The sequence below is a fragment of the Nocardia speluncae NBRC 108251 genome, from assembly GCF_001613245.1.
Lineage (GTDB): Bacteria > Actinomycetota > Actinomycetes > Mycobacteriales > Mycobacteriaceae > Nocardia > Nocardia speluncae.
On the sequence record NZ_BDBZ01000035.1, the window covers coordinates 1 to 115,343 of the forward strand.

Annotated in this window: 101 protein-coding genes and 1 pseudogene (1 of these 102 running past the window's edge); 67 read left to right on the plus strand and 35 right to left on the minus strand. The window is 67.4% G+C overall.

Annotated features, from left to right (window positions below; genetic code table 11):
• Positions 1-1,705 (plus strand): NAD-glutamate dehydrogenase domain-containing protein (locus tag NS6_RS24930; protein ID WP_174552631.1); only part of this gene is annotated, 1,705 nt, incomplete at its 5' end.
• A 110-nt stretch (positions 1,706-1,815) separates the two neighbouring features.
• Here the strand turns inward: NS6_RS24930 and NS6_RS24935 are convergent.
• Positions 1,816-2,970, minus strand: a complete 1,155-nt coding sequence (locus NS6_RS24935; protein WP_068046226.1) for an SPFH domain-containing protein — start codon at positions 2,968-2,970, stop codon at positions 1,816-1,818.
• 205 nt (positions 2,971-3,175) lie between these two features.
• Here NS6_RS24935 and NS6_RS24940 point away from each other — a divergent pair, with 205 nt between their 5' ends.
• Complete coding sequence (locus NS6_RS24940) at positions 3,176-4,696, plus strand: amino acid permease (protein WP_068046228.1); 1,521 nt, start codon at positions 3,176-3,178, stop codon at positions 4,694-4,696.
• A gap of 147 nt (positions 4,697-4,843) precedes the next feature.
• Positions 4,844-7,636 (plus strand): serine/threonine-protein kinase, encoded by a 2,793-nt coding sequence (locus NS6_RS24945; RefSeq protein WP_245669498.1) that lies wholly within the window; start codon positions 4,844-4,846, stop codon positions 7,634-7,636.
• Positions 7,637-7,641: 5 nt separating this feature from the next.
• On the opposite strand, the gene NS6_RS35255 is transcribed toward NS6_RS24945, so the two are convergent.
• Entirely contained in the window at positions 7,642-8,025 is a 384-nt protein-coding gene (locus NS6_RS35255) for a DUF1707 SHOCT-like domain-containing protein (protein WP_068046231.1), read from the minus strand.
• Between the two features lie 144 nt (positions 8,026-8,169).
• On the opposite strand from NS6_RS35255, the gene NS6_RS34225 reads away from it, so the two are divergent.
• The 4 genes from NS6_RS34225 to NS6_RS24965 all read left to right on the plus strand — a co-directional run bounded on the left by NS6_RS34225 (position 8,170) and on the right by NS6_RS24965 (position 12,686).
• The gene (locus NS6_RS34225; RefSeq protein ID WP_084471390.1) at positions 8,170-8,466 is read left to right on the plus strand and encodes a WhiB family transcriptional regulator; all 297 of its coding nucleotides are present in this window, start codon (positions 8,170-8,172) and stop codon (positions 8,464-8,466) included.
• A gap of 87 nt (positions 8,467-8,553) precedes the next feature.
• Positions 8,554-9,309, plus strand: a complete 756-nt coding sequence (locus tag NS6_RS24955) for a MerR family transcriptional regulator (protein WP_068046234.1) — start codon at positions 8,554-8,556, stop codon at positions 9,307-9,309.
• Positions 9,310-9,509: 200 nt separating this feature from the next.
• Positions 9,510-10,082, plus strand: coding sequence for a dihydrofolate reductase family protein (locus tag NS6_RS24960; protein ID WP_068046237.1), 573 nt, complete (start codon positions 9,510-9,512; stop codon positions 10,080-10,082).
• A gap of 93 nt (positions 10,083-10,175) precedes the next feature.
• A complete protein-coding gene (locus NS6_RS24965; RefSeq protein ID WP_168443466.1) occupies positions 10,176-12,686 on the plus strand; it encodes an ATP-binding protein in 2,511 nt (836 codons plus the stop codon).
• A gap of 16 nt (positions 12,687-12,702) precedes the next feature.
• On the opposite strand, the gene NS6_RS24970 is transcribed toward NS6_RS24965, so the two are convergent.
• Positions 12,703-13,011: a hypothetical protein gene (locus NS6_RS24970; protein WP_068046243.1), complete on the minus strand. Its 309-nt coding sequence runs from the start codon at positions 13,009-13,011 to the stop codon at positions 12,703-12,705.
• A 111-nt stretch (positions 13,012-13,122) separates the two neighbouring features.
• On the opposite strand from NS6_RS24970, the gene NS6_RS36270 reads away from it, so the two are divergent.
• Positions 13,123-13,245 (plus strand): hypothetical protein, encoded by a 123-nt coding sequence (locus NS6_RS36270; RefSeq protein WP_281211435.1) that lies wholly within the window; start codon positions 13,123-13,125, stop codon positions 13,243-13,245.
• Positions 13,246-13,523: 278 nt separating this feature from the next.
• Here NS6_RS36270 and NS6_RS24975 read toward each other — a convergent pair whose 3' ends face one another.
• Positions 13,524-15,986 (minus strand): phosphoketolase family protein, encoded by a 2,463-nt coding sequence (locus NS6_RS24975; protein WP_084471427.1) that lies wholly within the window; start codon positions 15,984-15,986, stop codon positions 13,524-13,526.
• 286 nt (positions 15,987-16,272) lie between these two features.
• Between NS6_RS24975 and NS6_RS24980 the strand changes: the two genes are divergently transcribed.
• The 6 genes from NS6_RS24980 to NS6_RS25005 all read left to right on the plus strand — a co-directional run bounded on the left by NS6_RS24980 (position 16,273) and on the right by NS6_RS25005 (position 22,498).
• Positions 16,273-16,842 carry an FKBP-type peptidyl-prolyl cis-trans isomerase gene (locus NS6_RS24980; RefSeq protein WP_068046249.1) on the plus strand — a complete coding sequence of 190 codons (570 nt, stop codon included), beginning with the start codon at positions 16,273-16,275 and terminating at the stop codon, positions 16,840-16,842.
• 273 nt (positions 16,843-17,115) lie between these two features.
• Positions 17,116-18,498, plus strand: a complete 1,383-nt coding sequence (gene tig / locus NS6_RS24985) for a trigger factor (RefSeq protein ID WP_068046916.1) — start codon at positions 17,116-17,118, stop codon at positions 18,496-18,498.
• 456 nt (positions 18,499-18,954) lie between these two features.
• Positions 18,955-19,545 (plus strand): ATP-dependent Clp protease proteolytic subunit, encoded by a 591-nt coding sequence (locus tag NS6_RS24990; RefSeq protein WP_068046919.1) that lies wholly within the window; start codon positions 18,955-18,957, stop codon positions 19,543-19,545.
• Between the two features lie 88 nt (positions 19,546-19,633).
• The gene (locus NS6_RS24995; protein WP_068046252.1) at positions 19,634-20,302 is read left to right on the plus strand and encodes an ATP-dependent Clp protease proteolytic subunit; all 669 of its coding nucleotides are present in this window, start codon (positions 19,634-19,636) and stop codon (positions 20,300-20,302) included.
• Between the two features lie 359 nt (positions 20,303-20,661).
• Positions 20,662-21,942: an ATP-dependent Clp protease ATP-binding subunit ClpX gene (gene clpX, locus NS6_RS25000; protein ID WP_068046922.1), complete on the plus strand. Its 1,281-nt coding sequence runs from the start codon at positions 20,662-20,664 to the stop codon at positions 21,940-21,942.
• A 100-nt stretch (positions 21,943-22,042) separates the two neighbouring features.
• Positions 22,043-22,498, plus strand: coding sequence for a hypothetical protein (locus NS6_RS25005; RefSeq protein ID WP_068046255.1), 456 nt, complete (start codon positions 22,043-22,045; stop codon positions 22,496-22,498).
• A 154-nt stretch (positions 22,499-22,652) separates the two neighbouring features.
• On the opposite strand, the gene NS6_RS25010 is transcribed toward NS6_RS25005, so the two are convergent.
• Together NS6_RS25010 and NS6_RS25015 are read right to left on the minus strand one after the other, a co-directional pair.
• On the minus strand, positions 22,653-23,222 hold the full coding sequence (locus NS6_RS25010; RefSeq protein WP_068046258.1) for a carboxymuconolactone decarboxylase family protein: 570 nt from the start codon (positions 23,220-23,222) through the stop codon (positions 22,653-22,655).
• A 205-nt stretch (positions 23,223-23,427) separates the two neighbouring features.
• Entirely contained in the window at positions 23,428-23,805 is a 378-nt protein-coding gene (locus NS6_RS25015; RefSeq protein WP_068046925.1) for a nuclear transport factor 2 family protein, read from the minus strand.
• Between the two features lie 453 nt (positions 23,806-24,258).
• Between NS6_RS25015 and mihF the strand changes: the two genes are divergently transcribed.
• Both mihF and NS6_RS25025 read left to right on the plus strand, forming a co-directional pair.
• Positions 24,259-24,573 carry an integration host factor, actinobacterial type gene (mihF, locus tag NS6_RS25020; protein ID WP_033244686.1) on the plus strand — a complete coding sequence of 105 codons (315 nt, stop codon included), beginning with the start codon at positions 24,259-24,261 and terminating at the stop codon, positions 24,571-24,573.
• 101 nt (positions 24,574-24,674) lie between these two features.
• On the plus strand, positions 24,675-25,112 hold the full coding sequence (locus NS6_RS25025; RefSeq protein WP_068046261.1) for a DUF6841 family protein: 438 nt from the start codon (positions 24,675-24,677) through the stop codon (positions 25,110-25,112).
• A gap of 40 nt (positions 25,113-25,152) precedes the next feature.
• On the opposite strand, the gene NS6_RS25030 is transcribed toward NS6_RS25025, so the two are convergent.
• Positions 25,153-25,881 carry a TetR/AcrR family transcriptional regulator gene (locus NS6_RS25030; protein WP_068046264.1) on the minus strand — a complete coding sequence of 243 codons (729 nt, stop codon included), beginning with the start codon at positions 25,879-25,881 and terminating at the stop codon, positions 25,153-25,155.
• A 107-nt stretch (positions 25,882-25,988) separates the two neighbouring features.
• On the opposite strand from NS6_RS25030, the gene NS6_RS25035 reads away from it, so the two are divergent.
• Positions 25,989-27,161, plus strand: coding sequence for an FAD-dependent monooxygenase (locus NS6_RS25035; RefSeq protein WP_068046928.1), 1,173 nt, complete (start codon positions 25,989-25,991; stop codon positions 27,159-27,161).
• Positions 27,162-27,606: 445 nt separating this feature from the next.
• On the opposite strand, the gene fdhD is transcribed toward NS6_RS25035, so the two are convergent.
• Genes fdhD through NS6_RS25050 form a run of 3 tightly spaced genes read right to left on the minus strand, consistent with a single transcriptional unit; the run spans position 27,607 to position 31,890 of the window.
• A complete protein-coding gene (gene fdhD / locus NS6_RS25040) occupies positions 27,607-28,434 on the minus strand; it encodes a formate dehydrogenase accessory sulfurtransferase FdhD (RefSeq protein ID WP_068046266.1) in 828 nt (275 codons plus the stop codon).
• On the minus strand, positions 28,431-30,740 hold the full coding sequence (locus tag NS6_RS25045; protein ID WP_068046270.1) for an FdhF/YdeP family oxidoreductase: 2,310 nt from the start codon (positions 30,738-30,740) through the stop codon (positions 28,431-28,433). Before NS6_RS25045 ends, fdhD begins: the two co-directional genes overlap by 4 nt.
• A 49-nt stretch (positions 30,741-30,789) precedes the next feature.
• The gene (locus NS6_RS25050; protein ID WP_068046273.1) at positions 30,790-31,890 is read right to left on the minus strand and encodes an FHA domain-containing protein; all 1,101 of its coding nucleotides are present in this window, start codon (positions 31,888-31,890) and stop codon (positions 30,790-30,792) included.
• Between the two features lie 127 nt (positions 31,891-32,017).
• Here NS6_RS25050 and NS6_RS25055 point away from each other — a divergent pair, with 127 nt between their 5' ends.
• Positions 32,018-32,551, plus strand: a complete 534-nt coding sequence (locus NS6_RS25055) for a GNAT family N-acetyltransferase (RefSeq protein WP_068046275.1) — start codon at positions 32,018-32,020, stop codon at positions 32,549-32,551.
• Here the strand turns inward: NS6_RS25055 and NS6_RS25060 are convergent.
• Positions 32,539-34,092 carry a glycerol-3-phosphate dehydrogenase/oxidase gene (locus tag NS6_RS25060; protein WP_068046278.1) on the minus strand — a complete coding sequence of 518 codons (1,554 nt, stop codon included), beginning with the start codon at positions 34,090-34,092 and terminating at the stop codon, positions 32,539-32,541. The genes NS6_RS25055 and NS6_RS25060 overlap by 13 nt on opposite strands.
• A 48-nt stretch (positions 34,093-34,140) precedes the next feature.
• The gene (locus NS6_RS25065) at positions 34,141-34,752 is read right to left on the minus strand and encodes a TetR/AcrR family transcriptional regulator (RefSeq protein ID WP_068046281.1); all 612 of its coding nucleotides are present in this window, start codon (positions 34,750-34,752) and stop codon (positions 34,141-34,143) included.
• Positions 34,753-34,871: 119 nt separating this feature from the next.
• On the opposite strand from NS6_RS25065, the gene NS6_RS25070 reads away from it, so the two are divergent.
• Positions 34,872-36,449 carry an FAD-binding oxidoreductase gene (locus tag NS6_RS25070; RefSeq protein WP_068046931.1) on the plus strand — a complete coding sequence of 526 codons (1,578 nt, stop codon included), beginning with the start codon at positions 34,872-34,874 and terminating at the stop codon, positions 36,447-36,449.
• Positions 36,446-37,381: a diacylglycerol/lipid kinase family protein gene (locus NS6_RS25075; RefSeq protein WP_068046284.1), complete on the plus strand. Its 936-nt coding sequence runs from the start codon at positions 36,446-36,448 to the stop codon at positions 37,379-37,381. The genes NS6_RS25070 and NS6_RS25075 overlap by 4 nt, the downstream gene beginning before the upstream one ends.
• A 90-nt stretch (positions 37,382-37,471) precedes the next feature.
• Here NS6_RS25075 and NS6_RS25080 read toward each other — a convergent pair whose 3' ends face one another.
• Positions 37,472-38,161, minus strand: a complete 690-nt coding sequence (locus tag NS6_RS25080; RefSeq protein ID WP_245669499.1) for a P-loop nucleotide/nucleoside kinase family protein — start codon at positions 38,159-38,161, stop codon at positions 37,472-37,474.
• A 285-nt stretch (positions 38,162-38,446) separates the two neighbouring features.
• Between NS6_RS25080 and NS6_RS34935 the strand changes: the two genes are divergently transcribed.
• From NS6_RS34935 to proB, 12 genes are all read left to right on the plus strand, one after another.
• Positions 38,447-38,674 carry a hypothetical protein gene (locus NS6_RS34935; protein WP_157112933.1) on the plus strand — a complete coding sequence of 76 codons (228 nt, stop codon included), beginning with the start codon at positions 38,447-38,449 and terminating at the stop codon, positions 38,672-38,674.
• 47 nt (positions 38,675-38,721) lie between these two features.
• Positions 38,722-39,624: an SGNH/GDSL hydrolase family protein gene (locus NS6_RS25090; protein WP_068046289.1), complete on the plus strand. Its 903-nt coding sequence runs from the start codon at positions 38,722-38,724 to the stop codon at positions 39,622-39,624.
• Positions 39,621-40,883: an acyltransferase family protein gene (locus NS6_RS25095; protein ID WP_245669500.1), complete on the plus strand. Its 1,263-nt coding sequence runs from the start codon at positions 39,621-39,623 to the stop codon at positions 40,881-40,883. The genes NS6_RS25090 and NS6_RS25095 overlap by 4 nt, the downstream gene beginning before the upstream one ends.
• A gap of 296 nt (positions 40,884-41,179) precedes the next feature.
• Complete coding sequence (locus NS6_RS25100; RefSeq protein ID WP_068046292.1) at positions 41,180-43,858, plus strand: valine--tRNA ligase; 2,679 nt, start codon at positions 41,180-41,182, stop codon at positions 43,856-43,858.
• A 71-nt stretch (positions 43,859-43,929) separates the two neighbouring features.
• A complete protein-coding gene (gene folC, locus NS6_RS25105; protein WP_443093657.1) occupies positions 43,930-45,315 on the plus strand; it encodes a bifunctional tetrahydrofolate synthase/dihydrofolate synthase in 1,386 nt (461 codons plus the stop codon).
• A 353-nt stretch (positions 45,316-45,668) separates the two neighbouring features.
• Positions 45,669-46,085 (plus strand): DUF4233 domain-containing protein, encoded by a 417-nt coding sequence (locus NS6_RS25110; RefSeq protein WP_068046943.1) that lies wholly within the window; start codon positions 45,669-45,671, stop codon positions 46,083-46,085.
• A gap of 94 nt (positions 46,086-46,179) precedes the next feature.
• Positions 46,180-46,596, plus strand: a complete 417-nt coding sequence (gene ndk, locus NS6_RS25115) for a nucleoside-diphosphate kinase (RefSeq protein WP_068046294.1) — start codon at positions 46,180-46,182, stop codon at positions 46,594-46,596.
• A 406-nt stretch (positions 46,597-47,002) separates the two neighbouring features.
• Positions 47,003-51,043 (plus strand): translation initiation factor IF-2 N-terminal domain-containing protein, encoded by a 4,041-nt coding sequence (locus tag NS6_RS25120; protein WP_245669501.1) that lies wholly within the window; start codon positions 47,003-47,005, stop codon positions 51,041-51,043.
• Between the two features lie 330 nt (positions 51,044-51,373).
• Entirely contained in the window at positions 51,374-51,685 is a 312-nt protein-coding gene (gene rplU / locus NS6_RS25125; RefSeq protein ID WP_068046299.1) for a 50S ribosomal protein L21, read from the plus strand.
• 42 nt (positions 51,686-51,727) lie between these two features.
• On the plus strand, positions 51,728-51,994 hold the full coding sequence (rpmA, locus tag NS6_RS25130; RefSeq protein WP_068046302.1) for a 50S ribosomal protein L27: 267 nt from the start codon (positions 51,728-51,730) through the stop codon (positions 51,992-51,994).
• Positions 51,995-52,150: 156 nt separating this feature from the next.
• Entirely contained in the window at positions 52,151-53,608 is a 1,458-nt protein-coding gene (gene obgE / locus NS6_RS25135; RefSeq protein ID WP_068046305.1) for a GTPase ObgE, read from the plus strand.
• Between the two features lie 39 nt (positions 53,609-53,647).
• Positions 53,648-54,769 carry a glutamate 5-kinase gene (gene proB, locus NS6_RS25140; protein WP_068046308.1) on the plus strand — a complete coding sequence of 374 codons (1,122 nt, stop codon included), beginning with the start codon at positions 53,648-53,650 and terminating at the stop codon, positions 54,767-54,769.
• Positions 54,770-54,809: 40 nt separating this feature from the next.
• Here proB and NS6_RS25145 read toward each other — a convergent pair whose 3' ends face one another.
• The 3 genes from NS6_RS25145 to NS6_RS25155 form a co-directional block, all read right to left on the minus strand.
• Positions 54,810-55,469, minus strand: a complete 660-nt coding sequence (locus NS6_RS25145; protein ID WP_068046311.1) for an endonuclease V — start codon at positions 55,467-55,469, stop codon at positions 54,810-54,812.
• 121 nt (positions 55,470-55,590) lie between these two features.
• Positions 55,591-56,472 carry a hypothetical protein gene (locus NS6_RS25150; protein WP_068046314.1) on the minus strand — a complete coding sequence of 294 codons (882 nt, stop codon included), beginning with the start codon at positions 56,470-56,472 and terminating at the stop codon, positions 55,591-55,593.
• 185 nt (positions 56,473-56,657) lie between these two features.
• On the minus strand, positions 56,658-58,754 hold the full coding sequence (locus tag NS6_RS25155; protein ID WP_068046316.1) for an ABC transporter permease: 2,097 nt from the start codon (positions 58,752-58,754) through the stop codon (positions 56,658-56,660).
• Between the two features lie 240 nt (positions 58,755-58,994).
• On the opposite strand from NS6_RS25155, the gene NS6_RS25160 reads away from it, so the two are divergent.
• Positions 58,995-59,633: a TetR/AcrR family transcriptional regulator gene (locus NS6_RS25160; RefSeq protein WP_157112934.1), complete on the plus strand. Its 639-nt coding sequence runs from the start codon at positions 58,995-58,997 to the stop codon at positions 59,631-59,633.
• 96 nt (positions 59,634-59,729) lie between these two features.
• On the opposite strand, the gene NS6_RS25165 is transcribed toward NS6_RS25160, so the two are convergent.
• The 6 genes and pseudogenes from NS6_RS25165 to NS6_RS25180 form a co-directional block, all read right to left on the minus strand.
• A complete protein-coding gene (locus tag NS6_RS25165) occupies positions 59,730-60,605 on the minus strand; it encodes a TROVE domain-containing protein (protein ID WP_281211452.1) in 876 nt (291 codons plus the stop codon).
• Between the two features lie 147 nt (positions 60,606-60,752).
• Positions 60,753-60,890: pseudogene (locus NS6_RS36275) on the minus strand (TROVE domain-containing protein); the annotation flags it as partial.
• A gap of 18 nt (positions 60,891-60,908) precedes the next feature.
• Positions 60,909-61,076 (minus strand): hypothetical protein, encoded by a 168-nt coding sequence (locus NS6_RS36030; RefSeq protein ID WP_245669502.1) that lies wholly within the window; start codon positions 61,074-61,076, stop codon positions 60,909-60,911.
• A gap of 122 nt (positions 61,077-61,198) precedes the next feature.
• Positions 61,199-61,981, minus strand: a complete 783-nt coding sequence (locus NS6_RS25170) for an ABC transporter ATP-binding protein (RefSeq protein ID WP_068046323.1) — start codon at positions 61,979-61,981, stop codon at positions 61,199-61,201.
• A 51-nt stretch (positions 61,982-62,032) separates the two neighbouring features.
• Entirely contained in the window at positions 62,033-62,989 is a 957-nt protein-coding gene (locus NS6_RS25175; protein WP_084471428.1) for a FecCD family ABC transporter permease, read from the minus strand.
• Between the two features lie 89 nt (positions 62,990-63,078).
• A complete protein-coding gene (locus tag NS6_RS25180; RefSeq protein ID WP_068046327.1) occupies positions 63,079-64,113 on the minus strand; it encodes an ABC transporter substrate-binding protein in 1,035 nt (344 codons plus the stop codon).
• 280 nt (positions 64,114-64,393) lie between these two features.
• On the opposite strand from NS6_RS25180, the gene NS6_RS25185 reads away from it, so the two are divergent.
• The 3 genes from NS6_RS25185 (at position 64,394) to NS6_RS25195 (ending at position 65,748) form a co-directional block, all read left to right on the plus strand.
• Complete coding sequence (locus NS6_RS25185; RefSeq protein WP_068046330.1) at positions 64,394-64,660, plus strand: type II toxin-antitoxin system Phd/YefM family antitoxin; 267 nt, start codon at positions 64,394-64,396, stop codon at positions 64,658-64,660.
• Positions 64,657-64,911, plus strand: a complete 255-nt coding sequence (locus tag NS6_RS25190) for a Txe/YoeB family addiction module toxin (protein ID WP_068046334.1) — start codon at positions 64,657-64,659, stop codon at positions 64,909-64,911. The genes NS6_RS25185 and NS6_RS25190 overlap by 4 nt, the downstream gene beginning before the upstream one ends.
• Positions 64,912-65,010: 99 nt before the next feature.
• Positions 65,011-65,748: an SDR family NAD(P)-dependent oxidoreductase gene (locus NS6_RS25195; protein ID WP_068046337.1), complete on the plus strand. Its 738-nt coding sequence runs from the start codon at positions 65,011-65,013 to the stop codon at positions 65,746-65,748.
• 138 nt (positions 65,749-65,886) lie between these two features.
• Here the strand turns inward: NS6_RS25195 and NS6_RS25200 are convergent, their stop codons facing one another.
• Entirely contained in the window at positions 65,887-66,672 is a 786-nt protein-coding gene (locus tag NS6_RS25200; protein ID WP_068046339.1) for an aminoglycoside adenylyltransferase family protein, read from the minus strand.
• A 178-nt stretch (positions 66,673-66,850) separates the two neighbouring features.
• On the opposite strand from NS6_RS25200, the gene NS6_RS25205 reads away from it, so the two are divergent.
• The gene (locus NS6_RS25205) at positions 66,851-68,215 is read left to right on the plus strand and encodes a DoxX family protein (RefSeq protein ID WP_068046342.1); all 1,365 of its coding nucleotides are present in this window, start codon (positions 66,851-66,853) and stop codon (positions 68,213-68,215) included.
• 142 nt (positions 68,216-68,357) lie between these two features.
• Complete coding sequence (locus NS6_RS25210; RefSeq protein ID WP_068046346.1) at positions 68,358-69,176, plus strand: SAM-dependent methyltransferase; 819 nt, start codon at positions 68,358-68,360, stop codon at positions 69,174-69,176.
• 50 nt (positions 69,177-69,226) lie between these two features.
• Here the strand turns inward: NS6_RS25210 and NS6_RS25215 are convergent, their stop codons facing one another.
• The 3 genes from NS6_RS25215 to NS6_RS25225 form a co-directional block, all read right to left on the minus strand.
• Positions 69,227-70,216 carry a hypothetical protein gene (locus tag NS6_RS25215; protein ID WP_068046350.1) on the minus strand — a complete coding sequence of 330 codons (990 nt, stop codon included), beginning with the start codon at positions 70,214-70,216 and terminating at the stop codon, positions 69,227-69,229.
• A complete protein-coding gene (locus NS6_RS25220) occupies positions 70,213-70,584 on the minus strand; it encodes a hypothetical protein (protein WP_068046353.1) in 372 nt (123 codons plus the stop codon). Before NS6_RS25220 ends, NS6_RS25215 begins: the two co-directional genes overlap by 4 nt.
• 80 nt (positions 70,585-70,664) lie before the next feature.
• A complete protein-coding gene (locus NS6_RS25225; protein ID WP_068046356.1) occupies positions 70,665-71,363 on the minus strand; it encodes an ESX secretion-associated protein EspG in 699 nt (232 codons plus the stop codon).
• A gap of 269 nt (positions 71,364-71,632) precedes the next feature.
• On the opposite strand from NS6_RS25225, the gene NS6_RS25230 reads away from it, so the two are divergent.
• Together NS6_RS25230 and NS6_RS25240 are read left to right on the plus strand one after the other, a co-directional pair.
• Positions 71,633-74,122, plus strand: a complete 2,490-nt coding sequence (locus tag NS6_RS25230) for a PEP/pyruvate-binding domain-containing protein (protein ID WP_068046359.1) — start codon at positions 71,633-71,635, stop codon at positions 74,120-74,122.
• Between the two features lie 279 nt (positions 74,123-74,401).
• Positions 74,402-76,531: a RecQ family ATP-dependent DNA helicase gene (locus tag NS6_RS25240; RefSeq protein ID WP_068046364.1), complete on the plus strand. Its 2,130-nt coding sequence runs from the start codon at positions 74,402-74,404 to the stop codon at positions 76,529-76,531.
• Positions 76,532-76,561: 30 nt separating this feature from the next.
• Here the strand turns inward: NS6_RS25240 and ligD are convergent, their stop codons facing one another.
• The gene (gene ligD, locus NS6_RS25245; RefSeq protein WP_068046367.1) at positions 76,562-77,521 is read right to left on the minus strand and encodes a non-homologous end-joining DNA ligase; all 960 of its coding nucleotides are present in this window, start codon (positions 77,519-77,521) and stop codon (positions 76,562-76,564) included.
• Between the two features lie 69 nt (positions 77,522-77,590).
• Here ligD and NS6_RS25250 point away from each other — a divergent pair, with 69 nt between their 5' ends.
• The gene (locus NS6_RS25250; protein ID WP_068046370.1) at positions 77,591-78,031 is read left to right on the plus strand and encodes a YdeI/OmpD-associated family protein; all 441 of its coding nucleotides are present in this window, start codon (positions 77,591-77,593) and stop codon (positions 78,029-78,031) included.
• An 8-nt stretch (positions 78,032-78,039) separates the two neighbouring features.
• On the opposite strand, the gene NS6_RS25255 is transcribed toward NS6_RS25250, so the two are convergent.
• Positions 78,040-78,909 (minus strand): helix-turn-helix transcriptional regulator, encoded by an 870-nt coding sequence (locus NS6_RS25255; protein ID WP_068046374.1) that lies wholly within the window; start codon positions 78,907-78,909, stop codon positions 78,040-78,042.
• Positions 78,910-79,010: 101 nt separating this feature from the next.
• Here NS6_RS25255 and NS6_RS25260 point away from each other — a divergent pair, with 101 nt between their 5' ends.
• The gene (locus NS6_RS25260; RefSeq protein ID WP_068046376.1) at positions 79,011-79,766 is read left to right on the plus strand and encodes an SDR family oxidoreductase; all 756 of its coding nucleotides are present in this window, start codon (positions 79,011-79,013) and stop codon (positions 79,764-79,766) included.
• Positions 79,767-80,007: 241 nt separating this feature from the next.
• Here NS6_RS25260 and NS6_RS25265 read toward each other — a convergent pair whose 3' ends face one another.
• Positions 80,008-80,565 (minus strand): DoxX family protein, encoded by a 558-nt coding sequence (locus NS6_RS25265; protein WP_068046379.1) that lies wholly within the window; start codon positions 80,563-80,565, stop codon positions 80,008-80,010.
• A gap of 398 nt (positions 80,566-80,963) precedes the next feature.
• On the opposite strand from NS6_RS25265, the gene NS6_RS25270 reads away from it, so the two are divergent.
• On the plus strand, positions 80,964-81,452 hold the full coding sequence (locus tag NS6_RS25270) for a hypothetical protein (protein WP_068046382.1): 489 nt from the start codon (positions 80,964-80,966) through the stop codon (positions 81,450-81,452).
• Between the two features lie 50 nt (positions 81,453-81,502).
• Here the strand turns inward: NS6_RS25270 and NS6_RS25275 are convergent, their stop codons facing one another.
• Positions 81,503-82,720, minus strand: a complete 1,218-nt coding sequence (locus NS6_RS25275; RefSeq protein ID WP_068046387.1) for an RtcB family protein — start codon at positions 82,718-82,720, stop codon at positions 81,503-81,505.
• Positions 82,721-82,916: 196 nt separating this feature from the next.
• Entirely contained in the window at positions 82,917-83,780 is an 864-nt protein-coding gene (locus NS6_RS25280; protein WP_068046390.1) for a ribokinase, read from the minus strand.
• Positions 83,781-83,845: 65 nt separating this feature from the next.
• On the opposite strand from NS6_RS25280, the gene NS6_RS25285 reads away from it, so the two are divergent.
• From NS6_RS25285 to NS6_RS25375, 20 genes are all read left to right on the plus strand, one after another.
• A complete protein-coding gene (locus tag NS6_RS25285; RefSeq protein WP_068046394.1) occupies positions 83,846-85,111 on the plus strand; it encodes a glutamate-5-semialdehyde dehydrogenase in 1,266 nt (421 codons plus the stop codon).
• Between the two features lie 552 nt (positions 85,112-85,663).
• On the plus strand, positions 85,664-86,557 hold the full coding sequence (locus NS6_RS25290; RefSeq protein ID WP_068046397.1) for an AAA family ATPase: 894 nt from the start codon (positions 85,664-85,666) through the stop codon (positions 86,555-86,557).
• 2 nt (positions 86,558-86,559) lie between these two features.
• A complete protein-coding gene (locus NS6_RS25295) occupies positions 86,560-87,966 on the plus strand; it encodes a vWA domain-containing protein (protein WP_068046400.1) in 1,407 nt (468 codons plus the stop codon).
• A 39-nt stretch (positions 87,967-88,005) separates the two neighbouring features.
• Positions 88,006-88,683: a nicotinate-nucleotide adenylyltransferase gene (nadD, locus tag NS6_RS25300; protein ID WP_245669503.1), complete on the plus strand. Its 678-nt coding sequence runs from the start codon at positions 88,006-88,008 to the stop codon at positions 88,681-88,683.
• Positions 88,680-89,159 carry a ribosome silencing factor gene (gene rsfS, locus NS6_RS25305; RefSeq protein WP_068046406.1) on the plus strand — a complete coding sequence of 160 codons (480 nt, stop codon included), beginning with the start codon at positions 88,680-88,682 and terminating at the stop codon, positions 89,157-89,159. Before nadD ends, rsfS begins: the two co-directional genes overlap by 4 nt.
• On the plus strand, positions 89,156-89,815 hold the full coding sequence (locus NS6_RS25310) for a histidine phosphatase family protein (protein ID WP_068046409.1): 660 nt from the start codon (positions 89,156-89,158) through the stop codon (positions 89,813-89,815). Before rsfS ends, NS6_RS25310 begins: the two co-directional genes overlap by 4 nt.
• A complete protein-coding gene (locus NS6_RS34940) occupies positions 89,805-89,972 on the plus strand; it encodes a hypothetical protein (RefSeq protein ID WP_157112935.1) in 168 nt (55 codons plus the stop codon). The genes NS6_RS25310 and NS6_RS34940 overlap by 11 nt, the downstream gene beginning before the upstream one ends.
• Positions 89,973-90,168: 196 nt before the next feature.
• The gene (octT, locus tag NS6_RS25315; RefSeq protein ID WP_068046952.1) at positions 90,169-90,861 is read left to right on the plus strand and encodes a diglucosylglycerate octanoyltransferase; all 693 of its coding nucleotides are present in this window, start codon (positions 90,169-90,171) and stop codon (positions 90,859-90,861) included.
• A 3-nt stretch (positions 90,862-90,864) separates the two neighbouring features.
• Positions 90,865-91,707 (plus strand): DegV family protein, encoded by an 843-nt coding sequence (locus NS6_RS25320; RefSeq protein ID WP_068046412.1) that lies wholly within the window; start codon positions 90,865-90,867, stop codon positions 91,705-91,707.
• A gap of 177 nt (positions 91,708-91,884) precedes the next feature.
• Positions 91,885-92,790 carry a ComEA family DNA-binding protein gene (locus NS6_RS25325; RefSeq protein WP_084471396.1) on the plus strand — a complete coding sequence of 302 codons (906 nt, stop codon included), beginning with the start codon at positions 91,885-91,887 and terminating at the stop codon, positions 92,788-92,790.
• 96 nt (positions 92,791-92,886) lie between these two features.
• Positions 92,887-94,530: a ComEC/Rec2 family competence protein gene (locus tag NS6_RS25330; protein ID WP_084471397.1), complete on the plus strand. Its 1,644-nt coding sequence runs from the start codon at positions 92,887-92,889 to the stop codon at positions 94,528-94,530.
• Positions 94,531-94,819: 289 nt separating this feature from the next.
• Positions 94,820-95,791 (plus strand): DNA polymerase III subunit delta, encoded by a 972-nt coding sequence (holA, locus tag NS6_RS25335; RefSeq protein ID WP_084471429.1) that lies wholly within the window; start codon positions 94,820-94,822, stop codon positions 95,789-95,791.
• 914 nt (positions 95,792-96,705) lie between these two features.
• Positions 96,706-98,442, plus strand: coding sequence for an acyclic terpene utilization AtuA family protein (locus NS6_RS25340; RefSeq protein WP_245669504.1), 1,737 nt, complete (start codon positions 96,706-96,708; stop codon positions 98,440-98,442).
• A 29-nt stretch (positions 98,443-98,471) separates the two neighbouring features.
• A complete protein-coding gene (locus tag NS6_RS25345) occupies positions 98,472-99,515 on the plus strand; it encodes an ABC transporter substrate-binding protein (RefSeq protein ID WP_068046419.1) in 1,044 nt (347 codons plus the stop codon).
• The gene (locus NS6_RS25350; protein ID WP_157112936.1) at positions 99,515-100,297 is read left to right on the plus strand and encodes an ABC transporter ATP-binding protein; all 783 of its coding nucleotides are present in this window, start codon (positions 99,515-99,517) and stop codon (positions 100,295-100,297) included. Before NS6_RS25345 ends, NS6_RS25350 begins: the two co-directional genes overlap by 1 nt.
• Positions 100,294-101,184, plus strand: coding sequence for an ABC transporter permease (locus NS6_RS25355; RefSeq protein ID WP_068046422.1), 891 nt, complete (start codon positions 100,294-100,296; stop codon positions 101,182-101,184). The genes NS6_RS25350 and NS6_RS25355 overlap by 4 nt, the downstream gene beginning before the upstream one ends.
• On the plus strand, positions 101,181-103,271 hold the full coding sequence (locus tag NS6_RS25360; protein ID WP_068046425.1) for an acetate--CoA ligase family protein: 2,091 nt from the start codon (positions 101,181-101,183) through the stop codon (positions 103,269-103,271). Before NS6_RS25355 ends, NS6_RS25360 begins: the two co-directional genes overlap by 4 nt.
• Positions 103,268-104,053, plus strand: coding sequence for an enoyl-CoA hydratase/isomerase family protein (locus tag NS6_RS25365; protein ID WP_068046428.1), 786 nt, complete (start codon positions 103,268-103,270; stop codon positions 104,051-104,053). Before NS6_RS25360 ends, NS6_RS25365 begins: the two co-directional genes overlap by 4 nt.
• Positions 104,054-104,085: 32 nt before the next feature.
• Positions 104,086-104,850 (plus strand): enoyl-CoA hydratase-related protein, encoded by a 765-nt coding sequence (locus NS6_RS25370; protein ID WP_084471398.1) that lies wholly within the window; start codon positions 104,086-104,088, stop codon positions 104,848-104,850.
• 13 nt (positions 104,851-104,863) lie between these two features.
• Positions 104,864-105,670, plus strand: a complete 807-nt coding sequence (locus NS6_RS25375; RefSeq protein WP_068046430.1) for an IclR family transcriptional regulator — start codon at positions 104,864-104,866, stop codon at positions 105,668-105,670.
• A 217-nt stretch (positions 105,671-105,887) separates the two neighbouring features.
• Here the strand turns inward: NS6_RS25375 and NS6_RS25385 are convergent, their stop codons facing one another.
• Both NS6_RS25385 and rpsT read right to left on the minus strand, forming a co-directional pair.
• Complete coding sequence (locus NS6_RS25385) at positions 105,888-106,133, minus strand: hypothetical protein (RefSeq protein ID WP_068046969.1); 246 nt, start codon at positions 106,131-106,133, stop codon at positions 105,888-105,890.
• Positions 106,134-106,280: 147 nt separating this feature from the next.
• Positions 106,281-106,541 (minus strand): 30S ribosomal protein S20, encoded by a 261-nt coding sequence (gene rpsT, locus NS6_RS25390; protein WP_068046432.1) that lies wholly within the window; start codon positions 106,539-106,541, stop codon positions 106,281-106,283.
• Positions 106,542-106,858: 317 nt separating this feature from the next.
• Between rpsT and NS6_RS25395 the strand changes: the two genes are divergently transcribed.
• A complete protein-coding gene (locus NS6_RS25395) occupies positions 106,859-107,653 on the plus strand; it encodes an aquaporin (protein WP_068046435.1) in 795 nt (264 codons plus the stop codon).
• Between the two features lie 22 nt (positions 107,654-107,675).
• On the opposite strand, the gene NS6_RS25400 is transcribed toward NS6_RS25395, so the two are convergent.
• Positions 107,676-108,257 carry a type II toxin-antitoxin system PemK/MazF family toxin gene (locus NS6_RS25400; protein WP_068046438.1) on the minus strand — a complete coding sequence of 194 codons (582 nt, stop codon included), beginning with the start codon at positions 108,255-108,257 and terminating at the stop codon, positions 107,676-107,678.
• 177 nt (positions 108,258-108,434) lie between these two features.
• Here NS6_RS25400 and lepA point away from each other — a divergent pair, with 177 nt between their 5' ends.
• The 3 genes from lepA (at position 108,435) to NS6_RS25415 (ending at position 114,868) form a co-directional block, all read left to right on the plus strand.
• On the plus strand, positions 108,435-110,306 hold the full coding sequence (gene lepA, locus NS6_RS25405) for a translation elongation factor 4 (RefSeq protein ID WP_068046440.1): 1,872 nt from the start codon (positions 108,435-108,437) through the stop codon (positions 110,304-110,306).
• 151 nt (positions 110,307-110,457) lie between these two features.
• Positions 110,458-112,959, plus strand: a complete 2,502-nt coding sequence (locus NS6_RS25410) for a hypothetical protein (protein WP_068046443.1) — start codon at positions 110,458-110,460, stop codon at positions 112,957-112,959.
• A 103-nt stretch (positions 112,960-113,062) separates the two neighbouring features.
• Positions 113,063-114,868 carry a dynamin family protein gene (locus NS6_RS25415; protein ID WP_068046446.1) on the plus strand — a complete coding sequence of 602 codons (1,806 nt, stop codon included), beginning with the start codon at positions 113,063-113,065 and terminating at the stop codon, positions 114,866-114,868.
• A 9-nt stretch (positions 114,869-114,877) separates the two neighbouring features.
• On the opposite strand, the gene NS6_RS25420 is transcribed toward NS6_RS25415, so the two are convergent.
• On the minus strand, positions 114,878-115,343 hold the 3' portion of the coding sequence (locus NS6_RS25420) for a glycoside hydrolase family 15 protein (protein ID WP_084471431.1). 1,553 nt of this gene lie beyond the right edge of the window; the window shows 466 of its 2,019 coding nt (coding positions 1,554-2,019); its start codon lies off the right edge, out of view; the stop codon is at positions 114,878-114,880.

The following is a 115,343-nucleotide window of genomic DNA, read 5'->3' on the forward strand; positions in this document are numbered from 1 at the left end:
TGGCGGCGTCTACGACCGCACCGCCAAGGCAATTCCGGTGACAGCACAGGTTCGTGCGGCCCTGGGGCTTCCACAATCCACCACCCGGCTGTCGCCGCCGGAAATGATCCGCGCGATTCTCGAGGCGCCGGTGGATCTGCTGTGGAACGGCGGTATCGGCACCTATATCAAGGCGAGCACCGAAACCAACGCCGATGTCGGTGATAAATCCAACGACTCTGTCCGCGTGAATGCCGACAGGTTGCGCGTCAAAGTGATCGGGGAGGGTGGAAACCTGGGCGCCACTGCATTGGGGCGGATCGAATTCTGCCGTGGCGGCGGCAAGATGAACACCGATGCACTGGACAATTCCGCCGGAGTCGATTGTTCCGACCACGAGGTGAACATCAAGGTACTGCTCGATGCCGTGGTTTCGGCGGGGGAACTGGATATCGCCGACCGCAATCCATTGCTCGTGGATATGACCGACGAGGTCGCCGAACTCGTCCTGCGGGACAATATCTCGCAGAACTTCCGGATCGGTCTCTCCCGATCGGTCGCCGACCGGCGCGGTGCCGTTCACCGGCGGTTGCTCACCGAACTGGAAACCCGTCGCGGTGTGGACCGCCGGCTGGAGGCGCTGCCGTCGGACGCCGAGATGGAACGGCGCATCGCAGCCGGGGCCGGGCTCACTTCACCGGAACTGGCCACCGCCATCGCCCATGTCAAGCTCGCGTTGAAAGCCGATCTGCTGGCCGGGGATCTGCCCGACAGCCCGACCTTCACCGCTGTCCTGCCGCAGTACTTCCCGACCCCGCTACGCGACCGCTTCGCCGCTGCCATCGCCAACCACCCTCTGCGCCGCGAGATCGTCGCAACCGTCGTGGTCAACGAGATGGTCGATTTCGGCAGCGCGACCTTCGCGTTCCGGCTGGCCGAGGAGATCGGTGCCACGACCGATGATGCCGTGCGGGCGTTCACCGCCGCGGTGGACATCTTCCGGCTGCGGGATCTGTGGCAGCGGATCCGGACGACCCCCATGCCGACAGCGGTGCGGGACCGCCTGGAGCAGGAAACCAACCGGGTCCTGGAACGAGGCGCGCGCTGGTTGTTGCTGAATCGGCCGCAACCGATCGCTATCAGTGCCGATATCGCGCGCTACCGTGACGGTGTCAGGGCACTGGCGAAGCAGGTCCCGGCCTGGCTGCCCACGCCTCTGTCCGAACGAGTCGCGGCGCAGGCAGCAACCGCGGCGGACGACGGTGCGCCGATCGGCCTGGCCACCGAGGTCTATCACCTCATTCAGCTGTTCCCGCTGCTGGATGTGCTGGATATCGCCGATATCGCCGAACGCGACGCGCACGAGGTGGCCGAGTTGTATTTCGCGCTCAACGCCCACCTGGAGATCACCCGGCTGATCGGCGCGGTGGGCGACCTCGACTACGACCGGCGCTGGGCCGGTCTGGCCCGGCTGGCGTTACGTGACGATCTCTACGAATCGCTGCGCCTGCTGACGCTCGATATCGCCTCTGCTACCGCCCCCGAAGACCCGGTCTCGGAGAAGCTGGACTATTGGGAGCAGACGAACCGGTCGCGCCTGGCGCGGGCCCGCGGGACGCTGACCGAGATCTTCGGGGTCACCCGCCACGACTTGGCCACTCTTTCGGTGGCGGCCCGTCAGGTCCGCAGTCTGGCGGGAACCTCGGAGTCGGCAACCGTCGTCTGAGAACACAACCCCTGCTTTCCGGACTCGCAGCGCTGCGGCACGGCCGCGCGCTCCGCGGACGGAAAGCAGGGGACAGGCGTGCGGGTCGCGTCTCAGCGGGTCGGCACGGATCAGCCGGGCAGTGCAGGGCTTCCACACGAGCCGCAGAATTTCGCGGTCGCGAGGAGCCGGGCCCCGCACCCCCGGCAATCCGGTATCCGGTTGGGGGCGAGCCGCATTCCACAGTTCACACAGAAGTTGGCGCCCTCCGGGTTCACCGTGTTGCATCCGGTGCACACAGGTGCGGCGGCACTCGATGGGGGTGACCCGGCCGGCAGCTCCGTGGACCCGGCACCCGGTGGCAAGCTCGACTGCGGGGCCCGCTCCGGGGACGTTCGGTGTTGCCAGGGTGACGCCGGTGCGGCCGGACCGGCCCCGGGTGCCGGCGGACTCGATTGTTGCAGAGCGTTGATCCCCAGGGCCGCGCCGAGGATTCCCCCCTCGTGGCCGTGTCCGGTGGCCAAGCCGTGGCCGGCGCCCAACGCCATCTCGCCGGCCGCGTACTGCCGGAAATCGCCGGCCAGGCGGATATAGGTGACATCCTTCGCCAGTCTTTTGAGCCGGTCTGCGTCCTCGGGGGCCAGCGTGATGTCGAAGTTTCCGAGCCGGGGGACCCGCAGACCGTACTCGTAGAGCGCGGTGTTGGTCTGCTCCAGAACGGCGCGCTCGATTGCGGGTAGTTCGCCCGACAGGCCGAGTACGGGCCATTCGCCGCGGGAGACTTCTCGTGTCACCGCGACCTTCATGGACTTGAGTAGCAGATCGGCGCTCCACGACTCGATTCCGGCCGGATCGTGCAGATCGGTGCTGCCTGCCAGCGAGGTGATCAGTTGCTGGGCGTCGCGGACCGTCAGCGCGAATTCCCCGAATACCCGCAGGGTGACGATCTGCTCGCTGACCGGATCGGCGATATCGGCCAGCCGGCCACCGAACTTGATTCCGGCGAACTCGCGGGTCGAGACGAAATAGAGCTCGGCCCGGTAGTAGTTGCCGCCGGACAGGGTGTCCACCAGGGCGCCGAGAACGGGGAGCTCGTCGGCGTCCACCCGGTGCCTGCCCGGCCCCAGCGCGCCCAGGACGTGGCCGGACTTCACGAACAGTGCCGTCTGGTCGGCGTTGACTATGGCGCGGGAGTAGCGCCGGATGTTCATATCCGGCCACTTGTAGACGAGTTGTTTCTTGCCGGTCTCCGGGACGGCGATGAACTCGCGTTCGAACCAGGCCATCGGGCGCTCCTCTGTATCTGACTTACCCAGCGTAACGCCGTTCAGCGGCTCGATCAATCATGTGGCCGACCTGCGCCTAAACCTGTTTATGCACGAAAGTGCCGGATTCCCTGGGAAATATAACTGTCGGCTACCTATTGATCGTGCCGCTAACTAGCGGTACATTGCTCGCAGACATGATCTGCGCCACTCGAAAGGCAAGACGATGACAACAGTGCAAGAGCCTCGCGGACAGGAGGCGCCGGCGGAGGGCCTGCACGCCGAAGACGCGGGCTACCACAAGGCGCTGCGCCCGCGGCAGCTCCAGATGATCGCCATCGGTGGCGCCATCGGCACCGGGCTGTTCCTCGGTGCCGCAGGCCGTCTCCGCGAGGCCGGGCCAGGGCTGTTCCTGGTATTCGCCGTCTGCGGGATCTTCGTATTCTTCATTCTGCGCGCCCTGGGCGAACTGGTCCTGCACCGCCCGACCTCGGGCTCGTTCGTTTCCTACGCTCGCGAGTTCCACGGGGAGAAGCTGGCTTTCTCGGTCGGCTGGATGTACTTCTTCCACTGGTGCATGACCGGCATCGTGGATATCACCGCGATCGCCACCTACGTCCACTTCTGGGGCGCATTCGAGGCGATACCGCAGTGGAGCATTGCGCTGATCGCCCTGGCCATCGTCGTCGCGATCAATATGATCTCGGTGAAATGGTTCGGTGAACTGGAGTTCTGGGCGGCACTGATCAAGGTCGTCGCACTGGTGGGCTTCCTGATTCTGGGCACGATCTTCCTGGCCGGACGCTTCGAGATCGATGGGCAGGCCACCGGGCTCAGCATCATCAACGACAACGGCGGTTGGTTCCCGACCGGCTTCCTGCCCCTGATCGTCGTCACCACCGGTGTGGTCTTCGCCTACGCCGCGGTAGAGCTCGTGGGCACCGCGGCCGGTGAAACGGAGAACCCCGAGAAGATCATGCCGCGCGCCATCAACTCGGTGATCGCCCGGATCGCGCTGTTCTACGTCGGCTCGCTGATTCTGCTCGCACTGCTGCTGCCCTACACGGTATTCACCGCCGGTGAGAGCCCGTTCGTCACGTTCTTCTCCAAGATCGGCATCGACGGCGCCGGTTCGATGATGAACCTGGTGGTGCTGACAGCCGCCTTCTCCAGCCTCAATGCCGGGTTGTACTCGACAGGTCGCATCCTGCGCTCGATGTCGATGAACGGTAGTGCGCCGAAGGTGGCGGGCCGGATGTCCAAGAGTGGTGTGCCCTACGTCGGGATCCTCGCGACCGGTGCCATCGCGCTGGTCGGTGTGGGACTGAACGCGTTGGTCCCCGAGCAGGCATTCGAGATCGTGCTGAACGTCTCCGCGCTGGGCACCATCTTCTCGTGGGCAGCGATCCTGCTCTGCCAGCAGAAGCTGTACCGCTGGTCCCAGGAAGGCAAGGTGACCCGGCCGAAGTTCCGGTTGCCCGGTGCGCCGTACACCAACTACGCGACCATGATCTTCCTTGCCGCCGTAGTTCTGCTGATGCTGTTCAGCGATGAAATCGAACAGCGGGCCGCCGTGATCGCGATGGTGGTGATCGGTGTTCCGGCCCTGGTCGGTGGCTGGTTCGTGGCCCGCAAAGGGGTGAACGAACTCATCGCACAGCGCCCGGAGCCGGCTCCTTCGCTCGCCAAGTCCACGGAATCGGCCCCCACGGTCCGTGTCCTGGACGAGCCGGACGACCAGAAGTAGATCGCAACCGCACAATGCGCACTTCCCCGGACACAGCGTGTCCGGGGAAGTGCGCATTCCCAGGAAAGGGAACGCCGGTGCGTCGGCGCTCTGGGGGCGGGATCACAATGGACTCTCGGTTCACCCTGTGGGTTTGAGAGGTCGTGCATGCCAGAGCATTCCAGCCCGTCCGAACCGCCGCTGTCGCCACCCTGGTCGCCCCGGCGGGTTCGCGGCGCGGCGATGCCGCGGCGGGCGGCGCACACCTGGTCGACCCGGCGTACCACCAGCAGCGGAAATGTGCACCGGGGGCCGGCCACGGAATCGGATCTCACGCGCGCCGCCGAGGAACTGCTCGCCGAATCCGGTGCGAGTGCTCCGCGCAGCCCCACCGATGCCGCGGTGCCGCCGAGTGGGGCCGGGGTATTCGTTCCGGTGACCGTGGGCTCGGCCCCGGTGATCGGGGCGCCTCCGCAGGCAGGTTCCGGGGCGGGCGCCGGTGAAGAAATCGAATCGTCCTCCGGTGGTGCCGCCGCGCCGGACCGCGGGATCGAAACCGACAGCGGCGATTCCGCCGGACAGCAGGCGAGTGAGTCCGGTGCTCTGTCCGGGCTTTCCGATTTCGACCGTGCCATTGCCGCGCTCACCGGTGACGATATCGCTCGACTCAACAGTCTCGGCGACCCGGATGACGACGATCTCGAGTCCCTGTTGCTGGAGGACGACGACGATCTCGACGCCCTGCTGCGGGAGGAGGGCGAGGATCCCGACGTCGATTTCGACCCGTTCGCCGGGTTCGAGGACGAATCTCCCTCCGGCCGCAATGCCCGCTCCCGGCCGAGTGTGCGCAGGCTGGGCGCCGGACTGGTCGCTTTGCCACGGGTGGATCCGGTGGACCCCGCCACCGCGGTCCTGGCGGACCCGGTGGTTCCCGAGAGCAAACGCTTCTGCTGGAAATGCCAGGCACCCAACGGGCGATCCGGGCCGGACGGTCCCGCCCCGGTCGCGGGGGAGTGCTCGAAATGCGGTTCCGACTATAATTTTCTGCCCGCTCTGTCGGCCGGTGAGGTGGTCGCCGAGCAGTACGTGGTCAAGGGGTGCCTGGCCCACGGTGGCCTCGGCTGGATCTACCTGGCGGTCGATACGAACGTCAGTGATCGCTGGGTCGTGCTCAAGGGGCTGCAGAATCCGCAAGACTTCGAAGCTCACGTGGTGGCGCTGGCCGAACGTCAGTTCCTCTCCGAGATCACCCATCCCGGCGTGGTCAAGATCTACAACTTCGTCAAGCATCGCTCCCACCGGGAGCAGGCCGATGGCTATATCGTCATGGAGTACGTCGGCGGGCGGTCGTTGAAGAAGATGCTGGATCTGGCCGGTCCGGACCGTCTTCCGGTGGCCGAGACCCTGGCGTACACGATGGAGGTGCTGCCCGCACTCGACTACCTGCACTCGTTCGGCCTGGCCTACAACGACCTGAAGCCGGACAACATCATGGTCACCGACGACGAGGTCAAACTCATCGATCTCGGCGCCGTGGCGGCCATGGAGTCCTACGGCAGTATCTACGGCACGCCCGGTTATCAGGCGCCGGAGATCATCGAAACCGGCCCGACGGTTGCCTCGGATATCTACGCCGCCGGGCGCACGCTGGCGGCGCTCATCCTCGACCTGCGCAAGGATGCCCAGGGAAATTACTGCGCGGATATCCCTACGCCGGAGGGGTACCCGCTGCTGCGGAAGTATCCGTGCCTGCATCGACTGCTGGTCCGGGCGACCCATGCCGATCCGAGCCGGCGCTTTCCGTCCACCTACGCCATGTACTGCCAGCTGGCCGGGGTGTTGCGGATGGTGCTGGCCGCAGACACCGGCCGCGAGCATCCGCAGGCCTCCGCCGAGTTCGGTTCGCTGCGGGGTGACTTCGGGATCGATACGCTGATCGGTCAGACCGACGGGATGGTCGACGGCGCGTATCGCAGCTCTGTACTCGATACCGCGTCGGTCGTGGCGGCATTGCCGATTCCGCTGATCGATGCCGACGATCCCAGTGTGGAACTGCTCGCACCGCTGCTCCACGGAGACGCGCGCCGCACGCTGGACTCGTTGCGCCAGACCGCCGAACGTATTGCGGCCGGCACCATCGATGCCCCGGAGACCTTCGAGGTAGAGGGAGCGCTGACCGCGATCCGCGCCCATATCGACCTGGGAGATCTGACCTCGGCGATGGCTCTGCTGGAGGTGCTGCGCCCGCGGGCGGTCACCGACTGGCGGGTGGAATGGTTCAGTGGGGTCGCGGCCCTGCTGGAGGGTCAGTATCAGCGTGCCTACCTGCACTTCGACGAGGTGTACACCATGCTCCCCGGTGAGATCGCGCCCGCGCTGGCGCTGGCCGCGACCGCGGAGTTGGTGCTGCAATCCGAAACACCCGCTACGGCCGGCGACCTCGGCGACACGGATCGCTGGCACCGCGCCGCCGCCGAGTTCTACCGCCTGGTCTGGCAGACCAACCACGGCGTGGTCAGCGCGGCATTCGGTCTGGCTCGGCGGCTGGCAGCCGACGGTGAACCGCTGCGGGCGGTGCAGGTGCTCGACGAGGTGCCCGACACCTCACGTCACTACCGCACCGCTCGGATGACCGGCAGTCTGTTGCTGGTCTCCCGGCCGCATATCGAGATCAGCGAAATCGACCTGCTCGAGGCCGCCTCCCGGTTGGAGGTCGCCGGCGAACCGCGCGCGTTGCAGTTGCAGGTCGTGGTGGTGGGGGCGGCATTGGAATGGCTGCGTTCACGGATGCGGCCCGCCACTGCCGACACCGCCTTGCTCGGGTATCCACTCACTGTGGCCGGTTTGCGCGGTGGCCTGGAGTCGCGGCTGCGGGCACTGGCTCGCAGTGCCCCTGAACGGCTGCACCGGTACCGCCTGGTGGACCTGGCCAACAGTGTCCGGCCGCATACCCGGTGGTGAGCTGCTCAGGGGCGTCCCGGCGCGCGGCGCCGGCGCAGCGCGGTGGGCAGCAGCGGCGCCGAGACCAGGAGAACGACCAGCAGCAACAGCCACAGCCACCCGCCGAAGGCGAGGGCGAGTACGAAGGCGAACGCGGCTGCGCAGCCGGCCATGATCGCGAAACCCATAGCGGGATCGGCGGGCGGCGGGGGGGCCGACGGTGCCGGGGCGGCCGGGAGATCGGTGAACAGGCTCGCCAGCTCCGCCGTGGTGGTCGCGGCCGTTGCCGTGTCGGCCCGGTCCTCGTAGTCGCCGAGTGTCAACCGGCCCGCGCCCAGATGTTCGGCGAGCTCTCGCAAGGCGCGCTCGCGCTCCCCGACGGATATCCGTGCCCCCGGTAGCTCACTCATATCCGCAGAATAAGACTGTTTCGCCGGGGCGGGTGGAAACCGGATTCGCCACTGCCGGGAAGTCGGTCCACCCCCTCGGAAAGCCGATTCCCAGAGTTGGGGAGTAATTAGGCTGCCTACAAAATGGCGGGTAAGGAGTTGTATATGGCCACCGTGATCCCGTATCGGCGCCCGGCCGCCGAGGTATGGGACTGGCAGCTGCTCGGGTCCTGCCGCGGTCTGGAATCGACGGTGTTCTTCCATCCGGAGGGCGAACGTGGCCGGGCTCGCGCCGCTCGGGTGCGCCGGGCGAAGCAGATCTGCGACGCCTGTCCGGTGCTGGACAGTTGTCGTAGTTACGCGCTGGCAGTGGGGGAACCGTACGGAGTTTGGGGCGGCATGTCGGAAGATGAACGACGTACCCATACCCAACGTGCCGCTGGTCGGAGGGCGACGAATTGACGAATCCTTGACCAACGCGGGTTGAAGCGGACGTTTCCGTCGTGTCCAGCGCGGCTCGTTACCGTTTCGATGTGGTTTCCTTGTTGTATGGCTGCTGGTGTGGAGTACACGATCGATGAACTGGCGCGCGCTGCCGGTACGACCGTGCGCAGCCTGCGGGTTTATCACGAACGGGGGGTTCTTCCCCCGCCGCAGGTCAAGGGGCGGACAGGCTTCTACAGTCCCGAACACCTCAATCGGGTGCGCACGATCAGCAGGTTGCTGGACAGAGGCATCAAACTCAACGGCATCAAGGAACTGCTCAAGGCGTGGGACCGCGGTGACGATCTCGGCGATATCCTGGGCGTCGGCGCACTGCTCGGCGGTGCGGAAGCCGGCGAGGCATCGGCCGGGGAACCTGCCTCGGCCGTGGATACCATTGCCGCGACCGAGCTGCAGGAACGGTACGCTTCGGTACCCAACGGGCTGGCACGGATCGTGGCTATGGGCTTGTACGAGCCCGTGGATGCCGCCACCTATCGGCCCGCCGACCGGCAGCTCATCCGGATGGCCGAGCAATTGGCGGCGGCAGGGGTGCCCGACGCGGAGGTTCTGGGTGAACTGGAACGGATGCGGGCCGATTGTGACCGGATGGCACGCCGCTTCGTCGACCTCTTCCAGCGCACCGCCTGGCAGAAGTACCGGGAATCGGAGCGTGACGATGCTGATCTGGTCGAGCTGACGGGGCAGCTGCAACTGGCCCGGACGCTACCGGGAAAGGCGGCCGCGGAACTGGTCAACCGGTTCGTCGCGCACTACATCGAAAGCGACAGCGAGCTGTCCGAACTGCCGACCGAGAACTGACCCTGGGGCCATCGGTGGTCTTCTCCGCGCTGGGAAACATCCGGCCGCGGTGTTTCGTCGGGTGACGATACATTCGGCGGGGGCTCTTCGGGTGCCTCGGCCGTATACCTAAGTATGTTTTCATCCCATACCGATGCGCGGTTCCCGCGGTACGGGCACAATCTGCTGCCTGGTACCGACGCGGTAGATGAGGCATGGGCATGGGAAGCGTGACGCTGTGGATGCAGATATCTGTCGACGGGTTTGCCGAGGGGCCCGACGAAGCAGTCCACTGGCCGGTTGTCGACGAGGAACTCTGTACCGAGTACCTGAGTGAACTCCGGCAGGCCGACGTCCTGTTGTACGGGCGCAAGACCTACGACATCATGGCGGCATTCTGGCCGACCGCCGACCTCACTCCGGTCTCACCGTTCTATGTGGAATTCGCGCGGTTCTGGCGGGCAGCTCCCAAACTCGTGATCAGTCGGACGCTACGGGATCCGGCCTGGAATACCGAGGTCCTCGGAGCCGGCGTTGTCGCCGAGGTGCGACGCCGTAAGGACGCGGGCCAGAACATGGTCCTGCTCGGCGGTGCCGAAACCGCCGCCGCGTTCATCGAACACGATCTGGTAGACGAATACCGCCTGTTCGTCCATCCGATTCTGCTCGGTGACGGGGTGCCGCTGTTCCGTTCAGCGGTCGACGCCACCGGACTGCGCCTGGTGGACGTGCTGACCTTCGACAGTGCGGTGGTGCAGATGCACTACCGGCATCCGGAACGGGTGCTGTGCTGAGCGTTATACCTGTGCGCAACCTCGGGTAACCATAAACGAACGGGTTCTCCACACGGCCGACCTCCGCGTGCACTAATTTACGTGTCTATGGTGGTGATCTACCCAGATGGTGCGGTACCCGCCGCATCGGCGACCGAATTCTTCGGTCGGGAACGGGAACTCGCACGCCTGCACGACCTGCTGGTATCGCCCACCGCGCGGCTGATCACGCTCGTCGGCCCGGGGGGCATCGGTAAGACCCGGCTGGCCGCCGAGGCGCTGCGGCGGACCGATCCGGGTCGGCCCGTCTACTGGGCCCGGCTGGCCGAACTCGACCGCGACTGCGGTGATTCGGCCGAGAACGTGCTGCGGTCTGTGGTGCGCACCGATATCAGCGATCCGTGCTCATTCGATCTCGGAGCGCCCGGCCACCCCGGGGCGCGGTCCGAAGACGCCATCCTGGTCCTGGACAACTGTGAACACGTGCTGGCGGCGGTGGGCCGTGTGGTACTCGACCTGCTCTCGGGGACGTCGGACCTGACGATTCTGGCCACCAGTCGCGAACCCATCGGCTGGGCCGACGAATACCTCGTCGCAGTGGGGCCGCTGTCTCCGGCGCAATCTCTGGAACTGTTCCGGCAGCGTGCCGAACTCACCGGCCGTCCGGTTGCCGACGAACCCGGCCAACTCGCGATCGTGCGCCGCATCTGCCGCCGGGTCGAGCATTCTCCGCTGCTCATCCGGCTGGCCGCGGCGCGGCTGTGGCACCAGCCGCCGGCCATGGTGCTGGCCGAACTCACCGGCGGCGCCGACGATCAGCGGATGCGCTGGTCGCAGAGCATCCGCTCCGGCAGCGAGCGCCGCCACCGCGGTATATCCGATGTGATCGCCTGGTCGTTCGATTTGTGCTGCGCCGACGAACAACTTCTGCTGTGCCGGATGTCGGTGTTCGCGGCCGGATACGAAACCGATGGGGTGGAACCGCAGCGCAACGGTGTCGATCTGGATGCGGTCGTCGCGGTCGGCGCCGACGACCTGCTACCGCCCGAACGGGTGGCCGCTCTGCTGGAGCGGCTGGCCGAACGCTCACTTGTCTGCACCTTCCGCACCGAGAACAGCGTGCGCTGGTATCTGGTGGAAAGTGTGCGCCTGTTCGCCGGCGACCGGCTGCGGCGCGATCCGGCGGAATCCGCCCGGCTGGCCGGCAGGCACCGGCGGTACTACCGGGATCGGGTGGCCGAGGCTCGTTCACGCTGGCACGGACCCGCGGAAGAAACGTGGCTGACCTGGGCGCGCACCTCGTGGGACGATATTCTCATCGGAATCGAAACCGGGCTGGCCGAGCCGGGCGAGGCATTGATCGGACTGGAAACGGCCTCGGTGCTGTTATCGGTCTGGGTGCCGTTCGTGAACGGCGGTAGTTGTTCGCTGGCCCGGCTGACCGCCGCGGCGCTCGAGGTCACGCGGGACCGGGCCGACAGTCCGCACCGGGTCCGTGCCACCGCTCTGCTGGGTTGGTTCAGCCTGTGGGAGGGCGACACTGAGCGTGCAAGACGGCTGCTGAACGACTGCGTGGCCGGGTGCCTGCCCAAGCGGGCCGGGAACGATTCATGGCGGCGGAATCCGGAAACCGATATCGGGTTGCCGCCTTCGGTGGAATGGGTCCGTGGCCTGGAACTCATGCTGTTCCAGCTGGATCCTCTCGCTGTGATGGTGCTGGACCGGGCGAACCGTAAGTTCACCGAGCGGGGGGATCGGATAGGAATCGAACGTGCCGCAGTTTTCACCGCGCTGGCTGCGGCAATGCTGGGTGAGCCGGCGCAGGCCGACGCGATCACCCGCGTGCACCTGGACCGTTCGGTGGCCGCAGAATCGTCGCTCTCGGTGCACTGGGCCCAGGTGGCGCGCGCGCTGGCGCTGGCACGGTCCGCCGAGCCGGCGGCGGCGCTGGGACCGGCGTATTCGGTGGTGTCCGGGCGGTTCGCCGTCGGGGATACATGGAAGGCCTCATGGTCCGTCGCGGTCTGCATGATTGTGCTCACCCACGTGTTGTCCGGCGATCCCGCGGCGGTGGGGGCATCGGCCGCGGTCCACGCACGGGCCGGCGAGTTGGCCTGGCTGACCGGGGTTTTCCGGGCCTGTCACCGGTCGATGGGGGTCGATGTCGAACGAGTTCCGATGATGGTGCGGGGTGTGCGCCGGGCGACGGCGGTCGCGACGGCGATCATCGGGTCCGCCGAGGTGGCGGCGGCCGAACACCGCGGTAGGCAGTACCGGCCGGGTAGCGTAATGGTCCAGCAGTATCTGCAGCGCAGCTGGCCGATCATCCGGGACCCGGTTGTTGTACCCGCTGTTCCGGGTGCCGAGCGCTGGGATGTGTTGTCACCGGCCGAACGTGCGGTTGCGGTGCTGGCCGCCGCGGGCTGGACGAACAGCGCGATCGCCGAGCGGCGGGGAAGTTCGGTGCGCACCGTGGACGCGCAGGTCGCGAGTATCCGGCAGAAGTTGGTGATCGGTTCGCGCCGTGCGATCGCCGGTCATGTTCCGGACGAACTGGCCCGCACTGTCGATGCCGAACGGGTTGCCTCGGGGCGCCGGGGCCGGCGGCGGCCGGGGTCACGGTAGGGCAGTCGCGTCCGGGTCACCGGCAGGCGTAGAAGTAGGGCTTGTACGCGCAGATGTCGTGAAAGACGCCGCCGCCGTCGTTGGTTTCGCTGCGGTACGCCGGGATGGCGTGCATGGGCTCGTTGCGGTTACTGGTATCGGCGGGAATTGCATGGGTGTCGTCGTATGTGCCGTTACCCGGGTGTGAATCACCGCGGGTGCTGTGGCCGACATCGGCATGGGCCGCCTGTGCTGTCAGGGTGGCGGGTGCCAGGACGAGTGCGCCGGTCAGGGCGGCCGCCGCGGCGATCTTTTTCACCAGTTCATGGGTGCGAGCGATGATCATGGTCGTCTTCCGTTCCTTTGGGGCGGTATAGAACTTGCACGGCGAAACATTGTCTGTGGTCCGTCGTTCTATGTGCCGCTGTTTAACGGTACGGTACATGATGGTGTGGATATGCGCGCGTTGATTTCCCTGGAATGGGAACGATCGGTATCCGCCGCAGCCCGCCGCGCCACCACCGCCCTCACCGTGGATGTGCCCGAATGCCTGGGCCGGATGCTAGGGGTGGCCCGGTAATTCGGAGGTTGCGCACGGAGCCGTAGGGCGGTGGATGGACCAGCCGGCACGGGTCCACCGCGAACCGGCGCATCATCTACAGGATTGCGCTCGCGTTCTCCTGCCTGGATCCCGACGTGCCCGTGGTGGCGGGTGTCGGCCGCCCGGCAGCCGGCTACATCGTCGAGGCCGTCTGCCGCTGCGGGCACCGCAACGCCGACAGCTCCCCATCGACGACCACACCGGTGTACAGGCGCAAAGTGTCGGCAAGGCAGTTTCGCCCGGGGCCGGGCGTTCGTTCACCCGGGCCGGCGCCAGTCCGCTACCTCGGGGATATCCTCACCGTGCTGCCGGGTCCAGGTCCGGGCCCGTAGCCGGGCATCCACCATGTCCTGCCGCAACCCCGCCGCCTGCTGCCGCAGTGCCGGTACCCGGTCGATGACATCCATCACCAGGTGGTAGCGGTCGAGATCGTTGAGCATGACCATATCGAAGGGCGTTGTGGTCGTGCCCTGTTCCTTGTAACCCCGGACGTGCAGGCCGTCATGGTTGGTGCGGCGGTACGTGAGCCGGTGGATCAACCACGGGTAGCCGTGGAAGGCGAAGATCACGGGGGAGCCCCGGGTGAACAGGGTGTCGAATTCGCTGTCGGGCAGGCCGTGTGGGTGTTCCTCCGCCGGTAGCAGGCGCATCAGATCCACCACGTTCACCACCCGTACCCGCAACCAGGGCAGCTTCTCACGCAGGATCGAGGCCGCGGCAAGAGTTTCCAAGGTAGGGACGTCGCCGGCGCAGGCCAGCACCACATCCGGGGTGGTGGCCGGTTCGTCGCGGTTGCCCGCCCATTCCCAGATTCCGATTCCACGGGCGCAGTGCAGCGCGGCGTCGGTGGCCGACAGCCAATCCGGCTGCGGCTGTTTACCCGCCACCACCACGTTCACGTAGTGCCGTGAGCGCAGGCAGTGGTCGTACACCGAGAGCAGCGTATTCGCGTCCGGCGGCAGATACACCCGCACGATCTCGGGTTTCTTGTTCAGCACCACATCGAGGAAACCGGGATCCTGATGGGTGAAACCGTTGTGGTCCTGCCGCCAGACATGGGAGGACAGCAGGTAGTTCAGGCTCGCCAGCGGGCGCCGCCACGGTACCTCGGCGCTGGCATCGAGCCATTTGGCGTGCTGGTTGAACATCGCGTCGACGATATGGACGAAGGCCTCGTAGCAGGTGAAGACGCCGTGCCGGCCGGTCAGCAGATATCCCTCCAGCAGGCCCTGGCACATATGTTCGGACAGCACTTCGATGACCCGGCCGGTGCGGTCGAGTTTCACGTCGTCGGGGCCGATCTCGGCCTGCCAGTTGCGGCCGGTGACCGTGAGGATGTCCTGTAACCGGTTGCTGGCCAGTTCGTCGGGAGCGAAGGTGAGGAAGTTGTCCGGGTTGCGTTCGGTGACGGTCCGGAGCCAGCCGCCCAGCACGCGGGTGGCCTCGTGGCTGGTGCGCCCCGGTTCGGAAACATCCACCGCGTAGTCGCGCCAATCGGGTAGCCGCAGGTCACGGACAAGTTCCCCGCCGTTGGCCACCGGGTTCGCACTCATCCGTTTCGCCCCCACCGGCACCAGCCGGCGCAACTCGGAGACCGGGGCGCCGGCTTCGTCGAACAACTCCTCCGGCCGATAGGACCGCAGCCACTGTTCGAGCACCGCACGATGCCCGGCATTCTGGCGAGCCGCGGGCAGCGGCACCTGATGCGCGCGGAATGTTCCCTCTACCGGCTTTCCGTCGACCTGAGGCGGCCCGGTCCACCCCTTGGGGGTCCGCAGCACGATCATCGGCCAGTGCGGGCGGGCGGTGTCGGTCCCGTCGCGGGCAGCGCGCTGGATCTGCGCGATCCGCTCCAGGCAGGCGTCCATGGCGGCGGCCAGATCCTGATGGACCTGCGCGGGGTCGCGACCGGCGACGATCAGCGGCTCGTACCCGTTGCCCCGCAGCAACGAACAGAGTTCGTCTTCCGGGATCCGGGCCAGCAGGGTCGGGTTGGCGATCTTGTATTCGTTCAGCGCCAGAATCGGCAGTACCGCGCCGTCGCGGGCCGGGTTCAGGAATTTGTTCGAATGCCAGCTGCCCGCCAGCGGGCCGGTTTCGGCCTCCCCGTCACCGATCACGCAGAACACCGTGAGATGTGGGTTGTCCAGTGCGGCACCGAATGCGTGCAGCAGCGAATAGCCCAGTTCCCCGCCCTCGTGGAACGAACCGGGTGTCTCCGGTGCGCAATGGCTCGGTACCCCGCCGGGAAAGGAGAACTGCGCGAACAACGCACGCATCCCCTCGGCATCGCGTGGTACATGGCTGTAAAGCTCCGAATAGGTGCCCTCCAGCCACGCACACGCATTCGGCCCCGGACCGCCGTGCCCGGGTCCGGCCACGAATACCGCGTCCAGATCGCGCGCCAGAATCGCCCGGTTCGCGTGCACCCACGCCAGATTCAGCCCTGGCACGGTACCGAAATGACCGAGCAGCCGCGGTTTGACATGCTCGGGTGCCAGCGGTTCGCGCACGAGTGGATTCGCCATCAGATAGATCTGCCCGACCGACAGATAATTGGCGGCCCGCCACCATGCGTCCAGGGTCTCCAGCTCGTCCGCGTCGAGCGGGCCCTGCGCCGTCGCGGACAGCACATAAGGACGGGGTGCGATCGATTCACCCCCGTCACCGCCCGGATTGTCGGCAGCGGTATCCCCACCTGCACTTGCCAACTGCGTCATACGCCGAACCTCCTGGAGGTCATGGTCGCGCCGGGCAATCCGCACTCCGATACGGACGCCCCCAACGATAGCTGGAGGTGTGCCGCGTCCGGGCCGGTTCTCGCGTGCGGGTACCGCGGTAGCGAGTTCTGTGCGTTTTCATTCGCGGCATACCCGCGAAGCCGGCCGATAACCGAGAGGTTCGCCGGGGCGCCCGCCATGGCCCGGAAGGGGATTTGTCAGGGTGTGGGCCGCCGACCCCGAGGGGGCCTGACCGAGCGCCTACGGCGCACCATAAGCTCGGCGGATGCAGATATTCGGCAGGATCATCGCCGTCGCCGCCGTGGGGGCGGTCGCGTTCGGGCTCACGGGGTGCGGTTCCGACGACGCTTCCGAGACCACCGTGACCTCCACGACCTCGGCCGCCGTGCCCGTGCAGGGGGCGCCGACCGAATCGAAGGGTCGCGAATGCACGGCCGAGGACATCGGGGTCACCGGTGGTTTCGGCGAGGTACCCGAGATCACCATCCCGGACGACTGCGATCCGCCGAAACAACTCGTCGTGAAGGATCTGGGTCCCGGATCCGGGCCCGGTGCGGCCACCGGCGATCAGCTGACCATGAACTACTCCCTGGTCACCTGGTCGGACAAGCAGAAGCTGGATTCGTCCTTCGACCGCGGCGAGCCCTTCGAGCTGGCGCTCGGCTCCGGCATGGTCATCCCCGGCTGGGAGCAGGGGCTGGAAGGAGTCCAGCAGGGTGCCCGCCGGCTGCTGATCATCCCGCCGGATCTGGGTTACGGCGCCGGGGGCAACGGGGTGCAGCCCAACGAGACATTGGTCTTCGTCACCGATGCGGTGGCGGTACCCCAGGACTGAGCTGTGCTGGTGGGCGCCGGTGCGATCCGTTCGCTCGCCGCCGGGAGCCGGCCAACCGCCTCCCGGCGTACAGCCCACCCGACCCGGTCAACTACCCTGGTCGGGATGCGTATCCCGGTCGCGTGAAACCGCAGGTGCTCGCCGTTCCGGACGGTACGCCGGCGGCGCGTACCCGCGTGCTGTCGCCAGACCACGCGCCATCACCGCGTACCGGTACGGAACAACGTGCCGGGCCGAGGTCAAGACGAACCGACGAGAACAAGGAGCATGTCCGTGAAGAGCACCGTCGAGCAGCTGAGCCCGACCCGGGTCCGGATCAATGTCGAGGTGCCCTTCGAGGAGCTGAAGCCGGACTTCGATCGCGCCTACAAAGCCCTGGCCAAGCAGGTGCGCATTCCCGGCTTCCGTCCGGGCAAGGCACCGGCCAAGCTGCTCGAGGCGCGCCTGGGTCGCGGCGCGGTGCTGGAGCAGGTAGTCAACGATGCGCTGCCCGGCCGCTACAGCGAGGCCGTGACCACCTCCGAGGTGAAGGTCATCGGGCAGCCCGAGATCGAGATCACCAAGATCGAGGACGGCCAGGAGCTGGCGTTCACCGCGGAGGTCGATATCCGTCCGGAGATCGCCCTGCCCGAGGATTACAGCAGCATCGCCGTCACCGTCGACGCCATCGAGATCGCCGATGAAGACATCGACGAGCAGTTGCAGTCGCTGCGCCAGCGGTTCGGGACCCTCGTGGGCGTCGAACGTGCGGTGCAGGAAGGCGATTTCGTCTCCATCGATCTGTCGGCCACCGTGGACGGCGAGGATGTCCCGGAGGCGGCGACCACCGGGCTGTCGCACGAGGTCGGTTCGGGTCAGCTGATCGAGGGTCTGGACGACACCCTGCTCGGCATGTCCGACGGTGAGTCCAAAGAGTTCACCTCCACCTTGGTCGCCGGTGACCACGCCGGTAAGGAAGCCGTGATCACCGTGACCCTCGGTTCGGTCAAGGAACGCGAACTGCCCGAAGCCGATGACGAATTCGCACAGCTGGCCAGCGAATTCGACACCATCGACGAGCTGAAGGCCGATCTGCGCACCCGCGTCGAGCGGAACAAGAAGGTGCAGCAGGCCGGAGATATCCGCGACCAGGTGCTGGAGAAGCTGCTCGACACAGTCGACGTGCCGCTGCCGGCGGCCGTGGTCAAGGCCGAGGTCGACGCCGTGGAACACGACGCCGTGCACGGTTTCGACCACGACGAGGAGAAGTTCGCCGCGGCGCTGGAGGCCCAGGGCTCCAGCCGCGAGGAATTCGACGCCGACACCTTGGAAGCCGCCGAGAAGTCGGTGAAGACCCAGCTGCTGCTGGATGCCGTCGCCGAGGCCGAGGGCACCCAGGTCGGGCAGGAGGAGCTGACCGAGCGCATCCTGTTCCAGGCCCAGCGCTACGGGATGGCGCCGGAACAGTTCATCCAGCAGGTGCAGCAGGCCGGCCAGCTGGGCGCGGTCTTCGCCGACGTCCGTCGCGGCAAGGCACTGGCGGAGGTCGTCGGTAAGGTGACCGTCACCGACTCGGACGGCAACACCGTGGATACCGAGGAGATGTTCGGCAGCCCCGAGCCCGCCGCCGACGAGGCCGCCGAAGAATCGACCGCGGAGACCGCGGACAAGGAGTAACCCGAACAAGCAGTACGGATCGGAAGCCCTGGGACCAGAGGCGGTGTCGGCAATCCAGAGAATGCATGGGAACTTTCCCCCGTCCTCGGTATGCCCGCCCCCGGTTTCCCAGGGCTTCCCTTCTATTCCCTCCCCCGTATTGCCCGCCTCCCTGGGTGGGGCTCGCCCCCGGTCCGGAGCGACGGTGCGGGGGAGTGGAGATCAGGGGTTGACAGGACCCCACCCTCGAGCCGCGGAGCGGCTCCAAAATGACAGCGCGGAGCAACGGCGGCCCGTGGAACCCGAGGCCGGAAGATCCGGGACCGAAGTGCCGCGAACCGTATGCCGTGTAATTGCGCTCTCAGCGAATAGGCGTGGGACCGGGAGTTCGGCCGCACCACCTTTCGTTAATGTTTGTGACAGCAACGAGCCGGCGAGAGAAGGCAGGTATCCGTGACAATCAACCAAGCCGAGGTCATGACAGCTCCGACCGCTGGGCTCAATCTCAGCGATTCCGTGTACGAGCGCCTGCTGAGTTCGCGCATTATTTTTCTCGGCACCCAGGTCGACGATGACATCGCCAACAAGATCTGTGCGCAGCTCCTGCTGTTGTCGGCGGAAGACTCGACCAAAGATATTTCGCTCTACATCAACTCGCCGGGCGGGTCGGTGAACGCGGGTATGGCGATCTACGACACCATGCAGTTCGTCGAATGCGATATCGCGACCACCGCGATGGGTCTGGCCGCGTCCATGGGGCAGTTCCTGCTGACCGCGGGTGCGAAGGGGAAGCGTTACGCGCTGCCGCACACCCGGATCATGATGCATCAGCCGTCGGCCGGTATCGGTGGTTCGGCCGCGGATATCGCGATCATGGCCGAGCAGTTCGCCTACACCAAGCGTGAGCTCAACGAGTTGCAGGCGATGCACACCGGAAAGCCGGTGGAGCAGATCAACGCCGACGCGGACCGCGATCGCTGGTTCACACCCGATCAGGCGCTGGAGTACGGCTTCATCGACCATGTGGTCACGAGTGCGCGCCAGACGGGCGGCACGGGCGGCAACTAGGGCGGCGTTCGTGAATCCGGCCCGGGTGGCCGGCCGGGGTTCGCGAATCCGTCCGGCGGACAGCTCACTCACAGACTTGGAGACGAATATGGCCAATCCGAACGTTGCACGCGCCGGTCTGGGCGGCCTCGCCCCGGCGGGCCCGCAGTCGCGCTACATCCTGCCGTCGTTCATCGAGCATTCGAGTTTCGGCGTCAAGGAATCCAACCCGTACAACAAGCTGTTCGAGGAACGCATCATCTTCCTCGGCGTGCAGGTCGACGATGCCTCGGCGAACGACATCATGGCGCAGCTGCTGGTGCTGGAATCGCTGGATCCCGATCGCGATATCACGATGTACATCAACTCGCCGGGTGGTTCGTTCACCTCGCTGATGGCGATCTACGACACCATGCAGTACGTGCGTGCCGATGTCGCGACCGTCTGCCTCGGGCAGGCGGCCTCGGCGGCGGCGGTACTGCTGGCAGCGGGTACGCCCGGGAAGCGGGCCTGCCTGCCGAATGCGCGGGTGCTGATCCACCAGCCGTCGGTGGAGGGCGGTATCCAGGGGCAGGTATCGGATCTGGAGATCCAGGCTGCCGAGATCGAGCGGATGCGCCGGCTGATGGAGACCACGCTTGCCCGCCATACCGGCAAGGACGCGGACACGATCCGCAAGGACACCGATCGCGACAAGATCCTGACGGCCGAGGACGCCAAGGAGTACGGGATCATCGATACGGTGTTCGACTACCGGAAGCTCAGCGCTCAGAAGTGAGCGCGGCGGGTCCTGCGTACCGCGATTACCCGCGGTACGCAGGATCGGCCGGGGAGCGGGACCCGGCCGCGCCGCTGCGGCGCCGAACGTGCGACACGCCCCGTGCGGCCCGCGCGGTGGAAATCGCGCGACGACGCCGTATCCGCGTGAACCCCGCACAACCGCGATGAGAAACCTGCCCGAGTTGTCGACCCCGATCGCACACACCGGGTACGGTCAAACCCAGGGACCTTTGTTCCCGGTTGACAGCACCGCCCCTCGATCCGGGTGACAGCGCCGGATTTCGCTCCATTGCGGGCGCGGCAGGCTGGCAGCTGGACGGATGGTTGCACGCGAACAAGGAAGTAGGGACCCACACGATGGCGCGCATCGGCGACGGCGGCGATCTGCTCAAATGCTCGTTCTGCGGGAAGAGCCAGAAGCAGGTCAAGAAGCTCATTGCGGGACCAGGGGTGTATATCTGCGACGAGTGCATCGATCTGTGCAACGAGATCATCGAGGAAGAGCTGGCGGAATCGAGCGAGGTCAAGCTCGACGAGCTGCCGAAACCGGCAGAGATCCGGGATTTCCTGGAGAACTACGTGATCGGCCAGGACACGGCCAAACGCACGCTCGCGGTCGCGGTGTACAACCATTACAAACGTATTCAGGCAGGGGACAAGGGCCGGGACGCGCGCGGGGAAAGCGTGGAGCTGGCGAAGTCCAATATCCTGATGCTCGGTCCTACCGGTTGCGGTAAGACCTATCTGGCGCAGACGCTGGCAAAAATGCTCAATGTGCCGTTCGCGATCGCCGATGCCACGGCGCTCACCGAGGCAGGCTATGTCGGCGAGGATGTCGAGAATATTCTTCTCAAACTCATCCAGGCCGCCGATTACGATGTCAAACGCGCCGAGACCGGCATCATCTATATCGACGAGGTCGACAAGATCGCGCGTAAGAGCGAGAACCCGTCGATCACTCGGGATGTTTCCGGCGAAGGTGTGCAGCAGGCCCTGCTGAAGATTCTGGAGGGTACGCAGGCGAGCGTGCCGCCGCAGGGCGGCCGTAAGCATCCGCATCAGGAATTCATCCAGATCGATACGACCAATGTGCTGTTCATCGTCGCGGGCGCGTTCGCCGGCCTGGAGAAGATCATCTCCGATCGCACGGGCCACCGCGGGATCGGTTTCGGCGCCGAGGTGCGATCGAAGGCCGAGATCGATACCACCGATCATTTCTCCGAGGTCATGCCGGAGGATCTGATCAAATTCGGTCTGATCCCCGAGTTCATCGGCCGGTTGCCGGTGATTGCCTCGGTGACGAACCTGGATAAGGATTCGCTGGTCAAGATCCTGTCCGAACCGAAGAACGCACTGGTGAAGCAGTACATCCGGTTGTTCGAGATGGACGGGGTGGACCTCGAGTTCACCCGAGATGCGCTCGAGGCCGTGGCGGATCAGGCCATTTTGCGGGGCACCGGGGCGCGCGGGCTGCGCGCCATCATGGAAGAAGTGCTGCAGCAGGTGATGTTCGATATTCCGAGTCGCGACGATGTGGCCAAGGTCGTTGTGGACGCGGATACGGTCAACGACAACGTGCTGCCCACCATCGTTCCGCGTAAGCGCGAGCGGCCGGAGCGCCGCGACAAATCGGCCTGACGCTCGACCGCAACCGTTCCGAGGCCGGTTCCGGCCTTATCGGCGGCGTACGCGCTGTATGGTCGTGACCACTCGACATTTGTGCGATGTAGGAGCGGTTATGGCGACACAGCTGCTTTTCGGGTTACGGCGCGAGCGATGTGATGACATCTCGGCGCCCGCACGGTTCGGCCGGGCGGGCGCCGTTTTATGCGCACTCGCGGCAGCATCGGCGGCCGCCGTGTTGAGTGCTCCGCCCGCCGCTGCCACTGTGATCCAGGTCAGTGTGACCCCGGATCTGAATGCCGGGATCCGCACGAACTACGGCACCGGTTGCAGCTACACGCTGATGGCCCGGCTCAGCGAGGCGGTGACTCCGGTGACGTTCTACGACAACGACATTCCGATTGTCACGGTGCCGCCCGCGGGGGGCGGGCTGGCGCTGATCGATTGGGTGCCCGCCTACGAGGGGGACCACACCCTGCAGGCGGCCCAGCCGGGCGGCGGTCCCGCCCCGTCGGTGCAGGTGTTCGTCGGCCGCGGCGCGCATATCGGCTACGCATGCTGGGTGATCTGACCGGTGGTCGGGCTGCTGCTGTCAGGGCATGAGCGGGCCCTGCGTGGTTATGCTTCGCTGCCGCCTCCGGGCCTGACCCGCTCAAGCTGTGTCGATGGGGCATGAGCGGGGCCTGCGTGGTTACGCTTCGCTACCGCCTCCGGGCCTGACCCGCTCAGGCCCATGGCACCCGGCACGAATCGGTGCTGAATCCCTGTGAGGTGATGCCGAGCGCGTGGTTGGTGCGTGCCCGGGAGTTCTCCAGGCCGATCTGGTAGGTCAGTTCGATCACGCCCGCTTTGCCGAACCGGTGTTCCAGATCGGCCACCTGCTCGTCGGTGACGGTCATGGGGGTTGCGGTCATGGCGTCGGCGTAGGCGATGGCGGCCCGCTCGTCGTCGGTGTAATGCGGAGAAGTCTCGTATTCGTCGATATGCTGGAGCCGGTCGATATCCAGGCCGTCCAGGCGCTGCAGCATGGTGCCGAAATCTACGCACCAGGAGCAGCCGACGGTCCAGGCCGTCCGGTAGACGGCGATTTCGCGAATATTGGCGGGCAGCTTGGTGGAGGCCCGCTCCGCCACGAGTTCGTGTATTCCGCCGGCGAGCAGGATTCCGGTGTGGTGGCCGCTGACCGCGAACGGTTCCGGTACTTCGCCGAACTGGCGCCGGGCGAACCAATACATGGCTTTGGTCAGCAGCCCGGCGTCCTTCGGGGCGAGCGCGGGGATACGGGTTGTGCTCATCGGGTGTCTCCTCGGTCCGGGTGAATGCTTCTACTACCTGGACGAGATACTGTCCCGCGGCGTGACGCCCGGGGTGCCCACGGTGCCGGCCCGGCGCGTAGGAACTCCAGGAGTTCCCGCGCGTGATGGGGGCCGGGGCCGGCCGTGGGCAGCCCCGAGGCCGGCGATACGACGGCTCAGCGCAGTAGAGCCGCCGGATCGCGGCTCATTCGGGCTCGACGACCATATCGTCGGCGCTCCAGTACGCGCGCATCCGGGTGATCCGGCCCTCGGTATCGAATTCCATGACATCGATCGGACTCAGGGTCATCCGCTGACCGTCGAACTTGGTGATCAACGTGAAGACGAATGCGGCGTGGTTACCGGCGATCCGCACGGTTTCCGGCGCGATCGAGGCCTCCCGTTCGAGGCCGGTGATGACGTTGTAGAACTCCCGGATGGCGTCGTGGCCCTGTTTCGGCTCGGTGCCGATGGGGTCTTCGATCACCGCGTCCGGTGCGTAGAGCGCGACGATATCTTCGGTGGGCCCCGAGCCGACCCGTTTCACGTACTGCTCGACTACGTCGCGGATCTCGCGTGCCATCACCACTCCTACGAATTGGAACGTGTTCTAGGTTCGCGAGCGTAGCAGCCGGGTGCCGATCCGGCACCGGGAAGCGAGTAGCCGGCCGGGTGCCCGATTTCGGGCCGCGTTGGGATGGGATTATGAAATTCCAGGTCAGAGCGCATGTCCTGCGCGACGGGCGGGTATCTGCGTTGACCCCTCGGTTCGCCGTTGAATCGCCGCCACGCAAGCGATGCGTCTGCCCAGAATTTCGCTGCGGAGCCGGCGAATGTTACGTGTTCCAGCGTCCGTGACGACCCTTCTCGGAGTCCGTGGCGGGTGCGGATCCGGGCTCGCTGCGGGAACTCACTCAGAAATCATTGCTATGACTGCTGGTCTGGCCGGTGTGTCGGCGGTTCGGTGTCGGTATTGTGATGTTGAATCGACCCCGATCAACCAGATGTTCGAGCGACGAGTGAAAGCGGAGGAGATATGGCACTGCCAACGATGACCGCAGAACAACGCACGGAGGCTCTGGCCAAAGCGGCGGCGGTGCGCAAGGCGCGCTCCGAACTGATCGGTCAGGTGAAAGACGGCAAAGTTTCGGTTGCCGACCTGCTGCGCAAGGCCGATAGCGATGAACTGGTCAAGAAGACCAAGGTGGTCGCTGTGATCAAGGCGCTGCCGGGCGTCGGGCCGGTGAAGGCCGCCAAGCTGATGGACCAGGCGGAGATCCCGGAGGATCGCCGGATCGGTGGTCTGGGTGCCCGCCAGCGGGCGGCGCTGCTGGAGGCGCTGGCCAACTGAGGAGGGGAGCGTCCGATCGTGGGCGCTCCGAACTCCGGCCGCGGCCGAGCCGGTCGTCGTTCCGAAAACGACCGGCATGGCCCGGCGGGCCAGGTGTCGCTATGTCCACACGCGATGACATCGAAGTATTTCTCGACGAGTATCAGTCCACGCTGAGTGCGTTCGACGCCGAGCGTACGGCCGCACTGTGGGGTACGCCGGGCACCATTGTCAGCGATGATTTCGTCGGGGCGCTGCATTCCCGCGAAGAAATGGCTCGGGGCCTTGCGCAGGCGCATCCCATGTATCAGATGCTCGGCCTCTCCCGGGTCGATCACACCCTGCTGGAATTCGCCGAGCTGACCTCTGTGCTGGTGCGGGTCCGGGTGCGCTGGAATTTCTACGATGGTGACGATGTGCTGCTCACCGACAGTGATTACGAATATCTGCTGCGTTGTGACGATGAGGGTTGGCGCACATACGTCGCCGTCGCCATCGACGAGGCGGCGAAATTGGCCCGCGTGGCGGCGGACCGGGGGATTCGGCTGCCGGGAATGTGACCGGTGGTCGCGCGGAACGGGGGAATGCCGCGGGAGGAGATCACCGGGTGGCGCGCTGTGCCAGCAGGGCTGCCAGGCCGTCGAGAATCCGCTCTGTTCCGAATTCGAGGGCAGCATCGCGCCGGTGTGATTGCTCGCCCGGCGGGGATGCTTCGGGGGTGTCCGATATGGCGGCGATCAGCCGCGGGAAACGTTCGCCCGCCAATTCCAGGGCCTGCGCCATGGTCGTGGTGAATTCTTTCTCGCCGGTGGTGGGGCCCATCAATTGCTGCGCCAGACTGCGCACGTGCCCGTTCAGTACGACGAGCGTATCCAGGCGCTCCGGACCGGTCAGCTCGATATCCGCCATCACCTCGAGGGCCGCCTCGGTCCAGCCGAGCTCGTTGGGGCCCATCGGCCGGGTGCCGGTCAGTAGCTCCATCACCCACGGATGACGGCGGTACCGTTCGAAGCTCAGCAATGCCCAGGACCGCAGCCCGGCACGCCACGGTTGCGTGCCCGAGGTGTCCAGTTCCGGTAGGCCGGCCAGGGCTGCTTCTGTCATCAGCGCGGTGAGCTCGGCTTTACCCGGCACATGGCGGTACAGCGACATCTTGGTGTAGCCCAGCCGGTCGGCGAGCTTCTGCATGGATACCGCGGCCAATCCTTCGGTATCGGCAAGTTCGATCGCGGCGGCCACGATCGCGGCGCGGGTCAGGGTGGGTTTGGGCCCCCGGGTCGGCCGTCGATCGGTACCCCAGAGCATTTCCAGGACGGTCGGGGTGGCCATCGGGTACCTCTCGAAAATCGGTTGACGTGGAACTGTGTCTACCATACGCTGCACTGCGTCTGCGGGAAACAGTATCCAGTGGACGCATATTCTGGACGGAGTTCATCATGAAGAACCGCAGCGTTCTCGTCTCCGGCGCGAGTATCGCCGGCCCCACGCTCGCCTATTGGCTCTCTCGCTACGGGTTCGACGTCACTGTGGTCGAACGCGCCCCAGCGCTGCGGCCCGGTGGCCAGGCTGTCGACTTCAAGGGCGCTGTGCACCGCACGGTGCTGGAACGGATGGGCGTCTACGACGAAATCTGCCGCCGCAGTACCGGCGCCACCGATATGGTCCTCGTCGATGCCCACGGGAACGAGCGAGCGCGGATATCAGGCGATTTCACCGGCGGCGACGTCGAGATCCTGCGTGGCGACCTGGCCGCAATCCTGTACGAGGCGGGCGCAGGGCACTGCGCCTACCGGTTCGGTGATTCGATCAGCACGCTGCGCGAAACCGAGGGCGGCATCGAGGTCGAATTCGAGAACGGCCCGGCAGGGAACTTCGATCTGGTATTCGGTGCGGACGGTATCCACTCCCGGGTGCGCCGGCTGGCCTTCGGGCCGGACGAGCATTTCGTCCGGCATCGCGGTTACTACTACGCCATAGCTGGGGAACCACCCCATCGCGAGCAGTCGGACGGGCCGCGCAGGCGCGAATCGTATGCCCACAACGACGCGGGCCGGCTCGCGGTAGGAAGTGGTGCGAAAGCGCAGCAGATGTATCTGTTCGCGGCACCCGAAATGCATTTCACGGACGAGGCCGAGAAGCGTCGCGTGCTGACCGAGAAGTTCACCGGGATGGGATGGCAGGTCCCCGAAATGCTTGCCGAACTGCCCGTACTGGACGATTTCTACCTCGACGCGCTGGCCCGGGTCCGGATGCCGAGTTATGTGGCGGGGCGGGTGGCTCTGGTAGGTGACAGCGCCTATGGGAACACCCTCGCCGGGTTCGGTACCGGTCTGGCGGTGGTGGGTGCCTATGTGCTCGCGGGGGAACTGGCCGCCTCAGAGGGCGAGCATATCGTGGCTTTCGCCCGTTACGACCGGATCATGCGCCGGTACGCGAAAGTCGGTCTGGGTAGCAGCCCCGGCCCCTTCCTGGCGCCGAAAACCACATATGGTCTGTGGCTGCGCGATCGGTTCCTGGGGTCGCGCTGGTTCGGGCTTATGGAGAAGTTCGCCGGCGACGCGAAGGACGATCTGGATCTCAGCGGCTATCCGGCGTGGGAAGCTCGCTGATCCGCCGTAGCGGCGCCGGCCGGTGCCGACCACAAAGAACCCGCCCGGCCGAAGCTGCACGGATCCACTACGGACAGCTACCGATGCCGAACGGTCCTGCGTAGATCGCGTCGGCCGCGGGTGTCGAGGCTGCTCCGCGCCGACACCACCCGGCTCCGGCTCGAGTGCCGGAAGAGCACGGGCTGTCGGTGGGGTGTGGCAACCGGCGCCGGACACGTAGACGGCGACGCTGTTGCGGGCCGGCGAGCCTTCGATTGCCGAGTCGGTAGCTCTGCCGACCGGGCGTACCCGGTATCCGCACTGGCGGCGGCCGTCGGCAGCACAGACTTCTGCCGACCATGTTCCGGGCGACCGGCCGGGGCGCCCAGTGCGTGCCCGGCGGCAGTAGTCGTACGGACAGACCTCCGTGTCCGCCGGTCGCGCGCATACCGCGGGGCGGCTCGCATCAGGCGCCGGCGACCGACCCCGTGACCCGCTCGCCGCCGGTATAGATGTTCATCGTGTCACCACGGACGAAACCCGCCAGGGTGAGCCCGGATTCGGCGGCGAGATCCACTGCCAGCGAACTCGGGGCCGACACCGCCGCGAGGATCGGGATACCGGCGAGGACCGCTTTCTGTGCGAGTTCGAACGAAGCGCGACCACTCACGACCAGCACGAGATCCGATGCCGGAATCCGGTTCTCCCGCAACGCCCAGCCGATGACCTTGTCGACCGCGTTGTGCCGGCCGATATCCTCCCGCACGGCCACGGCGGCGCCGTCGGCGGTGAACAGGCCTGCGGCGTGCAGGCCGCCGGTGGCGTCGAAAACCGCCTGCCGCCGGCGTAGAGCGTCCGGCAGGCGGCCGAGGACCGCGGCCTCGATCAATGGTTGCGGCGGCGGGAGTGGGTGGCGGCTGCGTTGCCGTATCTCGTCGAGGGCGGTTTTCCCGCACAGGCCGCAGGCTCCGGTGGTCAGGAACGGACGGGTCGGCAGGGCAACGGGGACGGCAGGGTCGATATCGAGAACGTTGTAGGTATTGCGGCCTTCGTCGTCGGTGCCGGCGCAGTAGCGGGCGGTACGGATATCGGCGGCCTCGGTGATCAGCGATTCGGCGAAGAGGAAACCGTGCACCAGGTCGATATCGTTGCCGGGGGTGCGCATGGTGACGGTGAGTGATTCCCCGCGGACCCGGATTTCCAGGGGTTCTTCGACGGCCAGGGCGTCGGGACGGGTGATCTCGCCGGTCGGGGTGATCCGTCGCATCCGGCGTCGCGCGATGACTCTGCTCATTCGGGGCTGCGCTGGTGGATATGGGGTTCGAGCCGGATGACGACCGCCTTCGACACGGGTGTATTCGACCGCTCCGCTACATGGTCGAGCGGGACCAGGGGGTTGGTTTCGGGGTAGTAGGCGGCGGCGTTCCCGCGGGGCGTGGAGTACTCGACCAGCCGGAAACCGGTTACCCGGCGCTCGACACCGTCGGTCCACTCCGCGACCAGGTCGACGAGATCACCGTCCCGGAAACCGAGTTCGGTGATATCGCCGGCGTTCACCAGCACCACGCGGCGGCCGTGATGGACACCGCGGTAGCGGTCGTCGAGACCATAGATCGTGGTGTTGTACTGGTCGTGGCTGCGCAGCGATTGCAGGACCAGCCGGCCGGGCGGCACCGGAACCCAGCTCAGCTCGTTCACCGCGAAATTGGCTTTCCCGGTGGCGGTGCGGAATTCGCGAGTATCGCGTGGAGGATGGGGGAGGACGAAACCGTTGCGCTGCCGGACCCGGCCGTTGTAATCGGCGCATCCGGGCACCACGCGGGCGATGGCATCGCGGATCCGGTCGTAGTCGCCGCGGAAACTTTCCCAGGGCACGGGATGTCCGGGACCCAGCAGTTCGCGGGCGAGTTCGCAGACGATCGCGACCTCGCTGCGCAGTTCGTCGCTCACCGGGTCGAGCCGGCCGGTGGACAGGTGCACCATCGACATCGAATCCTCCACCGACACCTGCTGGCGCCGGCCGTCCTGCATATCCAGATCGGTGCGGCCCAGGGTCGGCAGGATGAGCGCGGTGGTGCCGTGGACGATATGGCTGCGGTTGAGTTTGGTCGACACCTGCACCGTGAGTGCGCAGCTGCGCAGGGCGGCCTCGGTGACGGTGGTGTCCGGGGTGGCGGCGACGAAATTGCCGCCCATCCCGAAGAACACGCGGGCCTGCCCGTCGCGCAGTGCACGGATGGCGGCGACGGTGTCGTAGCCGTGGGTGCGGGGGCTGGTGATCTCGAACTCACGGTCCAGCGCGGCGAGGAACGGTTCGGGCATCTGCTCCCAGATGCCCATGGTCCGGTCGCCCTGCACATTGGAATGACCGCGCACCGGGCAGACCCCCGCGCCCGGTTTGCCGATCATGCCCCGCGTCAGCAGCAGATTGGTCACTTCCTCGATGGTGGCGACCGCGCCCTTGTGCTGTGTGAGGCCCATCGCCCAGCAGACGATGGTGTTGCGGGAGCGGACCAGCCGGTCGGCGGTGCGGGCGAGTTCATCGGGAGTGAGACCGCTCGCCTCGTACACCGTGTCGAGGTCGACCGCGCGGATATGGCGCTCGTAGTCGGCGAAACCGGCCGTATGCGATTCGATGAAGGCACGGTCCAGGACAGTGCCCGGGGCCCGGTCCTCGGCTTCGAACAACAGTTTCGCCAGACCCTGGAACAGGGCCATATCGCCGCCGAGGCGGATCTGCAGGAAATCGTCTGCGATATCGACGCCGGTGGTCAGCCCGCGGACGGTCTGCGGATCACGGAATCCGATCAGGCCGGTTTCGGGCAGCGGGTTGATCGCGACGATTTCGGCGCCGGATTTCTTCGCATCGGCGAGCGCGCTGAGCATGCGCGGATGGTTGGTGCCCGGGTTCTGGCCGGCAATCAGGATGAGATCGGCGGCCGTGAAATCGTCGACGGTTACCGAACCCTTGCCTATCCCGATGGAACCGGTGAGGGCGGTGCCGGACGATTCGTGGCACATGTTGCTGCAGTCGGGCAGGTTGTTGGTCCCGAAACTGCGGACCATCAACTGGTACAGGAATGCGGTTTCGTTCGCGGTGCGGCCGGAGGTGTAGAACACGGCCTCATCCGGGGAGCTCAGTGCCCGCAACTGCTCGGCGATCAACCGGTAGGCGTCGCCCCACGCGATCGGACGATAGTGGGTATCGTCCGGCCGCAGCACCATGGGGTGGGTCAGCCGGCCCTGGCGGCCCAGCCAGTACCCGGACTTCCCGGCGAGATCGGCGATCGAATGTTCGGCGAAGAACTCCGGGCCCACGGTGTTCAGGGTCGCCTCCTCGGCGACCGCTTTCGCCCCGTTCTCACAGAACTCGGCGGGGCGGCGGTGCCCGCTGGGCTCCGGCCACGCGCATCCCGGACAGTCGAACCCGTTCACCTGGTTCACCCGTGCCAGCGTGCGCGCGGTGCGGATCACACCCATATCGGCGACCGCTCGCCCCAGCGCGACCCCGACCGCCCGGACTCCGGCCGCCTGCGTTTTCGGCGGTGTGACGGTGAGCGCGGTTTCGTCGATGTCCTCGGTCGGGCCGTTGCGGTGCATACCGCCATTGTGCGCTGTGCGACGCGGACGCGTGGCTCAGGCACACCGCTCAACCGGCGTCCGCGGATTCCGTCGGGTAGGTGAGGACCTGTTCGCTGATGCGGATCCGGCCCCCGGGCGGTAATTCGGTCGGTGATTGCCCGATACGGGTCCAGCGCGGTTCGTCGGGGGTCGAGACGAAGGTGCCCGCCGCGGTACCGGCATCACGCAGGTACACCTTGCCGGCGTCTACCGAGAGGTAGGCGTGCACGCGTGAGATATGGCGGTCGCGTTGCAACACCAGCGGGGCGGCGGTCTTGCGGCGCACCGATTCGTCGACCGAGGGACCGCGGCCGATCACGTACGCGCGGTTCAGCGGGTAACTGGTACCGTCCTCGGCGACCAGTACGGCAGCGCCCATTTCCGGGGTGTCCGCGCCGTTGTGGGGGGCGTGCGCGCGCGGTTTCGCCGTGTCCTTACGCAGCCTGATGGGACCGGCGCCCGCCCGCGCGGGTGCCGCGGACCAGGCTCGGGTGCCGGGTAGCGGCTCCGCCGGGCGGGCGGCCGCAAGTCCCGTACGTGGACCGGAATCCGGCGCCGGTTCCGGGGCGGCCGCCACCAGACCGGCCGGTGCCGTGGCGGGTGGCTCCCCGGCGACTCGTTCGGCCGCGGCGGGCCGACCCGGTTTCTTGCTCCGGCGGACCGCCGCATGGATCACGAAGCCGCCGCCGGGCACCACCCCGGCGCGCAGGTCGGTCCGGGGATACGGCGTCACCTGGGCGTCCGCGCCCGGGCCGACCGACAAGATGCGGACCGGATCACGCAGGATCTCGTCGACCCAGGTGAAAGCACGCGCCCCGACCAGCCGCCGGGAACCCTCCGCACCGGATATCAACGCCGACACCGGGCCACGCAGCAGTACGAGGGTGCCGTCGGCGGTGGGCGCGACCAAGCCGAACGGGGGCGGTTCCGAACCGGTCCCGAAGACCACGGCCGCGAGCCGCTGTGCGATCGCCGCGCCCGGATGCTCCACATCTGCCACCGCCTCGACGGCGCCGAGTATCCGTTCGGTGGACGCATTGGCACCCACCAGGTAGATCACGACATCACCGAAGCGTGCCACCAGGCCCTCACCCGGCGCGATACCGATGGTGGACGTATCGACGCGCACCCCAGGCTCCTTCCTCAGATCACCGCACCAGCATAGATGCGAGCTGTATTTTCTTGCGGCGCCTGCGGCGCCGCGGTCCACCTTGCTCAGTACTCTTTGCAGTTCGGTACCACGAACAGGAGCGCTCATGATCCGCGAGGCAACCGCCACGGATATACCCCGGCTGCAGGAGATCGAGGTGCGGGCGGGGGAACTGTTCGCTGCGGTGGGGATGGATGCGGTGGCCGGGGACGAACCGCTGTCCACGGAGGTGCTCGGCGAGTTCGTGCTGGATGGGCGGGCGTGGGTATGGGTGAGCGCGGGGGCGCCGGTGGGGTATCTGATCGTGAGCGTTGTCGACGGGAACGCGCATATCGACCAGGTATCGGTACTGCCCGGGTTACGAGGGCAGCGGATCGGGCGGCGGCTCATCGACCGGGCGGTCCGCTGGGCCGCGGAGCGCGGGCTGCCGGCGATCACATTGACGACGTTCACCGAGGTCGCCTGGAATGGGCCCTATTACGCTCGGCTGGGATTCCGCTATCTCGATACCGCCGACGAGACGCCCGGCCTGCGCGCGGTGCGGGCCGAGGAGATCGAGCACGGGCTGGACCGCTGGCCGCGCGCCTGTATGACCGCGTCCGCGGCGGAGTGGCACTATGCCGCGGCTCACTCGGAATAGGCGGCGACCATCGCCTCGGCGGTGGCGCGGGCCGCGGCGCGGTCGTCGGGGACCAGGCCGATCCGGGTGCGGCGGTCCAGGAGATCGCCGGCGTCCAGGGCGCCTTCCTGAGTGAGAGACCAGGCGAATTCTGCCGCCAGCACATCCGATCCCGGCGCCACGGGGGTAGCGAGTTCGGGGTCGGTCGCGGCCAGGGTTGCGACGGCCGGCGCTTCGGCGCCGTAGCGTTCGATCAGCAGTTGTGGCGCGAGCAGATGATCGCGGGCCGCGCCGGCGACCGCGCCGGCCAGTGGTAGATCGGTTGTCCGGCATGGTCCGGCGGTCAGGCGGGCGTGCGCTACCGCGGTGTCGAGGGCGTCCTGCGCCATTTTCCGATAGGTGGTGAGTTTGCCGCCGACCACGGTGATCACACCGGATGGTGAAGTGAGGACCGCGTGTTCGCGCGAGATATCTGCGGTGCTGTCACCGCCGGTGCGCAGCAGCGGGCGCAGCCCGGCGTAGGAGCCGCGGATATCGCTGTGCGTGAGCGGGATTCGCACCACGGTGTTCACGGTGTCGAGCAGGAAATCGATCTCACCGGGGGTCGGACCGGGTTCGTCGGGGACCGGTCCCGGTGCGTCCTCGTCGGTCAGGCCGAGATAGACCCGGTCGTGCGGTGCAGGCAGGGCGAAGACGAAGCGGCCCACGGAACCGGGAACCGGGATGGTGAGCGCGGCGGTGAGGCCGCCGAAGGCCGCGGCGTCGAACACCAGATGGGTGCCCCGGCTGGGGCGCAGTTCGATACTGGGATCGACCTGGTCGGCCCAGACTCCGGTGGCGTTGATCACCGCCCCGGCTCGGACTTCGAGGGTTTCCCCGGTCCGGGTGTCGCGCAGGGTGGCCCCCTCGCCGGTGACGGCTTCGGCCGCGACGCGGGTGAGTACGGTCGCGCCGCGGGCGGCCGCGGTCCGGGCCAGCGCGACCACCAGGCGGGCGTCGTCGACCAGTTGCCCGTCCCAGGCCTGCAGTCCGCCGCGTAGCCCGTCGCGGCGCACAGTCGGGGCCAGACGTAGTGCTTCGGCGCGGGTCACCCGGCGTGAGCGCGGTAGCAGTGAACCGGAGGTGCGGGCGCCGGCGCGCAACAGATCGCCGGCCAGGAAACCGGTGCGGATCAGTGCGCGGGAAGACAGTCCGATATCAGGTAGCAGCGGTACCAACTGGGGGAGCGGTCGCACCAGATGGGGGGCGTTGCGGCGCAGTAGGATCCCGCGTTCCACGGCGCTCTCGTAGGCGATCCCGACTCGCCCGCTCGCCAGATAGCGCAGGCCGCCGTGGACCAGTTTGGAACTCCAGCGGCTGGTGCCGTGTGCCAGGTCGTTCTTCTCGACCAGCAGTGTGCGCAGGCCGCGAGTAGCCGCGTCGAGGGCTACGCCGACGCCCGTCACTCCGCCGCCGACGACCAGTAGATCGACGGTGGGGTCGTCGCCGAGGGCAGTGAGTTCGTGGCTGCGCCGGCGGGCGTTGAGCGCTGCGCCGGTGGTGTCGGAAGGGTTGCTGACCATGGTTTCGTGGCACGGCTGTCCACTGGGCGCGAACAGGTGGTCCGTGCGCTACTCCTTCCTGGACGAGGGGGTCTCGGGCGTGAGGTACGCGTCGAGGGCGTGCCGGAGTTCGGTGTCCATTGCCGGCCCGTCGAGCAGTTCGGCGACAGTGGCCGCCGATTGGACCGCCGACTGCGCGATCAGCAGGACCATCGCGGCCAGATGCGCCGGGTCGCCGGGGCGCACCGATCCGTCGCCCTGTCCTTCGCGGATACCGGTGCCGAACAGGTCCAGCAGTTCGCGTTGATTGCGGCCCAGGCGGCCGAAGACATAGGTGAGCATCAGGTCGGTATCGGTGCGGAAGATTTTGCCGAACAGAGGGTTCGACCGCACCTGCGCCGAGCCACCCACGATCCCCGCGACCAGGCGGGTACGCGCGTCGCCCGATTCGGGCACGGCCGCCGTGATGATCGCCCGGAGTTCGCGTACCAGCAGTTCGCCGATGAGTGCGCGGCTGTCGGTCCAGCGCCGGTAGACCGTGGGCCGGCTCACCCGCGCGCGGCGGGCGACCTCGGCGAGTGTGGTCCGCCGGACCCCGAATTCCGCGACACAGTCACGTGCGGCATCCAGGATGAGCCGGTCCACGGAACCGGTGTCTTCGGGAACTGCGCCGGTGGGCACGGGCTGCGACCTCGATCTCAATTCGTTACTGCTTGACAGAACATGTCAAACTGTAACGCATGACCACTGGGCAGGGCGACACCCCCGAAGAACCGGCCGTGACCGCAGCACGCCCCGATATGGTGTGGGACGCCTGGGGAGTTCCCGCCGGGCACACACCGTTGCCGGAGCAGATCCGCGGCCTGCTGGGCCAGGTGTTCGGCGTCTCTGGGGAACCGGCGATACGTCGTGATGAGGGTGATGTGCCGCTGCGGCCGCCGCTCCTGTCCGCGGACCGGCGGGCCGGACTCGCGCGGGTGGTGGGGGAACAGCAGATATCCACCGAGCACGTAGCCAGATTGCGGCATGCCGGCGGTAAGAGCACTCTCGACCTGCTGCGACGCCGCGACACCGGCCCCCAGGACGCACCCGATGCCGTGGTCTACCCGGCCGATCACCACCAGGTGGCCGGCGTGCTCGCCTACTGCTCCGAACAAGGCATCGCCGTCGTACCCTTCGGCGGCGGAACCAGCGTGGTCGGCGGACTGGACCCGGTCCGCGGCCGTTTCGAGACGGTGATCGCCCTGGACCTGCGCCGCCTCGACGCCCTGCTGGACTGCGACCCGGTGTCCGGTACCGCGACCTTCGGCGCCGGGGTCACCGGTCCGCGTGCCGAAGAGCTGCTCGCCGCGTACGGGCTTTCACTCGGACATTTCCCGCAGAGTTTCGAATTCGCGAGTATCGGCGGTTTTGCCGCGACTCGTTCGTCAGGGCAGGCCTCCGCGGGATACGGCCGATTCGACGATATGGTCCAGCGCCTGCGGGTCGCCACACCCACCGGGGCAGTGGAACTCGGCCGGGCACCGGCCTCGGCCGCTGGGCCGGATCTGCGTGAACTGTTCGTGGGCTCCGAAGGGGCATTCGGTGTGATCACCGAGGTGACGGTGCGGGTGCATCCCGTCCCCGAGACCACCGGCCATATGGCCTGGTCATTCCCCGATTTCGCCACCGGAGCCGCCGCGTTACGCGCGGTGGTGCAGGCAGGCGCGGCCCCTACGGTGCTGCGATTGTCGGACGAGGCGGAAACCGGGTTGAATCTGGCCCGTTCCAAGGACATCGGCGGTGCCCCGGTTTCCGGGTGCCTGGCGGTGACGACCTTCGAGGGCAGCGCGGCCCATGTCGCCGCCCGCAGCGCCGAGGCGGCCGAAGTCCTGCGTGCGGCCGGCGGTACCGAACTGGGTCCCGACCCGGCCCGAGCCTGGGAGCACGGCCGTTTCGCAGCGCCCTACCTGCGCGACGCCCTGCTGGACGCCGGGGTGCTGTGCGAAACCCTCGAAACCGCGACTACATGGAATCGCCTCGCCGAACTGAAAACGCAGGTCTCCACCGCGCTGACAGAATCGCTGTCCGCCCAGGGGACGCCCGCGCTGGTCATGTGCCATATCTCGCATACCTACCCGACCGGCGCGTCGCTGTACTTCACCGTCGTCGCGAAACTCCTCGATGACCCGATCGCGCAGTGGCAAACCGCGAAACAGGCCGCGGGGGACGCCATCATCGCAGCCGGCGCCACCATCACCCACCATCACGCCGTCGGCGCCGACCATCGCCGGTGGCTACCGGACGAGATCGGCGAGCTCGGCGTGCGGGTGCTGCGCGCGGTGAAACGCGAAATCGACCCGGCCGGGATCCTCAACCCTGGCACACTACTGCCATGACCGAGGCCGGCGGCCACGGAGCCGATATTCGCGAGGTGCGAACGGTCGCCGTGGTGACCAACCCGTCCGCCGGGCAGGGCAGATCCCGAGACGCGGCGCACGCGATAATGGAACAACTGTCACGCGACGGGATCGAGATCCTCGAGATCCACGCCCCCTCCGCAGCCGAAACCCGGGAACAGTTGCGAGCCACCCTCGCCGCCGGACCGCCCGATGCGGTCGTCTGCGTCGGCGGTGACGGACTGGTCTCCACAATTCTCGACCCGCTCGCGCATACGACGGTCCCACTCGCCCTGCTCCCGGCGGGCACCGGGAACGATCTCGCTCGTGAACTGGGTATCAGTGACGACCCCCGCGCCGCCGCCGACCTGCTCCGCAGGGGGAGTGTGCGCACGATCGACCTGGGCCGGCTCGAACCCAGCGGGCACGAATCGATGTGGTTCGCGACGGTCGCCTGCACTGGTTACGACGCCCGGGTCACCCTGCGCGCCAACCGGATGCGTCGGCCGCGCGGACGGCTGCGCTACACCTTCGCCGCGGTCGCCGAGATCGCCCACGGGACCAGCGTGCCGTATCGCATCGAATTGGGCAGGGACCGATCGGATCCGGTGGTCGAGACCGAGGCGCTGCTGGTCGCGGTGGGTAACACCTCCACCTACGGCGGAGGGATGCGGATCTGCCCCGATGCCGTCTGCGATGACGGGCTGCTCGATGTGACGGTCGTGGGCAAGGTGTCGCACCTGGAGATGCTGCGCATCCTGCCGGCACTCTCGGCGGGTAAACGGATCGAGCACCCCGCCGTGAGTCAGTATCGGGTCGAATCGGTGCGATTGTCGGCGCCGGATGCCCCCGCTACCGCGGACGGCGAACCCGCCGGGCACCTCCCGGTCACGCTGCGGATCGCACCGCGTGCGCTCACCGTTTTGTGCTGAGTTCGGCCGGTGCGCGATCAGGATGCGGCAAGAATCCGGACGGGGTGACCTGCGCCTGCGGTCCGGCGTCCGGTTCCGCTTGCCGCCGGGTCATGGGGCGAACCTGATTTCGTGCAGGTGATCTATGCCGGTGCGGTCCAGGATGACCACCGACTCCGGTTGCGGCCGCGGCCCCGTCCCGCTCTCGACCCGGTCCAGCAGGCGTCTCCAGCGACGTACATGCCAGTTGAAGGAGGCGCGGCCCACTCGTCGCCCGCGGGCGTACTGCCCATCCCGGGCGATCGCGGCGGGGACATCCAGCAGCACCATATGTAGTTCGCGACCGCGTCGTGCGGCCCAGCGGGTCAGCATCTGCCGGGTGAACGCCACGGTGCCGCAATCGTGGACCACCACCGGACCCGTATGGTCACGCAGGGCGATCCAGATCCGGCGGAAGTGCACCAGATGCACCACCGGGCGCCACAGCGGGTAGGGCAACCAGGCCAACCGGTGGCGCCACGAGTTCCGGGCCTGGATCGAATCGAGTACCAGCGCGCCGCCGGGACCTGACAGTGCGGTTTCGGCGTCGGGTTCGGAGCCGAACAGCTTGCGCAGCGCGGTGCTCTTACCAGCACCTGGGATACCCGCGAAGATTACCGTGGCCGTGGGCGGATACCGCAACTCCCCGATACGGCTGCCCCGCAGGTCCACGACTCCCCGCGGGGTCACGACAAACGAATCCGATTCGGGGAGGAATGATTCGGGTGGATACAACGGGATCGAGTCGAGCGGGGGATTCACGTGGTCCAGGGTCCCCAGTGTGACCGATTTCGGCAACTGTACCTATCGCACCGCCCGAGGAATTCGGGATAGTAACGGGTCCGGCGGGCCCGGCGATATCGTCGGTGACAACTCCGCGACCCGGCTCTGTGGGTCGCGGATGCCGAAATGCCAGCAGGATTGGGAATCTTCATGAAACGTTGCCTGGTTACCGTGTTTGCATGCGCCGCGGTGGTTCTCGGCGTAAGCGGGTGTGGCGACGACTCCGCGTCGCACGACGACCACGGGGCGACCTCCGGTACCGCTGTGACCAGCACGGAGGCGCCGGCGAGCGTTGCCCCGACTACTCCGGTGCCGCAGAACCCGCCACCGGCTCCCGATGCTGCGGTAGAACCCCCGCCCGTCGCGGAACCACCGGCCGAGGAACCGGCGCCGCAGCCTCCCGCGCAGCAGCAGGCGCCCGTCCAACCCGAACCTGCCCAACCCGAGCCGACACTCACTCTCCCCGATTTCGATCCGCAGGCCGGCTACTGACCGACAGGGAAATCGTGATTCGCAGATTCTTTCGGTGGCGAGGTGGAATGGCCGGCGCTGTGGCAGTGGCCGCTCTCGCCATGACCACCATGTACGCACCGGCCACGGCGGCGCCGGTCGAAAACAGCCGGCCCGTGGGAAAATCCCTGGTGGTGCTCGGTGATTCGTTCACCGCCAACTACCCGAAGCTGTTCTCGGGCACCAAGGAGTGCCTGCACGCCGCCACGTCGTGGCCGACTCGGCTGAGCGAGCGGATAGGGGTCGCAGGCACGCCGGAGTTCGTGGACGCCTCCTGTAGTGGTTCCACGATCTCATCGGGCCAGGGCTGGTGGCTGGTGCACGAGGTGGCCGAGGCGGCAAAGCAGCAGGCATTCGGGCCGGAGACCGAGGTCATCGCTATCCAGACCGGCATGAACGACGTCTGGTCCAAGACCAATTCGGCGTCGCTGATCACGTCGTTGCAGTCCTGCGTGTTCAACTTCGTCGACGGATGCGGGCTGGAGGCGGCCGAACAGGGGCGGTTCACCGAATACCGGAACGTCACGGGCCAGCTCTACGCCAAGCGCATCCGTGAGGCGGTCACGTATATGCGCTACTACGCGCCGAACGCACGGATCATGCTGGTCGGGTACCCGGAGTTGTTCCCGGCGGGGCAGGAACACGTATGCGTGGATGTAGCCGGCGTCGGACAGGTCGTGCAGCCGCGGGGCCGCGCGGTGACCGAATACCTGGACCGCCTCGACAATGCGCAACGCGAAGCCGCGGAGCTGCTGGAACTCGAGTTCGTCGATATCCGCTCGGTGACCGCCGGCCACGGACTGTGCTCGGACGAGCCATGGCTGAACGGTTTCTTCGATCCCGCGGCCGATGTGGCCGGTATGCCGTTCCATCCCTCGGCGCAGGGGGATTCGGTAACGGCGGAGACCGTGTACGAAGCGATCCGCCGGTGAGCACGGTCCCGGCCCGGGTCGAGGCCGGTTCGGAGTTTCTCGATCCGGCGGCGGTGCGGCCGTCGCTGCCGTCGCTGACGGGGGCACGCTGGTGGGCGGCGTTCGCCGTGTTCGTGTTGCACGCCCTGGTATTCCTGCCGGTGTACCCGTTCCAGAAGTCGGAGTTGTTCCGGCAGATCCATCAGCTCATGCCCATGCAGCTGGGTGCCGCGGGAGTGACCTTCTTCTTCGTCCTGTCCGGGTTCATCATTTATTGGTCGTTCCGGCCGGGGGCGTCGGTGCCGCGGTTCTACTGGCGCCGGGTGTTGAAGATCTATCCGACCCACCTGGTCGCGGCCGTCGCGTTCATCCTGGTGGTGAGTGTCCCTTTGACGCGGCCGGTGGTCTGGGCGCCGAACCTCGCGCTGATCCACACCTGGCTGCCGAAATGGACGACGGTCGGCGGGCTCAATGTGCCGTCCTGGTCGCTTGCCGCGGAGATCCTTTTCTACCTGAGCTTTCCGCTCGCGCTGCCGCTGGTGCGCCGGATCAGAAGCCATCAGGTGCCGTGGGCGCTGGCGGGGACGCTGGTGGCGATTCTGCTGCTGCACACCGCGTATTACCTGTGGGTGCCCGGACCCAAGGGCATCGCGAATACCTTCGCGCCGCGGCTGATACCGGGTGAGGTATCGCCGTACTTCGAACTTCATGCCGCGCCCATCTGGTTCGAACAGTCGGATATCCCGGTGGCCTTGTCGTATTGGCTCAGCTATAACTTCCCGCTGTCGCGGCTGCCCGAGTTCTTCCTCGGGGTGCTCGCGGCACGACTGGTGCTGGAGGGCCGCTGGCGCAACACCCGCCTGGCGCTGCCGGTGATCGCGCTGCTGATCGCCTACGCGGCGACCTGGGTGGTGCCACCGAACTACAAGATGTCGGCGCTGCTGCTCGCACCGATGACCGCCCTGGTGGCCACGCTGGCCGCGCGCGACCTGGCGGGGATCCGCGGGTTCAGCGCCTCGCCGCGGATGGTCTGGCTGGGCAATATCTCTTTCGCCTTCTATCTGATCCAGTTCCCGGTGATGGCATTGATCACCCGCTTCCTCATCGGCGGGAAACAGTTCGGGCTGCTGGGCTGGCTGGGGTTCGCCGCACTGAGTTTGGTGCTGTCCACGGTGGCGGGAGCCGCCATCTATCACTGGATCGACGATCCTCTGATGCGCCGATTCTCAGGTCGTCGCACCGCGTCTCGGGAGAAACCGGCGGCGCGCGCGGGTTTGTGACGGACCTGAGAATTCCGGTGCTCAAGCTGAGAATTGGTTGTGGATTAGGGGGACAGCAGTCGAACGGCGGTAGGCTGGTCGTTGTAGGCGGAGTCTTCGGTGTCCCTCATCCACCGAAGGCTCCGCCTCGGCCTTTCCCTGCACTGCCCGTTTCGTATCGGGGCTCATCGACATCCGATTCCGCCGGCATCAATGGCAGGGGTTGACATGGCCCCGACCCGCGGTGCCGGAGGCGTCGCAATATATACAGCACCCGCGGTGCCGGAGGCGTCGCCGATAACACTAGAATTCGGCGCGTGACCAGCGCAGCCCCTGACAACACGCGTAATCGTGCCGATGCCCTCCCCAAGAGCTGGAATCCCGGCGAGGTAGAGGCCGACCTGTACGAACGCTGGGTAGCCGCCGGTTACTTCGCCGCCGACCCGCAGAGCTCCGCGCCCGGGTATTCGATCGTGCTGCCGCCCCCGAACGTCACCGGCACCCTGCACATGGGCCATGCCCTGGACCACACCCTCATGGATACCCTCGCCCGCCGGAAGCGGATGCAGGGGTACGAGGTGCTGTGGTTGCCGGGGATGGATCATGCCGGTATCGCGACTCAGTCCGTGGTCGAGAAGCAGCTCGCGGCCGACGGTAAGACCAAGGAGGACCTCGGGCGCGACTTGTTCGTGCAGAAGGTCTGGGATTGGAAGCGTGAATCCGGCGGCGCGATCCAAGGGCAGATGCGCGCCCTCGGTGACGGCGTCGATTGGTCGCGCGACCGGTTCACTATGGACGAAGGCCTGTCGAGGGCCGTGCAGACCATGTTCAAGCGGCTCTACGACGCCGGACTGATCTACCGGGCCGAACGGCTGGTGAACTGGTCGCCGGAACTGCGCACCGCCATCTCCGATATCGAGGTCAAACACGACGAAGTCGCCGGCGAACTGGTGTCGCTGCGCTACGGGTCGCTCGACGATGCCGAACCCCATGTCATCGTCGCCACCACCCGGGTCGAGACGATGCTCGGTGATACCGCGGTCGCGGTGCACCCCGACGATCCGCGGTACAAGGACCTGATCGGCACCACACTCGAGCACCCCATCACCGGGCGGCAGATCCCGATCGTCGCCGACTCCTACGTCGATCCGGAGTTCGGTTCCGGCGCGGTGAAGATCACCCCCGCGCACGACCCGAACGACTTCGACATGGGCCTGCGGCACAACCTGCCCATGCCCACGATCATGGACGAACGCGGCCGGATCGCCGACACCGGAACCGAATTCGACGGTATGGACCGCTTCGAGGCCCGGGTGAAGGTGCGCGAACGGCTGGCCTCCGAGGGCCGGGTCGTCGCCGAGAAACGCCCCTACCTGCACAGTGTCGGTCATTCCGAGCGCAGTGGCGAACCGATCGAACCGCGGCTGTCCATGCAGTGGTGGGTGAAGGTCGAGACGCTGGCCGAGGCCGCCGGCGATGCCGTGCGTAACGGGAACACCGTGATCCACCCGGCGAGCCAGGAACCGCGCTGGTTCGACTGGGTCGACGATATGCACGACTGGTGCATCTCCCGCCAGCTGTGGTGGGGTCACCGGATCCCCATCTGGTACGGCCCCGAGGGGGAGTCGGTCTGTGTCGGGCCGGACGAAGACGCCCCCGAGGGCTGGGTGCAGGACCCCGATGTCCTCGATACCTGGTTCTCCTCCGGCCTGTGGCCTTTCTCCACCATGGGCTGGCCGGACGCGACACCGGAACTGGCGAAGTTCTATCCGACCAGTGTGCTGGTCACCGGCTACGACATCCTGTTCTTCTGGGTGGCCCGGATGATGATGTTCGGCACCTTCGTGGCCGACGACGCCGCGGTCGCCGCCGGTAAGGACGGGCAGTACCAGGTGCCGTTCGAGGATGTGTTCCTGCACGGCCTGATCCGGGACCAATACGGCAAGAAGATGTCGAAATCGCGTGGCAACGGTATCGACCCGCTGGACTGGATCCGCGATTACGGCGCCGATGCCCTGCGGTTCACCCTGGCCCGCGGAGCCCAGCCGGGCGGCGACCTCTCGGTCGGCGAACCGCATGCGCTGGCCTCACGCAGTTTCGTCACCAAACTCTTCAACGCCACCAAGTTCGCGCTGATGAACGGCGCCCGCTCCGGCGACCTCCCGGCCCGCGATACGCTCACCGACACCGACCGCTGGATCATCGACCGGCTCGACGAGGTGCTGCTCGAGGTCGACGCCGCGTTCGACGCCTACGAGTTCGGTAAGGCATGCGAGGCGCTCTACCACTTCGCCTGGGACGAACTCTGCGACTGGTACCTGGAACTGTCCAAGGTCCAGTTCACCGAAAGCGAGGCCCGCGCCGAATCCACCCGCGTGGTACTCGGGACCGTGCTGGATTCGGTGCTGCGGCTGCTGCACCCGGTGATCCCGTTCGTCACCGAAACACTGTGGCAGGCGCTGACCGGTGGCGAATCGGTGGTGATCGCCCAGTGGCCGCGGCCGGCCGGGGTTCCGGCCGATACCGGGTCCGCGCAGCGCATCGCCGATCTGCAGCGGCTGGTCACCGAGATCCGCCGGTTCCGCAGCGATCAGGGGCTGGGCGACAAACAGAAGGTCGCCGCGCGGGTGCTGGGCCTGGACACCGCCGGGCTGTCCCACCTGCATCCCGAGGTCGCGAACCTGGGCCGGCTCACCGAACCGGGCGCGAACTTCGCCGCCACCGCGTCGGTGGAGGTGCGGCTGAGTACCACCACGGTCACCGTCGAGGTGGATACCTCCGGGAGTGTGGACCTGGTGGCCGAGCGGCGCCGCCTGGAGAAGGATCTGGCCGCCGCTCGGAAGGAGCTCGCCGGTACCGAGGCCAAACTCGGCAACGACGCCTTCCTGGCCAAGGCGCCGGAGCAGGTGGTGGACAAGATCCGGTCGCGGCGTGATGTCGCGGCGGCCGAGGTGGACCGTATCGGGGCCCGGCTGTCCGAGCTGAGTGACAAGTGAACGACCACGAACCGAACCCGGAACCGGAACCGCAGCACGGCGGCGCCCAGCTCGGTACCGGGCCATCGCCGGTGGAACTCGCGGAGATGGCGCTGGTCGAGGCGGAACTCGACCAGCGCTGGCCGGAAACCGAGATCGAGCCGTCGCTCACCCGGATCTCGGCGCTGATGGATGTGCTGGGTTCACCTCAGCGCGGCTACCCATCGATCCATATCGCCGGCACCAACGGCAAAACATCGGTGACCCGGATGATCGATTCGCTGCTCACCGCACTGCACCGCCGCACCGGCCGGCTCACCAGCCCGCATCTTCAGCTGGCCACCGAGCGGATCGGAATCGACAACCGGCCGATATCCCCCGCGCACTACGTGGAGCTGTATCGCGAACTGCAGCCCTATATCGAGATGATCGACGCCCAATCGGCCTCCGCGGGCGGCCCGCCGATGAGCAAATTCGAGGTGCTCACTGCCATGGCCTACGCGGCGTTCGCCGAGGCACCGGTCGATGTGGCTGTGGTGGAAACCGGGATGGGCGGCAGCTGGGACGCCACCAATGTGATCGACGGCCAGGTCGCGGTGATCACCCCTATCGGCCTCGACCACACCGACTATCTGGGTCCCGACCTGACCTCCATTGCCAAGGAGAAGGCCGGGATCATCAAACCCGCCCCAGAATCCTTGGTACCCGTCGACAATGTCGCGATCATCGCCGAACAGGATCCGGAAGCCATGGATGTGCTGTTGCGCCGCGCCGTCGAGGTGGATGCGGCGGTGGCACGGGCCGGCTCCGAGTTCCAGGTATTGAGCCGCCGGATCGCCATCGGCGGTCAGCAACTCGAACTCCAGGGCCTCGGCGGCGTATACGACGAGATCTTCCTGCCGCTGCACGGCGAACACCAGGCCCATAACGCCGCCCTCGCGCTGGCCGCAGTGGAGGCGTTCTTCGGGGCGGGATCGCAGCGCCGGCTCGATATCGAGGCAGTCCGTGCGGGCTTCGCCGAGGCCACCAGCCCCGGCCGGCTGGAGCGGATGCGCAACGCACCCACTCTGTTCATCGACGCTGCACACAACCCGGCCGGTGCGGCCGCATTGGCGGCCACACTCACCGCGGAATTCGATTTCCGCAAACTGGTCGGGGTCGTGGCGGTTCTGGGTGGTAAGGACACCGCCGGGATCCTCGCCGCGCTCGAGCCCGTTTTCGACGAGATAGTCGTCACCACCAACGGGTCGCCCCGCGCCCTGCCGGTCGATCGGCTGGCCGATCTGGCCGTGCAGCGCTTCGGTGACGAACGCGTGGTCACCGCGCAGAGCCTGCCCGATGCGCTGGAAACCGCCGTCGCCCTCGCCGAGGATGTCGGCGAGGGTGGGGAAATGGTGTCCGGCGCGGGCGTAGTGGTTACGGGTTCGGTCGTCACCGCCGGCGCCGCCCGTGCGCTGTTCGGCAAGGCGCCGGCGTGATGCTGTGTTGGATTGCGGCGCCTCCGGCGCCGCGGTGTTCGGGGCCCTGTGGGTCTCGGATCTTCCCTCCTCCGCTCCTCCGCTTCGCTCCCCCGCTCCGTCGGTCCAGATCCGAGACGGGCCCCGAACCGACAAGGTCGGCTCTTCACAGGATGAAAGTGGAGAGTGGAGGGCCGGGTGAGCCTGCCCTTCTGATCGGTGCTCCGGGTCGAGCAAGGCTTGCGAAGACCTCGCCGCCAGGTGCGCTCGACAGACGGTGTCCACCGAACGGGGGCGGAAGCCCGCGCTGCCGGAGGCCGCGCCGATCAGGTACAGAGCATTCCCGACGCCGGTGCCAACGATAAGGACGCATGATGAGTGAGAGCCAACCCAAAGGGCCGGAGCCGGTGCCGACCGCACCGGATCCGTGGAAGGGGCTGCGCGGGGTGATGGCCGGGGCGCTGGTGCTCGAGGCGATCACGGTGCTGCTCGCCCTGCCGGTGGTCGCCGATATCGCCGGCGGTGTCACCTGGGTCTCGGGGACCTATCTGGTGGTGCTCGCCCTGATCATGATCGCCGGGGCCGGGCTGCAGCGGCGGTCCTGGGCGATACCGTTCAACCTGGGCCTGCAGGTGCTGGTGCTGATCGGTGGCATCTTCCATATCTCGATCGCGATCATCGGCATCGTTTTCCTCATCGTGTGGGGGTTCATCCTGGTCCTGCGGTCCGATGTCAAACGCCGGATGGAGGCCGGGACGCTGCCCAGTCAGCGGATGGGCCGAAGCTCCTAGCCGGGGCCGCGCGCCGTGGCAGCCACCGAGGGAACTCCGGCCGGGTGCGGACTGCGGTTGAGGCCGGCTCGACCACGCCCATTAGGCTGGCCGCGTGACAGAGCAGACATTTATTCTGATCAAACCGGACGGCGTGGCGCGCGGTTGCGTCGGCGAGGTGCTGGACCGCGTCGAGCGCAAGGGCCTGAAAATCGCCGCCCTCGAGCTCAAGCAGGTGAGCGAGGAACTGGCCGGTGAGCACTACGCCGAGCACGCCGATAAACCGTTCTTCGGCTCGTTGATCCAATTCATCACCTCGGGTCCGGTGGTCGCGGCCGTTCTGGAGGGGCCGCGTGCCATCGCCGCCTTCCGGCAGTTGGCCGGCGGCACCGATCCGGTGGAGAAAGCCGCCCCGGGCAGTATCCGCGGTGATCTGGGTCTCGAGACTCAGTCGAACCTGGTGCACGGATCGGACTCGCCCGAGTCCGCCAAACGCGAGATCTCCCTCTGGTTCCCTGAATTCCCGCTCTGAACACTGCCCGGTAACGGGCTTTCCGGATCCGTGCGAGTGCCTTGCGCGGCGCCATGGCGAACACCTGGCGCACTGTGTGGGATACTGGTACTTGGTTGTGCCCGACACAGGGTGCGACCGGATGACACACTGCGGAACGATGCCGCCATCGCTGCCGCGGACGTAGAAGCCGGACACTTCGGCTGCGTCTGCCCGGCGCGCTGGACGAGTGCTCGGACTGCGGCGTTCAGCCAGATGCCAGGCGCCGCGTGGCCAGTTAGCCCGACCGACGTTCGATAGTGGAGATAACCGGGCACGCGGGGCGAGACCATTGACCTTGCGCCAACCGCGCGAGGCGGACGGAAAGCGTCCCCGCGACGGCCGCGTCACTCGTAGAGGAACGCGCCCGGGGGCCCGAGGAGACTTCGTGGCCGATCAAGAGCCGCTGGACACAACATCACAGGACGACGATCACTTGCCGGAGCGAATCCGAGTGCACGCCCTTGCCAAGCGCTTGGGCGTAACCAGCAAACGTATCCTGGCCAAACTCAGCGAACTGGGGACCGAGGTCCGCAGCCCGCAGTCGAGCGTGGACCGGGCCGTCGCGGAATCGGTCCGCGAATCGTTGACCACCCCCAACCTGACCCCTCCCGAACCGGGCCTGTTCGAGCCGGCCGCTGTCGGCCCGGAAACGGGCGCGGCGGGGCCGGGAGGAATTGCCGGTACCGGTGAGGCCGGTGCCTCCGCTACAGGAACCGAGACCGCTGTCCCCGGGGCCGAGCAGGCCAAGAGCCCCGCTCCGGCGTCGGGCGGCGGTTCCGGGCAAATTCCTGGCATCGGTACGGAAACCGTGGCCGCGGGCGCGGCGGTGTGGGAACCGGAGGAACCCACCGCACCCGATGTGGTGGCCGCCGGTACCGGGCTCGCTCCGGCCCCGGCGACCGAGACCGCTCCGCCCCCATCCGGCGTGGAGTCATCCGCGGCTGCCGGTGTGCCCGGCACGACCGAATCGGGTACTGCCGACTCCGGCGCTGAAGAATCCGCCCGTGTCACCGACACCGGCCGGGCCGACGACCCCGGCGGTACTGTCGGCGAGCCTATGACCGGCTCAGGTGCCGCCGCCGAACTCGGTGCGGCCACCGAGGCCGTTGAACCGCCCGGAACGAACGCGTTCGGTGAGGCAGCCGAAAACAGTGGATCGGCGCGCGGTGACCACGGCACCCGATCCGGTTCGGCTCCCGATACCGCGGCGGGTTCCGCGGAACCGTCCGAGCTCGCGGGCCCGGCCTCCGTCTCCGCCACCCTCTCGACGAGCGCGCCGGACTCCCCGTCGATGCCGCTGCCCGCGTTCACCGCCGCGGCGAATCTGTTCGCCAGCCCGGTGCCCGAGGAACCCATTTCGACCGAACCGGCCGTATTCGAAAGCGCGGTCGTCGCGGCTCCGCTGTTCCTCTCGCCGGATATGGCCGCCGCCGAGGATCTGCGGCGTCGCCGCAAGGCCGAGCAGCAGGCCGAGCAAAAGGCCGAACGGCAGGTCGAGCAGAAAGCCGAACGGCAGGCCGAGCAGAAAGCCGAACAGAAGGCCGAGCCGGAGCCCGCCGCGGACAGTGAATCCGAGAGTGAAACCGACGACGACGATCAGCCGCGTCGCCGCCGCCGTGGCCGGCGGGGCCGTGGCCGGGGGCGCGGGGAGCAGCAGTCCGAGGGCGATAGCGAAACCGATGCCGAAGAGGACGAGTCCGCCGAACCGGCGGAAGCATCCGCCGAGGCCGAGGACGAATCCGCCCCGAGCGAGGATGCTGCCGGCCAGGAAGCCGCCGATACCGGCGAGGAATCCGAGGGCGGCTCGAGCCGCCGTCGCCGGCGCCGGCGCCGGCGGAAAGTATCCGGGGAATCCGGCGAGGCGGCCGAATCCGCCGACGACGATCCGCCCAACACGGTCGTCCATGAACGCGAACCGCGGAACAAGACTCGGGCCCGTGCCGCCGTGGACGAGGTCCAGGGCATCAGCGGCTCCACCCGGCTGGAGGCCAAACGGCAGCGCCGGCGCGACGGTCGCGAGGCCGGTCGGCGGCGCCCGCCGATCCTCACCGAATCGGAATTCCTGGCGCGGCGCGAATCGGTCGACCGGGTCATGGTGGTCCGGGAGAAAGAGTTCCCAGGCCATCCGTCGGCGACCCAGGTCGCGGTGCTCGAGGACAACATCCTGGTCGAGCATTTCGTCACCAGCACCGGATCGGCATCCATGGTGGGCAATGTCTACCTGGGCAAGGTGCAGAACGTGCTGCCGAGCATGGAGGCAGCGTTCGTCGATATCGGCCGGGGCCGCAACGGTGTGCTCTACGCCGGTGAGGTGAACTGGGAGGCCGCCGGGCTCGGCGGTAGGGAACGCAAGATCGAGCAGGCCCTCAAACCCGGCGATCAGGTGCTGGTGCAGGTCAGCAAGGACCCGGTCGGGCACAAGGGCGCCCGGTTGACCACCCAGATCAGCCTCGCCGGCCGATTCCTGGTGTACGTGCCGGGCGGCACCTCCACCGGGATCAGCCGCAAACTGCCCGATACCGAGCGCAAACGTCTCAAGGAAATCCTGCGCGAGATCGTGCCCACCGATGCCGGGGTGATCATCCGGACCGCCTCCGAAGGAGTCAGCGAGGCGGAACTGACGCGCGATGTGGAGCGGTTGCAGGCCACCTGGCGTAAGGTTTCCGCGGCCGCCGAGGCCGAATCCAATGCCCCGAAAACTCTCTACGAAGAACCGGACCTGCTGGTGAAGGTGGTCCGTGATCTGTTCAACGAGGATTTCTCGAAACTGGTGATCGAGGGCGAACGCTCCTGGAACACGGTCGAAGAATATATCGGCACCGTCGCTCCGGACCTGCTCGCGCGGGTTTCCCGGCACGAGAACAACGGGGTCGATGTTTTCGAGACCTACCGGATCGACGAACAGCTGGCCAAGGCGCTGGACCGCAAGGTATGGCTGCCCTCCGGCGGCACCCTGGTGATCGACCGGACCGAGGCCATGACCGTGGTCGATGTGAACACCGGCAAGTTCACCGGATCCGGCGGCGGCAACCTCGAGGAAACGGTCACCCGTAACAACCTCGAGGCCGCCGAGGAGATTGTGCGGCAGATGCGGTTGCGCGATATCGGCGGCATGATCGTGGTCGATTTCATCGATATGGTCCTCGAATCCAACCGTGACCTGGTGCTGCGCCGGCTCACCGAGGCGCTGGGCCGCGACCGCACCCGCCACCAGGTCTCCGAGGTCACCTCGCTGGGCCTGGTGCAGATGACCCGCAAGAAGCTCGGCACGGGCTTGGTGGAGGCCTTCTCCAGTACCTGTGAGCACTGTCACGGTCGCGGCATCCTCGTACACAGCTACCCGGTGGAAGCCGGTGGCGCCGACGAGAGCTCGGGCCGGGGTCGCGAATCGGGTTCGCGGCGGCGCCGCAACCGCGACAAGGCCGCGCCCGCTGCCGCCGCGCCGGCGCCGGTGGCCGAAATCTCGGAAGAGGACGCGGCGGCCAAACGCGCGCATCCGGTGGCGCTGGCCATGGCCGCGCACCAGTCGGAGGATGTGGCGGACGAGGCGGCTACGGCCGCGGATCAGGTCGCGACCGGCGAGGTCGCTGGCCAAGCCGGGGAGAAGGCCCGCACTGCGACAGGAGCCGAGACCGGTGGTACCGGGGAACCGCGGCGACGGCGTACCCGGGTCCGGCGCTCCGCCGGTGCCGCATCGTCCGGGGAGCGTGCTGCTGCCGAGTCGAACGGCAGTGCTGCGCACGCGGTATCCGAAGCGAGCGCCGCGGGTACCGCCGAAGCCTCGGTGCAGACGGCCGGGGCTGCCGCGGATACGGCCGGAATCGCCGCGGAAACAGCAGCGGATGCCGGCGGACCGGATACCGAATCCGCAGCGTCGGTGCCGGCTGCCGGCAGCGCGGCGTCGGAAGCCATCGAATCGACTGCTGAAGCGGATGCCGACGCCACGTCGGGTAGCGAGCCGCAGACGGCGGACGTTGTCACCGGTGCCACCGCCGTGCCGGACACATCCGCCGCTGTGCTCACCGCCGCCGGCCACGAGGCCGCTCCGGTAACAGAGCCTGTTTCGAACGGTGCTCCGGAACCCGCTGCCGCCCCCAATAGCGCTACTGCCGACGCGAACGGCACAGCTGCGTCGGTGGCGACAGGTGCCACAGCGGAGACCGGTGGGGAGCCGCCGGTTGCCGTAGCACCGGCCGAGGACAGTACTGCCGGGTCACGGCACCGGCGGCGTCGCGTCGCCAGGTCCACGGCCTCACCGGCAGCCGACGCCGCCGCCGCGGTCTTCGTGCTACCGGCCGAGGAGCCGCCGGCAGCGCCGGTCGCCGACCTTGCGTCCGAACCCGTCGAGGCCGGAGCACCGGTCCGCCGGGCCCGGCGCCGCGCGGCCGGGCGCCCGGCCGGGCCACCGGTCGACGACGACAACTGAGTCGAGGTGAAAGTGCCCGGTCCGGCAACGGATCGGGCACTTCGCTGTGAGCCGGATGTCTCATCCGCAGTGCGTATACCGGGAGTAACAGTCGGGGACCGGGTACCGAGTGGGGACCGGTTTGGTCGCGGGAACCGGCATCGGGTAACCTTGGCATTCGCTGCCCGGTGACAGCATGAGCTGTTCCGTGGCCGGTTCCCGATACCGAGAGCCACCAGATGCCGAGGCGGCGACGATTACCAGACCAATCGTGCGGTGAACCCCGGTGCACTCCGGGAGACAACCGTGCGAATGAGTGCCGAGCACTATAGGAAGAAGGGCAGCCGACCGATGGCAACGTACGCGATCGTCAAGACCGGCGGAAAGCAGTACAAGGTCGCGGTCGGTGACCTGGTGAAGGTCGAGAAGATCGAGGGTGCGCCGGGCACCTCTGTGGCACTGTCGCCGGTGCTCGTCGTCGATGGCGCCGAGCTGACCACCGCGGCCGACAAGCTCGCGAAGGTTTCGGTGTCGGCCGAGGTAGTCGAGCAGACCAAGGGCCCGAAGATCCGCATCCACAAGTTCAAGAACAAGACCGGCTATCACAAGCGTCAGGGTCACCGTCAGCCGCTGACGGTCCTGAAGGTCACCGGCATCAAGTAACCACTCGCAGGGCTTTGGTCCCGCGCTGAAGGAGTATCAGCAATGGCACATAAGAAGGGTGCATCCAGCTCCCGGAACGGCCGCGATTCCAATTCCCAGCGGCTCGGCGTGAAGCGCTTCGGCGGGCAGACCGTCAAGGCCGGCGAGATTTTGGTACGTCAGCGCGGCACTCACTTCCATCCCGGCGTCAATGTCGGTCGCGGCGGGGACGACACCCTGTTCGCGCTGGAGGCCGGTGCCGTGACGTTCGGCAGCAAGCGTGGTCGCAAGACCGTCAACATCGTGGTCCCGGAGCCGGTCGAAGCCTGACCGGCTGACGACTCCACCACAGCGAGCGGGTCAGGGTGATTCACCCTCGACCCGCTTTTCGCGTTTCTACGGTCCGCCGTAGTTTTCCCGGGGCGGCCCCGCTATCGGACGCCGCGCCTTCCCGACCTTCCAGTTCCCGAGGAGGATGATCCGGCCATGGCCAAGTTCATCGACCGCGTCGTTCTTCATGTCAGCGCCGGTAAAGGCGGCCATGGTTGTGCGTCGGTGCATCGGGAGAAGTTCAAACCACTCGGCGGGCCCGACGGCGGTAACGGCGGTAACGGCGGGGATGTAATCCTCGAAGTCGATCCCAATGTGCACACCCTGCTGGATTTCCATTTCCACCCGCATGCGAAGGCCGGCAACGGTAAACCCGGTGAGGGCGGGAACCGGGACGGGAAAAAGGGGTCGGAGCTGCTGCTCAAAGTTCCGGACGGAACCGTGGTCCTGGACTCCGACGGCGAGGTCCTGATGGATCTGGTCGGTGCCGGCAACCGGTTCGTGATCGCGAAGGGCGGACGCGGCGGACTGGGGAACGCGGCACTGGTTTCCCGGGCGCGGAAGGCACCGGGGTTCGCGCTGCTCGGCGAGGAGGGCGAGGTCCGCGATGCGGTGCTGGAGCTCAAATCCGTCGCCGATGTGGGGTTGGTCGGATTCCCGTCGGCCGGTAAATCATCGCTGGTCTCGGTGCTGTCGGCCGCGAAACCGAAGATCGCCGACTATCCGTTCACCACGCTCGTCCCGAACCTGGGTGTGGTGAACGCCGGTGACACCACCTTCACCATCGCCGACGTTCCCGGGTTGATCCCCGGCGCGAGCGACGGGCGTGGCCTGGGCCTGGATTTCCTGCGTCACCTGGAACGGTGCGCGGTGCTCGCCCATGTCGTGGATCTGGCGACTCTCGAGCCGGGCCGCGACCCCCTCTCCGATATCGATGCGCTCGAGGCCGAGCTCGCCGCCTACAAACCGGCGCTGCGCGGCGATGCGAGCCTGGGCGACCTGGCCGACCGGCCGCGGGTGGTGATCCTCAACAAGGCCGATGTCCCCGACGCCGAAGACCTCGCCGATCTGGTGACACCGGAGTTGCGCGAGCGCGGCTGGCCCGTGTATCAGATCTCCGCGGTCAGTCACGCCGGTTTGCGGCCGCTGACCTTCGCCCTCGCCGAACTGGTGCAGCAGTATCGCGACGCGCATCCGAAGGCCGAACCGAAACGTCCGGTGATCCGTCCGATCCCGGTGGACGATTCGGGCTTCTCGGTGGTACCCGACCCGGAGGTGCCGGGTGGTTTCGTGGTCCGTGGCACCCGGCCGGAACGCTGGGTTCGCCAGACTCAGTTCGACAACGACGAAGCCGTCGGCTATCTGGCCGACCGGCTGGCCCGGTTGGGGGTAGAGGACAAACTTGTGCGGCTCGGCGCCGAACCCGGTGCGTCGGTGACGATCGGCGACGTGAGCTTCGACTGGGAACCGCAGATCACCGCCGGCGCCGATATCGTTCCTACCGGCCGCGGCACCGATGTCCGGCTCGAACAGACCGACCGGATCGGTGCGGCCGAACGGAAGCACGCCTCACGAGTGCGGCGTGGACTCGTCGACGAAGAAGACAGGGAGTAGGCAGGTGAGCCTGGGGAACCGCGGAGCGGGGTCACGGCCGTGACCCGGCTACCGCTCGAGCTCAGTGATGCCCGGCAGGCGATTGCCGGGGCGCGGCGGGTCGTGGTGAAGATCGGTTCGTCCGCGCTCACCAGCCTGCAGGGAGGTTTGGACAACGATCGGCTGGATCGGCTCGCGGATGCCATCGAGGCGCGGATGCGGGCCGGCTCCGATGTGGTGGTGGTGTCGTCGGGCGCGATCGGTGCCGGGCTGGCACCGCTGGGGCTCACCCGGCGGCCGCGCGATCTCGCTACCAAGCAGGCCGCGGCCAGTGTCGGTCAGCTCGCGCTCGCGCATGCGTGGGGGACCTCGTTCGCCCGGTACGACCGGACCGTGGGCCAGGTGCTGCTCAGCGCCGACGATTTCGCTCGGCGCGAGCACCACCGCAATGCGCAGCGCACGCTGGACCGGTTGCGGTCGCTCGGTGCCGTCGGGGTGGTGAACGAGAACGATACGGTTGCTACGGAGGAGATCCGGTTCGGTGACAACGATCGCCTGGCCGCGCTGGTCGCCCATCTGGTGGGGGCCGACGCCCTGTTCCTGCTCTCCGATGTCGCCGGACTCTACGACGGCGACCCTCGTAAAGGCGAGGCGAATTTCATCGCGGAGGTGCGCAGCAGCGCCGATCTCGACGGTGTGATAGCCGGGAGCGGCGGAGTGCTCGGTACCGGTGGTATGGCCTCGAAACTGTCCGCCGCCCGGCTGGCCGCGGATGCGGGGGTACCGGTGCTGCTGGCAGCGGCGGCCGAGGCGGCAAGTGCGCTCGGAACCGGGACCGTCGGTACGGCTTTCGCGGCCAGGCCGGTGCGTTTATCTGCCCGCAGGTTCTGGGTCCGGCACGCCGCCGACAGTCGCGGCGCCATTCTCATCGACGCCGGGGCCGTCCGCGCGGTGGCGCACGCCCGGCGTTCGCTGCTCGCCGCGGGGATCGTCGGGGTACGCGGCCGGTTCCACGGCGGCGATGTGGTGGATCTGATCGGCCCGGACCGCGCGATCGTGGCCCGGGGCGTGGTGGAATACGACGCGGCCGAACTCTCCACCATGCTGGGCCGGTCGACCAGGGAACTGCCGGACAGTATGCAACGCCCCGTGATCCACGCGGACGATCTGGTGAAGGTCTGACGCCGGGCCGTTACTGTCGGCCGGACATCGGCAGCCCCGCTCAGGAAATACGGCCCAGATGGTCGGCGGTGCGAGTGGTCTCCGGTAGCCGGTAGCGGGGTGCCAGGCGCAGCACCAGTTCGCAGGCCGAGTCGAGGGTGAAACGGTGGCCCACCGAGACGTAGACCGGTTTGATTCCGCGTCGAGTGCGCAGGGCACGGCCGACGATCTCGCCCTCGGCGGTGACCGGGCTCCAGTCGCCGCGATCGGGTCCGGGCGCGCTGAACTCGCCGTAGGAGTTCTTCGCGACGCCGATACTCGGCAGGCCGGTGAGAACTCCGAGGTGTGCGGCCAGGCCGAAGCGGCGGGGATGGGCCGATCCGTGGCCGTCGCAGACGAGCACATCGGGTTCGGCAGTCAGTTCTTCCAGTGCCCGGGTCAGTGCGGGGATTTCGCGGAATGCGAAAAGGCCGGAGATGTAAGGGAACTCGATCCGTTCCCGGATGACGGCCTGGTCGAGTATCGTCAGCGATTCGGTGTCGAGTACCGTCACCACCCCGATGGCGGTATCAGGGTCCCGGTAGGCTACGTCCAGCCCGGCCACTCGCCGTACCGGTCCGTGGTCGTCGTCTACCACGACCTGCGCCCGGAGCCGCTGCTGTATTGCGATGGCCTCCTCCTCGGACACCACCCATTCGTGCATCTGCCGCACCCGAACCATGCCCGGAGCCTAATCGGCGCGGCCGAGTGGAGCGTATTCGCAGGAGGAGACGCGGCGCCGGACGGCCGCGGACCGCGTGAAGATACGCGTCGTCCGAGTATTTCGACCGGAACGGACCGGCTCAGCCGGGGAAAGGATCCACGACCCGGTAGTTGCGCAACCGCTCGACCGCGCGGTCGTCGGACAGTTCGGCACGCGCTTCGGGATGTTCGTGATAGAAGCGGATGAGCCAGTACGTTCCCGCCGCACCGATCGAGAGTTTCTCCGCGTGTATCCGCTTGGTGCCGGTGCGACCGGGCCGGCGGCCGGGGAATTCGATGCGAATGGTGCCTTTGGAATTGTTGCGCGACTGCACGGCGATCCGTTCCACGGCCGTCCAGCTCACCCGGTTCCCGATGGAGGTTTTGGTGGGCACCACGATATGCATCGGGGTGAGCACCAGGCGGCGGATCTCCGGGCGCCGCGCGTAGACAGCGAGGTATCCGAGCACCGCAACCGAGACCGTGATCGCGAGCCACGGAGGTATCGGTAATCGCAGGGTGAGGTTGCCGGTCAGTACTCCGATCCCGTAGATCGCGCAGAGCGCCGCCGGGCTCAGGAAGCAGATCACCAGCGCGATCTCGTAGCCGAGTGAGCGGCGCACCACCAGTGCGCCACGGTCGGTGGCGAACCGTGCACCGTCGACCCTGATTCGCGACCGGCCCCGCGAGGTCGCGGAGATCATCGGCAGGAACGAGGCCACCCATATGGTGGCCGCGATATGCAGCGCGGTGAGCAGCGGTTCACCGGAGTCGATGGACAGTGCCGCCTGCGCCGCGAGGAAGGTGGCGAGAATCGCCACCAGGAACACCGCCGGGTAGGTCCAGCCGTTGAGATTGCCGCGTAGTTCCCGCGGCGGCGGGAAGAAGCCGCCCGGCTGTACCCGGGGCGGACCGGCCTGCACACCCGGACCCGCCTCGGCTTCAGGCGGTTCGGCGGATAGTGTGCTCGGCTGCGATGTCATCGGTACTACCTGTACTCCAGGGTTGCTTCGGGTGCCTGTGATGATATCGGCAATCGCCCGGCAACTCCTGTTCGCGAACCGTGGGTGGCGTCAGTGCGCCACCGGAGCCCGCTTTCGCACCCTGCCGTTCCGCTCGCAGCACCGGTGGCGCCGCGAGCGGAATGTCTCGAATGCGTTCTACCGGTTCAGCTTTCTGCGCCCACAGGGCGGGGCGCGTCCGTCCAGCGCGGCCGGAACCGATCGATCAGCACCACGACCACCAGCGAAACCACGCCCCACAACGCGAATGTCGTCAAATGCGTGCCGACCGTATCCGCGTCGAAGTACAGGATCGAGCGCACCGATTCCACCGCCGCCGGCATCGGCAGCACATCGTGCAGGACCCGGAACATCCCCGGTTCCATATAGATCGACATGGCGCCGTTGGATGCGGGCACACCGAGGAACATGAGTACCGCGATCACCGGGAGGACGGCCAGCATGCCGAGGAGTCGTACGAAGATCGTGGTGAACAGGGCGGTACTGAATATCGCGACCGTTCCCACCCCGAGCAGCGGTAGGAAATGCCCGTGTACGGCGCCGACGAGCGGGCCCGCGATCAGCCATACGACCGCCGACATCGCCACCGACCAACCGGCCAGGAGTGGCAGCAGGGTGCGCAGGCCCATCACCATCGGTGCTGCCGTCGCGCCGACGATGATGATCATGAAGCCGGCCATGATCCAGCCCATGGCCAGGTACATACTCACCGTACCCATGCTGTCGGTATCGGCCAGTGCGGTGATGTTCTCGGTTTCCATCGGCAGCTGCTGACCTGCGGCAACCTGGCCGAACACTGTCTGCACGACCTGCTGCTGGCTCATCCCGGCAGCCTCGTTGGTGATCAGCGTGGCGTGCGGGGTCTGTGCCGAGGGCAGGATGTAGGCGGCCGATACCGTGCGGTCACGGACGAGCTCGCGGGCCTCGTCGCTATCGGCGGCACCGCGCAGATCGAACAGGCCGGCCATGTTCTGATCGAGACCCTGCACCACCTGATCGGCCATTTCCGGGGTGGCCGCGACAATCGCCACCGGCATCTCGTCGGGTGCCGGTTGATACATGGCGCCGAGCATGGTCGTCATCATCATGCCCACCATGGCAAAGGGGAAGAACGCCAGCAGGGCGTAGTGCACGCGAGCGCGGGGGCGTGGGCCGGGCAGTAGGGATTCGACGGTGCGCGCGGGCGGTGCGGCATCCGGATCACGGCGCCGCTTGACGGCGTCGACCCCGAGTGTGGCAAGCAGTGCGATGCCGGCGCCGGCGGCGAGTACGGCCAGGTGACCGGCGAGCCCGTTGCCGCCGAAGAAGAGGATCGAACGCAGCGCCTCACCTGTGGCCGAGGCGGGCAGAAAACCGTGCAGCACCGGGTAGAGCGAGGGCAGTGTGTACACCGACATGCCGAGGTTCGAGGCCGGAACACCCAGCACCATCAAGAAGAGCATGCCCACCAGAACGGCCATCGGCCCGAGGATCCGGGTGAGGAACAGCTGCACCGAACCCACCGCGAACACCGCCAGCCAGCCGATACCGAGCACTTGCGCCGTATGACCTTCGACTGCGCCGAGGATCGGGTCGGCGACCGTCCACACCAGCCCGGCCATGAGCGCCGCCCAGCCCGCGAGCAGCGGGACGAACCGCCGGAACCGCAACAGTTCCGGCGCCGAGGACAGCATCAGGCTCAGCGGCATGTATCCCGCGAGCATGAGCGCGGTGGTCATGAACATGACCGCAAGGCCGGCAGTGTCGTGCGCCGGGAGCGGCGCGAGATCTTCGGTGTGCGGCCGGAGGTTCTCGGCGATCACCTGGGCCGACAGCACCTGACCGATGCCGGCCGACTGAGAAGCGCCCGCGGCGCCGGCGGTGTAGACCGCGGCGGTTCCGTCGGGTCCGGCCGGGAGCGCGACCGCGCCGCTGACCTCACGGGCGAACACGAGTTCACGGGCTTCGGCATCGCTACCGGCGATCCGTACGTCCACGGCTTCGCCCTGATCGGTTTCCAGCGCCGTCGCGAACTCGGCCGCGCCCGGCCCGGTGACCGCGACCGGCATATTGTTCGGCGCCGGTGCGTGCATGGCGGCGAGGTACCCGGTGATCATCATGCTGACCATCAGAAACGGGAAGATGAACATGCCGGCGATGCGGCCGATCTTCTCCTTCTTCGCGCGTGCCGCCTCTTCGCGGCCGGCTTCGTCGAGCTCGGCATCGGTGGGCGGACTGTCGGTTTCGGTCGGCGAGGCGGTCACCGCGGTACTCCTTGCTGTGGGCAGATTCGAACCCGTGGGTTCGGCAGGAAGATCGGTGGGTTCTCGGCGGCGGGGCAGCGTCATCGATCCCTCGGGCCGCACACCCGGTATGGACCCAATTTACGCCACTTGACTTAAAATGGTGATACCCGCGGGCTGTGAGACTGATCGCAACCGCGAAGGCACGGTACGGGCATGATGAACCTGCCGGCAGGGCACGACAGAAGGCGAGGAAAAACGGTGGGACGGCGCGGTGATCTGGCCAGGCAGGCCCTTCTCGACTCCGCCGAGGAACTGTTCGCGACTCATGGAATCGACTCGGTATCCAGCCGGCGGATCGCAGAGCACGCAGGCCAGTCCAACCACTCGGCCGTCACCTACCACTTCGGGGGCCGCGACGAACTGCTGCGCGAACTGGTGGACCGATACCGCGAACCGGTGCGCCGGATCCGCGCCGATCTGGTCGCCCAGCTCCCGGCCGACCCCGGTCTCACGCACTGTCTGCAATGCCTGATCCTGCCGGTGACCAGCCATATCGGATCCCTGCCCACCCCGACCTGGCGGGCGAGGTTGCAACGTCAGCTGGCCACGACACCGTCCACAGCCGCCATGCTCACCGAATCCGCCCGCGCCGACGAGCTGTCCGACCGCGTGATCGCGCACATCAACGAATATCTGTCGGCGGTCCCGCCCACGGTGCGTACCGGTCGCGAGCGGATCGTAAGCCGCATGATCATCGATATCTGCGCCGAATACGAGACCCGGATCAGCGAGGGCTCGCAAACCGCCGAGTGGACGGCGCTCGGATACTTCCTCACCGACGCCTGCGCCGGCCTGCTCAGCGCTCCGGTGAGCCACCCGGATTTCACCGGGTTGTAGGCGAAAGCCGTACCCCGTCGTCGAAGCGGCGAGACAAAACCGCCGGTGTGGGGCGCGCGGGCCGGGTCGGTCGGACCCCATGATGCTGGGCTCGGATCAGGCCCCGCGGGCGAAATCGGCCGGCAGCGCCGGCACCCCCGCGTCGAAACCGGCGATATCGAGCATGCCGGCGTCCTGCGGGTCGGCGATGGTGAAGTGGCTTGCGGTCATCCCCACCACCAGCTTGGCCTGCGGGTTGATGTGTTCCCGGTAGCGCCGAAGCGACTGGTGCGGGTGTTGCTGCCCGGCCCAGGTCTCGCTGTCGGTGAGGACCACGAACACATCCACGTCGATACCGCGTTCGAGGGCATAGCGCATGGGCAGCGAGCAATCCGTACCGCCGAACGGCAGGCTCGACACCGCGCGGATCGCATCGTCGAGCCGCTGCCGCGGACTGATATCCACCTGCCGTAGCCCCGCCTCCCGGTAACTCGCACCATCTCCTCGCGCGGTGAACCCGACGATCCGGTGGTGCGTTTCGGTCGCGGCGGTCACCAGCGCGAGTGCCGCACTGGCCTCCCGCGCCGACAGGGGCAGACCGGCGATCGGGGACGCCATGGATCCCGAGACGTCCAGCGCGAGCAGATACCGCTTTCCGGTGGGCTTCACCGCCCGGAACGCCGCATAGAACGCCGCGTCGAGGGCATCGACGATCTGCTGCGCCGGTGTCCAGGTGCCGCGGCCACGCACACCGCGCCCCGCGGCATAGGTGCGCAGCGCGACCAGCACGTTCACCGGGTGCACCCGTGCGCGCTGCAACCGCTCGGGATCCGCCGGCTGCGCGGCCACCGCGCCGGTCCGTGTGGCGAGCGGGTCGAGCAGGCCGAGGCCGGTCAGTTGCGGCAGCTGCCGCATGAGCGCAGTATGCGGAAGACCGTTGTCCAGCAGTGCTTCCCATACTGCGGGCTCGGTGAGCGCGGTATCGGGCAGCATCTCCCACGACAGCCGGTACTCGTGTACCAACGCCGGGACGGCAGCGGCATCGGCGGTCTGTGCGCGGTGGAACCCTTCCACGAGCCGCAATCCGTCCAGGGCGGGCTCGCGTCCGCAGATCCAGTCGAACAGGCGCTTACGCTCGTCCTCGGCGGTTTCCGGGTGGGACAGGCGCAGCAGGTCGCGGTGGGTCCAGCCTTCCCGCTGCCGGAACTTCACGGTCTGATAGGCGATTTCGTCGAGCGGCCGGCTCGTGTACCAGTGCGCGACGGCACGGCGCAGGCCGCGGCCCCAGCCGCGGAACTATTCGATATAGCGTGCGAACAGGAACAGATGAGTTCCGGTGCGCGCCACCAGCGGTAGCGCGTCCAGTGCAGTTCGCCGGCCCTCGATATCGCCGAGCGCGGCCGCGGCGGCGAGCGCGAACAGCGCGGGATTCTGCCGTGGCTGGTGGTGCCGACCGGAGTTCATGCACCCGGGTTGCCCTGGGGCATGCAGGATTCGAACCCGTATATGCCGGATAACCGGCCGGCGTCGGCCCGTTCTCGTTGTGCGCGGCACGACAGGCGGGTGGTCGTGGTGGTGTTCCGGCATCACCGGTCGGCAGGGCGCGGGTCGGCGGCTGTCCGGCGATAGCGGATCACCGGGATGCCGTCGTCGACGATAACGGTGGCGCGGACACCGTAGACGTTGTGGACGAGTTCTTCGGTCAGGGTTTCGGCGGGGTAGCCGTGGGCGGCGATGCGGCCGCGGTCGAGCACCAGGATGTAGTCGCAGAACATGGCCGCGAGGTTCAGGTCGTGCAGGGCGACCACGGTGGTGATGGGCAATTCGGTGATGAGATCCAGGATCTCGAGCTGGTGGGCGATATCGAGATGGTTGGTGGGTTCGTCGAGCAGCAGTTCACTGGGTTCCTGGGCCAGGGCGCGGGCGATCTGGGTGCGCTGGCGTTCGCCCCCCGAGAGGGTGCGCCAGGTGCGATGCGCGTGCGCGCCGAGCCCGGTTGCGTGCAATGCCTTGTCGATCGACTTTTCTTCCTGTGGGTCCGTACCGAACAGGTCGCGGTGCGGGATCCGGCCCAGGCGTACGACATCGTGCACGGTGATATCGACCTCGGTATGTGCGTGCTGGCCGACTGTCGCGACCCGGCGGGCCAGCGGCCGCCGGCCGAGACGCTGCAGTGGGGTGCCGTCGAGGGTGACGGTGCCGTGATCGGGTCGCGAGATTCCGGCGAGCAGCCGTAGCAAAGAGGATTTACCGGACCCGTTCGGCCCGAGCAACCCGACCGTCTGGCCGGGCAGCGGGCGGATATCGATATCGTCGACGACCAGGTTGCCGCCGCGGGTCCACGACAGGTGTGTGCCGCTCAGTGTCATCTGCTCACCTGCGTCCTGTGGCTCGTCGACCGGCCGGGGCACCCGGCCGTGTCATGCGGTACTCCGGGTGCGGAACAGCAGGAGCGCGAACGCCGGGACCCCGATCAATGCGGTGACCACACCGACCGGCACCTCCTGCGGCGCGAAAACGGTTCTCGCCAGCGCGTCGACCCAGACCAGCAGTACCGCGCCCAGGACGGCACAGACAGGTAGCAACCGGCTGTGCCGGGGACCCACCAGGAACCGAGCGGCGTGCGGGAGAACCAGGCCGACGAAACCGATTGCCCCGGCCGCGCTGACCAGCACCGCGGTCATCAGGGCGGTGACAACGAGCAGTAGTAGCCGGGTCCGCCCGACTGCGATGCCCAGGGTCGCCGCGGCCGACGAGCCGAAGGTGAACGCGTCCAGTGCGGAATGCCGCCACCAGCACAGTACGAAACCGGCGGCGCAGACCAGCGCGGTGACCGTGACATCGGTCCAGCTCGCACCTGCCAGCGAACCCAGTAGCCAGAACAGGATGCCGCGGGTGCGTTCGGCGTCGGCGGAGGACAGCACGATGAACGAGGTGAGCGCGGAGAACAACTGGGTGCCCGCGACCCCCGCCAGCACCACCTTGGCCGCGCCGCCGCCGGCGCCTGCCGCCAACAGCAGCACCAGCCCGAACGAGACCAATGCGCCGGCCAGCGCGCCGGTGGACAGCGATACCAGACCGCCGCCCACCCCGAGCACCGCCACGATCACCGCGCCGGTGGAGGCGCCGGAAGAGATACCGAGGACGAACGGGTCCGCGAGTGGGTTGCGCAGCAGCGATTGCATGATTGCCCCGCAGACGGCCAGTCCGGCGCCGCAGATCGCGGCGAGCAGGGTCCGTGGTAGCCGCAGTTCCCAGACGATGCCTTCCCGGATCGCCGAGAGCTCCGCGGCGCCGATGCCGAGCTTGTCGAACAGTACTGCGTACACGTCGCCGATGGACAGCTCCGCGGGACCGATGGTGATCGTGAACGCCATCGAGACGGCCAGCGCCACCAGACCGAGTAGCACCAGCGCTGTGGTCGCGGGTGCGCGCGTGATCGGGGCGGGCGGCGCTGTCTGCGGACTCACGAACCGTAGCCCCACCGCTCCAGAGCGTCGGCGACCTTCTCGATACCGTCGACCGTCCGGATCGACGGATTCAGATCCGCACCGTTGACGACGATATAACGCTTGTTCCGGACGGCGTCCAGTCGCGCGGTGACCGGGTTCGATTCCAGGAACGAGATCTTGCTGTCGAGGGCGTCGCCGGCCAGGCTGCGCCGGCTCAGGTCGGCCAGGACGAGGGCGGTCGGGTTGCGGTCGAGGATGGTTTCCCAGCTCACCTGCGGCCACTCGTTGGTGGTGTCGTCGAAAATATTCTTCGCGCCGACAGCATCGGTGATGATGCCGGACGATCCGCAGCATCCCGCCATATAGGGCGTGGAGGTATCGGCGAACCAGTACGCGAGCGATACGTCCTGGGCGGCGATCCGGCCGACCGCGGCGTCGTGGCGGCCGCGTAATTCGGTGACCAGCTGCTCACCGCGGTCCCGGATATCGAAGATCGCTGCCAGATCGCGGACCTCCTTGTACACCGAATCCATGGTCAAGGGTTCGGTGCGGGCGCCGTCGGCATTGACACTGGCATCGGTTTTGCCGTCGCAGTCGGTCGGCGACTGGTAGGACGGCACGCCCAGCTGCGCGAACTGGTCCCGGTCGGCCACTCCGCCGGGGCCGAGCGTGCCGCCGAAGGAGGCGGCGACGAAATCCGGTTCGGTATCCAGCACCACCTCGAACGAGGGGGCGTTATCGGCCAGCCGGGGGACCTTCGCGTTTGCGGCGGCCAGATTCTCGCGCACCGGATCGGTCCAGGTAGCAGTGCCCACCATTCGGTCGGCCAGGCCGAGCGAGAGCATGATTTCCGCCGACCCTTGATTCAGGGCGACGGCACGCTGCGGAGGAGTATCCACCGTCACCTCGACACCGCAGTTGCTGATCTTCATCGGGAAGCCCGCCGCATCGGCCGCGGTATCCGGGATGGTTCCGGCCTCGGTGGCCGAGCAGCCGGCGAGCGCCGCGGCGGCCAGGCCGGTGGCGATGATCAGCGGAAACGACCGCATCAAGGCTGGACTCCTTGGGTCTGGGCCTGTGCGCGAGGCCGGCGTCGGTGCGGCGCGTGAGCGATCGGACTTCACCTGCACGGGTGTCACCGTTGCGCGCCAGTCCCGGAGTCCCACCGGGTTCCCTCACTACGCCGCGGGCCGCAGTGCGGCCGCGATAATGCTATCCGAGGCTCGACTGGACATACGACCAGGGCGAATTATCGAATTCTCCCGAGGGATCGGTTACTCGTACCATAATTCGGTACCATCAGAGGGGAACCCGGAGAGGAGGGCGCAGATGACCAGCATGTCCGCCAGCGAGGCGCGCGCCAGCTTGTACCCACTCATCGAACAAGTCAACGACGACGCTGTCGCCATTCACATCACCAGCCGTAAAGGCAATGCGGTGTTGATCTCCGAGGACGAGTACAACTCCCTCCGCGAGACGCTCTATCTGATGCGTTCCCCGGCCAATGCCGCACGCCTCGCACAGGGGATCGCCCAACTCGAGGCCGGTGAGTCCGTCGAGGTCGGCATGGACGATCTTGCGAAAGATATCGAGTGAAGGTCACCTTCGCGAAGTTGGCATTCGAAGATCTGGGCCACTGGATCACGACCGACCGCAAGAGGGCGCTGCGGATTATGCGACTGATCGACGATATCGGTCGTGACCCGTTCACCGGGCTGGGTAGGCCCGAGCCTCTGAAAGGCGATAAATCAGGGTACTGGTCGCGGCGAATCAACGACGAACACCGCTTGGTCTATGCGGTATCCGGTGACAGCATCCTGATCGCGCAGGCCCGATACCACTACTGACAGCGGGCGGATGTTCGAGCGTGATGGCGGTTTTCTGCCAGCGGTCCTGCCGTGAATCACGTTTGCTCGAAGGGCATCAGCAAACGCGAAAGGACCGAAATGGCAGAGAATATCGTGGTGGTCACCGGCGCGACGCGCGGAATCGGCCGGGCCACCGCCACCGCGTTCGCCCGCAAGGGGTACCGGGTGGTCGTGACGGGCCGGCGCGCGGAAGCCGTGGACTCCGTGGTGCGGGACCTGCGTGCCGAAGGTCTCGTCGCCGAAGGTGAACTGCTGGACGTGTGCTCGATCGAGAGCGCCCGCTGCCTGGCCGAATCTCTCGGCGAGCGGCACGATCACATCGACGTGCTGGTGAACAATGCCGGAATCCTCCCCGAGGCAACGGCATCCGGGACGGTGAACTTCGCCCATCCCGGCGCATTCACCGAGACCTTGATGACCAACACCTTCGGCCCGGCGAATGTGATCGAAGCCCTGCTACCGCTGGTCCGGCGGGCTCCGGCCGGGCATATCGTGAACGTCTCCACCGAGATGGGATCGCTGGCCCAACAGCGCAACCCGGATTCGGCCTACTACTCGATGGTGATCCCCGGGTATCAGGCGTCGAAGGCGGCCCTCAACAGCCTCACGGTCGGTCTGGCGAAACTCCTCGCGGATACCCCGGTTCGCGTGACCTCGGTCTGCCCGGGTTTCGTCGTGACCGAACTCGCCCCAGCGGCAGCGGACGCGCCGACCACACCGGACGACGCCGCGCGGATCATCCTGTCCGCAGCGGAATCCGCCGACCCCTGCCACAACGGGGCCTTCGTCGGCGGGGGCGGGCCGATCCCCTGGTAATCGAGCGTCCGGCGAATCCGGTCCTTCGCCGGGCGGCCCGATCGGTCACACCGAGCTGTGGTCCCTGTTTCGCATCGGTGGAGAACGGCGCCCCGGCGAACGGGCCGATCGCGCCGTAGTGCGGTGGAGATGCCCGAACTATCCGGATGCCTGAACCGCGTCCATGATCTGCTGTTCGGCGTAGGTCACGAACGAATCCAGTTCCGCCCCTCGGTGGGTCCACTCGTCGGTGACTTCTCCCAGGTAGCCGGCCTGGGCGAGGCGTAACACCGTGGCCTGCTCGGGGGGCAGCCGGGTGACGAGCGCTTCGGCGGCATCGGCTTTGGACACCACGACACCCGATTCGGCCGTCACCCACATCCGGGCGAGCGTCAGCACGACATTGCGTTCGTCGCCCCGCACACTGCCGATCAACTCCGGTAGGCCGGCGACGATCGCGCGGAGGAGGTCACTCGCCGGGACCGGGTCCACGAGGCGGGCGGCGGGCGGACCGAACAGCGTCGACGAGCAATCGCGCACCATGGTGGCGAGAATCGTCAAGTCCGGGTCTTCAGCAGGTGTGGGCAGATCACCCTGCTCGAACTCGGCGCGGAGCCATTCACCGTAGACGAAATCCGTGCGCGGCGGGAAACGCCACGGCACCAGTTCGCCGCGGACCACCACCGTGAGTTCCACCGGCCGAGCCGGCCCCGACCGCGGCCAGCGGCCGGAAATACGCAACAACACGTCGGCCAGTGCTTTTCGAACCTCACTACCCAGGGAACTCCGGACCACGGCGAAAAGATCGATATCGCTGTCGTGACGCAATCCGCCCGTCACCGCCGAACCGTAGAGATACAGTCCTGCCAGGTCGTCACCGAGCACGTCCGCGACGGCCCGGGCTATCGGGGCGGCTTCGGTATTTGCGTCCGGTTGTGCTCCCATATCCTCACCATAGGCGGGTAGGCGGACAGATCCGAGAGGAAAAATCCTGCTCGAGGATGATCACGGATCGGGGTGATCACGGAGGCGGCGGTGTCACGCGGTGGCCTAGGTTCGATGTGATGCCCTACGGGCGGGGATTGCGTGGGGCCGGATACCGGCCAGGAGAGTGAGGTGCGGTGTGAGTGCCATCGATACGGCGGTCGTCGAACCCGGTGCAGACCCGGCACCGCCCGAAACGGAAGGCACCGTGACCGCGCGATGGCCGTGGGCCGCGCGGGTGGGCTTCCGCTTCGGTGTGGTCTACACGGTTCTGTTCTGCGTCATGATCGGGCAGGTCGTCTTCGCGCTCGTCGCGGCATTGGACAAGTGGCTTCCCGATACCGCGCCGATGTGGCCGCTACAGCAGGCCGCGCCGGTTCTGGAGTGGGTGGGCCGCACGGTATTCGGGGTCGAGGCCGTATTCCAGCAGAACTCCGGTAGCGGTGATCAGTCCGCCATCTGGGTGATGGTGTTCTGTATCGCGGTCGTCGCCGCCGTGGTGACTCTTATCTGGTCGGTGCTCGACCGCCGGCGCCCGGCCTATCCACGTCTCGCCGCCTGGTTCCTCACCGGCCTGCGACTCTGCCTGGCCGGGCAGATGCTGTTCTACGGTATCGCCAAGGCGATCCCGAGCCAGATGCCGCCGCCTTCGCTGTCGACACTGCTCCTGCCGTACGGCCAGCTGACACCGATGTCGGTGCTGTGGTTGCAGGTCGGCAGTTCGCCGGTATACGAAATCCTGCTCGGGATCGCCGAGCTGACGGGCGGGCTGCTCCTGCTGCTACCCCGCACCGCGACCCTGGGCGCGATGCTGAGTGTGGTGAGCATGGCGCAGGTGTTCGTGCTGAACATGACCTTCGACGTACCGGTCAAAATCCTGTCCTTCCATCTACTGGTCTTCTCGTTGGTCCTGCTCGCCCCACAGGCCCGCCGGTTCGCCGATTTCTTCCTACTGGCCCGCCGCGCCGAACCCGCAGTTCAACCCCAGCTGTTCACCACCGCCCGTGCCAACCGCTACGCGACCTGGGTGCAGGCGGCGATCGGAGTCTGGCTGGTGGCCGGAATATCGTGGGTGGGCTGGGACAGCTGGCAGGAATTCGGTGGCGGTGCACCGAAACCGGAGCTCTACGGTTTGTGGGAGGTGACCGAGTTCCGGATCGACGGCGAACCGGTCCCGCCGCTGCTCACCGACGAGGCTCGCTGGCAGCGACTCGTGATCGAGGTCGAGGGCGCGGTGACCGTTCAAGGTATGGATGGGCGCCTGATGGGAGTCCCGGCGGAACTGGACCCGGCCGCACATACCCTCACCGTCGTCACCGCCCCGGGCACCGAGGAGCCACCGGTCACTTTCTCCTACACGCGCCCCGACCCGAGCCATCTCCAGCTGGAGGGGGAACTCGACGGCCGGCCGACTCGGATCGAGCTGAGCGCGGTCGATCCCGGATCCTTCCCGTTGAACGGCAACGGGTTCCACTGGGTGCAGGATTTCCCCAACGCGGGATGAGCCCGGCTATACGAAAAGTGCTGCTGCCGAATTGTTTCGGTCTCCGTGCGAAGGTTCGAGCGTAGAGCTGTTTACGGCCCGCGGATCGACGTCGGTGGCTATGCTGGCGGCCGCTAGTGCTGGTTGTGATGAAAGGCTGTTGATGATCCCTGAAGACTCAGGACAGTTCGGGAACAACGTTTTCGACGACGGTGAGCCGACCGCCGCGCGGGTATACGACGTAATGCTGAACGGTAAGGACAACTACCGGATCGATCGCCAGGTGGCGGAAGCCAGCCTCGCTGTCATGCCGGAACTGAAAGAGATCGCGCTGCACAACCGGGCGATCCTGCATCGGGTGGTACGCCATCTCGCCGCCGAGAAGGGGATCACCCAGTTTCTCGATATCGGTTCCGGCCTGCCGACGGCGCGCAACACCCATGAGGTTGCGCAGGAGGCGAATCCGGACGCGAAGGTCGTCTACGTCGATATCGATCCCATCGTGCTCGCCTACGGTCGGGCACATTTGGAGACCAACCCCAACACCCGGGTGGCCACCGGCGATATCCGCAAGCCCGATGAGGTACTCGCGCACCCGGATGTGCGGGAGCTGATCGACTTCGAGAAGCCGGTGTGCGTGATGCTCGTCGGAATCCTGCACCATATTCTCGACGAGGAAGACCCCAAGGGGATCGTCGCGACCTTGCGTGCCGCAGTGCCGCCCGGTTCGTACTTCTTCATCACCAACTTCACCCGGCTCAGCGACTCCCTCGAAAGCGAAGAGCTCGAACAGGTGCTGCTGTCGCAGCTGGGCACGGGCCGCGTGCGGACACCCGCGGAACTGGCCGAGTATTTCGACGAGCTGGAGATCCTCCCACCGGGCCTCGTCCCATTGCCGTTGTGGCGGCCGGAAGAGATCCTCACCGACGCCACCACCATCGGGGTCCGGTTCATGACAGGCGGTGTCGGGTACAAGAGGTGATCTGACCTCGGCCGCGGCTGTGGCACGGTGGGCGGGTGTACCTGTGCCCGCTACGGCGGCGGTATAACGCCGGGCTGATCCGGAGCCCGTCCGCCCGGGACAGGGCCGGTGATGCCCGGCTGTCCGTCGGGGTCGGAGAGCGGAGCGCCGGATGAGGTCTGGCCGGCGGGCGGCGGTGGTGCGGCCGGGCCGGGTTCGTCCGCTTCCGGAGGTGCTTCGGCAACAGGAGGTTGCGCCGGGGCGTCTGGGGACCGGGGAGAGGGATTGTCGGTCGGCGCCGGGATTTCCGGTGCGGGTTGTGGCCCGGGTCCCTCGCTCTCCGGGCCCGGTGCGGGAGGCTCGGGTGCGGGGGCCGGCGCTGCGGGGGGAGGAGTGGGGATGGTGCCCGGCTGATTCGGCAGTCCGGGATCCACGTCGTCCCGTGTGGTGCCGGTGGACGACGGTTGCGCGGGCGCGACCTGCGGGGTGGTGATGGGCGGTGCCAGCGGAGGCAGGGCTCCTGGCAGCGGCGGTGGTTCGGGGAGGGCCGGGACTCCGCTGCCGGCGGCGGAGTAGGCGGGTTTGTAGATCATGTTCATGGTGAGGATCGCTTCCTGGCGCAGGACTTCCTGCGCCATGTCCGCATCGATCACCTTCGCCGATTCCAGCAGGCGGGCCAGGGCACCGACCGGTCCGGTATTACCGGGTGGAACCACCGCGACCTTCACGGCCTCCGCGGCCGCGGCCACCGCGCCGAGGCGCAGACCGACCTGGCCGACCACCCCGGCGAGTTCTTCGATGGATTCGGCGAAACTGCGGGTGCAGGCGAGGGCGGCGTCGGCGGCCTCACCTTCCCATTCCGCCTCGTTCATCACCAGGTTCGCGTTCGCGCGGGTGAGGGGGAAGGTGCTCTGCAGGGTGGCGGCGGCATTCATCCAGGCACCGGACAAGCGCAGGATCTCACCGGCGTCGATCTGCTGGGTGGCCTGATAGATGTCCTCGTGGCGCATGGCTTCGAAATGCTCCATGGCGCTGATGTAATCGGGGTCGGTTCCGCTCATCGGGGGATCCTCGCTTCGATGGCGCGCACTGCCGCGGCGTTCGCGGCATCGGCTTCCTCGTACAGGCCGCCGCTGAGCAGGAACGCCTCCTTCATGCGGTAGGCGGCTTCGATGTAGTGGTCGAGCAGGGCCGCGGTATCGCGCGCTTTATGACCGAAACCGGCCTGGAGTTGCTGCGCAGAGATCAGGCCGCCGAACCCGTGTGGGTCGGCGGCGTCCTCGAGGCGCTGCCTGAGCTGGATCAGCTGGTCGGCCTGCCGGTCGTAGAAATCGGCGCAACGCCGCGCTGCCTCCGGATCGAACTCGACGGTTCCCGCATGGGCTGCCTGGCGGAACCGGACGATCTCGGCTCGACTCTCTTCGATCATGACTGGCGTACCCCTCCGTCGGTCACTCTCAGCCTAATCGCAACCGCGGGTCGCGGACAGTGGGTCGCAGTAAGCGGCGATCAGGTGGGGATCCGCTTCTGCAGGTGCATGGCGAGTTGTTCGCTGGAGGCGGGCACGAGGTGCACGGTGTCGTCGGCCTTGAGTAGGTAGCGGCCGTCGTTCTCCAGGTCGAGCCAGGTGTAGTGCACCGCGGGCGGCGGTTCCGGCCGGTCGAGGTGCGCCTCGATCCGGATATGGCCTTGGGCCGTGTGCGGTGCGCACAGTAGTTTGCGGATCGGGGCGGCGGCGCGTTCCTCCTGGACAATTGTCTCGGTATCGTGCACCGCCGCGGTGGAGGCGGTGCGGGCGGGATGGCGTCCGGGCCGGGATTTCGGGAGCAGCGCGGCCAGGCGGGCACCGAGTTTGACGCTGTGCCCGATGGACAACCGGATGGTGCCGCCGAATTCCGCGGTACGTCCCGGCTCCTGCACCGCGAGGACGGCGCGGTCGTAGACGACGCAGCCCAGTGCGCGCAGTTCCCGGCCCGGTTCGGCGGCACTGCCGATGGCGATCACCCGGGTGTGCGGGCCGGCGAGAATGCGCAGGCAGGTGTCGCGGTCGGGGTCCGGGGGGAGACGCCGGGCGAGTTCGGCGTAGAGCGCCTGGGCGTCGCGTTCGGTGCGTGGCGATTCGAGGACACGCAACGGGTAGGGGAGCCGGTCCAGGTCGGCTTGGCGCCACAGGTGCGCGAATTCGTCGGGGGTCAGGCTCCAACTCACGCGGAATCACATCCTCACCGATACCTGCGCGGGCCACCACAGCCTAATAGGTGCCGCCGGGCGGGGCCCACCCGCAGTGCTTGTACCGGCGGAGCGAAAAGATGGTATGCCGTGGGCTGCTCGCGACGGCCGGTGGCCGGGATCGGCGAGATTATGGGCCAACACAAAACCCGATCGGACGATGGACAGGGCGTCGCTGGGGTTTACTCATGCGGAACGGGCAACGATGTGCCGCCGCGGCAGGCGGGGTTGGAGGTCGGTTCTTGCGGGTGCTCTCAGCGGACGACACCGAAGCGGATATCGCGGCTCTCGGTGGAGGTAAGGCACGGGGGCTGTATGCGCTGGGGGCGGCGGGGGCGCGGGTGCCGGAGTGGCTGGCGCTGGGTGCGGATGTGTTCGCGGAGTTCGCGGTCGCGGCGGGGCTGGGTGAGCTGCTCGGCGAGCTGGCCGCCGCCCGAGATTTGGATACGGCGCTCGAACTGGCCGGGCGGATTCGGGCCGATATCGCGGCGGCGGGTGCAGTGGCCGACGGCATCGGGTTACCGGAGTCGGTGCGCGCCGGCCACGTTCGCCTGGGCGGTGGTGCGCTCGTGGTGCGCTTATCTGTGGTGGGGGTGGACGGCGATACGGATTCGTATGCGGGACTGTTCGATTCATATTCGAATATCGGCTCGGGCGAGGTGTTGGACCGGGTGCGGGATTGCTGGGTCTCCGGCTTCTCCGAGAGGGCGGTCCGGTACACGTTCGCGCGAAACCTTTTGCCGGTGACCAGGATCGCCGTGCTGCTGCAGCGGTTCGTCGCAGCCAGGGCGAGCGGCGTGCTGTTCACTCAGAACCCGGGCGGCCCTGCCGACGAGGTAGTGGTGAATGCGGTGCACGGTTTGGGAGAAGGGCTGGCCGTGGGGGCGGTCGACGCCGATACGGTCGTGGTGGGCCGGGCGGGCACGGTCGTCGCACGGGTCGCCGGCGGTAAAGAGGTCGAGTACGCACCGGCAGGCGGATCCGGGGTCGAGTTAATAGAGGTGGCGCAAACCCGCAGGGCAGGGGCCGTACTCGGTGACGAGGATGTCGTGCTGCTCGCCGGCCGCGGCCGGGCACTGGCCGGTGTGCTGGGCGGGCCGCGAGATATCGAATGGGCGATCGACGCCGACGGGTTGTGGTTTCTGCAGGCGCGGCCCATCACCACTCTGCGGGATTCGCCGGGGCAGGTGGGCGGGCTGCGTCCGGTCGGCAGTCGATCCGGGCGTATCGAACACACCCGGGTGTCGCTGCTCCGGGGAGATGGGCCGAGGGCGGCGGTGCTCCGGGGCGCGGGCGAACCGGTGGCGCCGGGGGAGCCGCGGATATGGGCCACTGCCACTGGATTCGAGAGTCTTCCAGGGCCGATGTCACCGCTGACCTTCACCATGGCTGCCGATATCTACGGCCGGGTGTACCGGGGCTACGCGCGGTCGCTCAGTGTGCCGGAAACCCAGCTGCGGCAGGTGGAGTCGTGGGCCCCGTATCTGCTCGGCATCTTCCACGGCCGGGGGTACGTCAACCTGCTGCACTGGTACCGGACGGCGGGAATCGCCCCCGGCTACTCGCTTGCCCGCCCGGCGCTTGCCGCGGAGCTCGGCGTGGGCGAACCCCTTCCGGACGATCACGCGAAAACACTGCACCCCTTCACCTTCGAAAACGGATGGCAGCGGGCGTGGGCACGGACCCGGACCACCCTCGTCTACCTTCGCCGGATACTCGCCATCGATGCGATGACGCGGGACTTCTGCGCCGATTTCGCCCGCCTGAACGACCGCTACGACACGATGGATTACATCCACGGGGAACACGCCTACGCCGAGTACCGGCGACTCGATCGGGACCTCGTGCTGCGGTGGGGACCGATGCTGGTGCTGGAGGCGATCCTGCTGACCTGCACCGGCACCCTGCTCCTGCTGACGAAGTCCTTCCTGCCGGGGGCGCCGGAATCGCTCGTGAACCCGCCCGCAGACCCCGGTTTCGACCCGGACGCCTATCTCGATACACACCTCGGCGGGATTCGCCGGTTGCTCTACGACCGGGCGCGTGCCCGAACTGCCCGCTACACCGCGCGCCGGGAACAACTGAGGCACTGCCGGACCCGTGCGTTGGGGTCGGTCGAACGGATGATCCGGGTGATGGGGCGCGATCTTGCGGCGCGCGGAATCATCGGCGATCCCGCCGATATCTTCTCGCTGACCGTCGAGGAACTGCGCAACTGCTACGACCGGGTCCCGATGCCGGGGCTGGCCGATCGGATCACGGTGCGCAAGGTCGCCCGGACCGCCGACGCCGACCTGGTCGCGCCGGCACGTTTCACGACGATCGGTCCCGAGCTCACGGATGCGGAACTGAAGGAAAGGGGCTGGGTCCCGCTTGCCGACACCCCGCCCGCCGTACCCGGAGATGTGCTGGCAGGGTCGCCCTCGGCGGCCGGCGTGGTAGAGGGCGTCGCCGTGCTGGTGGACGAACCGCGCGATGTGGCAGGCGGGATCCTCGTCGCCCACCGCGCGGATCCGGGCTGGGTGGCGGCGCTGCCGACGGCAGCGGCGCTGGTGTCCGAACGAGGGGGCGCACTCGTCCCGGTGGCGATCGTCGCCCGCGAGCTCGGTGTGCCGGCAGTACTCCAGGTGCCGGGCTGCCGCCGGAAATTGCGGACCGGGATGCGGATCCGGGTCGACGGTACGGCCGGAACGGTGACGGTGCTTTCCGGAGCAGGTCACGGCAATGGAGCCGGATGAACAGTCGCCGCCGGTGGCCGTCGCGGACTGGCGACAGGTGCACGGACCTGCGAGCGCGCGGCCTCGAGGGCCGGCCGCGTCCGGCTCCGAACGACTCCGCCGTCCGGGCTGCCGGGCGTGACGCCGGTGTCGCGGCCTGCGCCGATACGGTCCGGCAGCCGGGCGTGTTTGCTGTGGACAACCGGCCCGGCGGTGGTTCCCCGGCGGTATCCGCGGTGTGACCGGGCGGTTCACCCTGCTCGCGGACCACTGTCGGTGAGGTGCGGCAGTATGGGGCGCATGACCACGGCACCGGGCAGCACTCGCAACGAGACCGCAGCGATCGGCGACGGGCTGCGGGGAAACGCGGAAGAATTACTGCGTGAGCTGGCGGGGCCGGCCGCGCGGTTGCGCGACGACCAGTGGGTCGCGATCGAGGCGCTGGTGGTGGATAAACGCCGGGCCCTGGTGGTGCAGCGCACCGGCTGGGGTAAATCGGCGGTGTACTTCATCGCCGCCAAGTTGTTGCGCGCGCGGGGGCGCGGGCCCACGGTGATCGTGTCGCCGCTGCTGGCGCTCATGCGTAACCAGGTCGCGGCCGCCCGCCGCGCCGGGGTGGTCGCGGCCACCATCAACTCCGGGAATGTCACCGAATGGGACGAGATCCACCGGCAGGTCGCGTCCGGGGCGGTGGATGTGCTGCTGGTCAGCCCCGAACGGCTCAACAATCCCGATTTCCGCGATCAGGTCCTGCCCCGGCTGGCCGCCGATGCGGGACTGGTGGTCATCGACGAAGCGCACTGTGTCTCCGATTGGGGTCACGATTTCCGGCCGGATTACCGGCGTATCCGCACCCTGATCGCCGATCTCGGCACAGACGTGCCGGTGCTGGCCACCACCGCCACCGCCAACGATCGCGTGGTGACCGATGTCGCCGGTCAGATCGGCACCGACACGCTGGTCCTGCGGGGCAGCCTGGACCGTGAATCGCTGCATCTGTCGGTGGTCCGGTTCGACGATGCGGTGGAACGCACCACCTGGCTCAGCGGCCATCTCGACGAGCTGCCCGGCTCCGGCATCGTCTACACCCTCACCGTCGCCGGCGCGCACGATCTCGCCGATGTGCTCACCTCGCACGGTCACCGGGTCGCCGCCTACACCGGCCAGACCGATCCGGCCGAACGCGAAATGCTCGAAACCGCGCTGCTGGACAACGAGGTCAAGGCCCTCATCGCCACCTCCGCGCTGGGCATGGGCTTCGACAAACCCGATCTCGGGTTCGTGGTCCACGTGGGTGCGCCCTCGTCGCCGATCTCCTACTACCAGCAGGTCGGCCGTGCCGGGCGGGCGACCGAACGTGCCGAGGTGGTCTTGCTGCCCGGCCCCGAGGACACCCGTATCTGGAGCTACTTCGCCTCCGTCGCGTTTCCGCGCGAACACGTGGTGCGCTCGGTGCTGGAAGCTCTGGATTACGAACGCCCGCAATCCACGGCCGCCCTCGAACCGCTGGTCGAGTTGAACCGGTCACGCCTGGACATGGTGCTGAAGGTGCTGGATGTCGACGGTGCCGTGCGCCGGGTCCGGGGTGGCTGGCTGGCGACCGGGCAGCCCTGGACCTACGACGCCGACCGCTACGAGCGCCTGGATGCCGCCCGCACCGCCGAACAGCAGGCCATGCTCGACTATCAGCAGACCACCGGTTGCCGGATGGAATTCCTGCGTCGCCAGCTCGACGACCCGGCCCTCATCGGCGCCGCACCCGGCAGCGGCGCCTGCGGCCGCTGCGACAGCTGCACCGGAATCCACCGCGACACAACCGTCGATACCGAGGCGGTCGCCGCGACCCGGGCCAGGCTGGACCGGCCCGGATTCGATCTCGCAGCCCGCAAACAGTGGCCCACCGGTATGGCCAAACTCGGTATCTCGCTGTCCGGAAAGATCACCGAAGGCGCAGAAACCGGCCGGGTACTGGGCCGTCTCAATTCCCTGGGCTGGGGCCGGCGGCTACGCCCCGTCCTGGACGGACCCGACGCGCCGGTGCCCGACGAAGTGGTGCAGGCCTGCATTCCCGTACTGCGGGAATGGGATTGGACCGTCCGGCCCACTGCCGTGCTCGCCCTGGAATCACCGGACCACCCCGTACTCACCACTTCGCTGGCCGAACGCCTCGCCGATATCGGCCGCCTCCGCAATCTGGGAACCCTGTATCTGCGGCCCGATCACCCGCCGGTATCGGCGGTGAACTCCGCGCATCGGGTCGCGGCCCTGTACGACTCCTGGGAGGTTCCCGACCTGTCGAGGACCGACGGCCCGATCCTGCTGGTCGACACCCTCACCGACTCCGGCTGGACCTTCACCGTCGCCGCCTGGACCCTGCGGCGCGCCGGAGCCCCTGCGGTACTGCCGTTCGCCCTGGCCACCCCGACCTGACAGGTGTGCCCGCGGCCGCGGCGACAGCGGTCAGGAACCTGCGGGGTCCTCGTCGAGATCGACCTCGTCGCGGTCGGCCCAGTCGATCAGCCGGGTGAGATCGAAGACTGCGTCGTCGATACCGGCATGCAGATCGCCCAGCTCGCGGTAGCGGCGGGGGACGGTGGTGACGGTGAAATCGCGGGGCGCGATATCCGGTATCTCGCCCCAGGTCACCGGGGTGGAAACAGTGGCGGCCGGGACACCGCGGACCGAATACGCGGCGGCGATGGTGTGGTCGCGGGCGTTCTGGTTGTAGTCGATGAACAGCAGTTCGGGATCGCGGTCGCGGCGCCACCAGGTGGTGGTCACGTCGTCGGGCGCGCGGCGCTCCACCTCCCTCGCGAAGGCCAGCGCCGCCCGGCGCACCTGCTGGAACCCGTGCTCGGGCGCGATCCGGACGTACACGTGCAACCCTGAGCCGCCGGAAGTTTTCGGCCAGCCCACCGCGCCGATCTCGTCCAGCACCTCGTGCACCACCCCGGCCACCCGCTGCACCCGTGACCACGGACAGTCCGGCATGGGGTCCAGATCGATCCGCCATTCGTCGGGGCATTCGGTATCGGCCCGGCGCGAGTTCCAGGGATGGAATTCCACCGTGGACATCTGCACCGCCCACACCACATCGGCCAGTTCTTGCACACAGAGCTCGTCGGCGTGCCGGTTGTAGCGGGGGAAGAACACCCGCACCGTGGGCACCCACTCCGGCGCGCCGGCCGGTAGCCGTTTCTGATGCACCTTGTCACCCGCGAGGCCCTTCGGGAACCGGTGCAGCATGCACGGCCGGTCCCGCAGTGCGTTGACGATTCCCTCGCCGACGCTCAGGTAGTACTGCACCAGGTCCAACTTGGTCGTGCCGCTTTCCGGGAAATACACCCGGTCGGGATTGGTGATCCGCACCTCGCGGTCGCCCACTGTCAGCTCCACTGCCGCGCCCGTGCCGCTGCCCATTCCCCGACTCTAACGACCGCGACGTGTTTAAGCTGGCCGATACGCGACGAGTCGGCGGGAAGGACACAGATGCTCACCTTCGATACCGTGATCGAACTCGGCGAGAAAACCGCGACCGGCTTCCGGGTACCCACCCGTGTGGTCGAGGAGTTGGGCAGCGGGAAGAAACCCAAGGTGACGGTCCGGATCGGTGGCCACACTTACCGCAGCACTGTCGCGGTCTACAGCGGGGAGTACATGCTCCCGTTGAGCGCCGAGAACAGGAACGCGGCCGGTGTATCGGCGGGCGAGACCGTCACTGTCGGCGTCGAACTCGATACGGCGGAACGCACTGTCGTAGTTCCCGGCGATCTTGCCGCCGCCCTGGCCGCGGCTCCGGGGGCGCGGGAAGTATTCGACGCGCTCTCCTACAGCAAACAACGCGCGCACGTGATCGCGGTCGAATCGGCCAAACGCTCCGAAACCCGGGCTCGCCGGGTGGAGAAAGTCGTCGGCGAGCTGTCGCGCTGATTCCCTCCCTACGAACCGGCGGTGGTCCCGGCCGGGCGGGACTCTGTTCCGGGGGAGCGGTCCGTGATCAGGCTGCCGAGCAGCGCGAGCGAACGTTGCGAGGAGGATCCGGGTTCGGCGTGATAGGCGATGAGCAACTGTCCCGGCGCCCCGCTCACCGCGAAACTCTCGTATGCCAGCGTCAGCTCTCCGACCATCTCGTTGTGGAACTGTTTGATCCCCGAAGTTTTCGCCCGGACATCGTGGCGCGCCCACAACCGGCGGAATTCGTCGCTTTTCAGTGAGAGTTCGCCGACGAGTTCGGTGAGCCGGGGATCGTCGAGGTCGGTGCCCGCGGTCGCCCGCAGGCTCGCCACCGTATCCGCCGCGATCTGGGACCAGTTCGGGAACACCCCGCGGGCACGCGGGTCGAGGAAAACCATCCGGACCTGATTGACGCCCGGGACCGAGCAGGCGTTCACCGCGGCCGCCAGCGGGTTCGCGGCCAGGACGTCCAGGTGCCGGCCCAGCACTACAGCCGGGGTGTGGGACCACGCGTCCATCAACCGCAGCAGGCCGGGCGTCACCCGCTCCGGGCGCCGTGGCGTGCGCGGGCGTGCCGCGGCGGGCCGGGCCAGTTCCCGCAGGTGGGTGGTCCCTTCCTCGTCCAGCGAGAACACCCGGGCCAGTGCCGTGACGACCTGCTCGGACGGATGCTTGTCCCGGCCCTGTTCGAGTCGCACGTAATAGTCGGCACTCACACCCGCGAGCATCGCGATCTCTTCGCGCCGCAGCCCCGCGACCCGGCGCCGGCCGCCGCCGGGCAGTCCGAATTCCTCCGGCCGGACCAGTTCGCGGCGGGCCCGCAGGAACGCGCCCAAACGGTTGTCCGAATTCATGGTTTCAGGGTATGCGCAGGGTGAGCGCGTTGGGTGGCCCTGCGGCTACCAGGAAATCCGCGACCTGGTAGCCGCCGCGGCCCGGGGCGAATGTTGTGGACATGACGAACAGTGAGAATCTCAACGGCCGGGTCGCGGTGATCACAGGAGCATCCAGTGGAATCGGCGCCGCTACCGCGCGGCGACTGGCTGCCGGCGGGGCGACGGTCGCGTTGCTGGGCCGGCGTAAGGAACGTATCGAGGAGTTGGCGGCCGAGATCGGCGGTTCTGCCGTGGCGGTGGTCGCCGATGTCGCGGACCGGGATTCGGTGCGCGATGCGGCCGCCACGATCCGGTCGGCACTCGGGCCGGTGGATCTGGTGGTGGCGAACGCGGGCGTCATGCTCGGTGCGCCGTTCGAATCCGCGGAGGTCGGGGAGTGGGAGCAGATGGTCGGCACCAACGTCACCGGGTTGCTGTACACGGCGCGGGCGTTCATCGGCGATCTGCTCGCGGCGGCGGGTGACGGCGGCCGGGCCGATCTGGTGCTGGTGGGGTCGATCGGCGGGCATGCGATCTTTCCCGAGTACGCCGTCTACTGCGCCACTAAGGCCGCGGTGGCGCATCTGACCCGGAATATGCGGGCGGAATACGGGCCGCGGGGCGTGCGGGTGAAGAGTATCGAACCCGGTTTCGTGGGAACCGAACTCGGTGCCGGGATGAGCTGGGCGGCGCAGCGGGAACAGTTGGACGAGTGGCGCTCGTCGATGACGATTCTGGAGCCGGGAGATATCGCCGAGGCGATCGCCTTCGCGACCTCGGTCCCGGCGCGGCTCAATATCGCCGAATTGGTCCTGGTGCCGACTCCGCAGGGCTGATCGTCGTTACAGTGTGGGGCCTCTTCCCACACTGCAACGACGATCAGCGCAGCCCACTCGCTGCCGCGATGGTGCCCGGACGATCTGGGTCGGCCGGACACGCGCAGGGCCGCGCAGTCTCCACTCGCCGCCGCGAGGTGCCGGGCGGTCTGCACCGGCCGAGCATGTGCGGGACCGACCAGTCGTCCGCACCTCCGCCGCAGTTGTGCCGTGGCCGATCGCCCGTGGCCGTGCCGGCGACTCAGCGGCCTCCTGACTGTGCGGCAGGGGTGGTGGCGCCTGGGCCGGCGACCGTGGCCGGCTCACGTCGGCTGCGGCTGTCCCGGATCACGGGCAGCGCCTGCGCGGCCCAGAGCGCGACGGCGAAGTACACGATCTGCTCCGGGATCCGGAACCACAGCGGTGTGGGTGCTTCGCCGTTGAGCGGGATGTCCTCGACTGCCGCGTAGATATTCGCCGGGACCATCACGACCAGCAGTGCGGCGAGCACGAGCCCCGCCCAGCGGCGGGTGCCCGCGAACAGGAGACCGGCGGCACCGGCCAACTCCAGGACACCCGTTGCGTACACGGCGAACTCCGGGAACGGGACGATGCCGGGAACCATCGCCACGAGATCGCTGTGGCTGGGCATCACGGTGACCGAGTCGGGCACGAAATGCGCCAGCCCGGTCATGGTGAACAGGAATGCCAGCCCGTGCGCCGCGGAGATGCGCCAAGTGGCGAAGCGGCGTACGCCGGCCAGGCCGAGCAGGCGGAGAGCGAGGGTGGGGACGACGAACATCATGAGTGTGCCGAACATGGCGGTTCCTCGGGAAGGAGATCCGGGCGGACCCGAATGATTGTTGTTATCGAATGATAACTAAGGGTATGCATCGAATGATAACTAGTCAATGGGTTCGGCTCGGCTCCAGGTTTCCGCGACCGGCGAGGGAACGGGGGAGAGGGGATCTCGACGTCTGCTCCGGTGGCGAGCCGAGCACCGCGCCGGACCATCGCGCTGCACGGCAACAACCCCGGCCTGCTGTGGAGGTGTGTGCCGGTGCATGCCGAGGGTCCGAACCTTGCCGGAGCCGCGAATCGGCCTCTGCTGAGCGCCGAGACGGCTAACGCGGTGCCTGGGGCCGAGTTGCCGAGGCGGGGTCCGCGGCAGCGACAATGGCACTCCGATCAAGTACAACCGTCGCGGAGGAGTGCCGGATGACCGAACTCGTCGAGCGGGACCGTGCCGATCGGAGAGAAGGGGACGCGAACGGTCGCCGCCCAGAGAGACCTCTGCGCGCAGTAGCGGCGATTCTGGGCGCGCTGGTGCTCACCCCGGTGGCGATCGGCATCGCGGCCAACGGCGCCGTCCTCACCGGGCGATGGTGGGACGCCACCGATCGCTGGCTGGCCCCGATCCAGTCCGTGCTCGGCGCGGTCCTGCTGCTGGCCGTCGCGGCGCTCGCCGCCGCCGTGCCCGTGGCGGCCATGGCTGCGGGGCTGGTATGGGGAATCCTGCCCGCGGCGGTCCAGATCGTGATACCCGAACGCACCTACCGGCTGGTGTCGGCTGTCCCCGGGCTGCCCACCGATCTCGACCATGCGCTGTACAGCTGGCTGTCCGGTGGAGTGATGCTCATGGTCGGTGTACTGCTGTTCGGTACCGGGCTCACCGCCGGTTTGCTGCGCCGTCGGCTCGCCGGGTGATCTTCGCTCCGGTGCAGGCGGCGGACCGGCAGATCCGGCCCGCCGCATGCTCAGCCCTTCACACAGAGCACCTGGCGCAGCGTCGCGACCACATCGACGAGATCGTGCTGGGCCTCGATCACCTCGTCGATGTTCTTGTACGCCGCCGGGATCTCGTCCAGCACCCCGGCGTCCTTACGTGACTCCACACCCTCGGTCTGAGCGACCAGATCCGCGACGCTGAACTGCCGCTTGGCGGCATTGCGGCTCATTCGCCGGCCGGCACCGTGCGACGCGGATTGAAACGACTCGGGGTTGCCCTTACCTCGCACCACGTACGAACGGGTCCCCATCGAGCCCGGGATGAGCGCCATATCGCCCGCCCCTGCCCGGACCGCGCCTTTGCGGGTCACCAGCATGGGAACGCCGTCGATCTTCTCCTCTGCCACATAGTTGTGGTGGCAGCTGATGGGTGTGTCGAACGCGACCTCCCGAGTGGGGAACTGCTTGCCCACCGCTTCGCACACCAGCGCCAGCATGACCGCGCGGTTGCGGGCCGCGTACTCCTGCGCCCAGGTCAGATCGTGCCGGTAGGCCGCCATCTCCGAGGTGTTCGCCAGGAACACCGCCAGGTCACGATCGACCAGGTTCTGGTTGTGCGCCAGCTTGCGGGCCACCGCCATATGCCGCTCGGCGATTTCCTTGCCGATATTGCGGCTGCCGGAGTGCAGCAGGATCCACACCTGATCGTCCTGGTCCAGGCAAACCTCTATGAAGTGGTTGCCCCCGCCCAGCGAACCCATCTGCTTGTGCGCCTTCGACTCCCGTGGTGCCACGGCCTCGTCGAGGTCGTCGAATGCCGACCAGAACCGGTCCCAGCCGGTACGCAGAGTGGGGGTGGCGACACCGGAGGGCCCAGGTGCCAGCTTGTTCACCTGCACAGGATTCTTGTGGGCAGTGAAGCCCACCGGTACCGCCGCCTCGATCGCCGAGCGCAGCGCGCGCAGGTCGTCGGGCAGATCGGCCGCGGTCAAATCGGTGCGCACACTTTCCATACCGCAGCCGATATCCACCCCGACCGCAGCCGGCGCGACCGCACCGCGCATGGCGATCACCGAACCGACCGTGGCGCCCTTCCCGAGGTGCACATCCGGCATGACCCGGACGCCGTGCACCCATTCCAGCCGGGCGATATTGCGCAGCTGTTGCAGCGCCGCCGCATCGATTTCGCTCTCCTGGGCCCACATCAACGTCCGTGCCCGGGTACCGGACAGCTCGACGGGAAACATTGTTTCGATCCTTCCGTTCACGGCGAACTTTTGCCCACCGCATGACTTCACGGTAGGCCGCCGGAACCTGCACGGCATTCGAATTTCCGCGTCGCCCTCCGTCGTCGCGGGTGCGGGAAGGCCGCCGCAGCGTTCGGCCCGGGGCCGGGCGGTAACGAGCTGTCGTGTGCGGGCCGGTCGAGAGCAGCCCGCGATTTCAGCGCGGAAGGGCGGATTCGATATCGCGGGCCCACGGAACCGAAGCGCTGGCACCGAGGGTGGTGGTGGCCAGTGACCCTGCGGTGCAGGCGAAACGTAATGCGGCGGCCGGTCCCTGCGCCCAGCGCACCGCGAGTGCGCCGGTGAAGGTGTCACCCGCGCCGGTCGTGTCGACGACCTGGACCGTAGGCCCCGTGGCGGTGGTTGTCGCGCCGTCGGGTCCGCGATGCCGGGCGCCGTGGGCGCCGAGCGTGACCACCACATGCGGCACCCGGCCGAGCAGGCTGCCCCAGTGCTCTGCCTCGCCCGTGTTGACCACCGCGACGTCCACGTGTTCCCACAGCTCGTCCGAAAGATGCTGCACCGGAGAGGGGTTCAGGATCACGGTGGTGTCGTGTGCGCGCGCATGCCGGGCGGCGGCCGCCACGGTCTCGAGGGGTATCTCGAGCTGGCAGACGAGGATGTCGGCGGCGGCGATGGCGGTGCGGTCCGCGGTGGTCAAGCCCGCTACCGCGGTATTGGCGCCGCCGACCACGATGATGCTGTTCTCGCCGGAATCGTCGACCACGATCGTCGCGATACCGCTCGGACCGTCGATCACCCGCAGGCCGGTGGTATCCACGCCGGATTCGGTGAGCACGGCCCGCAGCTGCGGGGCGAATACATCGGTGCCGATCGCACCCAGGAACATCGCCTGCCCGCCGGCCCGGCTCGCCGCGATTGCCTGGTTGGCGCCTTTACCGCCCGGCACCATCGTGAAACCGCGGCCGAGCACCGTCTCACCCGGTGCGGGACGGGCCGCGGTGGTGGTCACCAGGTCCATGTTGATACTGCCGAGCACGGCGATCAGTGGGGTGGTCACAGGGGAGAACGTAACGCGTGAACGCCGGTGAAATCCGGTTTTCCCGGTGCGTAGGCTATATACCTATGACGGCAGAGACCACCGCTGAGTTCGATATGCGCGAGGCCGTGCACGAGGCCGCCCGCCGGGCGCGGGTCGCGTCCCGGGTGCTTGCCCAGCTCACCACGGCCCGGAAGAACGAGGCGCTGCACGCCGCCGCGGACGCGCTGCTGGCCGCCGCGGATACGGTGCTGGAAGCCAACGGGGAAGACTTGGTGGCCGCGAAGGCAGCCGGAACCGAGGATTCGCTGCTGGACCGGCTGCGGCTCACCAAGGACCGGGTCGACGGGATCGCCGCGGGCCTGCGCCAGGTGGCGGCCCTGCCGGATCCGGTGGGGGTGGTGGAACGCGGGTCGACGCTGCCCAACGGGCTCGAGATCCGGCAGGTGCGGGTACCGCTCGGGGTGGTCGGCATGGTGTACGAAGCCAGGCCGAATGTCACCGTGGACGCCTTCGGGCTGGCGTTGAAGTCGGGTAACGCGGCGCTGCTGCGCGGGTCGTCGTCGGCGGCCAGGTCGAATGCCGCGCTGGTCGAGGTGCTGAGGTCCGCGCTCACCGAGGCGGGTCTCCCGGCCGACGCCGTCCAACTGCTGCCCAGCGAGAACCGCTCCAGCGTGACCCACCTGATCCAGGCGCGGGGTCTGGTGGATGTGGTGATCCCGCGCGGCGGCGCTGGGCTCATCAATGCCGTGGTGCGTGATGCCCAGGTCCCGACCATCGAAACCGGTACCGGCAACTGCCACGTCTACGTACATTCCGGTGCCGATCTCGATATGGCCGAGGAAATCCTGATCAACGCCAAAACCCGCCGGCCCAGTGTGTGCAATGCCGCCGAAACCGTGCTGATCGACGCCGCCATCGCCGAAACCGCCCTGCCGCGGCTGGGTAAGGCCCTGGCCGACAAGGGCGTCACTCTGCACGGCGACCTCGACGGTATGACTCCGGCCACGGACAAGGATTGGGCCGAGGAGTACCTGACCCTCGATATCGCGGTGAAAATCGTCGACGATCTCGACGCCGCCGTCGACCACATCAACACCTGGGGCACCGGCCACACCGAAGCCATCGTCACCGGCGAACTCGCGGCGGCCGACGAGTTCACCCGCCGGGTCGATGCCGCGGCCGTCATGGTCAACGCGTCCACGGCGTTCACCGACGGTGAGCAGTTCGGCTTCGGCGCCGAAATCGGTATCTCCACCCAGAAACTGCACGCCCGTGGCCCGATGGGCTTGCCGGAACTCACCTCGTCGAAGTGGGTTGTCCGCGGATCCGGTCAGATTCGCCCCGCGTAGGACCACATGGGCCGCGTCGACGTGGGGACGGGCCCGCAACCCTGAGCCGTGGTCCCTGTGGTTCAGCACCACGGCGCTGTCGTATCCGTGACCGCCGTGTACACCACGGTCAGGCGACGCCGCTGTGCCAAGTCATCGATCGCGCTTCGGTCTGCGCTGGGCCGGCGCAGCAGAATCGCGCGTCTCAGGTCAGTGGGCACCGCGTACCTCTTCCGGCAGAGCCGCCCACAGGTCTGCGATGGTGTTCCCAATGTCGCGTCGCAGTCGAAAATCTCGATATGCACCACACGCAACGACTCAGGCTGAGCCACTATCTGGAGGGGCGAATCGCGCCCTACCTCGGGTGAGGGAGCCTTTCCGGATATCCGTACGCGCTGATCCGAGAAATCGCAATTCGTTGTCATCATTGGAGCGCAGGCCACGGCCGCACCGGCCGACGAGCCGACGGCACGGTTCGGTCGTGAGCTGGGTCTCTTGGCCGCGGGGGACGAGGTGCACCAGGAGGGGGCCCGGTAGCGTGGGATGGGCAGAGTTCGACGGAAGGACGCCCCCATGGAGCCTGCGAGTTCCCCCATCCCGCTGGTTCAGGAGCCGATCTTCGCGTCGGTCGACGATGTGCAGGTGCGCCTCGCCGAAACCGGCTATCTGGCCGACAAGGCGACCGCGACCTCGGTTTTCCTGGCCGATCGTCTCGGTAAGCCGCTGCTCGTCGAGGGCCCGGCGGGTGTCGGCAAAACCGAGCTGTCGCGGGCGGTGGCGCAGACCTCGGGCGCGGAACTGGTGCGGTTGCAGTGCTACGAAGGTGTGGACGAGGCGCGGGCGCTCTACGAGTGGAATCACGCCAAGCAGATCCTGCGGATCCAGGCCTCCGGTGACAACGATTGGGCCGCGACCCAGGCCGATGTGTTCACCGAGGAGTTCCTGCTGTCGCGGCCGCTGCTCACCGCGATCCGGCGGACCGACCCGACGGTACTGCTCATCGACGAAACCGATAAAGCCGATGTGGAGATCGAGGGGCTGCTGCTCGAGGTGCTCAGCGATTTCGCGGTAACCGTTCCGGAGCTGGGCACCATCACCGCCGAACGCACACCGTTCGTGGTGCTGACCTCCAACGCCACCCGGGAGCTGTCCGAAGCCTTGAAACGGCGCTGCCTGTACCTGCACCTGGATTTTCCGGATCAGGACCTGGAGCGGCGCATTCTGGCGAGCCGGGTGCCGGAGCTCCCGCAGGCCGTGGCGGCGCAGCTGGTGCGGATCGTGCATGTGCTGCGCGGGATGCAGTTGAAGAAGCTGCCGTCGGTCGCCGAAACGATCGATTGGGCGCGCACGCTGCTCGCGCTGGGGCATACCGACCTCGACGATACGACGGTGCGCGAAACGCTCGGGGTCGTCCTGAAACATCGTAGCGACCACCAGCGTGCGCTGGCCGAGCTGAAACCGGTCTGATCATGGCGGTCACCGAGGACCGGCCACTGGCCCCGCACGGTCTGCCGGGACATCTGGTGGGGTTCGTGGAAGCGCTGCGCAAGCGTGGGATCCCGGTGGGGCCCTCGGAGACGGTGGACGCGGGCCGTGTCCTGTCCGTCCTCGATCTCATGGACCGCGAAGCCGTGCGGGAAGGCCTGGCGTGTGCCCTGCTGCGGCGCACCACCCACCGCGCCACCTACGACGGCCTCTTCGACCTGTGGTTCCCCGTGGCCATCGGAGAACGTGACGCCGCCGCGGATATCGAACTGCCCTATCGCGACGACGGCCGACTCGACGTCCCCGCGCTGCGCAAGATGCTGGCCGAAATGCTCGCCGATGAGAACTCCGGCGGTGCACAGGCGCTCATGGCCGGGCAACTGGTCGAACAGCTCGGGCAGTACCAGTCGGCACGTGGCGCATCGTTTTCGTCGTATCAGGCGCTCAAGGAAATCCAGCCACAGACGCTGCTGGCGCAGATCCTGGCCGGGATGACCACACCGGATATGAGCGATTTCGAGACCGAGATCGCCCGCCGGACGGCACGTGGGCGTATCGACAACTTCCGCCGGTCGGTGGAGGCCGAGACGCGGCGGCGGGTGGCCGAGCGGATCGGCCGGGAGCGGGTCGCTTCGTACGGAGTCGCCCGGCAGGCCGAGGATGTGGATTTCCTGCGCGCCTCGCAGAACGAGCTGGCCGAGCTGAAACGCAGTACCCAGCGACTCGCGCGCATCCTCGCCTCCCGGCTGGCGGTTCGCCGCCGGCACGCCAGGCGCGGCGAGATCGACCTGCGCAAAACGCTGCGCAAATCCATGTCGACCGGTGGGGTCCCGATCGATCTGGTGAACCGTAAACCGCGCCCCGGCCGTCCGGAGCTGGTGCTGCTGTGCGATGTGTCCGGTTCGGTCGCCGGATTCAGCAACTTCACGTTGCTGCTGGTGAGTGCCTTGCGTGAGCAATTCTCGAAGGTGCGTATCTTCGCCTTCGTCGACAACACCGACGAGGTGAGCACCTTCTTCGATCCACATACCCGGATCGACGAAGCCATGCAGCGGATCTTCGCCGAGGCCGATATCGTCGGCTTCAACGGTCACTCCGACTACGGCAGCGCCCTGACCAGCTTCGCCGACGGCTTCGCCGATGCGGTCACCAGCCGTAGCTCGCTGCTCATCCTCGGTGACGCCCGCACCAACTACCGTGACCCGGAGCTGTCCACCCTGGCCGAGCTCGTCGCCGTCGCCAAGCACGCCCACTGGCTCAACCCGGAACCGCGCCAGAACTGGGGGTCCGGCGATTCGGCCGCCGACCGCTACCAGCAGGTCATCGAAATGCACGAATGCCGGTCCGCGTCCCAGCTCACGGCCGTGGTCTCACGGCTGCTGCCGGTCTGACCGGAACCCGCCGCGAACCCCCCGTTAAGCTCGACACTCATGCGTGGAACAGGCCAGGGCGGACCCAAGCTCGGAGTGATGGGTGGCACCTTCGATCCGATCCACCATGGGCACCTGGTCGCGGCCAGCGAGGTCGCGCACCGGTTCGACCTCGACGAAGTCATCTTCGTGCCGACCGGTCAGCCCTGGCAGAAGTCGGGGCGGCGAGTCAGCCCGGCCGAGGACCGCTACCTGATGACGGTGATCGCCACCGCCTCCAACCCGCGGTTCTCGGTGAGCCGGGCCGATGTGGACCGCAGCAAGATGACCTATACGGTCGACACCCTGCGCGACCTGCACGCCCAGCATCCAGGCGCCGAGCTGTACTTCATCACCGGGGCGGACGCGCTGGCCAGCATCCTCACCTGGCAGGATTGGGCGGAACTGTTCGAGCTGGCGAAATTCGTGGGCGTCAACCGGCCGGGGTACGAGCTGAACATCGATCATCTGGCCGACCATCTGCGCGGCATGCCCGACGACGCGGTCACGATGATCGAGGTCCCCGCGCTGGCCATCTCGTCGAGTGAATGCCGCCGGCGCGCGGCCGAGGGCCGGCCTGTGTGGTACCTGGTCCCGGACGGTGTCGTCCAATACATATCGAAACGGCACCTCTATGTGCCGGCGCAAGCGGAAGGTAATGGAAGCGTGAACCGAGGACCAGGGGGAACCACACCATGACTGCGACAGCCGAGGCAGTACAGATAGCGACCGTCGCGGCGTTGGCTGCGGACGAGAAGCTGGCCGCCGATGTGGTGGTGCTCGACGTCTCCGAGCAGTTGGTGATCACCGACTGTTTCGTGATCGCTTCGGCGCCGAACGAGCGCCAGGTGAACGCCATCGTCGATAATGTCGAAGAGAAACTGCGCGCGGCCGGGCACAAACCTGTTCGCCGGGAAGGGACCCGCGAGGGCCGCTGGGCACTCTTGGATTATGTCGATGTGGTGGTGCATATCCAGCACAACGACGAACGTAATTTCTATGCGCTGGAACGGCTGTGGAAAGACTGCCCGGTCGTTCCGGTCGAGGGGATCGGCATGAGCGAGTCAGGCCCCGAGGCGGTGGCGGAGCGTGACCACGGAGGGCCCTCGGTCGTGCCGCGTGAACACGGCGTGCCCGGTGCCGCCGATGAGGAAAGTGCTGGAGATACCGAGTGACACAGAAAACCGGGGTGCGCACCCTGATCCTGTTGCGGCACGGGCAGACCGAATGGAACGCCGGTGACCGGATGCAGGGACAGATCGATACCGATCTCACCGATCTGGGCCGGCGGCAGGCCAAGGAGGCCGCACGGGAGCTCGTTCCCCACAAGGCGATCGGCCTGTTCTCATCCGACCTGAAACGGGCCTACGAGACCGCACAGGCGCTGTCGGAGCATTCCGGCCTGGAGGTGATCCGGGAGCCGCGGCTGCGCGAAACCCATCTCGGTGACTGGCAGGGGATGGGCGATGTGGAGGTCGATTCGCTCTATCCGGGCGCGCGCCTGGAATGGCGGATGGACGCCACCTACACCCCGCCGGGCGGCGAATCGAAGCTCGAGGTCGGCGCCCGGGCGCTACCGGTGGTGCAGGAATTGTTCGCCGAGCGGCAGGATTGGCCGGGCGCAACTATGATTCTCGTGGCGCACGGCGGGCTGATCGCCGCGCTCACGGCCGCATTGCTCGATCTGCCGCCCCAGAACTGGCCGGCCCTCGGTGGGCTGGCCAATGCCAGCTGGGTGCAGCTCAGCAGCCACGGTCCGAGCATCGAGAAGCCCGGCTGGCGTCTCGATGTGTGGAACGCAGCGGCGAAAGTAGCACCCGATGTCATCTGAAGACCTGAACCGGCAGATCCCGGACGAACTGTTCCAGCGGGTTTCCGCGAAACCGGAACGCGCGCTACCCGATGCGTTGTTCGGCCCGGCGACCCAGTCGCAACAGGACGAGAACGCCGAGAGTCCCGACGGCGACGATATGCGTAAGGCAGTCTGATCATCAGGAGGGTTGGGCAGTGACAGCCAGGTCGGAGGATACAGGCCGGCCGGAATCGACCGGGCCGGTAGATGGTTCGGCCGATCCGCAGTCCACGCCGGAAACCGGTTCGACCGCGGACCGTACCGGCGGCGCTGCCACCGCCCTCCCGCTCGAACAATCCGCGGGCGCGGAACCGGCGGCCCGGCGGCCGGTCCTGCTGGTGATCGCCGATTCGCTGTCCTATTTCGGGCCGAAAGGTGGTTTGCCTGCCGACCACCCCCGGATCTGGCCGAATCTGGTGGCGTCCGAACTCGACTGGGATGTCGAACTGGTCGCCCGCATCGGCTGGACTTGCCGTGATGGCTATTGGGCCCTGATCGGCGACCCCCGGGTATGGGCGGCCGTACCGCATGCCGGTGCAGTGGTTTTCGCGGTGGGCGGTATGGATTCCCTGCCCTCGCCGTTGCCCACCGCGCTCCGCGAACTGATCCGCTATGTCCGGCCCGCCGGACTTCGCCGGGTTGTGCGATCGGTCTACCAGTGGGTCCAGCCCAGGGCCTCGAAGCTGGGCAGCCGGGTGGCGCTGCCGCCGGAGCTCAGCGTGGACTATCTGGAGCAGTGCCGGACGGCGCTGGCCCAGCTGCGACCCGATCTGCCGATGGTGGCGGTATTGCCGTCGGTGCACGACTGCGACGCCTACGGGCGGGTGCACGGCGGCCGGGAACCGGCGGTGCGGGCACTCGAGAGCTGGTCGGCTCGTACCGGTGTGCCGCTGGTCGATCTGAAGGCCGCTGTGCGCGACAACATCTTCTCCGGCGACGCCAACCCCGACGGTATCCACTGGGGGTGGGACGGGCATTGCGAGGTCGCCACATCGATGGTGAAAACGCTGCGCGAGGTGGGATGAGCCGTGACGGTCGTGGTCGTCACCGATTCGTCCGCCGGCCTGCCCGCGGATCTCATCGGTGAGCTGGGTATCGATATCGTGCCTCTGCATGTCCTGGTGGGGGACACAACGATCCGCGAAGGCGTCGATGACCTCGAAATCGACTACACCGCGGATACCGTGAGTACCTCCGCGCCGTCCCCGGGCGAGCTCCGCGCCGCCTACACCGCGGCACTGGCGCGTAGCAGCGGTGACGGTGTGGTCGCGGTGCATCTGTCCCGGCAGCTGTCGGCCACCTGGGAGTCCGGGCGGCAGGCGGTCCGGGATATGGGAGCCGAAGAGTCCGTGCGGCTGGTGGATTCGCTGGGCGCCGGCCTGGCCACAGGACTACCGGCATTGGCCGCCGCCCGGTCGGCCGCTGCGGGTGCCACGCTGGATGCGGTGCACCGTGCCGCTGCCACGGCCGCGGCGAAATCGCACACCTTCATCCTGGTGAATCGCACCGAACAACTCCGCCGCGGTGGACGACTCAGTACCGCGGCCGGATTCTTCGCCAGTGAACTGGTGAGCAAACCGATCCTGCAGTTGGTGCAGGGCAGGCTGGAGTTACGGGAGAAGGTACGCACCCGGTCGAAGGCGGTCGCGAAGCTGGTGTCGGCCGCCGCGGCGGCCGCCGGATCCGGGGAAGCCGTTGTGGGGGTACAGCATCTGGATGCGGCCGATGCGGCGGAAACGGTGATCGCCCAGCTGCGTGAACGTCTTCCGCAGGTCCGGGAGGTTCTCACCGCGGAATTCGGTCCAGCACTGGGGGTGCACCTCGGCGTCGGAGCGGTCGGGGTACTGGTGTTGCCCGGCGGGTGGGGCTGAGCCGGCCATAGCGCGAGCAGCCTGTGTGCCGCCGGCGATTGCCACGAATGACTCGACCGGCGAGCTCTTCGGCGGACGGATCACGGAGTTGTCCACAGCAGCGGGTTGTCCACAAGCTTGTCGAAGTGCCTGCTCGGAGCGGGACTCGGATTTCACCGCGGGCCTAGCGTCGCCGGCATGGCACGACAAGACGAGCGGGAACGGGTACACCGGCAGCTGGGCGGATACCCCGGCGGCGGCCGGCGTGACGATTCCGGGATCGATGCGCCGCACCCGGATACCGCACTCACCGACGATGACGACGGTGTCCGGACTCCGCGCTGGCTCGACGCCGGGCCTGGTGCACCCACCTGGCGCGAACGCCTGATACCGCCCCGATTTCGCGGCGCACGGCTGGACCCGGGCCGCCGCGGTGTGGCGACCATGGCGGGAGTCGGGCTCCTCGCCTTCCTGATCACGCTGGTGGTGGTGTTCTGGGAACGCCCTGTCGCGCAACCCGTACCCCCGCTACCGGCCGCCCACCCCGCCGCGCTACCGGCGGATGCGGTACCGGCACCCGCTACTGCCCGCGCGCCTGTCGAACCGGAAACAGCGCCTGGCCCGCCACCGCCGGCCGAGCTGGTGGTGAGCGTGGTGGGTTTGGTGCACAGGACCGGTCTCGTCCGGCTACCACCGGGTGCCCGGGTCGCCGATGCCCTCGACGCCGCCGGCGGAGCGCTCTCCGGTGCCGACCTGACCGGGCTCAACCTGGCCCAGCGCCTCGTCGACGGCGATCAGGTCCGGGTCGGCCCCACTGATACCGCGACCCCGCCGCCCGGCAGCGCCACGATGAGCGAAGGCAGCGCAGCGGCGGCCGATCCGGATACGGGGGGCGCCGGGTCCCCCGCCGGAGCGCAGGTGAACCTGAACACCGCCACCCAAACGGATCTCGACGCACTGCCCGGTGTCGGTCCGGTCACCGCGAAGGCGATCATCGCCTGGCGGCAGACGAACGGTCGGTTCACCGATGTGGAACAACTGGCCGAGATCGACGGGATCGGTCCGGCCCGGCTCGCACGGCTGCGCGAAATGGTGACGATATGACGCGCCGGCCGCTGATCTCACCTGTTCTCGGTCAACCGGGCAGCAAGGTGGGCAGCCGAGCTGGTGGCTCGCGCGCATGATCGCCCGATTCCACCGATGACCGATTCGGACAGTACGGACAACGCGGACCGGAGTGAGCGATCGGCCGAGGAAACCGATGGTGCTGTGCAGGTACTGGATGCGCGGCTGCTCCCGGCGGCTCTGGCCTGCTGGTCGGCAACGATTGCGGCCGTCGCCGCGGGATGGGTCGCCGGGATCGCCGTTGCGGCCTGCCTGATTCTCGTGGCGCTCCTTTCCTGGGTGCTGCTGTGGGCCGGGACAGCTCACCGCGCCGAGTCCTATCGCGTGATCGCGACGACGGTACTCGGTGCCACCGTGCTCGGCGCGGGGTTTGCGCTGGCGGGTGCCTGGCGCGAGTACCAGGTGACAGTGCACCCGCTGCGAACGGTTCCGGACGAGGCAACCGTGCATGTGGTGATCACTCCGTCCGACGATCCGAAACCTGTGCGGAGCAGTGGATCGGGAGCCGGCCGCCTGTGGGTGGTGCGTGCCGCGCTGCGCGAGTTCCGCTACCGGGACGAGGTCGTGCGGACAGGCGGGTCGGTGGTCGTCCTGGCAGCCGGTCCGCACTGGCGTGAACTACTGCCTGGGCGCCCGATCGAATTCCGGGCCCGCACCGCGCCCCCGCGGCAACACGATCTGACGGTCGTCACGCTCCATCCGGTAGCGTCGCCGGCCGCGGCCGGACAGTTGCCTTGGTGGCAGGCACTCGCCGCGGGAGTGCGCGCGGATCTGGCCGCCGTCGCCCGGCCTGCGCTCGCTCCCGACGCGGCCGGGTTGCTTCCCGCGCTGGTCGTAGGTGACACCTCGGGTCTGTCCGATCGGGTCCACGAGGATTTCGTCGCCTCCGGACTACAGCATCTGGCCGTGGTCAGCGGAGCCAACTTCGCAGTGTTACTGACCGCGGTGCTGGCGCTGGCCCGGGTACTCACCTGCGGTCCGCGATTGTCCTTCTGCGCGACCGCCACCGCGCTGATCTTCTTCGTCGTCATCGCCCGGCCCGACCCCAGCGTCCTGCGGGCCGCCGCGATGGGAACGGTCACCCTCCTTGCCCTCCTGACCGGTCGCCGTAAACAGGCGCTGCCCGCGCTGTGTGCCTCGGTGATCGGTTTGCTGGCGCTGTGGCCCGCTCTCGCGGTCCAAGCCGGTTTCGCGCTCTCGGTCCTGGCCACCGGCGCCTTGCTGCTGCTGGCGCCGAGCTGGGCCGACCATCTCCGTGGTCGCGGCTGGTGGCGGTGGCCCGCCGAACTGGTCGCCGTCGCCGCCGCGGCCTTCGTCGTCACGGCACCGATCACCATCGCCCTGTCCGGCACGCTCAGCGCGGTGGCGGTCGCCGCGAATATCCTGGTGGCACCGGTGATTGCGCCGATCACCGTGCTCGGGGCGACGGCCGCGGTGGTGGCCACCTGCTGGTACCCACCCGCGGAGCTGATCCTGCACTGCACGGGTCCACCGCTGTGGTGGCTGCTCACCGTGGCAACCGAGGCGGCCGGTGTGCCCGGTGCACTGCTCACCGTGCCCGGCGGGTCACCCGGTGGACTGCTCGCGGCCTGCATAGTCACCGCCGGGATCGCAGCACTTCGTTCTGCTCGGATACGGAGATACCTCGCGGCCGCAGTACTGGGCGTTGCTACTGCCTATATTCCCCTGCTCCTGTGGTTTCACGGATATACACCCTGACCGGTGCGGAACGGGGTTCGTTCGGCCTGCGGGCCGACCGCCGCCGATCAATCGATTCCAGCTGCGAATCCCGGACGCGAAGCACCTCGGCGGCGAGGCCGGCGGGCGTTGCCGCAGCCGTCGGACCGACCGCCGTGCTCGACGGACCGGTGCTGCGCCGTCGACTCGAACTACCGGAACCGGCCCGGCGGGCCGTATCGCGGTGCAGGGCGAACGGAGTCATCCGGGCCGGGCTCGCGGGCGGGGCCGATCCGGGGGAATGTCGGGGCGCGCCCGTACGATCGGAGCCGTGAACGAGCGAGTGGCGGCGGTGCATCTGGTTCTGGGGGAAGAAGAACTGCTGATCCAGCGGGCAATTGCGGGGGTGGCGGCGCAGGTGCGGGCGGACGCCCCCGACCCGGACGCCGTCCCGGTCGACCGATTGCGGGCGGGGGATGCCAGTAGTGCCGAACTGGCCGAGCTGCTGAGTCCCTCGCTGTTCGCCGAGGACCGGGTGATCATTCTCGAATCGGCGGATCAGGCCGGTAAGGATGCCGTGGCCGTGATCACCGAGGCCGTGACGGCCCCGCCCGAGGGGGTGGTACTCATGGTGGTGCATTCCGGTGGCGGCCGGGCGAAGGCTCTGGTGCCGGCGTTGCGGAAGGCCGGGGCGGAGGTCCACGAATGCGCCAAGCTCGCGAAGGCGTCCGAGCGTGCCGAATTCGTGCGTGCCGAATTCCGGGCGGCGGGGGCGCGGGTCCCCGGCGAGGTGGTGCAGGCGGTTCTGGACTCGGTGGGGTCGGAATTGCGCGAGTTGGCGGCCGCCTGTTCGCAGCTGGTCGCCGATACCGGTGGCGATCTCGATCTCGCGGCGGTGCGGCGGTACTACTCCGGAAAGGCGGAGGTTTCGGGTTTCGAGGTCGCGGATCTGACGGTCGCCGGGAACCGGCCGGGCGCAGTGGAGGCACTGCGCTGGGCACAGGACCGCGGTGTTCCGCATGTGGTGCTTGCGGACGCGTTGGCCGATTCCGTGCATACCATCGCGAAAGTCGGGTCGGCCGGGCGTGGGGACCCGTTCAAACTGGCGGGACCGCTGGGGTTGCCGCCGTGGAAGGTGAAGAAAGCGCAGGCTCAGGCGCGCGGTTGGTCGCCGGCGGCGATCGGCTCCGCGCTGCGGGTCGTGGCGACACTGAACGCTGATGTCAAAGGTGGGGCCGCGGACTCCGGGTTCGCCCTCGAGGACGCCGTGCTGAAGCTACTGGCGCTACAGGGCCGCGACTGAGCGCCGGGGCAGGGACATGAGTGCGGGACCGCGGTGCCGGAGCTGCGGGTACCGAGGAGAAGGGGGCGGGGGAACGCCGGGTGGCCGACGGGCCGGATCCGGTCGGGGCCGGGCTCGGCAGTGTCTCGAAGTCGAGCAGCGAGCCATGGATTGATGGCGGCGGTGTGGAGCGTGGCGAGGTAGCGGACCGGCGAGTTTGTCGAACCGGGCGGCCGCGGCCCGATGTTTGTTTCAGCTGGTTGATACCGTGCTCGACGGTATTACGATCCCGGTAGATCCCGGAACAGGCTGTAGATCGCCTGCCAGGACCGGCCTCGGCACTCGCCCCGAGAACGCGCCAGGTGCCGTAATCGGCGCAGCGAAGTCGCGTCTCGCCGAGACGGCACCCGCCGCGACAGGTATCGACCGGCGCCGCCCTGTCGGGTATCAGCTGCGGCGAGGCACCGCGTTCGCCCACGTCGATCTGCGAAAGCAGAAGACCGCCGCTGGGCGCGCAATGTGGCCGTATCGGCCAGTATCGTCGGGAAGGCTCGCGACGCCCTCCCGGTGTGGACGGATGGCCACATCGGCGAGCGCGGTCTTCGCTCAGGAGTGGCCTCCTGGATCAGGATTTCCAGGACCTGTCCCCGTTTCAGGGTTGCCGGAGGATCCCCGAGGCCTACCGATTCGGCCGGTCCACGAGACGTTCATGCGTTCGGTGTCTGCCTCGTGATCTCGGCAGGCACGGTGAACCACCGATAAGTCCGGCGCTCCGGTTCGCGTCGGTAGACCTCCCGGTATCAGCGGTCGCCGGCCGGTGTGTTTCCGGTGACGAGTTCGGTCCATGGCAGAAACACCGTATTGACCACGTGTCCCACGTCACTTACAGTTCGATATATAAAGATTCTGCTACGTATATGCGTAAGGAATTCTCGATGAGACCCATTCGAATCGCCAACTTCTCCGGCTTCTTCGGTGACCGATCCAGCGCGTTGGCTCAGATGCTCCGGACCGCCGGGGCCGATGTCCTCACCGGTGACTATCTCGCCGAGGTCACCATGAGCGTGCTGGCGAAGCAGCGAGACCGGAATCCCGGCGCCGGATATGCCGCCAGCTTTCTTGCCCAGCTACGGCCGGTACTCGCCGAGTTCGCCGCCGGCGATGGGCGAATCGTGGTCAATGCCGGGGGGTTGCAGCCGCAGAGTCTGGCCGCGGCGGTTCGCGAGATGGCGCAGGCCGGCGGAACCCCGGTTCCGGTCGCCACGGTTGTCGGTGACGACGTGCTCGACCGGATAGCCGGGACGGACGCGGTGCCGGGCTCGGATGACTTCTGCCCGGTGACCGCCAACGCCTACCTCGGCGGTTGGGGTATCGCCCGGGCGCTGGCCGACGGGGCGCGAATAGTTGTCTGCGGCCGAGTGGCGGATGCGTCACTGGTGGTCGGCGCTGCGGCCTGGTGGCATGAGTGGGACCGGGACGCATGGGACCCACTGGCCGGTGCGCTGATCGCCGGACACCTCATCGAATGCGGAACCCAGGTCACCGGCGGAAACTTCTCCGGATTCGCCGCCACGACATTGTCGGACCTGGCGTTTCCCGTCGCTGAGATCGCCGCTGACGGAACGGTGGTCCTCGCCAAACCGGAACCATCCGGTGGCCGGGTCTCGGTCGATACCGTCACCGCGCAACTGGTCTACGAGGTGCAGGGGCGGTGGTATGCCAACCCCGATGTCGTCGCGGATCTGAGCACGATTTCGCTCGAGCAGACCGCCGACGATGTGGTGACCGTGTCCGGCACGGTGGGCGCACCGCCACCGCCGACCACCAAGGTTGCGCTGACCGGTGTGGGCGGCTGGGAGAATTCGATGCTCATCGGCGTCACCGGAATGGACTTCGAGGCCAAGCGTCAGGTCTTGGAGCAGGGTGTGCGGGCTGCGCTCGCCGATATAGCCGGGATCTCCACAGTGCGGGTGGAGCTGCTCGGGTGTGAGGCGCAAGCTCCCACCAGCCAGAACGAGGCGACCGGGTTCCTGCGCGTGGTGGCGCAGGGGCCCGATGAGTCCGCTGTCGGCCGAGCGTTCTCCAGTGTGATCGTAGAACTGGCCCTGGCGAGCTTTCCCGGGATCTATCTCACCGCACCGCCCGGCCGGGCAACCCGGCTCGGTGCCTACCGGTCCGTCCTCGTCGATCAGGCTGTCCCGGCCCATCGGGTCATCGACGAGGACGGCAGCATCGTGGAGATCGAGCCTCCAGCAGTGACTCGCACCTACGTAGAAGAGTTCGACCCGGCGGCCGAACCCGCTACCGATGACGCCGGTGACGGCAACCTCGTCGAGATTCGCTTGGGTGCACTTGTGCACACGCGATCCGGGGACAAAGGCGGCGACGCGAATGTCGGGGTGTGGGCGCACGACGCCCGCGTCTGGGCGTGGTTGCAGAACTGGCTGACCGTCCCACGTCTGCGCCGGCTCCTACCCGAGGCCGACGACCTCCTCATCGACCGCGTCGAGTTGCCGAACCTGAGGGCGATCAACTTCGTCATCCGCGGCCTGCTCGGCGGCGGCGCGATCTCCGCACTGCGGCTGGACAGCCAGGCCAAGGGCCTCGGCGAGTACCTCCGATCCTGCCGGGTGGAGGCCCCGAAGGCCCTCGTTTCCGAACTCACCTACTAGCCGGCACTTCTCGAAAAAGGTCCAACAGCATGAACAGATCCAGCAAACTCCTCACAGCGCTGTGCGCTGCCGCACTGACGACGACCGTCGCCGCGGCGTGCGTATCCCCCGGAAGCTCGACAGACGATCCCGGGGCCGGCGGACTGATCTCGACGAAGGCCGTCGGCGGCGGCGCATCGATGAGTTACACCGTTCCTCAGCTCATCGATTCGATGGACGCCGGCACAGCGAATGGGCTCGACGTCACCTACCAGGGCACAGGCACCTCCAGTAGCAATATGGTGGCCGCGGTGCTCTCGGGCGAAGCCGATTTCGCCTTCCCGGCAGCGACCACCGCCATCGACACGATCCAAGAGGGCGGCGATATCGTCATCGTCGCCGGCGGGCTCACCTCCGCGTCGATCCTGGGCCTTCGAAACGATGTGGTCCAGCGCACGGGCGTCTCGGCGGAATCTCCTGTGCGCGAGCGTATCCAGGCACTCAGAGGTTTGAAGTTGGTGACCTCGCCGGAGGGATCCGGGAACAATACGATGCTTCGCAAGATCATTGTCGAGGGCGGTCTGGATCCCGACAAGGACGTGGAGATCATCGGTGTCCAGGATCCGTCGGCGATCGTCGGCGGGGTGAAGCAGGGGCGATTCGACGGGGGCTTCTACGGTGCCGGAGTGCTCGAGGCCAATATCGCCGACGGCGACGCCCAGATGTGGTTGTCGACACCGCGCGGCGATATGGACGATCTGCTCCGCGACCAGATCGGCATGGTGATGGTCACCTCCAAGAAAACCCTGGAGAACAAGCCGGACCTGGTCCGGGCAATGTTCGACACTGTTGTCGATGTCGAAGAGTCCATCGCGAGCGACCCCGCAGCCGCGGGGGAACTGCTGAAGAACGACTGGTTCCCCGAGCTCGATACCGAGGTGTTCGACCTCGCCTGGGAGCAGGCTCAGCACGCATACCCCGTCGACGGGCTGGTCACCGAAGCACAGTTCGACGCCATTCTCGACTTCATGACAACCGAGGACAAGAAGTACACGCTGGAATATGCAGACTCGGTGTACCAGGGAGCACGGTAGTGGGGGGCGGCAAACTGCTGGAACTGTCCGGGATCCGGATTGGTTTCGGCGACGGACCCGACGTCATCGCCGACACCAGTCTGGTGATGTCCGCCAACGAGTTCGTCAGCGTGATCGGCCCCTCCGGTTGTGGAAAGTCCACGATCCTGAATGCCGTCGCCGGTCTCATGCCCGTCCGCAGTGGCCGAGTCGACTACCGGGGCAAGACTGTTCAGAAGGTGAACACCGATGTCGGCTATATGACGCAAGGTGACACATTGTTGCCGTGGCGGACGGTCCAGGAAAATATTGCGACCCCGCTCAAACTTCGCGGATTCCCCAAAGCAGCGATTCGCCGGAAGGTGGATGCGTTGATGAAGATGCTGGATTTGGTCGACGCCGCGGACAAGTTCCCGGCCCAGCTCTCCGGCGGGATGAAGAGGCGGGCCTTGTTGGCGCGCAGCATGATCTACGAACCCGAGCTCTTGCTGATGGACGAACCGTTCGCCGCGCTCGATGCGCAGTTGCGCACGCAGATGCATCGGGAGCTACGGCGGACGATCGCCGAGACCGGGCAAGCGGTGCTGTTCATCACCCACGACATATTCGAGGCAGTGCTGTTGTCCGATCGTGTCGTCGTATTGGGCGGCCGGCCCGCAGCACCGATCTCCGAACATCATGTGCCGTTCGGCCCGGACCGGGACGTGGAAGCGCTGCGCTTCGACCCCGAGTTCGTGCGCTTGGAGAAACGGGTGCACGACGCGCTGGGCGAGGCTCGAACGATGTCCAAGGCGGCGTCATGAGCCCGGTGGAGAAAAAAGCACAGGGCAGCTCGGTGCCGAGCACGCAGCTACCCGATGCCCCGGCCGGAGAAGGATCGGCTCGGGTGCCGGTCGAATCCACATCCACGGCATCACCGAAGCGCGCACGATGGAGTGTGCCGCTGATCCGGCTCACCATCGTGCTCGGCGCGCTGGCGCTGTGGGAGTACGCTTCGGGCCGGGTGATCGACGAGTTCTTCATCAGCCGCCCCAGCGAAATCGCACAGGTCTGGCTGCGCTGGGTGGGCGACGGAACCCTGTGGTACAACGCGTCCAGCACCTTCCTGTCGGCTGCTGTCGGCTTCGCTCTCGGCGGTACGGCCGCCATTGTTGTCGGCTACATTCTCGGCGGTTCACAGCGATTGGCCGAGGTCTTCGAGCCGTTCATCACCTCGATCTACAGTCTGCCCAAACTCGCGCTGGTGCCGCTGTTCGTGATGTGGTTCGGGACCGGGAGGCCACTTCAGCTCGCGATCTGCGGCTTGGTTGTCTTCTTCCTCATGTTCTACAACACCTACTACGGGATCAAGGACGTCGATCGCGGCCTGATCGACGCCATGCGGGTGATGGGTGGCAGCAGGTGGGATATCGCGACCCGGGTTCGGCTGCCCTCGGCTCTGGTGTGGGTTGTCGCCGGGCTGAAACTGTCTGTCCCACAGGCGCTCGTAGCCGTGGTGGTTGCCGAGATCCTGGCGTCGAACCGGGGCCTGGGCCACCTGGTCGCGCTCAACTCCGGCCAATTCAACTCCGCCGGCACCTTTGCCGCCGTCGCGACACTGTTGCTCGTCGGTATCACTATCGACCGGTTGCTCGCCGTCGCGACTCGGCGGGCGCTGATCTGGAAGCAGGAAGGACCGGCAGGCCGATGACTGTTGTAGAAACCAACTCCCGACCCACACGGTACGACCTGGGCGCGTTGCTGAATCCGCGTCGCATTGCGGTCGTGGGCGCGAACGATCGTAGCGAGGCATTCACCGGCGGGACCGTTGTCAATCTCCGTCGGCACGGCTTCACCGGCGAGGTGTATCCGATCAACCCGCGCCGCGACGTGGTCGGCGGCTACCGGGCGTACCCGGATCTCGGTGCACTGCCGGGACCGATCGACCAGGCAGTGATTGTCGTGAAAGCCGACTCTGTGGTCCCGATGCTGGAGGAAGCCGTGGCTGCGGGAGCCGCAGCGGCGATCGTCATCTCGTCCGGCTTCGGTGAAGGCGCAGCCGACGCGGACGGCCGACGCCGGGCCGCGCAGCTGCAGGAATTCCTGGCACGGAACCCGATTCCGATTCTGGGTCCGTCGACGACCGGACTGGTGAACCTCAACGACGATTTCGTTCCGCGGGCGGTCACCAATCACCTCGAGCCGGGCCGGCTACGCACCGGCCCAGTGGCGCTCATCTCACAGTCGGGCGCCGCGAACAACGCGGTATTCAACCGGGCGCAGTCCCACGGGGTCGGTATCGGGCTCGCCGTCGCCACCGGAGTTCAGGCCAATATCGGGGTCTGGGATATTGCCCGGGTCGCGGTCGACGACCCGCGGATCACGGTGCTGGCCATGCTGGTCGAGGACTTGGGCACGCCCGCGGATTACGAGAGTGTGCTGCGGTCGGCGGTTCGGGCACGCAAGCCGGTGGTGCTGCTGCGGACCGGCCGCAGCGAGGTGGGCCGGTCTGCGATTGCCACCCACACCGGTTCACTGGCGGGCAACTGGGCCGTCGAGCGGGAGATGATGGCGGCACTGGGGGTCATCCTGGCGGCCGACCTCGACCAACTGTGGGAGATCGCCGCCGTCGCAACGCACTGGGGGCCTGCTCCGCACCGCCGGGTCGATCTCGGCGTGATCGGCATGTCCGGTGGCGAAGGCGCCGTCATCGCCGACCATGCCGACGAGGCCGGCATCGCGATGCCCGATGTTTCTACGGCCTTCACCGAACTGGTCGGCGAGAAACTGACTCTCGCGGGAGCCGGCAACCCCTTCGACCCGACCGGGGAAGCGATCGGCCGGCAACAGAACGCCTTGGATGCCATGGCGGGCTTCATCACCCGCAACGACTACGACGTGCATCTGTTGGCATTGAACGCGCAGGCAGTTCCCGCCGAAGGAGGTCTGCTCGACCACCTGTTGGACAGGCTGTCGGCCACCGGCGCCCGGATCGGCATTTCGTATTGGGACATTCCCGGATACTCCGATGGTCTGGCCGATCGTTTGGCGGCGTTCGCCGGACCCGTGCTGCCCAGTTCGGGGCGGATGATCGACGCAATCGGCGCCTGGTCGCGAGGCAGAGCCATCGCACCGGCACCCGAGTTCGAGCAACCGGCCACGCCGCTGATGGCCGGCGAAGTGGTCGACTACTGGACTGCTCGATCGGCATTGAGCGAGGTCGGGGTGCCGTTCGCCGAAGCGGCGCTGGTACACGACGGACAGGCCGCGATGAGGGCGGCCCGGGCGATCGGTTACCCAGTGGTGCTGAAGGCGAATGTCGAGAGCACCGTGCACAAGGCGGTGGCGGGGCTGGTCCGCCTCGGGATCACCGAGGCGGAGTCCCTGATCCGGCATTTCACCGAACTGAGTGACGCCGGCAACGGGGTGGTGGTGGAGAAAGCGGTGCTCTCGACCTCTTCGCTCATTGTGGGCACAGTATTCGATCCGCACGTGGGGTCGGTGGTGGTGGTGGGCAGCGGCGGCGGCGCCGCAGAACACCTGCAGGACACAGCGGTGTGCCCGACCCGGCTGCTGACCCTGTCGGCAGCACAGGATGCATTGCGCAGGTGCGCGATGGGCAGATTCCTCGAACGCCGCGAACCGGAGCGGTTCATGCAGGTAGCAGAGCTTCTGGTCGATCTCGGCCGGGCAGTCGACGGACAGGTGATCTCGGTGGACCTCAATCCCGTGGTGGTTACTCCGGCGGGCATCGTCGCGCTCGACGCCCGCATCGAGAATCTGGAGCAACGACCATGAGCCACAATGTCACCTCGACGGTCGAAGACCGGATCGCGACCATCTCGCTCACCGCCGTGGACCGGATGAACGCACTGGACTCGGCCACCATCAGTGAGCTGATCTCGGCTTTCGAATCGGCACACCACGATCACGAGGTCTGGGTCGTGGTGTTGCGAGCCGAGGGTGACCGGGCGTTCTGCGTGGGGCGTGATCTGCGCGAGGTGGGGTCCAATGATGCAACGCGGCCGGAGACGATCGATTCGGTGCCGATGCGCGGGCTCGAGCGCAATCTGTTCGAGGTGATCGTCGAATGCGCGAAACCGGTGATCGCGGCAATCTTCGGCCACACCTTGGGCGGTGGCGCGGAGTTGGCGCTGGCGGCCGATATCCGCATTGCAGCAGATGATCTCTCGATCGGATTTCCCGAGGTGACAAGGGGGTTCGGTGCCAACTTCGCCTCGGTGGTCCTGCCGCGAACAGTGCCGATTGGCGTGGCCAACGATCTGCTGTTCACCGGTCGCAGAATCGGGGCGTCCGAGGCGGCGGCCATCCACCTGGTCAATCAGGTGGTCCCCCCGGCCGCCCTGGACCGTTCGGCACGTGACTACGCCGAGACCCTGCGCTCGAATGCGCCGTTGACGATCCGCCGATACAAGGCCATGGGTACCAAGACCCAAGGACTACCACTCGCGGCGGCGCTACGCCTGGACGCATCCCCGAACCCCTATCTGAGTGAGGACCGCAGAGAAGGCGTCGCCGCGTTCTTGGCGAAACGAAACCCGGTGTGGGCAGCTCGTTGACCGCCCTCCACCCCATAGACGAAGGAACATCTGTGACCGAGTTGGTGCACCTGGAAATCGACGCCGCTATAGCAACCGTCACCCTTGACTCGCCGTCCAATCGGAATGCGCTCTCCCGCCGGCTGGTGGCCGAACTCCGAGCACATCTGAACACTGCCATGTGCGACACGCAGGTACGTGCGGTGATCATCACCGGCACCGGCCCGGTCTTCTGTGCGGGCGCGGACCTGAAAGAACGGAGTCGGCCCGCCGACCCCGGCCAACCGGATCCCTCGTTCGCCGACATCCTCCGGCTGATCATGGAGGGCCCGACTCCGGTGGTGGTCAAGATGAACGGGCCGGCGCGCGCCGGCGGCCTCGGCATCGTCGCCGCGAGCGATATCGCCATAGCCCCCACCACTGCGACATTCGCTTTCAGCGAGGTGAAAATCGGTGTGGCGCCGGCAATGATCGCAGTGCCCTGCACTCGTCGGATGACGCCGCGCAGCGTCTCCCGTTACTTTCTCACCGGAGAGACCTTCGATGCCACCACCGCAGAAAAAGTGGGTTTGGTCAGTATCGTCACCGACGATGTCGACTCGGCGTGTGCCGGAATCGCCGCTGCGCTGCGCGACGCCGGCCCCAATGCGCTGGCGGCTGCCAAGAAGTTGATACCGATCGCACGAAACCTGGAACTCGGCGATGCCCTCACAACGATGGAAAGGGAGTCGGCCGAACTGTTCGCAAGCAGCGAGGGACAGGAAGGTATGGCAGCCTTCGTGGCGAAGCGGAAACCCGAATGGGCCCAGTTCGACTGACAAGGATGAGATCGTGAAGGGAAAGCACCATCGCGGCGTCGATCGAACCGTCGCGATCCTGGAGTCCGTCGCCCGCCGCCGCGACGGCCTCACGCTCACCGAACTGGCCAGGGCACTCGATGCCCCGGTCAGCTCGGTACAGCAACTGGTGTACGGACTTGTCGCGGTGGGCTTCCTCAACGAGGACGACCGGCGGTTCACCCTCGGCCCCGGGGCCTTCGCCTTGACGATGCAAACGGACTGGCGATCGATCGCGCCGATCTCACACGAGCTGGTCGAAGACCTGTCCGCCGAGCTCGGGTGCACCATGGCGCTGGGCCTGCTCGTCGGCGACAATCTGATGTATTTCGATGAAGCAGGCTCTGATCCGGCGATCGAGTATTACGCCACGTCTCGCAGCCGTCGCCCCGTTCTGGCCAGCGCGGGAGGTAAGCGACTGCTGGCGGGCCTACCGGACTTCGAATTGCAGCACCGGTTGCGCAGTTTGAGCGAACGGCATCCGGCCGGCGAGGTCGACCAGTTTCTGGCGGAGCTGCCCGAGATCCGGGCCACCGGCTTGGCCTACGGGCGGGCGCTCGAAGACATACTCGCTGTCGCCGCCGGAATTCCGGGTCGGCGTGGCAAGCCGGCCGCGGCGCTGATCGCGGTCGGTTCGCCGGCGTCCATGGTCGGCCGGATCGACGATGTGGGAGCAATTCTGCTGGAGCGTATTCGTCGGCACTGTGTAGCGCCGGATCCCCGCGACGAGCGATTCACGGATACGGTGGCGCAGCCCGAGACCGGCTCTGTGCCCTGGGAATCTCTTCCGCACCACGGGTGAGCGTTCGGCTGCGCCGTGCAGCGCATGCCCGACTACACGACCGGCCGTACAGCCGATCGACCGGGATCGTCAATGCCGTCGAGTGCGGTATCAGCCAGCTGAAACAACATCGGGCCGAGGCGACTCGGTTCGACGAACTCGTCGTCCGCTACCTCGCCACGCTCCATATCGCCGCAATCAATCCATGGCTCGGTGACAGCTGCCCGACGTCGAGACGCTAGTCGACCGCGCTGAGTTCCAGCGCTTCCTCCGCGACTTCCTCGAAGCGCCCCTCCCACTCTTCGTAGACGGGGGTCTCCTCTTCCCGGGTGACCATCCAGACGACGACCTGGCTGCCGTCGTCATCGGCGGGTACCAGCACGTTCTCGATTTTCACGCCGATACCGAGTACCTCGGCGGCGCGGATGACGCCGGGCAGATCCTCGGCTTGAGCGACCGCCTGGTTCGCATACAACATAACCATGGGCCGCATGCTACGACAGCCGCTCGGCCTCCGGGCGCCCGCCATCCGGTACTGCCTCGGAAAACATGCCCTGACCGAGCCAGGGCATACCAAAAGCCGCCGTGGTCATCGAAGCCCCGGCGGCTTTGTTCGAAAGAGTTCGGTCTGTCAGAGCTTGTTCAGCGCGAGTGCCATCGCCGACTTCTTGTTGGCGGCCTGGTTCGCGTGAATGACGCCCTTGGAGGCGGCCTTGTCGAGCTTGCGGCTCACGAACTGGAGGCGCGCGGCGGCGCTCTCCTTGTCGCCGGCAGCGGTGGCTGCCCGGAAGGCCCGGATATGGGTGCGCAGTTCGGATTTCACCGACTGATTGCGCTGGCGCGCCGCCTCGTTGGTGCGGATCCGCTTGATCTGGGATTTGATATTGGCCACGCCGGTATCCTCTGGTTCCTGTCTGGTTCGGTCGGAAAGTCTGTATGCGCGTACCAACCCTGATTACAGCCGACTCGGAAAACTCCGGGCACGGGGTACGGCAATGCCGAGTAGCCAGGCTACCAGCAGTGGGCGGGGCGGCGAAATCGTGGGTGCGTTGCAGCAACGTGACCTGCCCGTATGTCGTTGTGAAGAGCCCTCGTGCCGCGTAAGGTGCCGGGAAGTTCGGCCCATATGGTTTCGCAGCAGGACCCAGGTTCTCCCGGTGCGCGTCCCGACCATGCAGCGGGGCGGCGATCTTCTCGGAAGGCGGCGTCATGTCTCCCACTGCGCAGGAACGAGAAGCTGTACTCGAAGGTGTCGAGCCCGCGGATATCGCTGATACAAAGAAATGGTTCGCCGAGGCGATCGGCACCTTCGTCCTGGTGATGGGGGGTGTCGGAACGGCCGTCCTGGCCGGTGAGAAGGTGGGGCCGCTGGGGGTTGCCCTGGCGTTCGGCCTGTCTCTGCTCGTATTGGTCTACGCGATCGGGCCGGTCTCCGGCTGTCATGTCAACCCCGCGGTGACTGTGGGGCAGCTCATGATGGGCAGGCTTTCGCCGATGAGTGCGGCGGGCTACATCGTCTCCCAGGCGATAGGCGGCCTGCTCGCCGGCCTGGTGCTGTTTGCGATTGCCAAGAACCTGCCTTCCTACGACCGTGCTTCCTCGGGGCTGGGCGCCAACGGCTGGGGTGAGCACAGTCCGTCGGCGGTCACCGGTCCGGGCGGTGAGGTGGTGATCCAGGAGGGGTACGGAATGGCCGCGATGATCATCGTCGAGGTGATGCTGACCGCGCTGCTCGTTTTTGTTGTTCTGGCCGCGACCGACCGTATTTCGGAGATTCCGCAGGCCGGGTTGGCCATCGGGTTCACCCTCGCGGTCATCCACCTGATCGCGATTCCGGTGGACAACACCTCGGTGAACCCCGCGCGCAGCCTGGCCGTGGCGCCTTATCAGGACGGCGCAATGGGGCAGTTGTGGGCGTTCATCCTGTTCCCGCTGATCGGTGGCGTGCTCGGTGCGTTGCTGTACGGGATGTTGTTCGGGCGGTCCCGGGAACTGCAGGCCTGATCCGTCGGTGCCGGGGCCCGGCTCAGTTCCAGCGGTATTCCCGGACCAGGCGATGCGCCACCCGGTCGAACAGTTTGCGCGGCAGGATGGCGCCCTCCCGGCGGATACCGTCCTCGGGGACGTCGAGTACCCGGTCCAGCCGGACCCAGCTGGCTCTGCCCTGGTGGTCCCAGATGCCGGCGCCGATCCCGACCCATTCGGGATCCTGCTCGCGGTCCGGGTTCGAGCTGAGCATCAGTCCGAGGAGGGTGTGTCCGTCCCGGCCCACCACCAGTACCGGCCGGTCCTTGCCGTTGCCGGGATCCTCCTCGAAGGGCACCCAGGTCCAGACGATTTCGCCGGGGTCGGCGCGGCCGTCGAGCTGGGGCGCGTAAACGACCCGGCGGGCGCGCCGGGCGGTCGGGACCGGAGTGGAGGCCGCCGGGCGGACGGGGATGCTCTCGCCGCCGGTCACCGCGCGCGGTGACCGGCGGGTGGTGCGGATGCGGCCGCGGACGAGTAGCGCTTCCACCAGGCGTGGCGCCTGCCGCCGGACGAGTTTCGGCCCCTGCTGTATCGCGATCGCGGTGAGCTGTTTGCCGAGACTGTTCCAACTGCGGGGCATCTCAGGAGGATAACGGCACTCCCGGCCGATGCAGTATCGCTGCCGGGGTCACCACGGCAAGTCACCGGGGCAGAGTCGGGAGCGCGGGGCGGGCCGTTCGGCAGGAGGCGGGGCGGGGCCGGGGGGCCGGGGGCCCGGCTCACCATGGGACGATGGTCGTCAGTACGCCCGATACCCATGAGGAGTGGAGTGCCCGCCAGCTTCGCCGATACGACGTTCACCGATCCGTCGCGGATCCGGAACTTCTGCATCATCGCGCATATCGATCACGGCAAGTCGACGCTGGCCGATCGGATGCTGCAGCTCACCGGGGTCGTCGAGGAGCGGCAGATGCGCGCGCAGTACCTCGACCGGATGGATATCGAACGCGAACGCGGTATCACCATCAAGGCCCAGAATGTGCGGCTGCCGTGGACGCCCGAGTCCGGCGAGCACGTGGGCGAGAATTTCGTCCTGCATCTGATCGATACTCCGGGCCACGTCGACTTCACCTATGAGGTTTCGCGGGCACTGGAGGCCTGTGAGGGCGCGATCCTGCTGGTGGACGCCGCGCAGGGGATCGAGGCGCAGACGCTGGCGAACCTGTATCTGGCGCTGGACAAGGATCTGGAGGTCATCCCGGTCCTCAACAAGATCGACCTACCGGCCGCAGATCCGGAACGTTACGCGGCCGAGCTGGCCCATATCGTCGGCTGTGAGCCCGAGGATGTGCTGCGGGTATCCGGTAAGACCGGGGTGGGGGTGACCGAACTGCTGGACCGGGTGATCGAGCGGGTGCCGCCGCCGGTCGGCGACGCCGACGCACCGGCCCGGGCGATGATCTTCGATTCGGTCTATGACACGTACCGCGGCGTGGTCACCTATGTCCGTGTGGTGGACGGCAAGCTGACCCCGCGCGAGAAGATCAAGATGATGTCCACCGGCGCCACGCACGAGCTGCTGGAGATCGGGATCGTTTCCCCGGAACCCAAACCCACGGGGGGACTGGGGGTCGGCGAGGTCGGCTACCTGATCACCGGGGTGAAGGATGTGCGGCAGTCGAAGGTCGGCGATACTGTCACCTCCGCGCGGGCCGGTGCCACCGAGCCGCTCACCGGGTATCGCGAACCACGGCCCATGGTGTATTCCGGGCTGTATCCGGTGGACGGCTCCGACTATCCGGTCCTCCGGGACGCACTGGACAAACTCCAGCTCAACGACGCCGCCCTCACCTACGAGCCGGAGACCTCGGTGGCGCTCGGCTTCGGGTTCCGCTGCGGCTTCCTGGGTTTGCTGCATATGGAGATCACCCGGGAGCGGTTGCAGCGCGAATTCGGGCTGGACCTGATCTCCACCGCGCCGAACGTGGTGTACCGGGTGACGATGGAGGACGGTGCGGAGCACACGGTGACCAACCCGTCGTTCTGGCCGGAAGGCAAAGTGCGTGAGGTCTTCGAACCGGTGGTGAAGGTCACGATCATTGCGCCGAGCGAGTTCATCGGCGCGATCATGGAACTGTGCCAGTCGCGCCGGGGTGACCTCGGTGGGATGGACTATCTGTCCGAGACCCGCGTGGAACTGCGCTACACCCTGCCGCTGGCCGAGATCATCTTCGACTTCTTCGATTTGCTGAAATCGCGTACCCGCGGATACGCCTCGCTGGACTACGAGGAGGCCGGCGAACGGGAATCGCAGCTGGTGAAGGTGGATATCCTGCTGCAGGGCGAGGCGGTCGACGCGTTCAGTGCCATCGTGCACCGTGATGCCGCCCAGGCCTACGGGCACAAGATGACCACCAAACTGCGTGAGCTGATCCCGCGCCAGCAGTTCGAGGTGCCGATCCAGGCGGCCATCGGGTCGAAGATCATCGCTCGCGAGAACATCCGCGCCATCCGCAAGGATGTGCTGGCCAAATGCTACGGCGGCGATATCAGCCGTAAGCGCAAACTGCTGGAGAAGCAGAAGGAAGGCAAGAAGCGGATGAAGACCATCGGCCGGGTGGACGTGCCGCAGGAAGCGTTCGTCGCCGCGCTGTCCTCCGACGCCGATAAACCGAAGGACAAGAAGTAGCTGCCGGGTTTCCGCTGCCCCTCGCCCCCGCCTGGATATCGGCTGATAACGAAAATGTGACAGCTGTAGATGTCGACAATAGGCTGGTGGCGGATCCGCGCCGGATCGATGGCGGTGCGGTCGCTGACGCACGCGAGAGTGGAGTTATGGAATGGCGAGTGATCTGCCGTTCGACGACGAAGAAGAGGTCGCCGAACGGGGCGGTGACGCCGCCTATCGTATTGCCAGCGCCACCGCGCGAGTTGCCCGCGGCGGCGCGTATGTGACCGGTGGTGCGCTGATTGCCGCCAACGGTGGCGGGGTCCCGGCGTCACCCGAGGAATTGGACAGCCGCAATACCGGGTGGGCCCACAATGTCGACCCGGATCCCGACGTGCCCAGCCCGGTTGTCACCTTCCCGGACCCGGAACCGGTTGCGCCGCAGGACATGCCGTTCGGCTCGCCCGGTGACGCGAGTGTCACGATGCCGCTGCCGAACGGAACCTTCGATATCCAGATCGGCAGGCCGGGGGAATTCGGCTTCGAAGACCTGGGCTCCTACGATGCGCCGTACATGGACCAGGTCCCGGGGTTGGAGCTGATCCCCGGCGGCCCGGAAGGTGATTTTCCCGGATCCGGTTTCGTACCGGAGACACCGGGAACGGGTGTGCCCGAGTCGAATATCCCGGGTCTGCCGGAGTTGGGCCCCCCGGAGACTCCCGGGGGGATGCAGGGGTTCGACGGTATTCCCGGTCTGGGGGGCGATATTCCGGGGCTGGGCGGGGGTTTTCCCGGAGCCGGGAACGAAGGCCCCGGTGCGCCCGGGGGTTTCGAGCTACCAGCGCCCGGTGATGCTTTCAAGACCGATATCTTCGACCTGCCCGGGTTCGGGCTGAACCCGGCCGGTCAGCCGAAGGCGGTAGCACAGACCGCCGAATCCGGGCCCTCCGGCTGGGATTTCGGTGTTTCCGATCTGCTGTGCGGCGCGCGGGCCGACGCGGGCGGTTCCGGCGACGACGGTGCCTGGTTCGAGTTCTCGCTGGATACGGGAGGCTCCGGGTTCGCCGGGCTGGCACTCGGCGGTGCCGGTGGGTCTGTGCAGGTCGAATCGGATATGGGCGCCGATATCTCGGTGGGCTCAGGCGGTGTCCGGGTGGACGACAGCGAGTGGGATTTCGGGATCGCGGTAGACGACGCCTTCTCCCTCGACGATCAACTCGATCAGTACACCGGCTGGATGCAGGCCGGCGCAACGGAATCGCCATCCGGTGCCGGGCAGCCGGGTGTTGCGGAACCCGGCCGTCCAGTGGATGTGGATGCGGTGGTTACGCGCGACGACGCCGCGATTGCGATGGGCGGCAACACCGGTACCGGAACAGGCGCGGCCTCCGTGCAGAACGCAGCGGTCCCGGCGGGCACCGCCGGTCCGGCGACCTCCGGGATGTCGGTGGCCCCTGCCGCCGCCCCTGCCCCGCTGCCGAGCGCTCCCACGCCGGTGGCCGTCGCCCCGGCCGTACCTCCAGCACCGGTTGCGGTCGCGCCGATGGCGCCGGTGGCACCCGCTCCGGTTCCGCCGCCGGTGGCACCCGCTCCGGTTCCGCCGCCGGTGGCGCCTGCGGCGGTGGTTCCCGCGGTTCAGCCGGTCGCGGCCACCCCGTTGCAGACGACGGTGCAGCCCGATGTGGCGACCAGCCCGGTCGCACATGTTTTCCAGCCCCCGGCGGGGCCGTCGCCGTTGACCGCACCGGCGGCCGAGTTGCCGGATCTGTTCCACCGGCTGCCGCAGCCCGTTCAACCGGACCTGCCCACGGCGCCGGTGCTGCCGGGTGATTCCCTCACGGTGCTGCCGACCACCACGGCGCCCGTGACGACCTCCGACAGTGTCGCCACGACACCGGATACCACCACCGGCCCGGACGGCTCGACGACCACCGGCCCGAGCGGAACCACCACCAACGACGGGAGTACGACGTCGGTCGGCGGCAGCACGACATTGTTGCCTGGTGTGACCACCTCGCCGCAGGACAGCACGACATCACCGCAGGACAGTACGACCTCGCCGGACGGCTCGACCACGCCCACGGAACTCACCGAGACCGGTGGCTCGTCACCGACGAGCGCCCCGGGGGAATCGAGCACCGCCACCGAGGGGTCCACCACCGGAGAATCCGGCGGTGTAACCACCACCGCGCCGGGCTCTTCGACCGGTGGCTCAGGTGTCACCACCGAACCCATCGGTGGTGGTACCGGTGCGCCGAGTACCGGCGACCAGACCTCGGACACCGCTCCGTCCACCGTGGATCTGCCCACTCAGCAGATTCCGACCGTGGACCGGTCTGCGCCGGAGGCACCGACGATGGAGCAGCCGCAGGTACCGACTGTCAGCATGCCTGCGCAGCAGCCGAGCATGCCCGACGCGCAGCTGCCGACGATGCCGCAGCCGATGCCGACGCCATTGCCCGCGCCACAGGTCAAGCCGATTGCCGAACACGGCGCCGTGGTCGTTCCGTACGATATGCACGGGGTCGTCACCGCGACGCCCTACACCGATCACACGGTGCTGGGGTTTGCCGGTGGCGAGCTGACCGGTGATCTGTCGGCGGGATTTATGCCGCATACCGTGGCAGTGGCCGAAGACCCGGTTCCCGACCCCGCCTTCTGGGTATATTTCTGACGGTTCACGACCGCTCCCGGATTCGATCCGGTCGGGTGGGCGGGAGTGAAACGGCCGATCGTGGCCGCAAGACGTGTTGTGACCGAGAGCGAAGGAGCAGGGCTTGTCTGCCGTAGCCGGACCGCAGGCCGCCACGGTGAAGAATCCGGATGTGATGGCGCCGCTCATCCAGATCATCGACGAGTTGCGGGATGTTTCCCGCACCGCCAGCCGTAATGATCTCCGGGGTCGGCTCGGCATGGTCCGCGCCCGGGTGGCCGATACGCGGGTGCGGCTCGTAGTGGTCGGTCCGTCGAAGAGCGGGATGAGCACCCTGGTGAACGCGCTGGCCGGAGCACCGGTCAGCGCCACCGACAGTCCGATCAGTGTCCCGGCGATCGTGGAGTACGGTGCCGAGGCCACGGCTACCCTGGTCCGGCGGGAGGGCGGCGGCCGGGTCCGGCGACAGCCCGTGGATCCGTTGAATCCGGCCCCGGCGCTGATGGCGAAAGGCGTGATCCGCGCCGATTTCACCCACCCGAGCGCGCTGCTGGCCGAGGGAATCGTGCTGATGGATGCGCCGGGTGCCGCGGTACAGGACAGCACCACCTGGTCGATGATCGCCGCCGCCGACGCGGTGCTGTATGTGAGTGATGCCGATACCGCCTACAACCGGGATCAGATCGCGCATCTGCGGCGGATCGGGCAGATCTGCCCCACGGTGATCTGTGTGCTCAACAAGATCGACCGCAATCCACATTGGGCGCAGGTACAGGAGCTCAATCGGGAACTGCTCGACGAGGCCGGGCTGGGCTTCGCGGTGGCGCCGGTTTCGGCGCAACTGCACCATCAGGCGCAGCGGGCCGGTAATCAGCAGCGGGCGATCGAATCCGGGGTACCGCAGCTGGTCGAGCATCTGCGCGAATATGTGGTGGCCCATGCCGATGCCATGGCCGTGAAATCCGCGGTCCGCGATATCCAGCTCGTGGGTGACCATCTCGGTGTGGTGCTGCGCACCGAGGCCGACGCACTACGCGATCCGCGGCGGCGCGCCCATGTGACCCAGCAGCTGGCCACCGCGCGCGATCAGGCCGACCAATTGCGGCAGCGCACCGCGACCTGGCAGGTCACGCTGGCCGACGGCAGTACCGAACTGATGGCCGATATCGAGCACGATCTGCGGCACCGGCTGCGAGCCCTGGCACGCGACGCCGAAACGGAGATCTCGGCGACGGATCCGGCACCACGCTGGAACCGATTCGGCACCGAGTTGGAAACCCGGATCGCCGACGCGATCGCCGAGAATTTCGAAACGGCAAACGACCGAGCCGAGGAGCTCGGTGAGCAAGTGGCGGCCCGTTTCCCGGCCGACCATCGCCGCCCCGACCTGCCCGATATCCGTCCGCAATACGCGCCCGATCTGCTGGAGGGCGTCGCACCGCTGGAACCTCTGCAGAGCGCGAAGGCAAGCGTCCTCGATCAGTTCCTGTCCGCGTTGCGCGGCTCCTACGGTGGCATCCTGATGGTCGGTGTGGCCACCAGCCTGCTCGGGATGTCACTGGTGAACTGGTATTCCGCAGCGGCGGGCATTCTGCTCGGTCTGCACGCCCTGTGGGAAGACCGGCGGGCGCGTCGTATGCGACGGCAAGCGGAGGGCAAGGTGGCGTTGTCGCGGCTGATGGACGATGTGGTCTTCCAGGTCGGTAAAGAGTCGCGAACCCGCTTACGTGAGGTGCAGCGCGTGCTCCGGGACCATTTCACCGATATCGCCACCGATGCGCTGCGCGCGGCGGAGGAGGCGTTGCGGGTGGCCGAGGAGGCCGGTGCGCAGTACGGCGATCGGGGCGCGGAACGCCTCGCCCGGCTGGACACCGATATGGGTAAGCTGCGTGATCTCCGGCAGCAGGCAGACAGTATCGCCGCCGCCTGACGGTGATTGTCAGCGCAATCTGCCGGGATCGCGGGGGCGGCTGCGCCACGGGGTGCCGCCGACCTTGTCGTGCGCGGGCCGGAACGTCCCGGCCGGTTCCGCGCCTTCGGCCCGGATCAGGTGGGTGACGGCGTTGATCAGTGCGAGGTGGGTGAAGGCCTGCGGGAAATTCCCGAGCTGGCGGCCGGTATGGGGGTCGATCTCCTCGGCGTAGAGCTTGAGCGGGCCGGCATGGGCGAGTAGTCGTTCGCACAGGACTCGGGCGCGGTCGATCTCCCCGATTTCCACGAGCGCCGAAACCAGCCAGAACGAACAGATGGTGAAGGTGCCTTCGGCGCCGGACATCCCGTCGTCGGTGGATTCGGTGCGGTAGCGCAGGACCAGCCCGTTCTCGGTGAGCTCGTCGGCGATACCCAGAACGGTGGCGCGTACTCGCGGGTCATCGGTGGGGAGGAACCGGGTCAGCACCACGAGC

What these genes read in the sequence shown, in the direction of transcription:
- NS6_RS24935 (WP_068046226.1), bottom strand. Translation starts at nt 2,970, where the DNA reads ATGGCCTGGTTCGAACGCGAGTTCATCGCCGTCCCGGAGACCGGCAAG.
- NS6_RS24940 (WP_068046228.1), top strand. Translation starts at nt 3,176, where the DNA reads ATGACAACAGTGCAAGAGCCTCGCGGACAGGAGGCGCCGGCGGAGGGC.
- NS6_RS24945 (WP_245669498.1), top strand. Translation starts at nt 4,844, where the DNA reads ATGCCAGAGCATTCCAGCCCGTCCGAACCGCCGCTGTCGCCACCCTGG.
- NS6_RS35255 (WP_068046231.1), bottom strand. Translation starts at nt 8,025, where the DNA reads ATGAGTGAGCTACCGGGGGCACGGATATCCGTCGGGGAGCGCGAGCGC.
- NS6_RS34225 (WP_084471390.1), top strand. Translation starts at nt 8,170, where the DNA reads ATGGCCACCGTGATCCCGTATCGGCGCCCGGCCGCCGAGGTATGGGAC.
- NS6_RS24955 (WP_068046234.1), top strand. Translation starts at nt 8,554, where the DNA reads ATGGCTGCTGGTGTGGAGTACACGATCGATGAACTGGCGCGCGCTGCC.
- NS6_RS24960 (WP_068046237.1), top strand. Translation starts at nt 9,510, where the DNA reads ATGGGAAGCGTGACGCTGTGGATGCAGATATCTGTCGACGGGTTTGCC.
- NS6_RS24970 (WP_068046243.1), bottom strand. Translation starts at nt 13,011, where the DNA reads ATGATCATCGCTCGCACCCATGAACTGGTGAAAAAGATCGCCGCGGCG.
- NS6_RS36270 (WP_281211435.1), top strand. Translation starts at nt 13,123, where the DNA reads ATGCGCGCGTTGATTTCCCTGGAATGGGAACGATCGGTATCCGCCGCA.
- NS6_RS24975 (WP_084471427.1), bottom strand. Translation starts at nt 15,986, where the DNA reads ATGACGCAGTTGGCAAGTGCAGGTGGGGATACCGCTGCCGACAATCCG.
- NS6_RS24980 (WP_068046249.1), top strand. Translation starts at nt 16,273, where the DNA reads ATGCAGATATTCGGCAGGATCATCGCCGTCGCCGCCGTGGGGGCGGTC.
- NS6_RS24990 (WP_068046919.1), top strand. Translation starts at nt 18,955, where the DNA reads ATGACAGCTCCGACCGCTGGGCTCAATCTCAGCGATTCCGTGTACGAG.
- NS6_RS24995 (WP_068046252.1), top strand. Translation starts at nt 19,634, where the DNA reads ATGGCCAATCCGAACGTTGCACGCGCCGGTCTGGGCGGCCTCGCCCCG.
- clpX (WP_068046922.1), top strand. Translation starts at nt 20,662, where the DNA reads ATGGCGCGCATCGGCGACGGCGGCGATCTGCTCAAATGCTCGTTCTGC.
- NS6_RS25005 (WP_068046255.1), top strand. Translation starts at nt 22,043, where the DNA reads ATGGCGACACAGCTGCTTTTCGGGTTACGGCGCGAGCGATGTGATGAC.
- NS6_RS25010 (WP_068046258.1), bottom strand. Translation starts at nt 23,222, where the DNA reads ATGAGCACAACCCGTATCCCCGCGCTCGCCCCGAAGGACGCCGGGCTG.
- NS6_RS25015 (WP_068046925.1), bottom strand. Translation starts at nt 23,805, where the DNA reads ATGGCACGCGAGATCCGCGACGTAGTCGAGCAGTACGTGAAACGGGTC.
- mihF (WP_033244686.1), top strand. Translation starts at nt 24,259, where the DNA reads ATGGCACTGCCAACGATGACCGCAGAACAACGCACGGAGGCTCTGGCC.
- NS6_RS25025 (WP_068046261.1), top strand. Translation starts at nt 24,675, where the DNA reads ATGTCCACACGCGATGACATCGAAGTATTTCTCGACGAGTATCAGTCC.
- NS6_RS25030 (WP_068046264.1), bottom strand. Translation starts at nt 25,881, where the DNA reads ATGGCCACCCCGACCGTCCTGGAAATGCTCTGGGGTACCGATCGACGG.
- NS6_RS25035 (WP_068046928.1), top strand. Translation starts at nt 25,989, where the DNA reads ATGAAGAACCGCAGCGTTCTCGTCTCCGGCGCGAGTATCGCCGGCCCC.
- fdhD (WP_068046266.1), bottom strand. Translation starts at nt 28,434, where the DNA reads ATGAGCAGAGTCATCGCGCGACGCCGGATGCGACGGATCACCCCGACC.
- NS6_RS25045 (WP_068046270.1), bottom strand. Translation starts at nt 30,740, where the DNA reads ATGCACCGCAACGGCCCGACCGAGGACATCGACGAAACCGCGCTCACC.
- NS6_RS25055 (WP_068046275.1), top strand. Translation starts at nt 32,018, where the DNA reads ATGATCCGCGAGGCAACCGCCACGGATATACCCCGGCTGCAGGAGATC.
- NS6_RS25060 (WP_068046278.1), bottom strand. Translation starts at nt 34,092, where the DNA reads ATGGTCAGCAACCCTTCCGACACCACCGGCGCAGCGCTCAACGCCCGC.
- NS6_RS25070 (WP_068046931.1), top strand. Translation starts at nt 34,872, where the DNA reads ATGGTGTGGGACGCCTGGGGAGTTCCCGCCGGGCACACACCGTTGCCG.
- NS6_RS25075 (WP_068046284.1), top strand. Translation starts at nt 36,446, where the DNA reads ATGACCGAGGCCGGCGGCCACGGAGCCGATATTCGCGAGGTGCGAACG.
- NS6_RS25090 (WP_068046289.1), top strand. Translation starts at nt 38,722, where the DNA reads ATGGCCGGCGCTGTGGCAGTGGCCGCTCTCGCCATGACCACCATGTAC.
- NS6_RS25110 (WP_068046943.1), top strand. Translation starts at nt 45,669, where the DNA reads ATGAGTGAGAGCCAACCCAAAGGGCCGGAGCCGGTGCCGACCGCACCG.
- rplU (WP_068046299.1), top strand. Translation starts at nt 51,374, where the DNA reads ATGGCAACGTACGCGATCGTCAAGACCGGCGGAAAGCAGTACAAGGTC.
- rpmA (WP_068046302.1), top strand. Translation starts at nt 51,728, where the DNA reads ATGGCACATAAGAAGGGTGCATCCAGCTCCCGGAACGGCCGCGATTCC.
- obgE (WP_068046305.1), top strand. Translation starts at nt 52,151, where the DNA reads ATGGCCAAGTTCATCGACCGCGTCGTTCTTCATGTCAGCGCCGGTAAA.
- NS6_RS25145 (WP_068046311.1), bottom strand. Translation starts at nt 55,469, where the DNA reads ATGGTTCGGGTGCGGCAGATGCACGAATGGGTGGTGTCCGAGGAGGAG.
- NS6_RS25150 (WP_068046314.1), bottom strand. Translation starts at nt 56,472, where the DNA reads ATGACATCGCAGCCGAGCACACTATCCGCCGAACCGCCTGAAGCCGAG.
- NS6_RS25165 (WP_281211452.1), bottom strand. Translation starts at nt 60,605, where the DNA reads ATGCTGCCCGATACCGCGCTCACCGAGCCCGCAGTATGGGAAGCACTG.
- NS6_RS36030 (WP_245669502.1), bottom strand. Translation starts at nt 61,076, where the DNA reads ATGAACTCCGGTCGGCACCACCAGCCACGGCAGAATCCCGCGCTGTTC.
- NS6_RS25170 (WP_068046323.1), bottom strand. Translation starts at nt 61,981, where the DNA reads ATGACACTGAGCGGCACACACCTGTCGTGGACCCGCGGCGGCAACCTG.
- NS6_RS25175 (WP_084471428.1), bottom strand. Translation starts at nt 62,989, where the DNA reads ATGGCGTTCACGATCACCATCGGTCCCGCGGAGCTGTCCATCGGCGAC.
- NS6_RS25180 (WP_068046327.1), bottom strand. Translation starts at nt 64,113, where the DNA reads ATGCGGTCGTTTCCGCTGATCATCGCCACCGGCCTGGCCGCCGCGGCG.
- NS6_RS25185 (WP_068046330.1), top strand. Translation starts at nt 64,394, where the DNA reads ATGACCAGCATGTCCGCCAGCGAGGCGCGCGCCAGCTTGTACCCACTC.
- NS6_RS25195 (WP_068046337.1), top strand. Translation starts at nt 65,011, where the DNA reads ATGGCAGAGAATATCGTGGTGGTCACCGGCGCGACGCGCGGAATCGGC.
- NS6_RS25200 (WP_068046339.1), bottom strand. Translation starts at nt 66,672, where the DNA reads ATGGGAGCACAACCGGACGCAAATACCGAAGCCGCCCCGATAGCCCGG.
- NS6_RS25210 (WP_068046346.1), top strand. Translation starts at nt 68,358, where the DNA reads ATGATCCCTGAAGACTCAGGACAGTTCGGGAACAACGTTTTCGACGAC.
- NS6_RS25215 (WP_068046350.1), bottom strand. Translation starts at nt 70,216, where the DNA reads ATGAGCGGAACCGACCCCGATTACATCAGCGCCATGGAGCATTTCGAA.
- NS6_RS25220 (WP_068046353.1), bottom strand. Translation starts at nt 70,584, where the DNA reads ATGATCGAAGAGAGTCGAGCCGAGATCGTCCGGTTCCGCCAGGCAGCC.
- NS6_RS25240 (WP_068046364.1), top strand. Translation starts at nt 74,402, where the DNA reads ATGACCACGGCACCGGGCAGCACTCGCAACGAGACCGCAGCGATCGGC.
- ligD (WP_068046367.1), bottom strand. Translation starts at nt 77,521, where the DNA reads ATGGGCAGCGGCACGGGCGCGGCAGTGGAGCTGACAGTGGGCGACCGC.
- NS6_RS25250 (WP_068046370.1), top strand. Translation starts at nt 77,591, where the DNA reads ATGCTCACCTTCGATACCGTGATCGAACTCGGCGAGAAAACCGCGACC.
- NS6_RS25255 (WP_068046374.1), bottom strand. Translation starts at nt 78,909, where the DNA reads ATGAATTCGGACAACCGTTTGGGCGCGTTCCTGCGGGCCCGCCGCGAA.
- NS6_RS25260 (WP_068046376.1), top strand. Translation starts at nt 79,011, where the DNA reads ATGACGAACAGTGAGAATCTCAACGGCCGGGTCGCGGTGATCACAGGA.
- NS6_RS25265 (WP_068046379.1), bottom strand. Translation starts at nt 80,565, where the DNA reads ATGTTCGGCACACTCATGATGTTCGTCGTCCCCACCCTCGCTCTCCGC.
- NS6_RS25270 (WP_068046382.1), top strand. Translation starts at nt 80,964, where the DNA reads ATGACCGAACTCGTCGAGCGGGACCGTGCCGATCGGAGAGAAGGGGAC.
- NS6_RS25275 (WP_068046387.1), bottom strand. Translation starts at nt 82,720, where the DNA reads ATGTTTCCCGTCGAGCTGTCCGGTACCCGGGCACGGACGTTGATGTGG.
- NS6_RS25285 (WP_068046394.1), top strand. Translation starts at nt 83,846, where the DNA reads ATGACGGCAGAGACCACCGCTGAGTTCGATATGCGCGAGGCCGTGCAC.
- NS6_RS25290 (WP_068046397.1), top strand. Translation starts at nt 85,664, where the DNA reads ATGGAGCCTGCGAGTTCCCCCATCCCGCTGGTTCAGGAGCCGATCTTC.
- NS6_RS25295 (WP_068046400.1), top strand. Translation starts at nt 86,560, where the DNA reads ATGGCGGTCACCGAGGACCGGCCACTGGCCCCGCACGGTCTGCCGGGA.
- nadD (WP_245669503.1), top strand. Translation starts at nt 88,006, where the DNA reads ATGCGTGGAACAGGCCAGGGCGGACCCAAGCTCGGAGTGATGGGTGGC.
- rsfS (WP_068046406.1), top strand. Translation starts at nt 88,680, where the DNA reads ATGACTGCGACAGCCGAGGCAGTACAGATAGCGACCGTCGCGGCGTTG.
- NS6_RS34940 (WP_157112935.1), top strand. Translation starts at nt 89,805, where the DNA reads ATGTCATCTGAAGACCTGAACCGGCAGATCCCGGACGAACTGTTCCAG.
- NS6_RS25325 (WP_084471396.1), top strand. Translation starts at nt 91,885, where the DNA reads ATGGCACGACAAGACGAGCGGGAACGGGTACACCGGCAGCTGGGCGGA.
- NS6_RS25330 (WP_084471397.1), top strand. Translation starts at nt 92,887, where the DNA reads ATGACCGATTCGGACAGTACGGACAACGCGGACCGGAGTGAGCGATCG.
- NS6_RS25340 (WP_245669504.1), top strand. Translation starts at nt 96,706, where the DNA reads ATGAGACCCATTCGAATCGCCAACTTCTCCGGCTTCTTCGGTGACCGA.
- NS6_RS25345 (WP_068046419.1), top strand. Translation starts at nt 98,472, where the DNA reads ATGAACAGATCCAGCAAACTCCTCACAGCGCTGTGCGCTGCCGCACTG.
- NS6_RS25355 (WP_068046422.1), top strand. Translation starts at nt 100,294, where the DNA reads ATGAGCCCGGTGGAGAAAAAAGCACAGGGCAGCTCGGTGCCGAGCACG.
- NS6_RS25360 (WP_068046425.1), top strand. Translation starts at nt 101,181, where the DNA reads ATGACTGTTGTAGAAACCAACTCCCGACCCACACGGTACGACCTGGGC.
- NS6_RS25365 (WP_068046428.1), top strand. Translation starts at nt 103,268, where the DNA reads ATGAGCCACAATGTCACCTCGACGGTCGAAGACCGGATCGCGACCATC.
- NS6_RS25385 (WP_068046969.1), bottom strand. Translation starts at nt 106,133, where the DNA reads ATGGTTATGTTGTATGCGAACCAGGCGGTCGCTCAAGCCGAGGATCTG.
- NS6_RS25395 (WP_068046435.1), top strand. Translation starts at nt 106,859, where the DNA reads ATGTCTCCCACTGCGCAGGAACGAGAAGCTGTACTCGAAGGTGTCGAG.
- NS6_RS25400 (WP_068046438.1), bottom strand. Translation starts at nt 108,257, where the DNA reads ATGCCCCGCAGTTGGAACAGTCTCGGCAAACAGCTCACCGCGATCGCG.
- lepA (WP_068046440.1), top strand. Translation starts at nt 108,435, where the DNA reads ATGAGGAGTGGAGTGCCCGCCAGCTTCGCCGATACGACGTTCACCGAT.
- NS6_RS25410 (WP_068046443.1), top strand. Translation starts at nt 110,458, where the DNA reads ATGGCGAGTGATCTGCCGTTCGACGACGAAGAAGAGGTCGCCGAACGG.